The 106879-nt window shown below is 56.4% G+C and carries 95 protein-coding genes, 1 tRNA gene, 3 pseudogenes and 2 riboswitches; of the genes and pseudogenes, 66 read left to right on the forward strand and 33 right to left on the reverse strand.

What is annotated here, in order from left to right:
- The 5 genes from AC2VLR_RS00560 to AC2VLR_RS00580 form a co-directional block, all read left to right on the forward strand.
- The coding region (locus tag AC2VLR_RS00560) for a cytochrome ubiquinol oxidase subunit I (protein ID WP_486880385.1) at window positions 1-1094 on the forward strand (1094 nt) is incomplete at its 5' end.
- 68 nt (window positions 1095-1162) lie between these two features.
- The gene (gene cydB, locus AC2VLR_RS00565) at window positions 1163-2251 is read left to right on the forward strand and encodes a cytochrome d ubiquinol oxidase subunit II (RefSeq protein WP_486880386.1); all 1089 of its coding nucleotides are present in this window, start codon (window positions 1163-1165) and stop codon (window positions 2249-2251) included.
- Window positions 2252-2394: 143 nt separating this feature from the next.
- Window positions 2395-2694, forward strand: coding sequence for a hypothetical protein (locus AC2VLR_RS00570; RefSeq protein ID WP_215842348.1), 300 nt, complete (start codon window positions 2395-2397; stop codon window positions 2692-2694).
- 167 nt (window positions 2695-2861) lie between these two features.
- The gene (locus tag AC2VLR_RS00575; protein WP_486880387.1) at window positions 2862-4574 is read left to right on the forward strand and encodes an ArnT family glycosyltransferase; all 1713 of its coding nucleotides are present in this window, start codon (window positions 2862-2864) and stop codon (window positions 4572-4574) included.
- A 5-nt stretch (window positions 4575-4579) separates the two neighbouring features.
- The gene (locus tag AC2VLR_RS00580; protein WP_486880388.1) at window positions 4580-5800 is read left to right on the forward strand and encodes a mannosyltransferase family protein; all 1221 of its coding nucleotides are present in this window, start codon (window positions 4580-4582) and stop codon (window positions 5798-5800) included.
- Window positions 5801-5827: 27 nt separating this feature from the next.
- Here the strand turns inward: AC2VLR_RS00580 and AC2VLR_RS00585 are convergent, their stop codons facing one another.
- The gene (locus AC2VLR_RS00585; RefSeq protein WP_486880389.1) at window positions 5828-6895 is read right to left on the reverse strand and encodes a linear amide C-N hydrolase; all 1068 of its coding nucleotides are present in this window, start codon (window positions 6893-6895) and stop codon (window positions 5828-5830) included.
- 246 nt (window positions 6896-7141) lie between these two features.
- Here AC2VLR_RS00585 and AC2VLR_RS00590 point away from each other — a divergent pair, with 246 nt between their 5' ends.
- From AC2VLR_RS00590 to AC2VLR_RS00690, 21 genes are all read left to right on the forward strand, one after another.
- Window positions 7142-8287: a serine hydrolase domain-containing protein gene (locus tag AC2VLR_RS00590; RefSeq protein ID WP_486880390.1), complete on the forward strand. Its 1146-nt coding sequence runs from the start codon at window positions 7142-7144 to the stop codon at window positions 8285-8287.
- A 52-nt stretch (window positions 8288-8339) separates the two neighbouring features.
- A riboswitch (Fluoride riboswitch) is annotated at window positions 8340-8403 on the forward strand.
- 54 nt (window positions 8404-8457) lie between these two features.
- Entirely contained in the window at window positions 8458-9399 is a 942-nt protein-coding gene (locus tag AC2VLR_RS00595; RefSeq protein WP_486880391.1) for a respiratory chain complex I subunit 1 family protein, read from the forward strand.
- A 9-nt stretch (window positions 9400-9408) separates the two neighbouring features.
- Window positions 9409-10089 (forward strand): hydrogenase, encoded by a 681-nt coding sequence (locus AC2VLR_RS00600; RefSeq protein WP_486880392.1) that lies wholly within the window; start codon window positions 9409-9411, stop codon window positions 10087-10089.
- A gap of 2 nt (window positions 10090-10091) precedes the next feature.
- Window positions 10092-11555, forward strand: a complete 1464-nt coding sequence (locus tag AC2VLR_RS00605; RefSeq protein WP_486880393.1) for a proton-conducting transporter transmembrane domain-containing protein — start codon at window positions 10092-10094, stop codon at window positions 11553-11555.
- Window positions 11552-13057, forward strand: a complete 1506-nt coding sequence (locus AC2VLR_RS00610; RefSeq protein ID WP_486880394.1) for a hydrogenase large subunit — start codon at window positions 11552-11554, stop codon at window positions 13055-13057. Before AC2VLR_RS00605 ends, AC2VLR_RS00610 begins: the two co-directional genes overlap by 4 nt.
- 9 nt (window positions 13058-13066) lie before the next feature.
- On the forward strand, window positions 13067-13858 hold the full coding sequence (locus AC2VLR_RS00615) for an NADH-quinone oxidoreductase subunit B family protein (protein WP_486880395.1): 792 nt from the start codon (window positions 13067-13069) through the stop codon (window positions 13856-13858).
- Entirely contained in the window at window positions 13848-15806 is a 1959-nt protein-coding gene (locus AC2VLR_RS00620) for a proton-conducting transporter transmembrane domain-containing protein (protein ID WP_486880396.1), read from the forward strand. Before AC2VLR_RS00615 ends, AC2VLR_RS00620 begins: the two co-directional genes overlap by 11 nt.
- Window positions 15807-15824: 18 nt before the next feature.
- Entirely contained in the window at window positions 15825-16202 is a 378-nt protein-coding gene (gene crcB, locus AC2VLR_RS00625) for a fluoride efflux transporter CrcB (RefSeq protein WP_215842338.1), read from the forward strand.
- A gap of 14 nt (window positions 16203-16216) precedes the next feature.
- Window positions 16217-16534 carry a DUF190 domain-containing protein gene (locus tag AC2VLR_RS00630; RefSeq protein WP_486880397.1) on the forward strand — a complete coding sequence of 106 codons (318 nt, stop codon included), beginning with the start codon at window positions 16217-16219 and terminating at the stop codon, window positions 16532-16534.
- Window positions 16531-16917 carry a HEAT repeat domain-containing protein gene (locus AC2VLR_RS00635; protein WP_486880398.1) on the forward strand — a complete coding sequence of 129 codons (387 nt, stop codon included), beginning with the start codon at window positions 16531-16533 and terminating at the stop codon, window positions 16915-16917. Before AC2VLR_RS00630 ends, AC2VLR_RS00635 begins: the two co-directional genes overlap by 4 nt.
- Window positions 16918-16984: 67 nt before the next feature.
- Window positions 16985-17047, forward strand: a riboswitch (Fluoride riboswitch).
- An 87-nt stretch (window positions 17048-17134) separates the two neighbouring features.
- Entirely contained in the window at window positions 17135-17380 is a 246-nt protein-coding gene (locus tag AC2VLR_RS00640) for a hypothetical protein (RefSeq protein WP_486880399.1), read from the forward strand.
- Between the two features lie 15 nt (window positions 17381-17395).
- Entirely contained in the window at window positions 17396-17683 is a 288-nt protein-coding gene (locus AC2VLR_RS00645) for a DUF211 domain-containing protein (protein WP_486880400.1), read from the forward strand.
- Window positions 17680-18204, forward strand: a complete 525-nt coding sequence (locus tag AC2VLR_RS00650) for a hypothetical protein (RefSeq protein ID WP_486880401.1) — start codon at window positions 17680-17682, stop codon at window positions 18202-18204. Before AC2VLR_RS00645 ends, AC2VLR_RS00650 begins: the two co-directional genes overlap by 4 nt.
- On the forward strand, window positions 18201-19163 hold the full coding sequence (locus AC2VLR_RS00655) for a respiratory chain complex I subunit 1 family protein (protein WP_486880402.1): 963 nt from the start codon (window positions 18201-18203) through the stop codon (window positions 19161-19163). Before AC2VLR_RS00650 ends, AC2VLR_RS00655 begins: the two co-directional genes overlap by 4 nt.
- Complete coding sequence (locus AC2VLR_RS00660) at window positions 19163-19840, forward strand: hypothetical protein (protein WP_486880403.1); 678 nt, start codon at window positions 19163-19165, stop codon at window positions 19838-19840. The genes AC2VLR_RS00655 and AC2VLR_RS00660 overlap by 1 nt, the downstream gene beginning before the upstream one ends.
- Window positions 19830-21311 carry a proton-conducting transporter transmembrane domain-containing protein gene (locus AC2VLR_RS00665; protein WP_486880404.1) on the forward strand — a complete coding sequence of 494 codons (1482 nt, stop codon included), beginning with the start codon at window positions 19830-19832 and terminating at the stop codon, window positions 21309-21311. The genes AC2VLR_RS00660 and AC2VLR_RS00665 overlap by 11 nt, the downstream gene beginning before the upstream one ends.
- Window positions 21308-22885 (forward strand): hydrogenase large subunit, encoded by a 1578-nt coding sequence (locus tag AC2VLR_RS00670; protein ID WP_486880405.1) that lies wholly within the window; start codon window positions 21308-21310, stop codon window positions 22883-22885. The genes AC2VLR_RS00665 and AC2VLR_RS00670 overlap by 4 nt, the downstream gene beginning before the upstream one ends.
- Entirely contained in the window at window positions 22885-23628 is a 744-nt protein-coding gene (locus tag AC2VLR_RS00675) for an NADH-quinone oxidoreductase subunit B family protein (RefSeq protein ID WP_486880406.1), read from the forward strand. The genes AC2VLR_RS00670 and AC2VLR_RS00675 overlap by 1 nt, the downstream gene beginning before the upstream one ends.
- On the forward strand, window positions 23628-25742 hold the full coding sequence (locus tag AC2VLR_RS00680) for a proton-conducting transporter transmembrane domain-containing protein (RefSeq protein ID WP_486880407.1): 2115 nt from the start codon (window positions 23628-23630) through the stop codon (window positions 25740-25742). Before AC2VLR_RS00675 ends, AC2VLR_RS00680 begins: the two co-directional genes overlap by 1 nt.
- 99 nt (window positions 25743-25841) lie before the next feature.
- Complete coding sequence (locus AC2VLR_RS00685) at window positions 25842-27095, forward strand: class I SAM-dependent methyltransferase (protein WP_486880408.1); 1254 nt, start codon at window positions 25842-25844, stop codon at window positions 27093-27095.
- 80 nt (window positions 27096-27175) lie between these two features.
- Window positions 27176-27754: a TMEM175 family protein gene (locus tag AC2VLR_RS00690; protein WP_486880409.1), complete on the forward strand. Its 579-nt coding sequence runs from the start codon at window positions 27176-27178 to the stop codon at window positions 27752-27754.
- 445 nt (window positions 27755-28199) lie between these two features.
- Here the strand turns inward: AC2VLR_RS00690 and AC2VLR_RS00695 are convergent, their stop codons facing one another.
- Window positions 28200-28556 carry a hypothetical protein gene (locus AC2VLR_RS00695; RefSeq protein ID WP_486880410.1) on the reverse strand — a complete coding sequence of 119 codons (357 nt, stop codon included), beginning with the start codon at window positions 28554-28556 and terminating at the stop codon, window positions 28200-28202.
- 262 nt (window positions 28557-28818) lie between these two features.
- Between AC2VLR_RS00695 and AC2VLR_RS00700 the strand changes: the two genes are divergently transcribed.
- The 14 genes and pseudogenes from AC2VLR_RS00700 (at window position 28819) to AC2VLR_RS00765 (ending at window position 46414) form a co-directional block, all read left to right on the forward strand.
- Window positions 28819-29196, forward strand: coding sequence for a type II toxin-antitoxin system RelE/ParE family toxin (locus tag AC2VLR_RS00700; RefSeq protein ID WP_486880411.1), 378 nt, complete (start codon window positions 28819-28821; stop codon window positions 29194-29196).
- Window positions 29177-29512, forward strand: coding sequence for a helix-turn-helix domain-containing protein (locus AC2VLR_RS00705; protein ID WP_486880412.1), 336 nt, complete (start codon window positions 29177-29179; stop codon window positions 29510-29512). Before AC2VLR_RS00700 ends, AC2VLR_RS00705 begins: the two co-directional genes overlap by 20 nt.
- 209 nt (window positions 29513-29721) lie before the next feature.
- Complete coding sequence (locus AC2VLR_RS00710; protein WP_486880413.1) at window positions 29722-29973, forward strand: AbrB/MazE/SpoVT family DNA-binding domain-containing protein; 252 nt, start codon at window positions 29722-29724, stop codon at window positions 29971-29973.
- Window positions 29970-30365 carry a type II toxin-antitoxin system VapC family toxin gene (locus tag AC2VLR_RS00715; protein WP_486880414.1) on the forward strand — a complete coding sequence of 132 codons (396 nt, stop codon included), beginning with the start codon at window positions 29970-29972 and terminating at the stop codon, window positions 30363-30365. The genes AC2VLR_RS00710 and AC2VLR_RS00715 overlap by 4 nt, the downstream gene beginning before the upstream one ends.
- Window positions 30366-30437: 72 nt before the next feature.
- Window positions 30438-30806: a hypothetical protein gene (locus tag AC2VLR_RS00720; protein WP_486880415.1), complete on the forward strand. Its 369-nt coding sequence runs from the start codon at window positions 30438-30440 to the stop codon at window positions 30804-30806.
- 144 nt (window positions 30807-30950) lie between these two features.
- Window positions 30951-31496, forward strand: a complete 546-nt coding sequence (locus tag AC2VLR_RS00725) for a Slp family lipoprotein (protein WP_486880416.1) — start codon at window positions 30951-30953, stop codon at window positions 31494-31496.
- Between the two features lie 66 nt (window positions 31497-31562).
- The gene (locus AC2VLR_RS00730) at window positions 31563-31970 is read left to right on the forward strand and encodes a hypothetical protein (protein ID WP_486880417.1); all 408 of its coding nucleotides are present in this window, start codon (window positions 31563-31565) and stop codon (window positions 31968-31970) included.
- Between the two features lie 69 nt (window positions 31971-32039).
- A complete protein-coding gene (locus tag AC2VLR_RS00735) occupies window positions 32040-32405 on the forward strand; it encodes a hypothetical protein (protein ID WP_486880418.1) in 366 nt (121 codons plus the stop codon).
- A gap of 108 nt (window positions 32406-32513) precedes the next feature.
- Window positions 32514-33346 (forward strand): annotated as a pseudogene (locus AC2VLR_RS00740) (MbnB/TglH/ChrH family RiPP precursor modification enzyme).
- Window positions 33336-34127: an HvfC family RiPP maturation protein gene (locus tag AC2VLR_RS00745; RefSeq protein WP_486880419.1), complete on the forward strand. Its 792-nt coding sequence runs from the start codon at window positions 33336-33338 to the stop codon at window positions 34125-34127. The pseudogene AC2VLR_RS00740 and the gene AC2VLR_RS00745 overlap by 11 nt, the downstream one beginning before the upstream one ends.
- On the forward strand, window positions 34120-37659 hold the full coding sequence (recC, locus tag AC2VLR_RS00750) for an exodeoxyribonuclease V subunit gamma (RefSeq protein WP_486880420.1): 3540 nt from the start codon (window positions 34120-34122) through the stop codon (window positions 37657-37659). Before AC2VLR_RS00745 ends, recC begins: the two co-directional genes overlap by 8 nt.
- Window positions 37656-41282 carry an exodeoxyribonuclease V subunit beta gene (gene recB / locus AC2VLR_RS00755; RefSeq protein ID WP_486880421.1) on the forward strand — a complete coding sequence of 1209 codons (3627 nt, stop codon included), beginning with the start codon at window positions 37656-37658 and terminating at the stop codon, window positions 41280-41282. Before recC ends, recB begins: the two co-directional genes overlap by 4 nt.
- Complete coding sequence (gene recD, locus AC2VLR_RS00760) at window positions 41279-43258, forward strand: exodeoxyribonuclease V subunit alpha (RefSeq protein ID WP_486880422.1); 1980 nt, start codon at window positions 41279-41281, stop codon at window positions 43256-43258. Before recB ends, recD begins: the two co-directional genes overlap by 4 nt.
- A 66-nt stretch (window positions 43259-43324) precedes the next feature.
- A complete protein-coding gene (locus tag AC2VLR_RS00765; RefSeq protein WP_486880423.1) occupies window positions 43325-46414 on the forward strand; it encodes an EAL domain-containing protein in 3090 nt (1029 codons plus the stop codon).
- Window positions 46415-46427: 13 nt separating this feature from the next.
- Here AC2VLR_RS00765 and msrB read toward each other — a convergent pair whose 3' ends face one another.
- Window positions 46428-46853 (reverse strand): peptide-methionine (R)-S-oxide reductase MsrB, encoded by a 426-nt coding sequence (gene msrB, locus AC2VLR_RS00770; protein ID WP_486880424.1) that lies wholly within the window; start codon window positions 46851-46853, stop codon window positions 46428-46430.
- Between the two features lie 3 nt (window positions 46854-46856).
- Window positions 46857-47444, reverse strand: coding sequence for a peptide-methionine (S)-S-oxide reductase MsrA (gene msrA, locus AC2VLR_RS00775; RefSeq protein ID WP_486880425.1), 588 nt, complete (start codon window positions 47442-47444; stop codon window positions 46857-46859).
- A 109-nt stretch (window positions 47445-47553) separates the two neighbouring features.
- Here msrA and AC2VLR_RS00780 point away from each other — a divergent pair, with 109 nt between their 5' ends.
- On the forward strand, window positions 47554-48141 hold the full coding sequence (locus tag AC2VLR_RS00780) for a DUF4337 domain-containing protein (protein WP_486880426.1): 588 nt from the start codon (window positions 47554-47556) through the stop codon (window positions 48139-48141).
- Window positions 48142-48223: 82 nt separating this feature from the next.
- On the forward strand, window positions 48224-49069 hold the full coding sequence (locus AC2VLR_RS00785) for a thioredoxin fold domain-containing protein (protein ID WP_486880427.1): 846 nt from the start codon (window positions 48224-48226) through the stop codon (window positions 49067-49069).
- Between the two features lie 37 nt (window positions 49070-49106).
- On the opposite strand, the gene galE is transcribed toward AC2VLR_RS00785, so the two are convergent.
- The gene (galE, locus tag AC2VLR_RS00790) at window positions 49107-50072 is read right to left on the reverse strand and encodes a UDP-glucose 4-epimerase GalE (RefSeq protein ID WP_486880428.1); all 966 of its coding nucleotides are present in this window, start codon (window positions 50070-50072) and stop codon (window positions 49107-49109) included.
- A gap of 162 nt (window positions 50073-50234) precedes the next feature.
- On the opposite strand from galE, the gene AC2VLR_RS00795 reads away from it, so the two are divergent.
- Window positions 50235-51005, forward strand: a complete 771-nt coding sequence (locus AC2VLR_RS00795; protein ID WP_486880429.1) for a bestrophin-like domain — start codon at window positions 50235-50237, stop codon at window positions 51003-51005.
- A 234-nt stretch (window positions 51006-51239) separates the two neighbouring features.
- Here AC2VLR_RS00795 and AC2VLR_RS00800 read toward each other — a convergent pair whose 3' ends face one another.
- From AC2VLR_RS00800 to AC2VLR_RS00845, 10 genes are all read right to left on the reverse strand, one after another.
- Window positions 51240-57296 (reverse strand): AAA family ATPase, encoded by a 6057-nt coding sequence (locus AC2VLR_RS00800; RefSeq protein WP_486880430.1) that lies wholly within the window; start codon window positions 57294-57296, stop codon window positions 51240-51242.
- Between the two features lie 78 nt (window positions 57297-57374).
- Window positions 57375-58322, reverse strand: a complete 948-nt coding sequence (locus AC2VLR_RS00805) for a COG2958 family protein (RefSeq protein WP_486880431.1) — start codon at window positions 58320-58322, stop codon at window positions 57375-57377.
- Between the two features lie 9 nt (window positions 58323-58331).
- On the reverse strand, window positions 58332-58937 hold the full coding sequence (locus AC2VLR_RS00810; protein WP_486880432.1) for an SLATT domain-containing protein: 606 nt from the start codon (window positions 58935-58937) through the stop codon (window positions 58332-58334).
- Window positions 58915-59790, reverse strand: coding sequence for an SMODS domain-containing nucleotidyltransferase (locus AC2VLR_RS00815; RefSeq protein ID WP_486880433.1), 876 nt, complete (start codon window positions 59788-59790; stop codon window positions 58915-58917). The genes AC2VLR_RS00810 and AC2VLR_RS00815 overlap by 23 nt, the downstream gene beginning before the upstream one ends.
- 28 nt (window positions 59791-59818) lie before the next feature.
- A complete protein-coding gene (locus AC2VLR_RS00820) occupies window positions 59819-62923 on the reverse strand; it encodes a type I restriction endonuclease subunit R (RefSeq protein ID WP_486880434.1) in 3105 nt (1034 codons plus the stop codon).
- Entirely contained in the window at window positions 62920-64002 is a 1083-nt protein-coding gene (locus AC2VLR_RS00825; RefSeq protein ID WP_486880435.1) for a PDDEXK nuclease domain-containing protein, read from the reverse strand. The genes AC2VLR_RS00820 and AC2VLR_RS00825 overlap by 4 nt, the downstream gene beginning before the upstream one ends.
- Entirely contained in the window at window positions 63989-65350 is a 1362-nt protein-coding gene (locus AC2VLR_RS00830; protein WP_486880436.1) for a restriction endonuclease subunit S, read from the reverse strand. Before AC2VLR_RS00830 ends, AC2VLR_RS00825 begins: the two co-directional genes overlap by 14 nt.
- On the reverse strand, window positions 65277-67808 hold the full coding sequence (locus tag AC2VLR_RS00835) for a type I restriction-modification system subunit M (RefSeq protein ID WP_486880437.1): 2532 nt from the start codon (window positions 67806-67808) through the stop codon (window positions 65277-65279). The genes AC2VLR_RS00830 and AC2VLR_RS00835 overlap by 74 nt, the downstream gene beginning before the upstream one ends.
- Before the next feature lie 26 nt (window positions 67809-67834).
- Entirely contained in the window at window positions 67835-68317 is a 483-nt protein-coding gene (locus AC2VLR_RS00840; protein ID WP_486880438.1) for a PIN domain-containing protein, read from the reverse strand.
- Entirely contained in the window at window positions 68298-69377 is a 1080-nt protein-coding gene (locus AC2VLR_RS00845; protein ID WP_486880439.1) for an ImmA/IrrE family metallo-endopeptidase, read from the reverse strand. Before AC2VLR_RS00845 ends, AC2VLR_RS00840 begins: the two co-directional genes overlap by 20 nt.
- 132 nt (window positions 69378-69509) lie before the next feature.
- On the opposite strand from AC2VLR_RS00845, the gene AC2VLR_RS00850 reads away from it, so the two are divergent.
- Together AC2VLR_RS00850 and tnpA are read left to right on the forward strand one after the other, a co-directional pair.
- The gene (locus tag AC2VLR_RS00850) at window positions 69510-70418 is read left to right on the forward strand and encodes a hypothetical protein (RefSeq protein WP_486880440.1); all 909 of its coding nucleotides are present in this window, start codon (window positions 69510-69512) and stop codon (window positions 70416-70418) included.
- A gap of 390 nt (window positions 70419-70808) precedes the next feature.
- Window positions 70809-71240, forward strand: a complete 432-nt coding sequence (gene tnpA, locus AC2VLR_RS00855; RefSeq protein ID WP_486880441.1) for an IS200/IS605 family transposase — start codon at window positions 70809-70811, stop codon at window positions 71238-71240.
- Between the two features lie 115 nt (window positions 71241-71355).
- Here the strand turns inward: tnpA and AC2VLR_RS00860 are convergent, their stop codons facing one another.
- Window positions 71356-72741 carry an integrase domain-containing protein gene (locus AC2VLR_RS00860; protein WP_486880442.1) on the reverse strand — a complete coding sequence of 462 codons (1386 nt, stop codon included), beginning with the start codon at window positions 72739-72741 and terminating at the stop codon, window positions 71356-71358.
- Window positions 72742-73650: 909 nt separating this feature from the next.
- On the opposite strand from AC2VLR_RS00860, the gene AC2VLR_RS00865 reads away from it, so the two are divergent.
- Complete coding sequence (locus AC2VLR_RS00865; protein WP_486880443.1) at window positions 73651-73833, forward strand: hypothetical protein; 183 nt, start codon at window positions 73651-73653, stop codon at window positions 73831-73833.
- Window positions 73834-74489: 656 nt separating this feature from the next.
- Here AC2VLR_RS00865 and AC2VLR_RS00870 read toward each other — a convergent pair.
- Window positions 74490-75753 (reverse strand): annotated as a pseudogene (locus tag AC2VLR_RS00870) (IS256 family transposase).
- A gap of 902 nt (window positions 75754-76655) precedes the next feature.
- On the opposite strand from AC2VLR_RS00870, the pseudogene AC2VLR_RS00875 reads away from it, so the two are divergent.
- Both AC2VLR_RS00875 and AC2VLR_RS00880 read left to right on the forward strand, forming a co-directional pair.
- Window positions 76656-76835, forward strand: a pseudogene (locus AC2VLR_RS00875) (IS1595 family transposase); the annotation flags it as partial.
- A 482-nt stretch (window positions 76836-77317) separates the two neighbouring features.
- Complete coding sequence (locus AC2VLR_RS00880) at window positions 77318-78328, forward strand: phosphorylase family protein (protein WP_486880444.1); 1011 nt, start codon at window positions 77318-77320, stop codon at window positions 78326-78328.
- A gap of 83 nt (window positions 78329-78411) precedes the next feature.
- Here AC2VLR_RS00880 and AC2VLR_RS00885 read toward each other — a convergent pair whose 3' ends face one another.
- On the reverse strand, window positions 78412-78711 hold the full coding sequence (locus AC2VLR_RS00885) for a DUF5946 family protein (RefSeq protein WP_486880445.1): 300 nt from the start codon (window positions 78709-78711) through the stop codon (window positions 78412-78414).
- A gap of 651 nt (window positions 78712-79362) precedes the next feature.
- On the opposite strand from AC2VLR_RS00885, the gene AC2VLR_RS00890 reads away from it, so the two are divergent.
- Entirely contained in the window at window positions 79363-80025 is a 663-nt protein-coding gene (locus AC2VLR_RS00890; protein ID WP_486880446.1) for a hypothetical protein, read from the forward strand.
- 751 nt (window positions 80026-80776) lie between these two features.
- Here AC2VLR_RS00890 and AC2VLR_RS00895 read toward each other — a convergent pair.
- Together AC2VLR_RS00895 and AC2VLR_RS00900 are read right to left on the reverse strand one after the other, a co-directional pair.
- Window positions 80777-81439, reverse strand: coding sequence for a DNA N-6-adenine-methyltransferase (locus AC2VLR_RS00895; RefSeq protein ID WP_486880470.1), 663 nt, complete (start codon window positions 81437-81439; stop codon window positions 80777-80779).
- Window positions 81396-81785 (reverse strand): hypothetical protein, encoded by a 390-nt coding sequence (locus AC2VLR_RS00900; RefSeq protein ID WP_486880474.1) that lies wholly within the window; start codon window positions 81783-81785, stop codon window positions 81396-81398. The genes AC2VLR_RS00895 and AC2VLR_RS00900 overlap by 44 nt, the downstream gene beginning before the upstream one ends.
- A gap of 141 nt (window positions 81786-81926) precedes the next feature.
- Here AC2VLR_RS00900 and AC2VLR_RS00905 point away from each other — a divergent pair, with 141 nt between their 5' ends.
- The 3 genes from AC2VLR_RS00905 (at window position 81927) to AC2VLR_RS00915 (ending at window position 83561) form a co-directional block, all read left to right on the forward strand.
- Entirely contained in the window at window positions 81927-82097 is a 171-nt protein-coding gene (locus AC2VLR_RS00905; protein ID WP_486880447.1) for a hypothetical protein, read from the forward strand.
- Between the two features lie 193 nt (window positions 82098-82290).
- Window positions 82291-82656: a helix-turn-helix domain-containing protein gene (locus AC2VLR_RS00910; RefSeq protein WP_486880471.1), complete on the forward strand. Its 366-nt coding sequence runs from the start codon at window positions 82291-82293 to the stop codon at window positions 82654-82656.
- Window positions 82566-83561, forward strand: coding sequence for a tyrosine-type recombinase/integrase (locus AC2VLR_RS00915; protein ID WP_486880472.1), 996 nt, complete (start codon window positions 82566-82568; stop codon window positions 83559-83561). Before AC2VLR_RS00910 ends, AC2VLR_RS00915 begins: the two co-directional genes overlap by 91 nt.
- 6 nt (window positions 83562-83567) lie before the next feature.
- On the opposite strand, the gene AC2VLR_RS00920 is transcribed toward AC2VLR_RS00915, so the two are convergent.
- A tRNA-Phe gene (locus AC2VLR_RS00920) sits at window positions 83568-83643 on the reverse strand.
- A 13-nt stretch (window positions 83644-83656) separates the two neighbouring features.
- Window positions 83657-84532, reverse strand: a complete 876-nt coding sequence (gene rsmI, locus AC2VLR_RS00925) for a 16S rRNA (cytidine(1402)-2'-O)-methyltransferase (RefSeq protein ID WP_486880448.1) — start codon at window positions 84530-84532, stop codon at window positions 83657-83659.
- A 34-nt stretch (window positions 84533-84566) separates the two neighbouring features.
- Between rsmI and AC2VLR_RS00930 the strand changes: the two genes are divergently transcribed.
- The 6 genes from AC2VLR_RS00930 to waaF are packed head-to-tail and all read left to right on the forward strand — an operon-like array spanning window position 84567 to window position 91124.
- Complete coding sequence (locus AC2VLR_RS00930; RefSeq protein WP_486880449.1) at window positions 84567-86408, forward strand: penicillin-binding protein activator; 1842 nt, start codon at window positions 84567-84569, stop codon at window positions 86406-86408.
- A gap of 4 nt (window positions 86409-86412) precedes the next feature.
- Window positions 86413-86778 (forward strand): YraN family protein, encoded by a 366-nt coding sequence (locus tag AC2VLR_RS00935; RefSeq protein WP_215844407.1) that lies wholly within the window; start codon window positions 86413-86415, stop codon window positions 86776-86778.
- On the forward strand, window positions 86775-87866 hold the full coding sequence (rfaE2, locus tag AC2VLR_RS00940; RefSeq protein WP_486880450.1) for a D-glycero-beta-D-manno-heptose 1-phosphate adenylyltransferase: 1092 nt from the start codon (window positions 86775-86777) through the stop codon (window positions 87864-87866). Before AC2VLR_RS00935 ends, rfaE2 begins: the two co-directional genes overlap by 4 nt.
- Window positions 87863-89248: an FAD-binding oxidoreductase gene (locus AC2VLR_RS00945; protein WP_486880451.1), complete on the forward strand. Its 1386-nt coding sequence runs from the start codon at window positions 87863-87865 to the stop codon at window positions 89246-89248. Before rfaE2 ends, AC2VLR_RS00945 begins: the two co-directional genes overlap by 4 nt.
- A 5-nt stretch (window positions 89249-89253) precedes the next feature.
- A complete protein-coding gene (locus AC2VLR_RS00950; protein ID WP_215844410.1) occupies window positions 89254-90018 on the forward strand; it encodes an RMD1 family protein in 765 nt (254 codons plus the stop codon).
- 2 nt (window positions 90019-90020) lie between these two features.
- A complete protein-coding gene (gene waaF / locus AC2VLR_RS00955) occupies window positions 90021-91124 on the forward strand; it encodes a lipopolysaccharide heptosyltransferase II (RefSeq protein WP_486880452.1) in 1104 nt (367 codons plus the stop codon).
- Window positions 91125-91237: 113 nt separating this feature from the next.
- Here the strand turns inward: waaF and AC2VLR_RS00960 are convergent, their stop codons facing one another.
- The 5 genes from AC2VLR_RS00960 to AC2VLR_RS00980 form a co-directional block, all read right to left on the reverse strand.
- On the reverse strand, window positions 91238-91786 hold the full coding sequence (locus AC2VLR_RS00960; protein WP_215844412.1) for an OmpA family protein: 549 nt from the start codon (window positions 91784-91786) through the stop codon (window positions 91238-91240).
- 35 nt (window positions 91787-91821) lie between these two features.
- Entirely contained in the window at window positions 91822-93174 is a 1353-nt protein-coding gene (locus AC2VLR_RS00965) for a hypothetical protein (protein WP_486880453.1), read from the reverse strand.
- 200 nt (window positions 93175-93374) lie between these two features.
- A complete protein-coding gene (locus AC2VLR_RS00970) occupies window positions 93375-94676 on the reverse strand; it encodes an esterase-like activity of phytase family protein (protein ID WP_486880454.1) in 1302 nt (433 codons plus the stop codon).
- Between the two features lie 50 nt (window positions 94677-94726).
- Complete coding sequence (locus AC2VLR_RS00975) at window positions 94727-95677, reverse strand: OprO/OprP family phosphate-selective porin (protein WP_486880455.1); 951 nt, start codon at window positions 95675-95677, stop codon at window positions 94727-94729.
- A gap of 14 nt (window positions 95678-95691) precedes the next feature.
- Window positions 95692-95877, reverse strand: coding sequence for a hypothetical protein (locus tag AC2VLR_RS00980; RefSeq protein WP_486880456.1), 186 nt, complete (start codon window positions 95875-95877; stop codon window positions 95692-95694).
- Window positions 95878-96160: 283 nt separating this feature from the next.
- Between AC2VLR_RS00980 and AC2VLR_RS00985 the strand changes: the two genes are divergently transcribed.
- The 3 genes from AC2VLR_RS00985 to AC2VLR_RS00995 are packed head-to-tail and all read left to right on the forward strand — an operon-like array spanning window position 96161 to window position 98520.
- Window positions 96161-97093, forward strand: coding sequence for a LysR family transcriptional regulator (locus AC2VLR_RS00985; RefSeq protein WP_486880457.1), 933 nt, complete (start codon window positions 96161-96163; stop codon window positions 97091-97093).
- Window positions 97094-97129: 36 nt separating this feature from the next.
- Entirely contained in the window at window positions 97130-98284 is a 1155-nt protein-coding gene (gene hemN, locus AC2VLR_RS00990; protein WP_486880458.1) for an oxygen-independent coproporphyrinogen III oxidase, read from the forward strand.
- Window positions 98285-98331: 47 nt separating this feature from the next.
- Window positions 98332-98520 (forward strand): hypothetical protein, encoded by a 189-nt coding sequence (locus AC2VLR_RS00995; RefSeq protein ID WP_486880459.1) that lies wholly within the window; start codon window positions 98332-98334, stop codon window positions 98518-98520.
- A gap of 79 nt (window positions 98521-98599) precedes the next feature.
- On the opposite strand, the gene AC2VLR_RS01000 is transcribed toward AC2VLR_RS00995, so the two are convergent.
- A complete protein-coding gene (locus AC2VLR_RS01000) occupies window positions 98600-98956 on the reverse strand; it encodes an ArsC family reductase (RefSeq protein WP_486880460.1) in 357 nt (118 codons plus the stop codon).
- Window positions 98953-100086: a class I SAM-dependent methyltransferase gene (locus AC2VLR_RS01005; protein ID WP_486880461.1), complete on the reverse strand. Its 1134-nt coding sequence runs from the start codon at window positions 100084-100086 to the stop codon at window positions 98953-98955. The genes AC2VLR_RS01000 and AC2VLR_RS01005 overlap by 4 nt, the downstream gene beginning before the upstream one ends.
- 9 nt (window positions 100087-100095) lie before the next feature.
- Between AC2VLR_RS01005 and AC2VLR_RS01010 the strand changes: the two genes are divergently transcribed.
- The 3 genes from AC2VLR_RS01010 to rimO are packed head-to-tail and all read left to right on the forward strand — an operon-like array spanning window position 100096 to window position 102550.
- On the forward strand, window positions 100096-100836 hold the full coding sequence (locus AC2VLR_RS01010; RefSeq protein WP_486880462.1) for a pteridine reductase: 741 nt from the start codon (window positions 100096-100098) through the stop codon (window positions 100834-100836).
- 5 nt (window positions 100837-100841) lie between these two features.
- Complete coding sequence (locus AC2VLR_RS01015; RefSeq protein ID WP_486880473.1) at window positions 100842-101219, forward strand: NifU family protein; 378 nt, start codon at window positions 100842-100844, stop codon at window positions 101217-101219.
- Window positions 101216-102550, forward strand: coding sequence for a 30S ribosomal protein S12 methylthiotransferase RimO (gene rimO / locus AC2VLR_RS01020; protein ID WP_486880463.1), 1335 nt, complete (start codon window positions 101216-101218; stop codon window positions 102548-102550). The genes AC2VLR_RS01015 and rimO overlap by 4 nt, the downstream gene beginning before the upstream one ends.
- Window positions 102551-102558: 8 nt before the next feature.
- Here the strand turns inward: rimO and folB are convergent, their stop codons facing one another.
- On the reverse strand, window positions 102559-102915 hold the full coding sequence (gene folB, locus AC2VLR_RS01025) for a dihydroneopterin aldolase (RefSeq protein ID WP_486880464.1): 357 nt from the start codon (window positions 102913-102915) through the stop codon (window positions 102559-102561).
- A gap of 75 nt (window positions 102916-102990) precedes the next feature.
- On the opposite strand from folB, the gene plsY reads away from it, so the two are divergent.
- Window positions 102991-103587, forward strand: a complete 597-nt coding sequence (gene plsY, locus AC2VLR_RS01030) for a glycerol-3-phosphate 1-O-acyltransferase PlsY (RefSeq protein WP_486880465.1) — start codon at window positions 102991-102993, stop codon at window positions 103585-103587.
- Window positions 103588-103606: 19 nt separating this feature from the next.
- Here plsY and AC2VLR_RS01035 read toward each other — a convergent pair whose 3' ends face one another.
- Genes AC2VLR_RS01035 through AC2VLR_RS01045 form a run of 3 tightly spaced genes read right to left on the reverse strand, consistent with a single transcriptional unit; the run spans window position 103607 to window position 106009 of the window.
- Entirely contained in the window at window positions 103607-104137 is a 531-nt protein-coding gene (locus tag AC2VLR_RS01035) for a tetratricopeptide repeat protein (protein WP_486880466.1), read from the reverse strand.
- The gene (tsaD, locus tag AC2VLR_RS01040) at window positions 104134-105153 is read right to left on the reverse strand and encodes a tRNA (adenosine(37)-N6)-threonylcarbamoyltransferase complex transferase subunit TsaD (protein ID WP_486880467.1); all 1020 of its coding nucleotides are present in this window, start codon (window positions 105151-105153) and stop codon (window positions 104134-104136) included. Before tsaD ends, AC2VLR_RS01035 begins: the two co-directional genes overlap by 4 nt.
- Window positions 105146-106009: a ferritin-like domain-containing protein gene (locus tag AC2VLR_RS01045; RefSeq protein WP_486880468.1), complete on the reverse strand. Its 864-nt coding sequence runs from the start codon at window positions 106007-106009 to the stop codon at window positions 105146-105148. The genes tsaD and AC2VLR_RS01045 overlap by 8 nt, the downstream gene beginning before the upstream one ends.
- Before the next feature lie 422 nt (window positions 106010-106431).
- On the opposite strand from AC2VLR_RS01045, the gene AC2VLR_RS01050 reads away from it, so the two are divergent.
- On the forward strand, window positions 106432-106879 hold a 448-nt coding region (locus AC2VLR_RS01050; RefSeq protein WP_486880469.1), incomplete at its 3' end, for a cytochrome ubiquinol oxidase subunit I.

Genomic DNA, 106879 nt, shown 5'->3' on the forward strand with positions numbered 1-106879 from the left:
TCAGTAAAGGCATGCATCTGTTTGCCACCTTCAACGTCGGCCTGTCTTCCAGTCTTTCGGCCATGTGGATTCTGGTCGCTAACTCCTGGATGCAGACCCCCAATGGGGTTGTTCTCAAGGATGGCCTCTTTCAGGTCACCAACTGGTGGCATGCCATTATCAATGACAATTTCGTTTGGGGTTTCCCGCACATGTGGGTAGCCACCGTCGAGCTGGCTCTGTTTTTAATGGCCTCAGTCAGCGCCTGGTTCATTCTGAAAAATCGTAATGCCGAGCTCTTCACGAAGATGTTAAAGCCTACTATCTTGGCTTTAATAGTGGTCACACCTCTACAAATCTATATTGGAGACAGTGCGGGCCAAGACGTAGCGAGAACTCAACCTACCTCACTGGCGGCCATGGAAGGACATTTCCATACGTATTTGCCTGATGGAAAGCCCAATACGGACTGGAACTTGATTGCCATTCCTGATGTAGAAGCTGGCAAGAACCTGTTTTCCATCCAGATACCACACGTACTGAGTTTGTTGGAAACGCATACCTGGAATGGTGTTGTTACCGGAATGGATCAGTATCCGGTCAACGAACGCCCTGATGTCTGGGTCCCCTTTTACGCCTTCCGGGCGATGGTAGGCATTGGTTTCCTTCTGTTTTTCGTGGCAATCTGGGGAAATGTGCTGAGAGTACGTGGTAAGTTCACTGCCACAGAACTACGTAAACATCCTTGGTTCCTGCGTGCTGTGACTTTTTCCGGATTCCTTCCCTTCCTGGCTATTTGGACCGGCTGGTGGGTTCGTGAAGTCGGTCGTCAGCCCTGGGTCGTGTTCGGAATGATGCGCACCTATGAAGGCGTCAGTAACATGAGCGTTGCTCAGGAAGTCGTCTGGTTCGTGGGCTATATCATCTTCGAGCTGGTGGTTTGGGCGGGAGCTTGGTACTTCTTCACCCGCGTTATCCAGAAAGGAGTGGATGGTATTCCTCACTCAGATACCCTGTTCCACGGTCATGATGAAGATCACGAGGTTTCTCAGGCAGGGGGTGGTCATGTTGCACCAACTTTTGCCCACAAACCCATGATGCATTCTGATCGTTAACAGAAAGCCGTCCGAAGGAGGGGAAAACCCCTCCTTCGTTACTGATACAAGTCACCGGAGTTATTACTATGGAACTCAGTACAGATATTGTGCGCATCGTATCTGCTCTCTCCACCTGGTGGTGGATGATCCTCGGATTGATGTTTTTGTTGTATATCGCCTTGGATGGAGCCGACCTCGGCGCCGGCATTTTTGCATTATTTTCTAAAGATGAAGATGAGCGTGGTGCGATCATGGCATCCATGGCCGGCTTCTGGGATGGTAATGAAACCTGGCTGGTGGTCGCTGGAGGCGTACTTTTCGGCGCTTTTCCTTTGGTTTATGGATCTGCCTTCAACTTCTTGATGATTCCCCTGATGCTGGCTCTCTGGGGCATTATTTCACGGGCTATTGCTTTTGAATTCCATATTCATGCCCGTAGCAGTAAACGGATTTGGGGTTGGGCTTTTGCCCTCGGCAGCTTGACCGCACCGTTTTTCGCCGGGGTTTCCCTGGGCGCGGTCTTGCAGGGTTTCCCCATGAAATCCGGTATCGCCATGCAGGGCATTGCCGACCGGGGCTTCACGACCCCTGTCATGCATTATTCAGGTGGCGCCATGGACTTCCTGACCCCCTTTTCCATCTGGACCGGAGTCGGTGCGGTCATTGCCGCCGGATTGGCTGGTGGTTTATTCCTCTGTGCCCGCTTTTTGCCGGGTGATGTGATTCACGAACGCGCCAAGTCCTGGACCAACTGGTTTTCTTTTTTGGCCCTGGGAGCCATTGTCATTACCCTGGTGTGGTCCTATGCCATCTTCCCCTGGGCAGCTGCCAAATGGACCGGCCCCAACTGGTGGATCTGGGCCATCTGGTTTGTCATCGTACTGTTCTTCGCTTTCAAATCCATGACCAACCACTCCATGCAGCACGACTTCACCGCGTTACTCTGGGGTGAAGGGGTAGTAGTTCTGCTCTGGGCTGCCATGTGGGCTACCATGTTCCCCTACATTGTACCGGGTACCTGGACGGTCCACGCCGCCTCCAACCCGGCCAACTCCATGGCCGTGTTCACCCTGTTCATGACCGGCTTTGTCCCCGTGATGATCATGTATAACTGGTATCAGATCTGGGTATTCCGGGGCCGCTTCACCAAAAAGAGCGTTTACGGCGCCCACTGATCACTTTCTCTCAAAGCATACCGGCCACTGCTTCGGCATGGCCGGTTTTTTATCGCCCTTTTTATGACTCTGCGCAACTTTTTCCCGATTGCAGGGGTCAAAAAGTTCACCACTCAGAAACTTAACCTGACAAGGGGATTTTCATGAAATCAAGCCCCATGAACGCTACAGCATTGCTCGGACTCGCCGCCGAACAGCATCTGTCCACGCATTCCGTAAAAAATCCGGATCTGGATGATTTACTGAATGCCCTGGAAGAACGTCACCAGTGCATCAACCATCAATGGCAGGAAATCATGCAGCGTCTGCCCGCAGAAAAACCCGACCAGATGATGGATCAGCTTTTACAAATGGACCAGGAAATCAGTCGTTATCAGCGTTACTTTGTGATGCTCAAGGAAACCCTGCGTCATTGCGCGCCAGATATGCTCAACGCCTCCTGAGCCGTAGCAAACCAGCGAAAAGCAATCCTCCGGAAAATCTTAGACGGGGAGTCTCTGGCGTTGGTTTGAAGGGATAGAGCGCGTATAGTCCGTTATTCGTACTTCCCGGAATTTCGCATCTTGATAGCAAACCCCTTGGCTAGCCGTCCTCCTGGCAGGCAATTCTGATGACAGTCTCCTGCGCTGACCGGCCCCAGGGCTTTCTCCTCAAGGCTATCGCCCTTTTCTTTCTGGCTTTTCTGTTTTTTTCCTGGGACACAGGCAATACCAGTCTCTGGGATATTGATGAACCCATTTATGCGCAAAGTCTGAAGCAACAGATAGCCACCCATAATCTGGTAGTGCCCATCTACAATGAGCGTCTGCTACCCGACAAACCCGCATTGAATTACTGGCTGATGTGGTCCGGAGTCCGTCTGCTGGGCATGAATGCCTGGGGACTCCGCATAGGCTCGGCGCTGGTCGGCGCCCTACTGGTTTTTTACCTGATCATGGCCTTGCGCCGCCTCTACGGTGCACCCGTCGCCCTGCTCAGTGGCATACTCACGGCCACAGCGCTCCACAGCACTGTCATTTTTCGCAGCGCCACACCTGACCCCTTGCTGATTTTGCTGGTCACCGTGGCCTTGTTGAGCTATTTACGCGCTTATATTGATCCGGCAATACGGACCCGCGAACTTCATCTGAGTTATGCGGCCATGGCACTGGCCACCCTCGACAAAGGACCTATCGGGTTTCTGTTACCGGGATTGATTATCGTCGTATTTTTACTGCTGCGGCAGCAATTATCTTTTTTGTGGAAAGCCGGCCGGCTGACTACAGGCATTCCTCTGTTTTTAATGCTCGCCTTACCATGGTATCTGGCAGTGGGCATCGAAACCCACTGGCTCTGGGATCGCCTGTTTATTTTTCAACAAAATATCGGCCGTTTTGATGACAGTATGCAAGGCCACCGGGGGCCGTGGTTTTATTATCTCATCAGCACTTTTCTGGGCATGTTGCCCTGGTCGATTTTTTTGCCCCAGGTAATGGGTGATATCGGGCAGCGGCGCCAAAAGCTTTTGCGGGATGATGGGAAAACCCTGTTTTTGTTGATCTGGGCCTTGCTCTGGATCGCTTTTTTTACCCTATCAGCCACCAAACTGCCCAATTATGTCTGGGAAGCTTACCCACCTTTATTTATCCTGCTGGCAGTCTGGTTCAATAAAATCCGTGCCCGGGAAAGCATTCCCCATCCCTGGGGTGTATTTTTTTCCCTGAGCACTCTTTTTTTGCTGGGTCTTGCTCTCAGCGTTTTTGCGGCCTGGATTTTACCCCTGCAAGAGCTGCATCTGCCCTCCTTGATCGTCATCGGTTTTCCTTACATGCTCGCGGCCTTGATCGCGGGAGCTTTGATGCTGCGACGATATTGGGCTGCAGCCTGGGTAGCTCTAGGAACCGGTAGTGTCATATTGAGCGGACTGCTGGTATTCAGCGTGCTTCCAGCCATCAATCCCCTCAAACCCTCCCAGGCCATGGGCCGTGCAATCGCCGCCGTGCAAGGCAGCAGTCCCTATCAGCTGGCCTCCTGGGACTGGTTTCAGCCAAGTTTTCTGTTTTATGCCGGGCGCGGCGACATGCCCATCCATCATCTGACTGCTTTGGCGCAATTATCTACACTGTTGGGTCCTGAACCACTTTACCTGGTGTGTCCTGCCAAAGACGTTCATGCGGTCCGGGCAGGCACGCCTCCAGGCTACCAAACGACCCGGCTCATGACCGCCTATGAAATATACAGCCACCAAAAAATCAGCTTGCTGGACATCCGCAAGCGCACTTATTCTGCAATCATCGATCATAAACCCCGGGTACCGGATGCTGTTCCCGGAAACATGGAATAACGTGCATGCCCGGGCCCAGTATTTCCATCCGTAAAACAGCGCAGAACTGGCGCGGCTCCGTTCTGGCCATCGCCCTCAGTGCTCTGGCCATCTATGTGGGAACCTGGGTCGGCTATTACCTGTTCAGTCGTGGTCTTGATCCCGTGTCAGGTTCGCTGGCGCAAGCGCTCATCAACTGGGATGCCAAGTGGTATATGAATATTGCCACTCAGGGTTATCAGTACATACCCCATGCTGATTTTGGCCAGAACATCATCTTTTTTCCACTCTACCCGGCCATATGCGCAGGCCTTGGCATGATCTTGCCGATTCCGATACCTGCCATTGGTATCGGGCTGGCCATTTTTTGGGGGTTAGTCTCGGTACTTCTGTTTCAACGTCTTGCCGAAGCCTGGCTGGACGCCCGGAGTGCCACATTTGCCACCCTGACTTACGCCCTCTATCCCGCCGCTGCTTTTTTTATCAGCGCTTATCCCACGTCCTTGATGAACTGCCTGGCTATTGCCACCTTACTCGCCCTGCGCCGGCAACGGCATTTTCAGGCTGCGCTCTGGGCCGGCATAGGCACGGCGGCGGGGCCATTGATGGTCTTTTTCGCCTTCGGCACCTGGCTGGTTGTACTTTGGCGCCTCTGGACGGCCCGGCAAGATCCCGGATGGATCCCGGCGTTGAAAAGCCTGGGCCTCGGCATTATTGCCTGCAGTGGCCTCATATTGTTCATGATTTATCAATGGTACCTGTTCCGAACCCCTTGGGCATTTGTGGTCGCCCACGGTCCGTATATCGGCCATTTGTCACCACTGCAAAAGCTGCAAAACATCCTGGAGCTCTATCCCTTCTGGGGTGGCGACTATACACCGCTGATCCAGTCTTTACTCCTTCAGCCGACGGTACTGAACCCGGCACGCAGTGTCTATTTTTTGATGAACGCTTTGGTCTTGCTGGCCAATCTGACTACTTTGGGAGTGCTATGGCGACGCCGCCAATGGTCCTTGCTGATCATCAGCATCCCGCTGATTGGGGCTTACCTCTGGTTTCAGGCTGCCGCTCAGGGGCCCGTATCCACTTATCGCCTGCTTTATCTCAACCTGCCCCTGTTTCTGGCGGCAGGTTGGTTGTTTCAGAGCGCGACCCAACGCATCTGGCCGCGCCTGTTGCTGATTGCAGAAGCGGCTGCCCTCATTCTTCAGGCAGCCTTTTTCATATCCGGGCATTGGGCGTTTTAGGCAAAATCACCCTTTGCTGCAAGCACCTCAGGGCTGCGTTTTTTCCGGGGATACGGACACAAACTCAAAAGGCTTGCTGACGGGCTTGAAATCTGCCGTCACATCACCGGAATAAACCTGCCCCTGACCCATGGGCAATTGCAACTCCGGTGCTCCTTTTTTGAGATCGGCCTTATTCAGGTTCACCCAGAAAGTATCCATAGTACCCACCGGATTATAGTAGTACTTCAGACCGGTCTGGTCTGCCACCACCCGCCAGCGCGTGGAGGAAATATTGGGTTGCCCCGGCGTGGAAATGCCCATAGGCACAGAGACGTTGTTCATCACGCTCATCACCTCTGCCACCCCTTTAGACTGATTGGCCGTTTTGGGAATGGCATGAATATAGAATTCTGCCCGCGCAAAGCGGTCAGCGGCACGATTGGTCCCTGGCAGGAAAGTGGTCCCGCCAATCTGATCCCAGTATTTTTCAATGGCTAACTGCTGCGAATATTCGGGATCATTGGTCATCACCTGATATTCCCGTCCTTCATGGATCACCAGCTTGCCATCAATATATTCAAAAATGGCGCTGTTGCCATTGGCATCGGAAATGGACAGATGCAGGGTCGTATAACGATCCGTACCCGGAATCCGGTCGGATACGACACACATCGGATGGGCCTTGATAGAGGCAACTGCTTCCTTGACCGAAGCAAAATTATCCAGGAAATACTGTGCCCAGGCGGCAATACTCAAACGCGGTTCCTTGCCGCAATCATCAGGATACTTGCTTCCCGCCAACCATAGCATGTTGGCCACCAGCCCTTTCTGGTTCATGCCATCACTTACCCCGGCCTGGAGGGAAGTCACCACGACACTGCCATATTTGGAAGTCCAGTGAATGGAATTGCGTCCGGCACCGCCTTCGTGGGCCAATCCCCGAGGGAAAATCCATACCCGTGAATGCATGGGATCTTTCCAATCCATAGTGCGGCCCGTGATGACCAGACCATCTTTGCCATGGTAGACCACCCGTGTGCAGGCATTGGCCGCGCCCGCTGACAGCAATGCCGCGACCCCGCCCAATAAAACCCAATTCAGCCTTTTTTTCATAGTCACTTCCTCTTTGTGAATAAAAACCATTTGTTGTATTTACTATTGATGGTTTATAGCTAAAATCCTTACACAATGAAACCCTTAAACATCCTGGTCATATCACTGATCCATGACGCCCTTCAGGGGCTGCATTTGTTTGAATGATGCGCTGGCGGTATTCTAGGGAAGGAACGGTAACCCGGTACATTCGCGGCTGCATCACGTTCACCCGTCAAAGCTCTCTTGCAAAAGGACCTGAATGCCATGATTTTTATCAAACGATTCTTCTTGTCTGCCGTAGTGTTATCGGGCATGACGGCGGCGGTATCGGCGCAGGCTACAGGCTTTTCGGGACTTTCCGGATTCCACAATACCACCACCATATATTCGCAATATATTGCCGAGAGTCTGCACAAGGCCGCCGTGCCGGGAGCCATTGTCGGCATCTGGCAAAATGGCCGCCCCGCCTATTTGCGTGCTTTTGGTGACGCCGATTTAACCAAAAAGACCCCCATGACCACACGCATGCTCATGCCGGTCGGCCAGGTCAGCAGCGCTTTGACCGTGCGCGCAGCCCTGAAACTAGCCCGAGCCGGGAAAATCCAGCTCCAGGACCCGGTGTCACAGTACCTGCAAGGTATTCCTGAGGGTAACATCATTACGGTGGCCGACCTCGCCGTGATGCGGAGCGGACTGCCGGATTACCTGAGTGACCCGGCTTTTATCCAGGAAATTAAAACCCATCCGGAAACCCGCTTGAGTCCTGAGCAACTGTTGCACTACAGTTTTGCACAACCCCTATTATTCAAGCCCGGAAGCCGCTTTGCGTATTCTGCCACCAACAGCATCGTTCTCGGCCTGATTATTGAAAAAGTCACGGGCAAGCCCTTGTCCCGGGTCATTGCCGAGCAGATTTTGCAACCCCACAAGTTACACAACACCCATTTTTCGACCAGCTTCGCCGACCCCTTGCTGGAAGCAATCGGTCACACAGTCAATAAATCCAATAAATTATCTGCGACCGCCTGGAATCCTTCACAGTTCTGGGCTGCAGGCGCCGTGACCGGGTCCGCAGAGGACATGCGGCGCTGGGCGAGGATCAATGCCAACCTGCAACCCTACACGCCGGTTCTGAATTCTTTTAAGCCCCATTCCGCTGATGAAAAAAACACCCCTATACATTATCGCTGGGGATCCCTGGACAATAACGGCTGGATTGGCAATGTCAGCCGTCAGGCGGGTTACGAATCCGTGGTCATCTATGCCCCCAAAAGCAAGGACACCATTGTGATTTTTCTTAACTCCGATGCCACCGACCAGGGCGTATCGGTTGCTGCCCGGCTGGCCCAGCATCTGAGCCGCTTCATTAGTCCTCACGCCATCTTTTTAGCCGATGCTCGCCCTCAGTGAGTGAAGCGTCAGTAGGAGCTTGACCCATCTGCGCGCTCTGCCTATCATTAGCTCAAATTATGGCGATGGATTCCGCCCAATAACCGCCTTTATAGGCTAATGACTCCTACCTATCTCAAGTGCAAGCTTGGGGTATTGGGTGTTATTAAAGCTGATAAGGGAGATGAAGTATGCTGGGTTCCATCCTTCTGCAATGCGGGCAAGTGCTGACAGTCATGTTGCTTGCCCCCCTGCTGCACGGTTTCATCACCACCGTGGAAGAGCGCGTCCAGCGCGGTCAAGGTCCCTCCATTTTCCAGCCCTACCGGGATCTCTGGAAACTTTTCAATAAATCCCTGCTGGTTCCAGAATCTGCCACCTGGGTGTTCTTTTGGGCACCAGTCGTCGCTTTTACAGCGATGCTGATTGTCCCCATGCTCATCCCGGTGCTGACCAACTTTCCCCTGCCCTTATCCGATATGGGGGACATTCTGGGGGGCGGCCTGATCCTGACCCTGGGCAGTTTTTTTATCCTGCTGGCGGGGCTGGATACCGGCCAGCCTTTTGGGGGCTTAGGCTCCAGTCGCGCCGTGATGCTGGGCATTCTGGCCGAACCGACCCTGATCCTGGTTTTTGTGGGCATCACCTTTCTCGATCACTCCATGCTGCCCTTTGTGGCCAATCATCTGCTCGCCCAAAATCCCGTGGCCTATTGGAGTCCGGCACATATTTTTCTGATTCTGGCCTTTTTTATTCTGCTCACCGTGGAAACTGACCGCCTGCCCATTCATTCCACCATCCCCTACGAAATCTACATGATTGATGAGGCGCGCATTCTCGAATATTCGGGCCCACTCCTCGCCTTGCTGAAATGGGCGGGGTGGATGAAGCAATTCATCCTCTATACGATTTTTCTCAATGTCTTCCTGTTTCCCTGGGGATTATCTACCACCGGCAGTTTTCCTTCGGTCCTGCTGGCGTTGCTGATCATTCTCGCAAAATACGGGTTCATCGGACTGTTGATGGTGGGCGTGGATACCATGCAGTCCCGGCTGCGCTTCTATCGCTATCAGGAACCTTTGGCACTGTCCTTTCTTTTCGCGGTATTGGCCATTGTGGCCGATCAACTCTAGGAGCGGCACATGCTGATCTTTCATCTGGGTCCACTGGCTACCTCCCTGTTCAGCCTGCTTGCCATCCTTGCCCTGGTCCTGTCCTTTGTCATGCTGGCTTCCCACTGGCTGAAAAATCATGTGTACGCTTTCGCGGCAGAATCCTGGACCATTGCCGCCATCTCCGCCTCCATTGGCTATTACGGGCATTACCCCGAGCTCTACATTATCGCGGCCTTGACTGCCTTGTTTCGCGGAACGTTCCTGCCTTATCTGGTCATCCGTCTGGTGAATCGTCTGGATATCCAGCGGGAATTCACCCCCCTGCTCAAACCTTCATCCAGCATGATACTGGGTGCGGCGCTGGTCATTTTCTCCTACGAGGTGTCCCGGCAACTCGGCATTGCCCTGCACTTGACCGACAATATTGCCGTTCTCGCCCTGACCTGCATGTTCAGTCTCAAGTTGATCGGTTTTTTGATGATGATTTTACGCTCCGAGGCCATCAGTCACATTCTCGGCTTACTGGTCATTGAAAACGGTATCTTTCTGGGCTCCCAGATTCTGGTTCCGGGCATGCCAGCCCTGCTCGAACTGGTGATCATTTTCGACCTGCTCACCATTGTCATGGCTTTCGGTATGCTGGTGCGTTTCCTGCAGACCCATGCCGGCACCACCAGCAGTCGTGGCCTGCAAAAACTGGTGGGTTGAACATGGTCAATTTTGCTGCTCTGATTGCCGCGCTCTGGATCATCCCCGGTGTCGCCATTATCGTGATGCTGGCCCTGCGCCGCCCGCGTCTGGCGGAATATCTGAATCTGCTCACGTCCATCACCGTGTTTGGGCTGACCCTGGCCATTCTGGTGGCCGCACCCGATAAGCCTCTGGTTACCGGCGCCCGCTACATTTTGCTGACGCCGCTGGGGGCCTGGGTGCTGTTCTGTGTGGGATTGGTGTACCTGCTGGCTTCCATTTATGCCATTGGCTACATGCGCCTGTTGCCTGAAGAAAAGCCGCGACTCCACAAATACTACGCCCTGCAGGCGGGTTTCGCGCTGACCATGCTCATTGCGCCGTTGATGAACAATCCGGGCATTTTCTGGATTGCCATTGACTTTACAACCATTGTCAGTGCCTTTCTGGTGGGTTTCGAGAAAGAGGCGGAGTGCATTGAGGCCGCGTGGAAATACCTGATTGTGGTGTCTGCAGGACTGGCCCTGGCCCTGCTCGGCATCATTCTGTTTTACTGGGGAGGCACCTTCGTGCTCGGACCGACTTATGCGCTGACCTGGGCCAATCTCCGTGAAGTTGCCCCCAAGGTGCCGGAAACCTTGCTCTTTCTGGCCTTCCTCCTGACTCTGGTGGGGTTTGGCACCAAGGTTGGTCTGGCCCCCATGCACACCTGGCTTCCCGATGCCCACAGTGAAGGCCCGGCTCCGGTGTCCGCCATGCTTTCCGGCGCCTTGCTCAATATTGCCCTGCTCGGGATTTATCGCTTTCTGGCCATTGTCGATAGCGGTGGTTACAGCGTCATGGGCCACACTGCCCTGCTGGTATTGGGGGTACTTTCTCTGTTCGTGGCTGGACTGTTCATCGTCCGTCAGGATGGCGCCAAACGCATGCTCGCCTATTCTTCCCTGGAACATATGGGGGTGCTGGCCATAGGTTTCGGTTTTGGCGGGGCCATTGCCTTTGCGGGTGCCATGTACCACATGCTCAATCACTCCCTGAACAAGTCCCTGATGTTTTTCGGGGCAGGCAACATGATGCGTGCTTACGGCACCAAATCCATGAGCAAAATGCGGCATGTACTGCGCTACTATCCGGTGAGCGGCACTGTCTGGCTGCTCGGCGCGGTCGCCATTACCGGCGCTCCGCCATTCGGCTTGTTTTTGTCGGAGCTGACCATCCTCCGTGGTGGCATTCTCAGCCCCAACCCCTGGGCGGTCTGGGTGATGGCGATTCTGCTCATTCTCATTTTTACCGCTTTCATGAATCATTTCCGGCGGATGATCTGGGGACCGGAACCCGAACCCGATACGGCGCCGACCCTGAAACTCTCTCTCTGGAATACTCTGCCCATGTGGCTGGCACTGATCCCGGTACTGGTGTTGGGCTTGTGGTGGCCCACCGGATTGTGGGGATTTTTTCAACATGCCTTTCTGGTGCAGCCATGAGTATGGAGAGTTCATTGAGTTCGTGCAGCACCCGACTGATTACGGTAGATCAACTCGTAGATGTCGCCAGGGAATGTCTGAATCAGCAGATGCGCTTTTTGATGGCTTGGCATGACTGGGAGGACCAGGAATGTGTGGTCCGTTATTTACTCAGCCAAAAAGGCCAGGCGGAATTTGTGCTGCTGGAAGTGCGGGGTACCGATACGCTGCCTTCCCTGGCTGCTGTAGTCCCGCTTTTAGGCTGGTATGAACGGGAAATGCACGATCTGGGTGGCCTTGAGTTCAGCGGACATCCCGAGCCCTTTCCCCTGATCATTCATGAAGGTTTCAGCATCTCCCCGCCGCCTCTGGGCCGAACGACTGCAGACGGCCATTTGCAAGGTCATTTGCATGGAGGTTACGAGCCCCCCAGCATGCCCGAAGTGCAGAGTGATCAGGTACAGGATTTGTACTGGGGGCCGGTACGTGGCGATGTGGTGGAAACCGGTGAATTCCACTACTCCTACATTGGCGAGGCCATTCTTCATTATCATCCCCGGCTGTTTTTCAAACATCGGGGCTTGGAAGCACGCTTTGCGGGGCAGGATGCCGTGCGCAGCGTCTATCTGGCTGAACGGGTATCGGGGGTGGGTAGTGCCTGTCACGCCCTGGCCTACTGTCAGGCGGTGGAAAATGCCTGGGGCATTGAAGTACCGCTGCGGGCGCAGCTGCTGCGCGTCATCATTGTGGAACTGGAGCGACTGTATAATCATTTTCACTATTTTGGCCAACTGGCCAAAACCACCACCCTCAAAGTCGGGGCCGCCACCGGCTTTCTGATGGAAGAGCGAGTCAAACAACTGGCGGGCCAATTGACGGGGTCCCGCTATTTGCGCAGCCTGCTCTGCGTGGGTGGCCTGCGGCGGGATCTAGCCGCCGAACATCTGGCCAGCGCCCTGGAAGGCATCATCGACGAAGGCGAAGCTTACCTGCATCGTCTGCATCAGACTGCGACCCATCTGGACCGCCTGATGGGCACCGGGATACTTTCCCGGGAAGCCGCCTTCGATCAGGGAGCTACCGGCCCGGTCGCCCGCGCCTCGGGGCTGGACCGGGATTTACGCCGGGATCACCCCTATGCGGCTTATCACAAGCTGCGTTTTAACGTACCCGTCCGCGAGAAGGGGGATGCCATGGCGCGCAGCGAGGTTCGCGCCGAATCCCTGCGCGAAGCCCTGGCCTTACTGGTGCAGGCATCCGGACGTCTCAAAGCCGGTCCGGTACAGGCGGAATATGCGCCACCTCCAGGAGAGCAGCAGGGCCTCGGCTGGGCGGAAACCCCCCGGGGCACACTCATGTACGCCGTGCGCATCCGTGACAGGCGACTGCAACGGGTCAAAATCAAATCCCCGTCATTTTCCAACTGGCGCGTATTCCCGCTGACGGTACATGGTACCAACATGATGGATTACGCCATCAACGAAGCCAGCTTCGGCCTCACCATTGCCGGCTGCGACCGTTAGGAGAAAATCATGCCTCTATGGACCTGGACAGGACTCAAAGCCGGCAAAGCCGCCACCCGCTGGCCACACAGCGGTTCCGACGGGCAGGAGGGCGTCCTCGGCATGCCGCGTCTGGATATCGATAAATGCCGCAGCGGTTGCGACCTCTGTGTCAACAGTTGCCCTACCCAGGCCATTCATCAGATAGAGGCTGAACCGGTCATTGATTACGGACGCTGCATTGTCTGCCAGCGTTGCGTGGAAGAATGTCCCGAAGGCGCCATGCAGAGCTCTTATGACTGGGCCTTTGGCGTTCGCCAGCGCAGCGACCTGACCTGGTCAGCGGCTCTGGAAAGTCATGAGGCGGAACACCTGCGCAAACGCATTGCGTCCAGCCAGCGGCGCAGCCTGCATATCCGCCATGTGGACGCCGGCTCCTGTAATGCCTGCGAAGCGGAAATCAGCGCCCTGGATAATCCTTTTTACAACTTGCATCGTCTCGGCATTTTCTTTACCCCTTCCCCACGCTTCGCCGATCTGCTCATGGTGACGGGTCCGGTGACGGCGCCCATGCACGACGTGCTGCTGGCGACCTGGGAAGCCATGCCCGAACCCCGCAGCGTGATCGCCACCGGCACTTGCGCGGTTTCGGGAGCGCCCATGGATGGCGGATATGCCGGGGGATCAGGACTGGAAAAAATTCTTCCTGTGGACATCTGGCTGCCGGGCTGCCCACCCAATCCCGCCGCCCTGATCCATGCACTACTGCTGTTACTGGAGCGCATGCCCCAACGTGTCAGCGGAGGCCAATATGCTGAATAGTTTTCTGCTGGCAGCCGGATTTTTTGTCCTGGCCATCGTCCTGGGCCTGCTGCGACTGGCCCCAGGCGCGCGCATTGCCCTCATTATCGGCACCCTGGCCACCTTGTCGGGCAGCGTTCTCAGCCTTTCGTCCGGAAACAGCTCCGGTCAGCTCTGGTCACTGGGTGACATTACCGTCACCTGGCACCTGCAAGCAGCGGCTGCCTGGTTGATATTCTGGGGGGGGCTCGCCGCACTAGCAGCTTTTCTGTCGCCGAGCCGCGCCAAAAATCCCGGTATCTGGATGTCCGGGGCGGGTCTCGCCTTGCTGGGATGCCTGGGCATTGCCGGCCTGCAGGAAGGCATTGCTTTTTTGATCGCCTGGGAATTTCTAAGCTTCGGCGGTGCGATCATGCTTCTGGCCGACGGCTTGCAGCAAGACGAAAAAGGTGGCCAGGCCAATTTATACATGTTGGCCCTGCTGGAGGTAGGTGCTGTCGCCCTGCTGCTCTGCCTGCTTTTGCTTGGCGCCCACAACACGGAGTTTGCCAGCTGGGCGGGCGCATGGGCAGGCTATGGATCCGCCGCCTTCGGTATTGCCATTCTCTTTATCATCGGTTTTGGCGCCAAGCTCGGCATCCTGCCCTTCTATGAGTGGTATCCCGGCGCTTATGGCAGCGGCAGTGGTGCTTCCGGAGCCTTGCTGTCGGGTATTGTGCTCAATGTCGCCTATTTTGCCCTAGGGAGGGCCATGCTCGACTGGTTACCGCGCAGCAGTGCGACCGGCACCGGTATTTTGCTGGTGGCCCTGGGAACTATCACCGCCATTCTCGCCATTTTATATGCCTTTCAACAGGAAGACTGGCGGCGTCTGCTGGCTTTTTCCACCGCTGAAAATGCCGGACTCGCCGTGGTTGCCCTGGGTGCGGCGTCCCTGTTCCGGGCGGATGGGCTCACCATGCTCTCTACCCTGGCATGGACCGTAGGACTCATCCATCTGGGTGGTCACAGTCTCGCCAAGGGCAGCATGATGCTCAGCGCGGACCGGGTTGCCGGTGTCCGGGGAAGCTATGTCATTGCCCAAAGCCGGCTATTGGCAATGGCTCCCTGGACTCTCGGCATCGGTGCGCTGCTGGGTGCCATGAGCCTGGCCGCCATGCCACCCACGGCCGGTTTTGCCGGTGAATGGTATTTATTCCAGACCGTATTCCAGGATTTTCACCTGAGCAGCTCTGCTGCCCGGGTCACTTTGGCCCTCGGTGGCGCCGGCCTGGCACTGACTGCCGCCATCGCCCTGGCCACCATGATCAAAGTGTTTGGATTGGGCCTTCTGGGCCGTGAGGAAAATCATCAACCCGTTTCCGGACGCTGGCCGATTCTCGGTCTCGGCTTGCTGGTGCTGGCCTATGCCGCAGCCCTGCCCTGGACGCTGGGTTTCCTCGCCCAGGACAACTGGCCAGCCGAACCGGCCGCTCTGCAGGCCATGGTGAAAGGGCCGATTCTGATTCCCCTGCGCTTCCATTTCGCCTTTATTTCCCCGCCGCTGTTGCTGCTGATGGGCCTATTGTTGTCGCTCATTCCCCTGGCGCTGCTGGGCTGGAGTCATCTCCGTCAGGGCCGCAAACGGGTGCCGGTCTGGGGACATGGTCTGCGGCAGATTCCGGCCAATAATGCAGTGACCGCCCTGGCTTTTTCCAATGCCTTGCGGGAATTTTACAGCTTTGTGTATCGACCCAGTACCAACACCCGCAGAAGCCATACGGAACGTAATTATTTTGTGCGGGAACTGCATTTTGATTATAGCCAAGCGCCGGTATTCGGTCCCTGGTTATTCCGGCCGATTGTGCGCTTCATTCAGTTTTTGAGTGATCGCATCGGACTGGCTCTGCAAAATGGTTCCTTGAATGCTTATCTGGCTTATATAGGATTATTGCTGATTATCATTTTTGCGAGTGTTTTTTATATTTAATTCAGTTAAGGAGTAGAAATGTTTGCCACCTTCGGCTTCATTGCCATATTTGCAGTATTGGGTGCCTGGGCTCGATATGGTCAGAGTTTGCTGGTGCAAACCGTATTTGGACGAGATTTCCCCTGGGCCACACTGAGCATCAACATCATGGGCTGCTTCATCATGGGTTTTTTGTTTTTTGAAACCCTGGAGCGCATTTCCCTCAGTCCGGAATTGCGTACCGGCATGCTCACCGGCGGTCTGGGTGCCTACACCACTTTCTCGACATTTTCCCTGGAAACCCTGGTACTGTTTGAAAATGGCGATACCGTCAAGGCTCTGATTTACATGTTTGCTTCACTATTCCTGTGTGTGGCAGCGGCATTTGCCGGTGCCTGGATATCCCGCAGTATCTGAGAGGAGTAACAATCATGACCAGCGTTTCTGTAGTGCGAATTTACATCAAAGAAGGCGACAAACATGGCGGTCATAACCTGATGGAGGAAATATTTCGCATGCTCCATGATCAGTACAAAGTCCATGGCGTGACGGCCTTTCGCGGTATTGCCGGCTTTGGCAGCAAAGGAGTGGTCCATGCTGATGATGTTCTGCGCCTGAATGTCCATCTACCTTTGGTCCTGGAGTTTTTTGATGAGCCGGAAACCGTGGATGCGGTGATGCCACACCTGCTGGAGCTGGTTCCCGGTAATCATATTTTACGCTGGGAAGCCGACTGCGGCTGTGCATGAATCATCACTACTGTCCGCTCTGTTATGCCGAAATTCCCATTGGCAGTGTCATCTGTCCGCTATGTGGCCGTGACATTGAACGCTGGGAGCGGGAAACGCCCTATTTTGATCGACTGATCTGGGCTCTGCGCAACCCCCATTCTGAAGTACGGATGGGCGCCATTCTCAGCCTGGCTAACCAGAAGCGTCCGGAAGCGGCGGGCCCTCTGGCCGATTGTGCGGCCCGGTATCCCGTGGATGTCGTTCAGGGTATGGCAGTGCTGGATGCCATTGAACGTCTTCCGTCCGGATCAGAAAAACGCGAAGCACTGGAGAAACTCAGCCATCACCCCGCGCATGCCGTCAGGGTTTCAGCGGTCGAAAAGCTGTCCGTATTATCGTGAATTTTAATATATACTGTAGTATAATTTGGGGAATTAAATTTGACTGAAATGATTTAATTTTGTACAATTAATTGATGGTGATGAAGTCCACCAAATAACCGCCTTTGTGGCTGATGACTTCTACATTGACCGAATTAAAGTTTGGCATGTGGAGGGTAATTTGTCATCATCGCAATCTTTTACAGTACCAAATTTGCGTCCAAAACAGCCCATAGTTTTGAAGCAATCGGTAGAAGCGCTGGCCACCCGAGTTTCCCGAAAAGCCGAAGAATACTCACGGTCTGGTGTAGATTTGTGGATATGCGCCAGTGGAACAGCCCATGTTCTGCCCATGATTTTACATTCTTCTCTCCAGAAATCCGTCAAAACGGATTGCGAATTTATTGGTCACTATCAACATCCCTGCAGTTATAGAGATATTATTGAGGATATCGAATGGATTCTGCGCAAACCGGTTTGTTAAGCGGGGTGGTATAAGATGCGTATTCGTCGAGTAGTTCTTGATGTAGACAAGGCTTTTGCCCAGCCCAGTTTGCAGGACATTGCCGCTGCCATTGATCGGGTTGCCGGGGTAGAAGCTTTCAATATTTCTGTCGAAGAAGTAGACCAGGAAACCGTCGGCACGCTGATCAATGTGGAAGGCGATAATATTGATCTGAACAACCTGATCCAGGCCATTGAACACGCCGGGGCGGCAGTACATGGCATTGAAGAACTGGTAGTAGGCGAGCGCATGGTCGAATATCGACGACGAGCCAGCAAATGAAAATCTCGACACGGGAAATATTTCCCATTGTTCTGGGGCTCGCTGATGGCACCTGCACTGCATTGGTACTCGCCAGCCAAAAAATGATGAGTGGTGGCGTTGACGTCTGGCAGGCTTTACGAATTGGGATCATCACTTCCGCATCAGGCTTTCTGCCCTTGTGGGTCGCGGAATATGCCGGGCTCAGAAACGATCTGGTCCATATGGCCAAACAACTCAACATGCGTTCCGCGAGAAACCTGCAAAAAAGCCAATTGGGTCTGCAAACCCTGCGCGATTCCTGGTACATGGCCAGCATTGCCACAGCCAGCAGCTTTATGGGCGCTGCGGCTCCGCTCAGCGTGGCCGTTCTCTTTCCCCGATGGATTTTTTTACCTCTCGCGACGGCCAATATTGTCTTGTTGGGCGTAGGACTTACCCTGGGTCAATGGGTGCAGGGAGCGCGCTGGAAATGGGCTTTGGGGTTGATGGGGATTGGTGACCTGCTGGCCGCCCTGGGTTACAAGGTAGGGCTGTCATGAGCGCACTCTGGACCCATCTGGTGCTAAATCTCTGGCAAGTCGGTTTCATTCTGCTATTTTCGCCACTGGTAGAAGGCGTACTGCACCGTCTGGAAGAAATCATCCAGGGAAAAAGTGGCGTCAGCGTCTGGCAGACTTATCGCGATATCTGGAAGCTTTTTGCCAAGGATGAAGTCATTTCTGAACAGTCTACCTGGGTATTCCGCTTTGCCCCCATTGTCGCTTTTGTGATGCCTCTCTTCGTCGTGTTACTGATACCAGCTCTGACGGCTTATCCCCTGTTTTTTGCTTTTATGGGAGATATGGTTGCCGTGGGTTTCCTCATGGCCATTTCCGGTTTTTTTGTGGCCCTGGGCGGCATGGATACGGGCAATCTTTATGCCGCCGTCGGCGCCAGCCGGACCCATATGGTAGGTTTTCTCGCCGAACCCGTTTTCATCATGGTGTTTTTCAGCGTGTCTTACGTTGCCAACAGCACCATTCCTTATTTTGTGACTGCCACCTGGGGGGCATCATGGGCCAGCATGTTACAGCCCGCCCATTTTATGGTGATACTCGCTTTTTTCCTGTTGATACTGGCCGATGAGGGCCGTATTCCGGTAGATAGTCCAGCAGGAAAAGTAGAAATCGCCATGATCGGCCATTCCAAAGGGCTGGAGTATTCCGGGACCAGCGCGGCATTGATGAAATGGGGTGGGGCCAACAAACTCATGGTGCTGGCGCTGGTGTTTGTGAATGTGCTCGTCACCCCTTGGGGACTGGCCCAAAGCACGCATTGGACCACGGTCATGGCGGCAATGGGTCTGGTTCTGCTCAAACTGCTGGCTTTTGTCATCATTCTCGCCCTGGTGGAAACCACCCTCGCGAAGCTAAGGCTGTTCAGAATTTCCGAGTTTCTCGCCGTGGCTTTCATCATTTGCCTCTTTGCAGTCAGCATCCGGCTGACGGGAATTGCCTGATGATCACCGTCAGTCCGATCATGCTCAGTATTGCCGGATCCGTCGCAGCGCTATTTGTGGTATTTGGACTGGGCGTCATGGTCTCCCGCCAGATGCTCGCCTCCCTGCGCTTTTTCATGGGCCAGTCGGTCGCCCTGACACTTTCCGCCCTGGTGCTTGCCGATGCCTTGCATACGGTCAACCTGCTGTGGGTAGCCCTGATCACTTTTGTCACCAAGGTTATCGCCGTTCCCCTGGTACTGCGTTGGGCTGCCGGGGAAGAAGTCTATGGTCGCCGCGAAGTGGACCAGGCCTTGGGAATTCCTGCTTCGGTCCTGGTTGCCGCCGTTTTTGCCCTGGTCGGCTGGTTTGCGGTTGCCCCGGTTTTACCCACATTGCATGACGTTCCCTTTGCCGCTATCAATCTGCCTACGGGTTTGATTATGGTACTGTGGGGAGCCTTTACTGTGGCCTTGCGGCGCGAAAGTGTGGCGCAAATGATGGGTCTGCTGATCATGGAAAATGGTGCTTTTTTTGGTTCCATCGCCATTGTGCATAATCTGACCGTCATTGCCGAAATTGCCGCTGCGGTGGACGTGCCCATTGTCGCCCTGGTGATTGGCCTACTCATTCGCAGCATTCGCCGGGTTACCGGCTCCACGCGCGTGGGCACTCTGGATAAGCTCCATGAACACTGAATGGCTGCCCGCACTGATCCTGCTTGTGCCCCTGTGCGGCGCTTTGCTCGCCCTGGCAAACCAGCGTTCCGCACCTTATTTCAGTGTGCTCGCCGCTTTTATTACCCTGCTATTGGCGGTTTCCGCAGCCTGGCAGGTAGAAGCCCATGGTCCCTTGAGCGGGAGCGATGGCCTGTTTTATCTGGACGCTCTGGGTGCCCTGTATTTGCTGCCGGTGAGCTTTGTTTACTTTACTTCCTCCCTTTATGCCATCGGTTACCTGTGGGCCCGCCAACAGGAACAGGCCAAAGACGCCGCAGAACCGCGTTACCGCCAGTATTTTCCGCTGATGAATGTTTTTGCCCTGGTCATTCTGGCCGTCCCTCTGGTAGCCAATCTGGCCCTCATGTGGATTGCCATTGAGCTCACCACCGTTTTTTCGGCATTTCTGGTGGCTTATGAAGATCGCGCCGAAGCGCTGGAAGCCGCCTGGAAATATGTGGCTCTGACCAGTATGGGGGCCATGATCGCCTTGCTCGGGGTATTGATGCTGTACTATGGAACCCATGCCGCCGGACAGGCTCCCACCTGGGACGGCTTGCTGAAAGCCGCACCCCATATGTCGGCGCCTTTGCTGCTCCTGGCTTTTGTATTATGGCTGATCGGTTTTGGCGCCAAAACCGGTCTGGTCCCCATGCACACCTGGCTCCCTGATGCCCACAGTCAGGCTCCCGCTTCGGTCTGCGCCGTGTTATCCGGGGTTGAAACCAGCGCAGCCCTCTACATGTTGTTACGTATCTATCCGGCACTCGCGGTCAATCCAGGTATCCATGATCCAGCCGCCTGGTACATGACCGCCGGACTCATCACCGTCGGCAGCGCCGCCTTCATGCTGATACAGGTACATGATTTCAAAAGAATGTTCGCCTATTCGACCATTGAACACATGGGCATCATCCTCACTGCCTGCGGCATTGGCGCCGCTATTCATGAGCAGGGCACCCTCTATCAACTGTTTGCCCACGGCTTTACCAAATCTTTCTGCTTTTTTGCGGCAGGCCTGGCCGGCATCATTTTTGGCACCCAGGAAATTGCCAAGGTGCGGGGGCTGATCAGCCGTTCTCCGGCAGTTGGCTGGGCGCTGATTCTGGGCACCCTGGCCATTGCCGGCGCCCCGCCTTTTGCCCTTTTCCTGTCGGAATTTGAAATTCTCGATACCGGCTACAGCAGCGGTCAGTATCTGCCCACCGGCCTGCTGACCATCTTTATAGTGATCGCCTTCATTGCCCTGGCCTACCAGGCTACGCGTATCGCCTTTGGTACACCGGATACGGCCCAGAATGAGCCCTCCCCTGCCATAAAAATTCCCCGCAGCAGCCTGGCGGCCATGGCCATTGCCTTTATCCCGGTTCTGGTTTTTGGCTTTTATCTTCCCCCACCATTGGCTCATCTGGTGCATGAAGCAGCGCAGTTGCTGGAGGTGCAAGGGTGAGTATTTCCATAGAACTGCAAGCCGTGCTGCACAGCAACTCTGCACTGTCCTGGCACGAACATTCCGAACAGTGGTTACAGATAATGTGTCCAGCAGAACAGTTACCCAAGCTGACCCGATATCTGCTGGAAAAAGAAGAGGCCGAATTTGCCACCCTGCTGGTGGAAGAACTTGCCGATCAGGAAAATTTGACGGTGCATTATCTGTTTTATCTACCTGCCACCGGTAAATTGATCGAGCTGAAGGTCGCCGTCAAGGCGGGGGCAGAATTACCGGCCATCAGCGATACCGTTCACGCCGCTGACTGGCACGAACGCGAGGCCTGGGATTTGTATGGGCTGCGGTTCAGCGGTCACCCCTTTCTGGGCGATTTTGTATTGCACGATGATGACTGGCCGGAAGGGATGGACCCCATGCGCCGCCAGTTTGACGGCGGCAAACGTCCGGATGTCCATGGCACTGGCGCAGAATGGGCGCCGCCCCGACTTTTACAGGAAGAAGGGGCTATCGTTTTTCCCATCGGTCCGGTCTGGGGAGATTTCAATGAATCCGGGCTGTGGCTGCTCGAAACGCCGGGTGAGCAGATCCGCTATCTCCATACCCGACTGTTTTACAAATATCGCGGGGTCGAAAAAATTGCCGAAGGCCGCACGGTCGATCAGGGCCTGCTGCTGGCCGAACGCTTTGCCGGTGCTGCCGCCTTTGCCCATGGCTGGGCTTATTGTCAGGCATTGGAACAAATTGGCGCGTGTCAGCCACCTCCCCGCGCCGAACAATTGCGGATGGTGTTCGCCGAGCTGGAGCGCATCCGTCATCATGCCGCCAACATTGCCGAAATTGCCGGATCCACGGCCCTGTCCGTGGCCAAGGCCCTGGCCCAAGGCATCGTCGAAGATTTGCTCAGACTCAGCGCCAGACTGTGTGGACATCGCTATTTTTTTGGCGTCCTGACGCCGGGAGGACTCCGCGAAGATCTGAATACAGACGCTCTCGAAATACTTCACCACAATCTGCCTGCCATCGATCAGCGCATGCGTGCGCTGGAACAGCACCTGGAAGAAAGCTCCAGCTTTCTTGATCGTATCGAAGAAATGGGTACGCTCGACAGCCAGATGGCCAAAACTTACGGGGTAGTCGGCCCCATCGCCAGGGCCTCGGGCAGAAACATCGACTTGCGGCGCAATTTACCTTATGGACAGTATGGATTCCTGGCGCCTGATGTTCCGTTGGAAGAAGAAGGCGATGGCTACGCCCGCTTACGGGTATTTTTTGCCGAAAGCCGGATCAGCGTCAAACTGATCCTCGATTTGCTGCCCTTTTTACCAGACGGCCCCATACACAGTCCCTGCCCGGTGCGCGAAGGACATGCCCTGGCCTGGGTAGAAGCGCCCTCAGGCGCCACTTTTCACTGGCTGCGCTGCACTGCAGACGGCTTGATCACGCGCCTGCGCCTCGGGACACCCGGCTTCAGAAACTGGCACGCCTTCGAACGCGCCATTGAAGGGGCGGCATTCCAGGATTTTCCCATCATTCTGGCCACCTGGGGCCTGTCCGTAGCGGAGAACGATCGCTGATGAGCTTCTGGCCCTATTATGGATTGAAAAGAGGCATAAGCACGACATCCTGGCCCGATGGCGATGAGGAAAGTGCCGGCATCACCCCGGGACGACCGCGAGCGACGCAGAGCCTGCACCCCGAAGAAAGTGCTGCACAATGTCCGACCCAGGCCCTGCAAGTCGTCAAGCAACGGGAGACCGCTGACCATGGTGTGGCGGTGGATTTTTCCCGCTGCATTCATTGCCAACGCTGCCGGACAGGTTCTCATGCCCTTCCCTGGTCCCGGGATTTCGCTTGGGGTGCTTCTACAGCCTCTGCGCAGCCCGTTCTGGGATCGCGCTTTTCGACTTCTCTGCATGTTTTATATATTGATGCAGGAGCCTGCGGGGCCTGTGTCAATGAAGTCCGACTGGTCGATGCCCCCCCTTATAATCTTCACCGTCTCGGTATTTTTGTGACCGCGACCCCGCGTGACGCCGATGTGCTCCTGGTGGCGGGTCCGATCACCGATGCCATGCGTACTGCCATCCTCAAGGCCTACGCCGCCATGCCTGCCCCCAAAAGAGTCATGGGCATGGGCACCTGTGCCATCAATGGCGGCATTTTCGGGGAAAGCTTTGCCTGTGCCGGCGGACTGGAAAAAATCATTCCCGTCGATTTATGGTTGCCCGGTTGTCCACCCCCGCCTCTCGCCATCATTCACGGCTTGTTGAGTCTGGTGGGACGGGTGGCTCCAGCCTCCCTGGAGGAACAGCCCTGATGCTCTACATCATTGCGTTTCTGCTCTTTGCGGCCGGTCCGATCCTGGCGTTCATTCCCGGCCGTCGCATACCGGCCCTGTTCGCTTGGGTGTTGATGAGCACAGCCTGTATTGTGTCAGGCATTCAAGGTGTCATGGCTATTGCCTCAGTACGCAATCAGCAGCTTATTAGCCTTCAGCTACCGGTCATCGGTCCCCTGGATTTTGTACAAACCCCCTTGGGCGGCCTGCTGATTCTCATCACTGCCAGTGTTTTTGCCGTCGCCCTCCCCTTCGTGACCCACGATGCCAATCTTTATCCAAGCGCAAGAAGGGGGCTGTTTCTGACCATTGTCATGCTGACTCTCGCCAGTATGATCGGTTTTTTTTCGGCAGCCAGCATTGCTGCGTTTATCTTCTGCTGGGAGCTGGCAGCGTTGGCCATCTGGGGTCTGATCACCTTTGAAACCCGGCAGAGCAAGCCTGTTGCCGCTGGATTACTGACTCTCGCCTTATCCGAGCTGGGCAGTCTTGCGGGTCTGGTCAGTCTGCTGTTACTGGCCGCCGCTGCGGGTTCTCCACAACTGGAAGCGATAGCCAGTGCCGTTCCGGAAATGTCACCGACCCTGCTGATGGTCGCGGGTTTGTTGGCATTTTTCGGATTCGGCATGAAAGCCGGCATCATCCCCCTCAATGTCTGGTTACCCGCCGCCCACGGCACCGCTCCGCGTTCCACTTCCCCGATCCTCTCAGGGGCTACGCTCAATCTGGGGCTGTATGCATTTTTACGCATTGACGCACCCATAGCCCTGCACCTGCCGCAACTTGGCCTGATCATTCTCAGCAGCGGCGCCCTGACCGCGCTCATCGGCATTATTTACGCCCTCGTCGAAAAAGACATGAAGCGCCTACTGGCCCAGAGCTCTGTGGAAAACATGGGCATTGCCACTGCCGGAATAGGTGCGGGGCTAACCTTTGCCGCCTATGGACATCCGCTTTTGGGGGGTGCCAGCATGGTCGCCGGCCTCTATCACATGATCAATCACTCGACCTTCAAGACCCTGCTTTTTCTTGGAGCCGGGGGAATAGACGCCAGCACCGGCACCCATAATCTGGATGAACTGGGCGGCCTGATGAAGCGGCTACCCGCTCTGGGCACGTTTTTTCTCCTCGGCGCTTTTGCGATTGCCGCCCTGCCTCCTTTCAACGGTTTTGTCAGTGAATGGTTATTGCTGGAGTCGTTGCTGCGCGTGGTGGAAATACCGGACATTCCCGTGCGGATCACTTTCGCTCTGTCCGGGGCCTTGCTGGCCCTCACCTCGGGATTGGCTCTGACCTGCTTTATCATGCTCCCCGGCAGCGCTCTGATGGGATTACCCCGTTCCACCCATGCCAGCGCGGCAAAAAAAGCACCGTTGACTGTGGTCATACCCATGGGCTTGCTGGCCCTGCTCGCCTTATTGCTGGGCCTTGCGGCCACCCTGATCCTGCCCGTTCTGTCCCGTCTGGCAGCCCCCCTTCTGGGGGCCAATCCTACCGCTTCCCTCGTGCCCGATTTTTTCCGGATGCCCAGCCAGGTTCCCCTGGCCGTAAGGCACGCCCTGGATCCCATCGGCGCCAATCTGGGAGCGACTTTCCTGCCGCTACGCAGCCTCGTGGTCATGCATTTGAATCAGGGCAACGCACCGGTGGTCTATGCCATGTCCACGTTACTGACTTTTCTTGTGCTGATATTCATGCTCGGAACGGTATGGGTGCTGGCGCGCGGCCTGCGTCGCCGTAAACATCAGGTCAGCCGCAACACCCTCTGGGATGCCGGACTGACACGCTTGCGCCCGGAAATGACGTACACGGCCACCACTTTTGCCGCGCCGGTCCGGGCTGTCTTTCAGGGATTTTTTCATCCACTGATGGAAGAAAAAGAAGAACGTCAGGGTGCTTTTGTGCTGACCCGCAGCTATCACCAGATCATCACCAACATCTCCGAACGCCTGGTGATTCAACCTGTTATTCAAAGCGCCATGCGGATTGCCGCATTACTGGCCAAAATGCACAAAGGCCGGGTCAATACCTATGCCAGCTACATCCTGATCGCCCTGGTACTGGTGTTGATCATTGTCGCAGGATCCCCGTGAAGTCTGGGAGTAAATGCTTTGTTCTATAATTAAACCATAGTGGCAGTTCTATGCGTACCCGGAACTTGCCGAAATTCATCTGAAAAAAGGAGTTATCTCGTGAAAGACTTACGAACCACCTTCCTCGAACATGTCAAAAAAGGGCTGAATGGCAAGGTCTTACCCTTGAAAGTGCTCTTTTGGGATGGTCACGAGTATCTATTTGATGAAAATTTTCTGGTCACCATGCACCTCAAATCGGCCAAAATCATCACTCAGTTGCTCACCGGCAGCGCCCTCGACGTCCTGGGTGAAGGCTATGTGGAAGGAGACATCGGCATAGATGGACGTTATCAGGATATTCTCGCGGTAGCTGAAGGGCTAAGCGATGCGTTTCCCGCCAAAAAGCCCAAAACCGGCATTCTCCACAAGGCCTTGCACAGCAAAGCCAAGGACAAGGAAGCTATCCACTATCATTACGATGTTTCCAACGACTTCTACAAGCTCTGGCTGGATCGCAACATGGTGTACTCCTGTGGCTACTTCAAAACCGGTAAGGAAGACATCGATACCGCCCAGGAGCAGAAACTCGACCATATCTGCCGAAAACTCCACCTGCAGCCTGGTGAAAAACTCCTGGATATTGGCTGTGGCTGGGGTGGACTGCTGACCTGGGCAGCCAAACACTATGGTATTCAGGGGGTAGGCGTCACCCTCAGCGAAGAACAGTTTGCCTTCGCAAAAGAGCGGATCGAGAGGAAAGGACTGGCCGATCGCGTCGAGATCCGCTTGCAGGATTATCGGGATATTCCCGAACGCGATCATTTTGACAAGGTTTCCTCGGTCGGCATGTTCGAGCATGTGGGGAGAGCCAAGCTCCCCGAGTATTTTGAGGTCATCAATCGCGTGCTGAAAGAAGGCGGCTGGGTCATGAATCACGGTATAACCGCCAGCCAGCAGGATGATGAAGGCGGGCACCACTCCGGCAGTGATTTCATGGATAAATACGTCTTCCCCGACGGCGAAATCCCCCATCTCTGGCGGGTGGTTCGAGATATGGCCGGGCAGAACCTGGAAGTCATCGATGTGGAAAACCTGCGTCCTCACTATGCCCAGACCCTCATTCACTGGGTAGATCGCCTCGAAGCCCACAAGGACGAAGCGGTCGCCATGGTCGGTGAAAAACGTTACCGAATCTGGGCCATTTACATGGCGGGCTGTGCCTATGCCTTCTGGCGGAACTGGTCAGCCCTGCATCAGGTACTGGCTATCAAGCAGACCGGTGAAGAACTGACCCCGCGTCCCTGGGAACGGCGCTATCAATATGAAGAAAACCAATACCGTCTGGCTGAACCTGATTGGGGAGATATTTAACCAAATTATTCCCTGACGCAGGGATACTGCCTAATATGCCCTGACTGATCGCAAAAATTCAGACAGTCAGGGAGAAAAACATGGGCAAAAATCGCTTGGAAGCCTTCAGTGATGGCGTCATCGCCATCATCATTACCATCATGGTCATCGAAATGCGGGTTCCCCATGGAGAAAATCTGGCAGCATTATTACCCGTGCTGCCGGTTTTCCTCAGCTATGTGTTGAGTTTCATCTACGTCGGTATTTATTGGAATAATCACCACAACATGCTGCAAGCCAGCGGCAAAGTCACCGGCGGAGTTCTCTGGGCTAATCTCCACCTGCTCTTCTGGTTATCTCTTTTTCCTTTTGTAACCAGTTGGATGGGCGAAAACCACTACGCAACCGTACCCACCCAATTATACGGCGTTGTGCTTTTCATGGCGGCCATGGCCTATTTCATCCTGCAGCAACGGATCATTGCCGCCGGAGCGAGCACCCTGCGCCGCGCCGTGGGTCGGGACTGGAAAGGGAAAATTTCTCCTGTCCTGTATCTCATAGGTATTGTTTCCTCGCAGTGGTCACCCGCCGTTGGCAAGCTACTTTATCTGGGCGTCGCTTTCTTATGGCTGATTCCCGACCGACGCATAGAAAACCTGCTGATGGCCAGCAAGGAATAAGGGCCTTCAGCCCAATTGCGGGACCTCAGATTTTCCCACATTTTTCTTCCTTGGTGTCAAACAGCACTTGGGATTAGTCGGTTTTCCACAGTGATTAGCTTTCCACGCCATGGCGCGGTAAAACCCAGATGCTGTCAGGTGGTTAACGAATACTGCTGATTAACATCCATGTTCTCTGCTGACGCATATATCCCACTAGTGCAGGCGGCACACTATCATTCTCGTTAACATCCAGATAATCAAAGTTTATTTTTCTGATGGCATGCATGTTTTAGATGCCGTAGACGCTGTAACCGCTGCATACTGTATCTGAGTAAGTGGTCATAGTGTGTGAAATCGCCGGGTGTATGGGGCCACCCCCGCGCAATGCTGTTGCCGCCATGAACTGGCGAGGTTCTGGAATAGTCTGATTTTTCGGTTTGGGCAAAAATACCCAAATCCGGTTTCACGGCGTTCCATCCCATTTTCTGCGTTTCATTTTCTGCTCTCTGATGGCTGACGAGATACTACCGATCACGAACAACCCGGGCACGGCATATTGGAACACTTCTGTCACCATATTTCCGACCACGATGCCGCCACGAGTCATCCCTGCGTTTACGGCGTTAGGTATGGCCGCTGCGGGGTTGGTGGATACGGGTATCGGCTTATTCAGCTGACGCATTTCGTGCAGGAAATGCACATGCCACAGGTGGAACCCGATATAGGCGAAAACAGCAATCATCAAATCTATCCACCATGGCAGCCTGGCAGCCAGGTTGAGCAGATCTTCAAACAAAGATGTTCTGCTGCGTTGTTGCATTTCGCATGCTCCAAATCTTGAGATGGCAAGACAAGTCTATCAAACCATACAAACTTGTTTACAGCTATTTCTGATGAAGTCCTGCCCTCGCGCGCTTTCTGGCAGGCGATTACCAGTTATGCGATTAGGGGTATGATTTTGAGGTCCGCAGGAGGGTGGTACCGACGACTGGTGTAGAGGTGTCGCAAAACATTAGTTTGGCGACACCTACTTTGATGTCTGTCGCGTTTGCCTAATTACCTGAACAGATATAAACTGCCTCATGCTCGATAAAGAAAAACCGCTCGAATGGATCGCGAGCAGCTACAAGGATCTGATGGCGTTACCGCCCGAGGTGCGTCGGCGTTTCGGTTACGCGCTGTCGCTGGCACAGATGGGCGACCAGGACGACGCGGCGAAGGTGCTCAAGGGCTTCGGCGGCGCAGGCGTGCTGGAAGTCGTCGAAGGCGATGCCGGTGGCACGTACCGGGCGGTCTACACGGTGAAGTTCGCGGAAGCGGTGTTCGTCCTGCACTGCTTCCAGAAGAAAAGCAAAAGCGGGATCGCCACGCCCAAGGTGGACATGGACATCATCCGCGCTCGGCTGAAGGTGGCCGAGGCAATGGCACAGGAGTTACGCAATGCAAAAACGAATCATTGAAGGTGTCGAGGTTCAACGCAGCTCGGGCAACGTCTTCGCCGATCTGGGACTGCCCGACGCCGAGAAACTGAAGATCAAGACCGGCCTGGTGATCGAGATCAGGAAGGCGATGCGCGCCCTTGGCCTGACGCAACAAGCCGCCGCCAAGCGCATGGGCATCCCGCAACCGAAGGTGTCGGGCATGATGCATGGAGACTTCACCAACCTGTCAGAGCGCAAGCTGATGGATTGCCTGAATCGCCTCGGCTATGACATCGAAATCAAGGTGCGGCCGGCGTCTGCGCCGGTCGGGCACCTGACGCTCGCCACCGCCTGAACAGAGGCACCCTATGAGGTGTCCTGATCCCTGTTAAATAAAGACCAATCCCAAGTGCTGCCTGACAACAAGCCCATCGCGCAGTGCATCTACCCGCCTATTTGGATGTCCGGCTTGGTCAGCTAATGGTCTTTTGACGGACATGGACAGTAAGGCGTTTTTGCATTACCATGCAACGCATTCACCTTTAATTGTGAGGGCAAAGCACCATGACCACATTGACCGTTACCGCACGGGGACAAGTGACGTTTCGCAAGGACGTACTGCAACACCTCGGCATCAGACCTGGCGACAAGATCGAGTTGGACTTGCTGCCTGATGGTCGGGGCGTGCTCAAGGCGGCACGGCCCGCAGGGACGATAGCCAGCTTTGTCGGCCTGCTCGCGGGCAAGACGCAGAAGGTGGCCACCAGCGAAGAAATCAACGAGGCGGCCGCGCAAGGCTGGGCAGGTAAGCCATGAAGGTCGCGGTCGATACCAACGTCCTGGTACGGGCGGTGGTGCGTGACGATCCCGCGCAAGCGGACGTTGCCGCTGCAGTCTTGACCGACGCCGAGTTGATTGCGGTAGCAACGCCGTGCCTGTGCGAATTCGTTTGGGTGCTGTTGCGTGTCTACGGCTTCCAGCCAGCCGACGTGGCCAGTGCGATCCGGGCACTACTGGCCGCCGCGAATGTGGAACTGAACCGCCCTGCCGTGGAGGCGGGCTTGCTGATGCTCGACGCAGGCGGAGACTTTGCCGATGGCGTCATTGCCTACGAAGGCCATTGGCTTGGCGGGGAAATCTTCGTTTCCTTCGACAAGAAGGCCGTGGCACTGCTTACGGCACAGGGGCAATCAACGCGTCTTTTGTGACAGACAACTTTTAGCGTCCAAAAGAGTCTATATCCGATATACTGGCAACAGATTCACAGGGGAGAGACTGTCATGCCCATGGTCAACATCATGAGTATCATTGGCGTCATCATTGCACTGGGTATTCTTTTATTCCTGGTGCTGGCGTTGGTTTACCTGATCTCGCCGCAAAAACTGGATCGTTTTCTGCGTAACATCGGATTCCGGCGGGGAATTGGCATCTTCACTGCCAAAAATGTGTTTCTGGTTTTATCACGGCTGGCCGGTGTCATGATTCTCCTGGGAGTGCTGACCATCGCCATGGTCCTGCTGCAGTCCTGGCCGAAGGGTTGGCTGATTCCCGCCGTCCAGGAGCTAATTATGGCCATCATCCTCTTTGCCGTCAGTTACTGGGGCAGTAAAAGCAAGGCAAATGATGGTAGACCGGGCACTCCACGCTAGGCTAGAATTTGTGAGTGATCGGGGCTGCCCCCGATGCGTAGTGCTTCAGAAATACTCTACAGATTCAGGAAAATGAGGATTCTCTTCCTGGAACATCTCTGTCAACATCTGTCAATGGCAAGTCGGTTTTGCGGAGCAAACATCATGACGAAGCAACATCTGGCATTCTGTACTTTTCTGATCAGTGCGACCTGCCTTGCGGGTTGTGCCACTGTCACCCCGGTAAGCGGGACTTTCCCGAACATCACCCCCATGGCTGCACAAAGCGGTAATTTCAATGGTCAGCAAGTGCGCTGGGGTGGAAAAATCATTGAAACCCAACCTGAAGCACAACAAACCTGCTTTACGGTATTGGGAGAACCCCTGTACAACAGTGGCCGACCACATTCTGAAGAAGGCGAAGCCCATATCGGCCGCTTCGAGGCCTGTGCCCCCGGCTTTTATGATCCCATGCTCTATCGCCCCGACCGTGAGGTCACTTTCATTGGCATGATCACCGGTACTGAACACCACAATGTCGGACAGTTCAGCTATACCTATCCCCGACTGGAAGCCAGCACCGTGTATTTATGGCCCATAGAACCCCCCCGTCCGCAAGTGGAGCAACAGGTTTTTGTGGGTACCGGCTTTGGATTTTACCCGGGCTGGTACGGACCAGGTTGGGGCTACTGGCCTCGGGGCCGCTGGTAATTCAGCCCTTGTAGTTTATCTGGTTTCTGAAATTTCACTTACCACGGTCGAAAACAGGAAAACATCATGCTGAAACGGGCTCTGATCATATTATTGTGTGGTACTGCGGCACCGCTTTTCCAAAATGCCTGGGCAGGCAGTGCCAACCAGTGCGTGGTGACCGCACCTGGCAATACCCAAAAACAGTTTGATCGTCTGATGACCGCTCTGGTTCATCAGGATTTCAAACTCTGGATAGAAAACGCCGATGCACAGTTCACGACGGCGGCCTCCGCCCAGAGCTTCCAGGAAATGGCCAGCAGCCTGGATCAAAAGCTGGGCCTGCAAAAACACTGGACGGCCAATTACGTCACCACCCTCAATGAGGGGAAATACCAGAGCGGCATCTGGCGTCTGAGCATGGCCAATGGGCAGCAGGTGCTGATTCAGATTACCTTTGCTTACAATAAAGTTGCGGGATTTCATGTGCTGTGAGAAATTAGGAATGACCCTGTAGGCATCCAGCCTCAGTTCGTACCCGCACACCCTTGTGGAGTAACCATCATGAAAAAAAATCAGATTTACGCTTCTTTTGCCCTTGGTTCTGCTTTCGCCCTGTCCCTGACCGCTCTGCCTGCTACGGCCATGGCTGCCACCGCTGGTACTGCCACTTTGCAACCTGTCGCCATGATGGGTAGTAGCGCCAAGAAAGAAGGAAATTGCTCGCAGATGATGGGTTCGCAAATGTCTGGCAAGGGCTATCAGGAAGGCAATTGCTCAAAACGCATGAACAAGATGGCGCCCAAAGCACCGGGCAATGCCAAAGCCCAGGAGGCGCATTGCGTCAGTAGTGCGGCTATCAAGGCTCATGATGGGAAATGCGGCAAGCAATACATGGGCAAAATGCACAAGTCTGCCATGGCTTCCTGAGCATATTCTCCACATCCGTAACTCCATGAAGTCTCTGCACCCGGCTGGCCTCACCTGTTTCAGGAAAATGGAGAAACTCTCTGTGTACGTTTCAACAGGCTGAACCCCATGCCCTCCTTCAGCCTGTCTGATCAAGATATTGGCCTGGGTTTGCGCCGGGAGTTTCTGGACGATTTGCTTGCCCACCCCCGAAGTGGTATCGACTTTTTTGAACTGGCTCCGGAAAACTGGATAGGCTTTGGCGGGCGCCCACTGCGCCAGCTGCGCCGGTTGACTGAAGCCTATCCCTTTATTGCTCACGGCCTGTCGCTGTCCATTGCCGGCCCGGACCCCCTCGACACCGAATTTTTGCAGCCGTACAGGACTTCCTCAGCGAACACGGCATTCACTACTACAGCGAGCATCTGGCTTTTTGTGCCGACCATGGCCAGCTCTACGATCTTCTGCCCCTCCCGCTGACGGAAAACATGCTGGATCATGTCGCAGGTCGCATCCAGCAGGTTCAGGATTTCCTGAAAATGCCCCTGATCATAGAGAACACCGCCTATTACGGGGATTATGCCGAGAGCAGCTTAAGCGAGCAGGACTTTCTGCTCGGACTGCTGCACAAATCCGGCTGCAACCTGTTGCTGGATCTCAACAATTTATATGTAAACAGCAGCAATCATCATTATGATGCCCGGGCCTTTTTGCGCGCCATCCCCGCAGAAAGCATTGTTTATCAACATATTGCCGGGCATCAGCGGCATGGGCAGGGCTGGTTGATCGATACCCACGATACGGCTGTGGACCCCGCCGTGTGGGCACTCTTGCAGTACAGTCGGGAACTGTTCGGCAGCAAACCCACCCTGCTGGAATGGGATAATCAAATCCCACCCTTGCCCCTCCTGCTTCAGGAAGCGCAAAAAATCCGTCCGCCAGAAAATCCCCATGTTTCCTGATGAGTGGCAAGGCCCCAAGGAACAGCTCCGCGCCTTGAGCGCGCATCTGCGCGACCCCGACCATTCTCCCTGCCCGGAAAGTTTTGACAGCCAGGCTGCCAGCCTCTACCGGGAGCTGCTGGTTGCTAATTTTGATGCAGCACTGCGGGCTTGTTTTCCATTGTGGATTCGCTGCCTCGGCGAAAGCTTTTATATGCACTGGCGGGATGCTTTCATTGCCGAACACGCCTGTCGCAGCCCTTTTTTTCGGCAGATTCCCGATGAATTCATGGCCTACCTGAACCCGCATCAAGAACAGCTCCGGCTAACCCTGCCCTATGCCCCGGAACTGGCCCACCTGGAATGGTTGGAACTGGCTCTGGGCGTCGCCGAGGCCGAAGGATGTCGCGAAAACAAGGAGGATATCGAGGCAGCAGATCCCTGGACCGGGGCCCTGCAACTGAACCCGGTACACGCCCTGGTGCAATATGCCTATCCTGTTCAGCAACTGCTGCTGCAGCCGGATTTCAGCGCCGCGCCCGCGCTCGACCCGCAAGCGGTTTCCTTGTACCTTTATCGGGACCGGGACGATATTGTCCAGATGCTGGAACCCGATGCCTTGAGCCTGCACCTACTTGTCACTCTGGAGGCCCAACCCCAGTCCGGAACCACCCTGTTCCAGCACTGGCAGGACAACGGTCGAATTGACGGCGATGCCCGCAGCTTCGCTGCGCAAGTAAACCAGCGACTGGGCCAGATGCTGGACCTGCAGATGATTCAACCTCTCGACCCTGATGACTGAAAGTTTCGCCAGCCCCTCCCTGGAACCCGGTTTTATGGTCCTCCACGGCGATCGTCTGGAGTGGCTGCGCGATGCCATCCTCCAATGGTTACGCGAGCACCCCCTGCACCCCCTCGAAGAAGAAATTTTTCTGGTACAAAGTAATGGTATTGCCGAGTGGTTACAGTGGACCCTGGCGCAACAGGAAGGCATCTGCGCCGCCGTCAAGGTCATGCTGCCGGGTCGTTTTCTCTGGGACTGTTATGCCCGGGTACTGGGCCGTGAGCAGGTCAGCAGCCGCTCTCCACTGGACAAGCCAACGCTGACCTGGCGTGTGCTGCGCCTGTTACCGCAACAATTTTCTGACCCGAACTTTGCGCCACTTGGACCCACCCTGGCCGAGTCTGGCAACGTTGGGGTCGAACGCCGCTGGCAGCTGGCCACACAAATCGCCGACTTATTCGATCAGTATCAGGTATATCGCAGTGACTGGCTGGAGGACTGGAGCAAAGGGCAGACCGTCCTGCGCCCGGCTCAGGGAGACGTGTCCAATATCCCTGAAGAGCAACGCTGGCAGCCTCAACTCTGGCAGGCAATACAGCAGGACCTGCAAGGACAAGATAGCGCCAGGGGACGGGCAGAAATCCACCGGGCTTTTATGGAGTCCATGCGAACAGGCAACACCCCGGTGAAAGCCTTGCCACGCCGGGTCGTGCTTTTTGGTGCCGCCACCCTGCCCGAACAAAGCCTGAGCGCCCTGGCCGCTCTGGGCCAGAACATGCAGGTCCTGCTCGCCGTGCCCAACCCTTGTCGTTATTACTGGGGAGATATTATTTCCGGACGCGAACTGCTGCGCCGGGAAAGTCGTCGTCAGCCCCTGCGCCAGGGCAAGGATCTAAGCCTGGTTCCCCCCGAAAACCTGCACGGCGAATGTAATGCGCTACTCGCCCAATGGGGTCGGCAGGGCCGGGATTTTCTGAACATGCTGGAGCAGTGGGATGACACCCGCACCCGGCAAAGTCAGTGGGGCATCCCGCGCATTGACCTGTTCAGCGAAGATCAGGGTGAAACCCTGCTCCGCCAGTTGCAGGTATTGATTCGCGAGCAGGAAGTCATCAGCCCGGAGCACGTTGCGCCCATTGCCGAAAGCGACCAATCCATGGTCTTTCATCTGGCCCATAGCCCCTTGCGGGAACTGCAGGTCCTCCATGACCAGTTGCTGGCCGCGCTGGCTACAGGATCATTGCAGCCCCGGGACATCATCGTCATGGTCCCGGATATCAGTCGCTTCGCCCCCTTGATTCGCGCCACGTTTGAGCAATACGCACATGGCGACGCCCGCTACATTCCTTACCATATCGTCGATTTGCAGGCCCGCCAGGAATCCCCCCTGCTGGAAGCCCTGGAGTGGCTATTGCAATTGCCGGAACAGCGCTGCCGACAAAGCGAAATCCGCGACCTGCTGCATTGCCCAGCCCTGCGTCAACGCTTTGCGGTGAGCACAGAAGACCTGCCCCTGCTGGAATCCTGGATGGAAAGCGCGGGATGGCGCTGGGGATTATCGGCAGCCCATCGCGAAGCTCTGGGCATGACTCACTGCGGAGCCCAGAACAGCGGTGCTTTTGCGCTCCAGCGTCTGAATCTCGGCTATGCCAACGGGCATGACAGTCATTTTGCCGGTATTGAAGCCTTTGGCGAAGCGGGAGGACTGGATGCCGCGCTGCTGGGCCCCCTCAACCAACTGCTGGAGCATCTGGAATTCTGGCAGGAGCATTTGTCCACTGCCCGGACTCCCCCAGACTGGGCGGCAACAGCCCGACAACTGCTCCAGGATTTTTTCAGTGGCGAAGACGCAGATGATGCGGAAGTCCTGCAACAACTGGATACCGCCCTGCAGCAATGGCTGGATGACTGTGCTCTGGCCGAATTTGCCGAAAGCCTGCCGCTGTCGGTGTTCCGCAGCACCTGGCTAGACCTGCTCGAGCGGCCCGAATTACAGCGCCACTTTCTCGGCGGCGGGGTCACCTTTTGCACCCTCCTGCCCATGCGCGCCGTGCCCTACCCGATGATCTGCCTGCTCGGAATGAATGAGGAAGATTATCCCCGTCGCCATCCGCGTCCCGATTTTGACCTGATGGCCCTGCCGGGCTTGAGTCGCCCCGGCGACCGATCACGTCGGGATGATGATCACTACCTCATGCTGGAAGCGCTTATGGCCGCGCGGCAAACCCTCTACATCAGTTGGACGGGGCGGGATCCGCGCAATAATACCGCCCGGCAACCGGCCTTGATGATCAGCCAGCTCCGCGATGCCATTCGTCAGGCCTGGCCGGAGCCGGTGCCCGCAGAAAATGTGCAAGCATCAGGGGACGCTGCTGATCCGGAAAAAAACCGCTTGTTGCGCCGCATTACCCGGGTACACCCCCTGCAAGCCTTCAGCCCGCGCTATCAGGAAGAGCCCGAAAAATATCCCACCTGGGCCAGGGAGTGGTTTCCCGATCCACCAACTCCGCCATCTCTGCCATCGCTGAAAATCCTCCCTGAACCCGCCAACAGCCAGCATAGCCTGCGGGATTTGCAGGTATTTTTCCGCTGCCCGGCGCGGGCCTTTTACCAACAGCGTCTGGAAACCTTTTTTTGGGAAGAGGACCCGGGTGCTGAGGATGACGAAATTTTTGTCCTGAACGGCCTGGACCACTACGTCCTGCTCAACGCCGTGCTGGAAACCGTCACCAGCCCGGAATCTATTGAAAACCGGGTTGAAAACCGAAGCGAAAAGCCAGCAGAAAGTCCGGCGCTGGTGGATCATAAAATTGCCGCCCAGTTGCGCGCTGGCGACTATTCCTTCGGCATCCTCGGACTACGCCAGGCCGAGGCCCTGCGTAGTACTGCTGAACCCATGCTCGCGGTCTGGCAGCAGTGGATGCAGACCTGGCAGCCCGATCGCCGGCGGCACCGCCTGCAGCACGCCAACGCCCATCTGTCCCTGGAAGACTGGCTCCCGCCTCTCTACTGCAATGCCGCCCATGAGCAGGCGTTTCTGATCTGCCGGGCCAGCCGTCTGCTCGATAATAAACAGCAGATTCAGGCCGACAAGGTCGCGGAGCTCTGGATCCAGCAATTGCTGGCTGCCGCTCAAGGGCTGCCCTGCAAGGCCCTGCTCCTCGGCCGGGATGCTGTAATCCGCAGCGCTGAGCCTATTGAAGCCGCCGCCGATATTCTGGAGGAGCTCATGGGCATCTGGGCGGAAGGGCTGCTCCAGCCCCTGCCGGTCACCTTGAAAACGGCCGTAGCCGCATTGCAGGGCGGAAAACCCGAGGATATTTATGACGGTAACCAGCACAATCCCGGATCCGGGGAAGTCCAGAGTTATCTTGGCCTCGCCCGGGACTATCCGGATTTTGCGAGCCTCAGCAGCCAGCGCTGCGGCCCCCGTCAATGGGGCTTTGCAGACTATGCAGAAGCCCTCTACCGGCCCTTTGTCACCTGGCTGGAAACCCTCGAAATATCCAGCCTGGAAATATCCGGCCCGGAAGAGGAAGCCCGGCCATGAGCATTATTCTGGATCCCTTGCAAATGCCGCTCTGGGGCAGTCGCCTCATTGAAGCCAGTGCCGGCACCGGCAAAACCTGGACCATCGCCGCCCTGTATCTCCGCCTGATTCTCGGACACCGCCAGCCCGATCAACCCAGCTTCGCGCCCCTGCTGCCCGAAAATATCCTGGTCATGACTTTCACCCGCGCCGCCACCCAGGAACTCAAAGAGCGCATCCGCGAACGCCTGCAGGAAGCCGCGCGCTATTTCCGCCATCCTGAACAGATCCAGGCGGATAACTTTCTAGAAGATTTACTGCAGGATTATCCCGACCCCGCCCAGCGTCAGCTTGCCGCCTGGCGACTGTCCCTGGCCGCCGACGCCATGGACCAGAGCGCGATTTTCACCATCGATGCCTGGTGCCAGCGCAGTCTCGGCGAACATGCCCTGCTGACGGGCAGCGACAGCCGGGAAACCCTGCTGCAAAATGAAGATGATCTGCTGAAAGATGCCATTCGTGATTTCTGGCGTCAGGAAATTTATCCCCTTCCGGAAAACCTGCTGGAAGCGGTGCTGGAGGTATTTCAGAATCCCGGAAAGGTGCAGGAAAGCATCGCCCCCCTGCTGAAAAGTGCGGCGCCTTTACCCGTGCCGACCCTGACTCTGAACGATTATCTGTCCCGGACCCTGGAAGAACCCCGGCAGCAACTGCAAGCGTTGAAACGGCGCTGGGCAGCGCATCAGGAAGATTTACGTATCTGGCTCCTGCAGATCCTCGACGGCCCCAAGAGCCCTCTGAATGGCAAAAAGTACAAGACGGCCTCCATAAAGCCGGTTTTTCAGGCATTACAGGAATGGCTGGACAGCGCTGCCGTCACCATCAGCATCAAACCGGAAAAATGCCAACTACTCTGTGCCATTCAGCTGCAGGCCAACGTCAACAAGAACGAGCAGATCACCCCCCCGGAATCTGCCCACGTCCTGGAGACCACACTCGCAGAACTGGACACGCTGCAGAGAGTTTTCGACAAGATCCACAAGCAGTTACAGGGCCATGCCGCTGCCTGGATCCAGCAGCGCCTGCACACCCTCAAGGCTATTCGCCACCAGCTCAGCCATCAGGATTATCTGCGCCGTCTTGCCGGGGTTCTCCGTGATCCGCTGCACGCGGCGCCCCTCATTCGTCGTCTGCAAAGCCGTTACCCCGTGGCCATGATTGATGAGTTTCAGGACACCTCCGCCCTGCAGTACCAGGTGTTTGATGCCATTTACGCCACCGCCGACAACCACCCCGAACGCCTGCTGCTGCTCATCGGCGATCCCAAGCAATCCATATACCGCTTTCGCGGCGCCGACATCGACAGCTACCTGCGCGTCCAGCGCCTGACCACAGGTCGTCACTATATTCTCAATAAAAATTTCCGCTCCAGCGCAGCGCTGGTGGCCACCCTCAATGCCCTGTATCACGGCGCCGAAAGCCGGGAACCCCAAGGGGCTTTTGCCTATGCCCCAGAGCAAAACAATTCGCCATCGAGTACGGCTCTCCAGTCAGACAACCCCCTGCCTTACTGGCCGGTCCAGGCCCAGGGCAAGCACTGGCAGTGGCAGCTCCATGGTCGCCCGGGGCCAGCGCTGAGCATCTGGGCCGCCGAAGAGGGGCTCAACAAGGACCAATACCTGCACTACGCTGCCGAACAAGCCGCCGAAAGCATGGCGCAAATTCTCGCTGATCCCGACAGCGGCTTCAGCGATGACCGCTGCGCTCCGCCGGCATTCCGCCGGGCACGAGGCAAGGATATGGCTGTGCTGGTGCGTGACCGCCACGAAGCCGCCTGCATCCGCGCGGCGTTGCAGCGGCGGCGTCTGCGCAGTGTATATCTTTCGGAAAAAGACTCGGTGTACAGCAGCCCGGAAGCCCACAACCTGCTGCTCTGGCTGGAGGCGGTGGCCGACCCCGAAAATATCCAGCGGCTGCGCGTCGCCCTGGCCCTGCCGTTGCTCGGCTTATCCCATCAGGAACTGGATGCTTTCAATCGGGAGGAGAATATCTGGGAGGAACAACTCGCGAATTTTCAGGATCTGTCCCGGCGCTGGCGCCGCCAGGGGGTGCTGGCCATGCTCCATCACAGCATTCACCACTTCGGTATCGCCCGGCGTTTATTACAGCAGGCTGATGGCGAAAGGCGGCTGACCAACCTGCTGCAACTCGGTGAACTGCTGCAGACGGCCAGTGCCACCCGGGAAGGTCCCGAGGCCCTGATTCACTTTCTGCGCGAAGCCATCAGCGTCGGCCATGACCAGAGCGATGCCCACATCCTGCGTCTGGAAAGTGATGCCGAACTGATTCGCGTGGTGACCATTCATGCGGCCAAAGGGCTGCAATATCCTCTGGTTTTTCTGCCCTTTATCGCCACCTATAAAAAAGCCAAATCCGAGGCTTTTCAGATTCGACAGGAAGCAGGTACGACGACGGCGGAAATCATCTGGGGAACCGACAATGCAGACACGACAGAACAGGCCCGCCTGCAGGAAGATCTGCGCTTGCTCTACGTGGCCCTGACCCGCGCTGAATATGCCCTCTTTCTGGGATTGGCGGAAGCGAGCAGCGGCAAATCCCCGATTTTTACCCAAAGCGCCATCGCCTACCTGCTCGGAAAGCCACATCAAGAGGCGGATTTGCAGACCTTGCTTGCGCAGCTTCAGGACAACCCGGATATTCGTGAAAATATCCAGATCATGCCCTTGCCGGCAGAAGTTCCCGTGACCGAAAGCACCGAAATCGCCAGCGCCCTCACCACGGCCACCCCGGAATATTCGGCCCGCTTTGATAAAAACTGGGGCGTGGCGAGTTTTTCCGCGCTGATTCGCGATCTTCCCGCCACTTCCTCCCCCCCAGTGCAACGCGCCAGCCAGGGTCCGGCCTGGCATCGCTATCCGCCGGGAATGCAGGCGGGCACCTTTCTCCATGAACAATTACAGAAGCTGGCCGGACAGGGCTTCGCCACCATCCTGGAACCCGATGCGGGCGCCCGCATCCAGCGCGACTGTGCCCTGGCCGACTTATCGGACTGGAGCGAAGCCACCCTGGAATGGCTGCGCGCCATAGTGCAAACGCCCCTGCTGGATAGCGGCGCCACCCTCAGGCAACTGCAGCATTATCAGAGTGAAATGGCTTTCTGGTTTCCCAGCGCCGAGTTACGCAGCAAGGAGCTGGACCAGTTGTGCCGCAGCCACCTTTTCCCACAAGAACAGCGCCCCCGTCTGCCAGACCGGGTTTTGCACGGCATGATGCGCGGCTTCATGGACCTGGTTTTTGTCCAGCAGGATCGCTATTACGTTCTGGATTATAAATCCAACCTGCTCGGCACCCGGGACGCGGATTATGAGGCGCCGCATTTACGCGCCCAGACGCTGCGCCATCGTTACGAATTACAGGCCAGCCTCTATCAACTCGCCCTGCACCGTCTGCTCCGGCAGCGGCTGGGCCAGCATTACCAGCCAGAAAAACACCTGGGTGGAACGCTGCTGTTTTTCCTGCGCGGTATCCAGGCACCGCAGCGCGGCATGCTCCACCTGCCTGCAAATATTGCCCTGATTGAAAACATGGACCGCCTGTTCGCGGTTGGAGAACTTGTCTCATGAATGGCTATTCAAGGCAGACCGACACCGCAGCCATGATGCAGCTTTTAGAAAGCTGGACAGCCTCCGGCTGGCTCCGGATGCTGGATCTGAGTTTTGCCCGTTTTCTGCTCAGTCTGGAGATCCAGCCCCCGGCACTATTGCCGCTGGCTGCCGCCCTGCTCGCCCATCTGGAAGGTGAAGGCCATACCTGTCTGGATATTACCCGCTTCCTCCGGGAACCAGCGCGTTACCTCAACGGGCCTCCGGATATGCTGAGCGCCATCCAGGAGCAGTTCCAGCACTGGCCCGACCTGCAGCCATGGATAGACCAGCTCAGCCTCTGCCGGGTCGTGGCACTAATCGACCAGCAGCCTGGTGCTACTCCGGAAGACGGCAGCGAAACGCCCCTGGTGCTGGATCAGGGCCGTCTCTATTTACGGCGCTACTGGCGGGATGCCCGGGACATCGCCCACAGCCTGACTGAACGGGTGGCTTGCCCCATCCACCATCCGGTCCAGGCAGAGAGCCTTCATCCTCTGCTCTCATTATTATTTCCCAACGACGCTGCCACCGCCCGGGAGGCTGTTCCCTGGCAGAAAATCGCCTGCGCCCTGGCCATGCGCGGGCGCTTCAGCATCATCACCGGCGGCCCCGGCACCGGCAAAACCTATACAGCAGCCCGCCTGTTGGCCCTGCTCATGGCCCAGGCCCGGGAACCGCTGCGCATTGTCCTCGCCGCCCCCACCGGTAAGGCCGCCGTGCGCATCAATGAATCCCTGCACAGCGCCATGGCCCAGTTACCCCCCCTGGGTCACCTGAACGCAGCAGAACTGTCTGCCGCCTTTGCCCGTCTGGGACCCGCCCGCACCTTGCACAACCTGCTGGGCGCGAGACCGGGCACCCGCCGCTTGCGCCATGATCGCCAGCACCCTCTGGATCTGGATGTGCTGATTGTGGATGAAGCTTCCATGATCCATCAGGAAATGATGGCCGCCCTGTTGCGCGCCCTGCCGGAACAGGCCCAGCTGATTTTGCTGGGGGACCAGGACCAGTTGGCTTCCGTCGAGGCTGGCGCGGTTCTCGCCGATTTGTGCAGCGATGCCGGAGCCTATGACCCCGACACCTGCGCCTGGCTGCAAGCCACTTGCGACTGCCCGTTGGAGGCCCGCCACAGCCATATCAATCCCCTTTCCACCGGAGTCATCCGTCTGCAACGCAGTCATCGCTTCAATCCCGGCATTGGCGCCCTGGCCGATGCCGTACAACAAGGCGCAACCGCCAGCGCCATGGAAATTCTCCACCGGGAAGACGTACTGGACTGGTACAACGCCCCGGAAATCCCGCAGATACTGCAACTGGTGGACAGTGCGGCGGGTTATCGTCCGCTTTGGGATACGGTCCGTCAGGGCGGCGGCAAAGTACCCGAAGAACATACCCTCTGGGTACACCAAGTGCTCCGCCAATATGCCGCATTCCGCCTGCTCTGCGCCCTGCGCAACGGCCCCTGGGGCGTCACCGGCATCAATCAGGCGGTGGAAGACCATCTCCAGGAAACTGGCATCCTCAACATCCAGGGCTTATGGTATGTCGGACGCCCGGTGCTGATTGCCCGCAATGACCCCCAACTAGGCCTCAGTAACGGCGACATCGGCATTACCCTGCCCGATCCCGAAGGTAAATGGCGGGTCTATTTTCCGGCCGGAGATGCCAGTCCCCGGGTGATTCTTCCCAGCCGTCTCAAATACTGCGAAAGCGCCTGGGCCATGACCGTCCACAAATCCCAGGGATCCGAATTTCAGCATACCGCGCTGATCCTGCCCCCCCAGGACAGCCCCGTCACCAGCCGGGAATTACTATACACCGCCATCACCCGCGCCCGCGAAAAATTCAGCCTTTTCGCCCCGGCCGCCGGCCTCGAACAAGCCATTGCCCGCAGAACCCAAAGAATGAGCGGGCTACTTGCTGCTTTACAAAAAGCCTCTAAATATGGCAATTAGTTCGCCAGTCACCGGCGAGTCATTTAGGTCCGCTTTTATCGTCTTCCAGCACCAACAAAGGAAAACATGCCCCAATCCTTCTCAGAGCATTCCCAGCAAATCTTAAAAACTTTGCTGCAAAAGCATCAGCGCGACATCAAGGCGGCCATTGTCGAGGCGGTAGAAAAATTTTATGCCGGAGCCACCGAGCATCCTGAGCTGAAAATCATACTGGAACGCCTGGGCGAGGAAAGAATCGGCAACCTTAAAAAGGAGCAAGCTGAACATTCCTGGCTCTTGCTGCAACCCGATGATGGCGAGCTACTTGAAAAGCGCTCCAGAGAAATTGGCAGAATTCATGCGCTGATGGGCATTCAAAGTGAATGGTTGATCAGCAGCATGGCTTTATATAGTGATTGCCTGCTGGAACAACTGACGCCGCTTTTTGGCGGCTATCCAGAGTTACGCAGCTACCTGCTGCAAAGGCTGGCGACTGACCTCGCCCGGCAATTACAGGGCATGGAATCCTCAGCCCAGGAAGAGCGTGCCATTCTGGAACGTATTGATCTACTTCTCATCAGTGATGTCAGCCCCGCAGAAACGGTGCGGCGGATGCTGGACAAGCTCATGTCCATCTCGGGATTGGATGGAGCCTGGATCAGTCATTCTGAGGATGGCATACATTTAATCCGGGACCAGGTGAGCGGTCAGGATTTACAGGAATATCTGGATGGTGTCGAAATACGCCTGGATGATACGCCTTATGGTCAGGGACCTGCAGGGATCGCGTGGCGAACTGGCGAAATTATCTATGTAGATGACTGGCAGGCCGACCCGATCTCGTCGCCCTGGCACCAAGCTTCGCAAAAATATGGCTGGCGAGCCAATGTCACATTTCCTATTAAAGTCAATGGCAAAGCGTACGCAATCATCGCTCTTTACAGCAAAATACCGGGCTTTTTCCGTGCCCCCAATCGCCAGAACCTGATACGCCATCTGGCCATCATGCTTGGTATTGCGATTGGTCGTCGCCAGGAGCAGAAACGTATCGATCGTCTCAGCAGCCTCTACCGCGCCTTTCTGGCAGAGGGCGACATACTGATCCGGGCACGATCGGAAACGGAAATGCTCCGCAAAACCTGTCAACACATTGTCGAGAATACACTCTTTACTACCGCGTATATCATGAAACCGGATCAAGACGGCTTATTCAAAACCCGCGCTGGTGCAGGATCCGGGAGTGGCATCCTGAATAATCTGGGTATTCGACTATTTTCCGACTGCCCCAGTCTTCTGCAAGACACCTGGCAGTCTGAACGTCTGCAGTATCGCAATGATTACTGTAAAGACCCTGCCCTTAAGGCCCAGTACGCATTTATGGAAGAACAAAACTGGGCAAGTGTGGCCACCATTCCGATTCGGCGCAATGGTCAGATCTGGGCGATTCTCGGCGTTGTCAGCAGCGAAACCCATGTGTTTGACCAGGAGATCCTGGGTACCCTGGCACGGGTAGCCAAGCTCCTCGGTTACGGTCTGGATGAAATGGACCTCAAAAAACGCATTGAGCAGGAACGCGCCACCCAAAGCTGGATGGCCCGTCATGATACTCTGACCCGTCTACCCAACAGAGCAGCACTTCTGGATAGAATTCCCGAAGCCAGCAAACGCGCCCAGCGGGATGAAAAACTCATGGGCGTCTGTATGCTGGATCTGGATGACTTCAAACCGGTCAATGATCAATATGGTCATGCCGCCGGGGACCAGCTTTTACAAAAAGTAGCCCACCGTCTTGGTCAGGCTATTCGCCAGACCGATTTTGTGGCCCGGATTGGCGGAGATGAATTTGCCCTGGTGCTGGAAAACATCCAGAACATGGACGATATTGAAAAACTCATGCAGCGAATATCTGTAGCGCTGGAAAGACCCTATACCCTTCCAGGCAACATCACGGTCAACATCGGTGGAAGCCTCGGTATTACTATTTATCCCTTTGATGAAGGCGATAGCGAGATACTGCTACGCCACGCCGATCAGGCACTTTATACGGCCAAAAGAAACAAAACCGAGCGAAAGCAATTCTGGACGAGTTTTCAGGGAGAAGAAATCCTTGCAGAAAATAGCAGCACAGCATATTCCCGCCTGATTGAACAAACAGGTGGCTTGATTCCATATTTTCAACCCATTCTCGATCTGCAAACTGGTCATATTATTGGTGTGGAAGCTCTGGCACGCCTGCAGCATGAGGGTGAGATACATTTACCGGACACTTTTATTCCGCATCTAAACAGGAAAACCATGCAGATGCTGACTACCCGGATGCTGGAAAATGCCTGCCAAGTAGCACTCAAGCTCCAGAATGCCGGATATCCCCTGGAAGTTGCTGTCAATATTCCACCAGATTCTCTGCTGGAAAAAGGTTTTCTACAAAAACTGCAGGCTATTTTAAAAAAAGCGGAATTAGCTCCTGAACACTTGACTCTGGAAATCCTGGAAAATGGCGATTTCTTATCCTTACCGCTGGCACGGGAAAAAATTGCCATCATCCGCTCCATGGGCGTGCGCATTGCATTGGATGATGTGGGAAGTGCCTACGCTTCGCTGCTCCGCCTGAAGGAAATTGCCGTAGATCAAGTCAAGCTGGATCAGAGTCTGGTGCGCGGCATTCCCGAACGACCGACCGATCTTGTTTTTGTGGGCAGCGTAGCCGCCTTGGCCATGGCCATGGGCAGCCGCTATATTGTCGAGGGTGCGGAAACCCCGGAAATACTCGACGCTTTGGCCGTTATTGGTGTCGATTGCGCCCAGGGTTATGCCATAGCCCAGCCGATGCCCGCAAACGAACTGCTTCCCTGGCTCCAGAAATGGAAGCCGCAGCCGCAACACAATCAGCCCAAAACCCTGCTGGGAGCCTATGCTTCCCATTTACAATTCGACAGTTTATATCAACTCGCACCCGCTATTTTGAGTCAATTACCCTGCCTGGAAGACTCCCACAGATGCCGTTTAGGAAAATATCTGGACCGGCAGGCTATGGGGAGATCGGCTCTGGCCATCGCCCACCAGGAATATCATGCCTGTATTTCCCGGGCACACAGTCCTGAAGAAATCTCATTACTCCGAAGACAAATGACGGAAGCCTTTACCGCCACTCGTAACGGCTTATTGGAAAACCATTAAGCCGTTCACCTCATCACGCTTCTTTTTCAAAGCGCAGCGCCGCCGAATTAAGGCAGTAACGCAACCCCGTGGGTTTTGGCCCGTCAGGAAACACATGGCCCAGATGACTATCGCAGCGGGCGCAGCGAATTTCCGTGCGAATCCGCCCATAGCTGGTATCCGTCAATTCCCGAATATGATCGGGCGCATAGGGCTCCCAGAAACTCGGCCAGCCAGTACCTGATTCAAATTTACTGGTGGATCGAAACAAGGGCAGACTACAGAGAGCGCATACATAACTACCCGCTTCTTTTTCCAGTAACAAACCACCACAAAAAGGTGGCTCCGTGCCATGTTCGAACAACACATGACGCACTTCAGCGGGTAAATCTTTGGCCATTTCGGCACGAGTCCGGGCATCGATGGGGGTCAGGTCAAAACCTGCGGATGACATGGGCATATTTTATTCCTTACGTAAAAACTGTGGAAATGTCTGTTGCAATTTCTCGACCTTCGGTAAAGCGACAGCACAAATATACGGCTGATCCGGATTCCGTCGGGCGTAGTCCTGATGATAGTCTTCCGCCGGATAAAAAGTCTCCAGCATGGTCAATTCCGTCACGATGGGTTGCCGGAATACTTTCGCTGCGTTCAGTTCATCCACATAGTTTTTGGCCATCTGTAACTGTGCCGGGTTGCAGGCAAAAACGGCGGATCGATATTGGGTACCCACATCATTACCCTGCCGGTTAAGCTGGGTAGGGTCATGCGCCACGCCGAAAAATACCTGCAGCAAGCGTCCATAAGACAAAATTGCCGGATCAAAGGTAATTTCAACGGCTTCGGCATGTCCTGTCGTCCCGCTGCACACCGCCCGATATTGGGCTGTTGCCTGGGCTCCGCCGCTATAACCTGAAACCACCTTCTTGACGCCTTCCAGCGCCAGATAGACGGCCTCGGTACACCAGAAACAGCCCCCTGCCAACACGGCAACACCAGGCGTACTGGCCTCCGGATCATCCCACTGCGGGGGCGGTATCAATACAGCCATGCGTCCTCCTTCTGTGACGAGTCCATACAGACCAGCCAGGCTCTTGACCTGAACTGGCAATCTACTGAGCATAGCGGCAAATCCACCAGCAACCAACCCGGAGACCACCATGAGCGGACATGGACTGCACAGCCATCCTCCCCACGAAGAAATCGTCCATCACTCGGCCGAACATGATGCCCACCATGGCGGCAGACACAGCCTCAGCCAGTGGGTCGCCATTTTTACTGCCATTCTTGCCGCCTTTGGCGCCATTGTCAGTTATCAGGGAACCCATCTGATGAACGAAGTGCTCCTGCACAAAAATGAGGCCGTCCTAGAAAAGGCCAAGGCCGCTGACCAGTGGAATTACTACCAGGCAGTCAGCACCAAACTGCACATGATGGAACTGGCGGTAATCCTGGCTCCCACCAAGGCCGCCGGCTTTCAGGAGAAAATCGCCAAATATCACAAACAGAAAGTCAGCATTCAAAAAGATGCCGATGACATGGAAAAAAAATCCGCAGCAGCCAACCGGGAATCCGCCCATCTCAATCGTCCCCACAATGATCTGGAAATCTCCATGATTTTTTTGCAGATCGCCATTTCCCTGGCCTCCATTACTGCCCTGACCCGCCGCAAATGGTTATTTGTAGTGGCCATCATTAGCGCCGGGGGCGGCATTGGTCTGTGGGTGACGGCCAGTTTTTTGATGTGATCAATGTCAGGATGCAGCAGACGCCTGTATTTGCTAGGATTGGTGGCTGAACGTGTACGATATCCTTACAAGGAGTTTGAATATGATATTGACCAAGATGATCCGCAATTCCGCATTCCTGGCTGGAGGCTTCCTGTTGGCGGGCTGCGCCGCCACCACTTCCAACCTCAAACCGGCGGAACATCTGGTTGCACAAAATTTCCATGGCCAGGTGCATGTCAACAAGGTGTTTCCGGGTCCCGTCCGGAATCTTACCGGCATCGTCGTCGAAACTGACCAGCATCAACAGGGCATCCTCTGGATGCTGGCCGACAAATACCTTCTGTTAGGCCCGGTCGTGAACGATCAACAGCAGAATATTACGGCCCATTATGCGGACCAGTATCTGCCCCATCCACCCAAAGTCGCTGCGGAAAAAATTGCTCCGGCAGCCCTGACCGCCCCCGGTTTTACCATCGGTCATGCCGGGCCGTTGATGGTCGTCTTCATGGACCCCAACTGCATTTTCTGCCATCTCCTCTGGGAGGCTCTGCAGCAGCCTGTGGCTGAAGGCAAGGTGCGTGTCAAAGTGATTCCGGTAGGGTTCCTGAAACCATCCAGCCCGGCCAAGGCAGCCACCATTCTCGCCGCGAAAAACCCTGCCGCAGCCTGGGCCAATAATGAAAAAGGCTTTAACGTCCATACCGAAGAAGGCAGTACCCAGGTGCTGAGTCACATACCGGAAAAAGACCAGGCGGCGATCAAAGCCAATACCCAACTCCTGCACAAAACCGGAGAAACCGCCACGCCCGCCCTGCTGTACTGCATCAAAACCCCGAAGGGATTGGAAATGCAGATGAAGCACGGCATTGACGTCAAGCGTACTCCGGAATTCGTGCAAAAACTGGAAGGTAGCGTCGGCGCCCAGGGCTGCATCCCGAACGCCTGACTAGCTGCTGCGAAAACGTCCCGAGGCTGAGAGCCCCTTAGCGAGTCTCCCAGCGCCAGGCGTCTGCGATGATCTTGTCCAGATCCGCATAGCGCGGCTGCCAACCCAGTTGCTCGCGAATACGGCGTGAGTCGGCCACCAGACGGGCGGGGTCGCCCGCCCGTCTTTGTTCATCGGCGCAGGGAATCGTCCTACCCGTCACCTGGCGCGCCGCATCAATGACTTCCTGCACTGAAAATCCATTACCATTGCCCAGATTAAAGGCGCAGCTATCCCCGCCTGCCAGAAGATGCGCCAGCGCCAGCCAGTGGGCTTCAGCCAGATCGGTCACATGAATATAGTCCCGGATACAGGTGCCATCGGGCGTATCGTAATCGCGCCCGAAAACCCGAATCTGCTCACGGCGCCCGGAGGCCGCCTGTAACACCAGAGGAATCAGGTGGGTTTCCGGGTCATGGCGCTCGCCCATTTCCCCGTCAGGGTCGGCACCCGCCGCATTGAAATAACGCAAACAGGTGGATTTGAGTCCATAAGCCCGGTCATAATCCGCCAGAGCCTGCTCCACCATCCACTTACTGCGCCCATAAGGATTGATCGGATTCTTGGGATGCTGTTCATCAATGGGCGTGTATTGGGGCTCGCCAAAAATCGCCGCTGTGGATGAGAAGATGAATCGCTTTACCGCAAAAGCCACCATCATATCCAGCAGATTCAGCGTATTGCTAACATTGTTCTGGTAATATTTGGCGGGTTCCTGTACGGACTCTCCCACCTGAATATAGGAAGCAAAATGCATAACCGCATCAAAGGCATGGGTTGAAAAAATCCGGCTCAACAGGCTGCTGTCGACAATATCTCCATAAATAAACGTCCCCCCACAAACTGCGTCACGATAGCCCCCGGAAAGATTATCCAGCGTCACCACCTCTGCCCCGCCCTGGAGCAGGCGTTTCACCATATGACTGCCAATATAACCAGCACCACCTACCACCAGTATTTTCATGGGATATCTACCTTCGTGTTCAATGGGTTGACAGACTTTCAGATTCACGGAAAGCTCCCGCCACTGTGTTTTTTTACTTCAGGGATTCTAGCGGGAAAATCTGACTTGAGGCAAACTAACCCGTAATAAATCACCCTTTTCAAAAGGTTTACAAAAAGCCCCATGAATGCACCACTATTTAATCCCTGGCTGTACTCTGCAATCTTGTTTATTGGTTTGATTTTATGTGTGTTCATCGGCTTCAAGCTGGGCAAACGCAGTCGTGCTGAAGGAGGTTCCGGGGCACTGAACGGTGCGGTATTTGGACTATTGGGGTTACTGTTAGCCTTTTCCTTTTCCGGTGCCGCCGAACGCTTCGAGCACCGGCGGGCCTTGATTACCGAAGAAGCCAATGCCATCGGGACCGCCTATCTACGCCTGGATCTACTGCCCCCTGCACACCAGTTGGCACTCCGTCAAAAAATGCAACAGTACCTGCAGGCGCGACTGAATACCTATCAAATGATTGGCACCGATAATCCCGGTGTTTTGGCCAACTATCAACGCAGCGTCCAATTGCAGCAGCAAATCTGGACCGAAGCCACAATGGCCGCTCAACATACGGGCAATACCGCCACCTTGAGCTTGATCAGTCGCTCCCTCAACGCCATGTTCGACATCACCACCACCCGCATCGCTGCCACCCGGAACCATCCACCTTTAGTCATCGACGTTTTACTGTTTGCACTGTCCTGGATTTCCGCATTGCTGGCTGGCTATGGAATGACGGATCACGCCCGTATCCCCTGGCTGCAGGTTTTCATTTTTTCGGCAGCATTGACCATCACCATTTTTGTGATTCGCGATATGGAATATCCTCGCCTGGGATTTGTCCGCGTGGATGCAGCCGATCAACTGCTGGTCGAAACTTTGCAGGGATTGAAGGGAAGTTGAACTACAGCAGAACGCTGCCTAAATCTGAGATCGGTGCAGAAAGGGGCAACTACATGTTATGTATGGTGCCCAGAGACGGAATCGAACCGCCGACACGAGGATTTTCAGTCCGCCCCATGGTTTTTTAGTTCTTTGTTTTTCATATAGTTGCGCCACTTGCCAAAGTCTGCAACCTACGTGAAACAACCTCAATTGCTGCCCCGCCTTAGGGGCCATGGTACAAATTCGTCACAATCAAGATGCTGCATAAATATGATGGGCAGATTTGGCGACCTGTTTACCACCATCTTGTTGCATCGTCACCTCGCGTTCGGCAAAGGCGCCGACCTCAGGGATCCCCTGGACACCTGCTAACTGCTGTAGCCCGTCCTTCGTCAATGCTAGGTAGACCCCTTCTCCCCACACTGAGTCGTCATCAATATTTGTTGGTCCCGCGTCTCGCCAATATTGAATCCTGGCCACGACAACCCCGTCAGTATTGATGTAGACAAAATCCTCAGCATCGTGCTCCCGCCACCGAAGCTTCAGTAGCCAGTGAGGACAGAGGATGATCGGATGTTCTGGCGCGTCTATTCCAAACGAGCTGACTAGACGTCTAACGAGTGTCGGTGCCGGCTCAACATCCAACGGCACGAAGTGACCCAGCCAAACTGCGGCTGGCAACTCCTTGTACCAGTCCCAAAAACTATCGCCATCAGCACGGAGTTGAGGGGCGCGGATACGGTGGCACCGATACTCTGCCCGCCTTGCTTCTACGATCTTGAATCGCGAGACCTCCGCCAATACTTGCTCATCAGGACGGTCAGACCAAGGCGTGACGTCGTCTTCCACCTGGGCGACCCACAGATTTTCGGCTTCCCCACAAGGCGCATTTTTCAGCGCGAGCGGACGGCGAATTTCGCGGGGCCGAACCTGAGCACGAACGAGCGGTCGCGGTGGCAGCGGCGCGTTCAATCGCTCCAGGATCGACGGCATGTCCGTTTGAGACAGCAAACCAGCACGCCATATCTCTCCGGCCACATGACGAAGTGCCAGTACGCCAATCCATGCGTGGGGCTTGAAATAGGTAATCTTCATCTCAAGCGCGCGCAGTTGGTCTTCAAGCCGCCTGAGCGCGGGCAGCCCGAAGGCTTCCGTCCCTCCCCATTCCTGAATGAACATGGCGGCGCGCTGCCGGATGTTCAGTTCGTCGCTGCCTGCTACTTCGGCAAGCACCTGAGCGATCGGTCGAAGCATCTGTGTCCAGCCCATGGCTGTCTCCACGCGCATGGCCCCGCTGGTCTTGTCAAGAATCGCATCGTCATAATCCAGCGAGCCGTCCATCTCCATCTGATAGAACAGCGACAGCGGTTGTGAGTCCACCGAGACCGAGACTCCCCAGCGTCGCGACAACAACGCTGCGGCTTCCGCCACGGCCACGTCTCTGTGGTTAACGAGTTCGGCCACTGCTTCGCCCAACGGCACGGCAAGGTGACCATGATCATGGTCCAGCAACAGTAGCGTCAGCAGCGCCTGCAGCGGCTCATCCAAGCCTCCGGCCAGGAGACGTCGCATGGTCAGTTCAAACACCACATCACCGCCGCCAGATTGATCAGCCAGTTGCAGCGCGCAGTTTCGCGCATGTCGTTGAACCTCGGCGATTGGCAGTCGCAGCGTGAAGTGGAGCAGTTCCGCGAGCAGCCCCTCGTCGTTCAGCGGCTCTCGGCTTACCTCGAACTGCGCGCCCAGTTGGTACTCGCGCGTCGAAGTCATCTGTTCAGCCAGCAGAGACCAGATGGCAGACCAGTCCGGTGCAGCACTGATCACGGGCAAGATGGAATCGATCTCCGCAAGCAAGGCCAACGTGTTCTCTTCCCCTGCGGCCACCGAGTCCACGAAACTCTCGTAGGCGGCACGGTGCATCGTTGCGCCGTCGAGCAACTTGCGCGCTTGGAAGTAACGGAACTTGCCCCCGCCCATCCACTGGCTCCACGATCTCCACTGGTCGCCGCTGATTTCGTATTCATGAAGGAGCTTCCTCGCGTTGGCCGTGTCGCCCGCTTTGGCTAGCCGTTCCACTACCATGAACCGGCAGCGTGTGTCGGATTGCAGGCTGTCCCAGCGCTCATACATCTGTCGCACTTGCTCCAGTGGAGCGGACTGGGCGAGCTCTGAAAAGCGAGACGGCGCGTTGTAGTCCAGCTTCTCGCCATCCGCCTCGAACGCACACTGTAGTTCATCGAGAGTAGACGCATCGTCGTACTTCTGTGGCGTGTCAGAACACCGCAGCGCCGGCGCCTCAGACGACCATCGGCCGACCGCATCCTCCAATCGGCGATCCGAGTAGCCGTGCCTGGATGCTGCCGCATGCAAGCGCTTGAGGAGCGTGAATCGTTCGTGAGCGCGGCTGTCGACCTCGACCGCGCCCAGCAACATCGGCACCAGCTCCGCTATCAGATCTGGCCCGGCGGCATCGGCCGCGACGTCGATGAAATCGCCCACATGCGAGGGATCGCGGTGGGACGGCTCCCTGTAGAACGGCAGACACAATCCGCACCAAGTGGTGACGCACGCAAACAGCAGCCCTGGACGGCGACGCAGCATTCCGATCATCATCGCATCGATCCGATTTGGCCATCCGATCAGGTACCCGTCTGCCAGTGCCTGAGCCACGTCGAAGCCAAAGCGCGCGTTAACCTGCATCGCCTCGTCGATGACCGTCATGGTCAAACGATAAGCCGCATCGGCGCCCTCGGTCTCTTTCATACCGTCGATCTGTCGCATCATCTGGGAGATGCGCAGAGGCCGCTGCGCAGGTTCGGCAGCATTTGCCAGGATCAGGACATCGCGCCACATGGCGTACTGGGGATCCTTGCGTGCAGCAAGGGCGTAACCGTGGCAATGATCAGGCACAGTGGCGAGCAGGCGCCGCGCCCGCTCGAGGTCTCCAATGGCGGCAAAGGCGATTGCCAAGTCCGCCAAGCCGTCGAGTTGCTCGCTGGGGGTGTTCTCTACGAGTTCACCCACCATGTGCTCTAGGCGCGCCGACGCGCTCGCGCGGTCACCGTCCGTTTGATAGATCGCGACTGCGATCTCACGCCGCAGCAGCGTCGTGCCTTTGAGCGTCGACGTAGAGATTGCATTATCGATCTCTTGCAGCACAGCGCGATATTCCGCTTCCCCGCACAGGGCTCCAATTCGCAACAGAGATCGCGCCAGCACCGGCGCGGCCGCCACCGCCTGACGCACCAGATAGAAGTCACCCCCGCCACTCGGTCTGAGTCGAAGCATATAACCGATGGCAGAGCGAGCGACCATCTGGATGCTGCCCGCAGCGATGGAGGATGCATCCTTCACTGCATGGCCGAGGAGCATGCCAATTTTCGTGGCGTGAGCCTGAAGCGGCCGCAAGATCGTATGTTTCGATGGGGCTACCGTCGGCAGCGGCTTTGCAAGCATGGTGCATAGTTGTGCATGTTCGAGCACCGCGCGCACATGATCCGGACCAGCGACGTGCGGTTCGTCATCTCCCATGGAGATCGCAGGTGCGATGAGCTTGTTAAACAAGGCAACCGCAAGGTCTTGACGCCCGACCGTTATGGCGAGCAGCGCGATGGAACGGCGCCATCCGTTGGGAACGCTGTCAAAGCCAGGCAGCCCCATCGCCGCGACAAACAGCGCCAGCGCTCGCGCGTCCTCTCCCCGACTTCGGGCGGCGAACCCTGCGTGTACCATCAAGGCAGGAAGCTCCTCTAGCTCAATGCCAAGCTGGTCGCAAACATCATGAACGTCCGCGCCGGCATGCTGACTCAGGACGGCCTCGGCGACAGTTCGCCTCAGACGCTTGCGCACAGCGTCGGTCGTCTCCTCAATCGTCGCGCCAGGCGTCTTTTCCATCCCTTCGGCGGCAAGGAGATCAATGGCCTGCCGGGTCTGGTCGAAATCACGGAAGTGAAACACCCGTCTAGCCCACTTCTCGAACTCGCGGAGGTTGTGTTCTTGGCCGTGATGCTGGAACCGAGAGGTGTGCAGTTGCGACAGAGGCTCGAGGTGCTCGAAAAGCTCCTTCGCGCGATCAAACTCCCCCCGCTCCAGGAGCGCGTCCACGACTTCGTAGCCCCTGCTGGGAAAGTCCTGAACGAAGGCGCATGCGGCGTCGACATCTCCCACGGCCAACATCGCTAGCGGCAACTGGTCGGCATTTTCCAGCGCAGTCGTACGCCTGGACACCTCGTCGCGGCACAACAATAACCGCGTGACAGTGGTAGCGTCGTGTGTGGAGCGGACTGCGAGCAGGGCTAGGCGGATGTCGGACTCGATCTCGGACACGGCACGCCCTTGGGCGAGTTGCTGCCGAAAACGCGCAGGTGTGGCCAACGCCAGCACATCGTCTCGGTCGTCCGCACGCGCGAGGTACCGCAGTTCTAGCCAGCGCTGCTGCGAGTCCGCGGGTGCGCCGCGCGCCAGTTGCGCGAGATCACGGTACACTCGCTGGGAGTAGGCGTGGTCGACGCTTCCAAGACGCATGCGCGGTTTGGAGAGCACGAACAGGCGGAAGCTATTGTGGAAGACGCTCCAGCCATGCGGCGTTTCCCTCAGAAGATGGCGGGCTGTCATGAGTGCGCGCTCGATCGCGTGCTCCTCGATGCTCGTGGCGAGCAACTCCAGCGACATGGGTGCTTCGGCCCGTGCAATGAACCCGAGCACGTTCATGGCGTCAGAGTCGTTGGAGATTTCTCGCCAAGCCGACGCGTACACCGACTCGATGTCCCCGTTGAACTCCATTCCACCGGCGAGAAGATGAGCGCGCGCTGCCTCGTCGGCGCTCAACAGCGCCTGGATCAGGTACCGGGTCGCCAGTGGGTGCCCGTGGCTGAGCTTATACACGCGCTGGCGTGAGACGGCCGGGTCAAGACCAAGCGAGTCTGCCATTTGCGACACTGCGTCGCGTCCGAGGGGACGCATTTCCACGAGCCGGTCGGATTTCGCGGCCTGCTCCCCAACCGCAGGTTTCAGATCCGCGAGGTCGAGGCGCTGGGTGCCGAGCACGAACGTAACGCCCGTGGGCACTGCAGTTGGCAGCGGCAGCTCGGCCAGCAGCGAGTGCACTGGCCTCTCCTCTCGGGGTATATGGTCGAGTCCATCCACCACGATGATCGTGCGAATGCCATCGTTTTCGTAGCGTTCGCCAGCCTGCTTCAAGAGCGCACCGAATTGCTCGCGCCTTTCATGCAGGGATCTGTCCCGAAGGCGCAGGCCCAACAAACCGCTATTGCGCATCTGCGCGGCGATGTCTTCCAGGAAGTCATCTGCTTCCCCGCGACCCACACCTTGCGCGGTGCCAGGCATGAACGCCAAATAACGCACCAAACGGACATGGGGCTCTGTTGCTAGCGCGACCTGCAGTAGTGTGGATTTGCCCGAGCCGGGAGGACCGACCAGGGCTACGTAGCCTTGATCGATGGCCCGCAGTGCCTGAAGCAGGGAGCGTTCGGTGTCACGGTTGCGCTGGACGTAGACCCCGACGGGGAATCGATGCAGATGGCGCGTCTTGGTGGGATCTCTCCACCCGAGCTCACGCAGCAACTCCTCGCGGAACCACCGATCCTTGTCCCTTGCATCTGTGACGAGCTTCGGGAGAACCTGGGCGATCTCGGCCGCCAAGCGCGCCTGTTCCGCGTTGAGCTTGTGAAACTGCACGAAGTCCGCCGCTGGGCCGTGCAGCACGCACAAGGCAAACATGAACCGCTCGAAGTCATCTTCGTCCAACCCCGACGCCTGATGCAGCAAATTGATCAGGCGGCTCCAGGTGGAGGCCCGCCATGTCTGTAGAGAGCGTTCGGGGAAGCGCTCGAACTCATTTAGGAAGGCCGCACTGTGCGCGGGGGTGGCGTCGCCAGGGCTGTCATTGATTGAGGGGTAATCGTTTACGACCAGGCGGATCTCCACGCGTGAGCCCGGGTTCGCCCTGCGCAAGCTCTGCCAGGCGTTAACCAGCGGCTTCAGCAGTCCATCGGCTCCCGTAAAGAGCGTCTCGATAGTGAACGGGGCCGGGAACTTGGCCGTTTTGAACTGGTGACCTACTACCAGTCCGTCGAACCCGAGCACCAGATCGTCGGCGATGCCAGCGCTACGGTCGGCGACGCCGATCCACAACAGTTGCCCGCGCTCCAACTCCGCATAAATTGCTGCGCCGGCCTTGTTGTATTGGCCCATGTAGCCGCGCAGTGCACGACGCTCACCCTCCGCAGGCGCTACTGCTCGATTTCTTATGCTGCTGTTCTGTATGCCAGAATCACTACTTGATGCCATGCCGTTAGCCCCTAAGTCTGTGGTCGTTTCAGCGCGGCGATGATCGCCTCGGAGTCATTGGCCGCCTGGAATAACCCTTCAGTCCCCCGTCTCGGGAATATCCCAGTCGGCCGGGCGCGCCTCGCCGGTCTGGTAGAACTGCTTCACCAGCTTCACGTATTCCAGGAAATCCCGGTTCTCCGTGGCCAGCCGATTGGCCATATCCCAATCGATCTCGTCGCGCTCACGCGCCGGAATCAGAACTTGGCTGTCAGCAGGGTTTTCCACGTCCAGCTTGATGAAGCCGATGCCGTGGGCGGCGAACAGCATTCGCAGTTCCTTCAGCGTATCGGTACCACCAAGTTCCGCCGCGACCAGATAGCCGAAGTTGGCCCACGACGAGTTCGATACGGCCTGAAAGAAGCACTCGCGCACGTTCGACCGGTTGATCAGCAGCTTGGCCTCGAACGACCACAGCTTGGTGCGCTTGTCGGAATACTGGTTCACGCAGTCCCGCACCTCCTGGTGCCACTCCGCGCCCAAGTCCTCCATGCCGACTACGTCCGGGTACAGCCAGCGGTTGCCGTTCGGCCCGCGCTTATTCGAGGAGCGCTTCTCATCGATACGCTTGGAGAACACGCCGAACTCCTCCCACAGGTATTGCGACAGCAAGGGATACAGCGCGTGCTCGTCAATTTTCAAAGCGCTCGCATCCACTGCACCCGACGTCCCCTCGCTTTCAACCGCCGCAACTTCTGCGATGTCCGAGCGCTCCGAATAGTAGTAACGGCGCGGCCGTCCCTCGGTCGTTTTGAGTTCTGGATGCTTCGTTTGCATACGCGGGCGCTGCGAGCTGATTTCTGCAACGAGCTGCTGCACCAGATCCGCATCGGACTTGATGTAGTCGCCACGGCTGTTGGCCCGCTTTTCCTGACACTCATCCGGGTAGGAAGCGAACACCCACTCGGCGATCTGCCGTGCAGTGAACTTCTGCTCGGGCCGATCCTTCAGGTAGCCGATGACAGCTTTTACGAGATTCAGCGCCATTTCGACTCCTTACTTGGTTGGCTGTTGGGTGGAAGATGCGCGCCGCAGGGTGGCGGGAAGGAATTTGTCGATCTCCTCGTCCGAGAACGTCATTTCCTCCTGTGCCTTCAACCCGTCACTGGCGATGCCGTAAGCCTTGGGATTGGTTCTGGGCGCGGTGGCGTAGATAGTGGCGAGCCGTGATTGCAGTTCGTCTCGTTTCTCCCGACTCGCTGCAATGTCGAGATTGCCGTCGTGCAAGTCGGACAGAATGGAGAGGTAGGATTCCCTAATGTCCCACAGTTCACTCGCTGTCTTTTTGTGTTTTTCCGCCTGCTGACCGGGATCGACATCTTTCATATACGCGGTCAGCACAAGCAAGACGGTTGAGAACAAAGTGGAAACGACCGTTGCCGCGTAGGCAACTTTTGGGTCGCCCAGAATTGCCGTCAGGAGGCCACCGGTCGTGATTGCGGAAAGAACGATTTGCGCGATCTTGATCCACTGGAGACGCCCCATGCATAGGTCAGCACATTTTTCGTGCGTTTTGGTCGAGTAGACGACACGCCCGAAGCATTCACGGATCTGCGCTTCGAGGGCCGTTCTTCCAGGGTCAGCCTGGGTAGTTGGTTCCATAGATTTCTCTCCAGCGTTGCCGGGCCGTCCACCCGTACTTGTCGCCTTGGTAGCTGCACGCATCAATGGCGATGTTCTTGCACCGAAGCGCTTTGTATTCAAAACCGCCAGTTCTCCAAACGTATTGGTTCGCCCCTGGCGAGAGCCAGTAGTTCTGTTTCTTGTCCTGACCGGCAACAAACTCGAAGAAGTCGCGACTCATGAAGTCGTAATAAACGAAAGATTTGTCCCGGTACTGGTGATTGCGAATGAAATAGTAGGCCAACGTATCAATCAGCAGTCCGCTGATCGGAACATTCCATTCCTTTTTCCATGCGCGTGCCATCTTGCAAAGGGTTTTGAGATTCCCATTGCATTCCTTGTCCATCCGATTAATCTCGGCGATTTCAGGACGTGGGTTGGTCGTTTTCCAGCTTCCACCGTTATTCGAGTCCGGATAGGTAAAGCTGTCATCGGTGTTCTCGAAAGCGGGCAGTACCTCGAAGGTGACGCCATCCGTAAAGGACACCACAACCACTTGCCCGTACGCGCCGATCCGGGTGGTCGGATAGGTTTTCTGCAATGCGTTCCGGAACAATTGCAACAACGCGGACTGACCATTGCCAACGTAGCTGTTATACGTGTTGTAGTAGGAAACCGGAAGCCAGAAGATCATGTCCACGTCGCTCGTCGCCCCTGTCGCAGTGTTGCGACCGTAGGAACCCGCGTAAATGCTGTGATACACCTTGGAATCTACACTCCAGAATTCGATGTTGAACCGGCGCGTGATCAGTTCGTAACGATCCGAGATAGAGCTGCGGTTCGTTACGGCCAGATTGTTGCAGAAAGTTCCAAAGTCCTCGCCGACACCCATTTCCTTTCCCTTTGCTAATCGAAAAGAATCATGCAGATGTGCCAGCCTGCGGCGGCGTCTTCGGCGAAACCACGCCCGGCTGATAGGTCGCATCGAACACCGTGTCCGTCAGCCAGCGCTTGAAGCTGGGGTTGTCGCTGAACTGCTTGAACAGTTCGGTGTGGTCGGACAGCAACTCCAGCACCACGCGGTTGAGTGCCTTGTCGTGCTCCAGCTTGGCGTTTTGCTTGTCGGAGTTCGCCTGGGCGTTCTGGTAGGCCTTGTCCTGTGCCACGCGCGCCGGGATCTCCTCGGTGATGACCTTGCGGATTTTGTCCTCGTCCTTCCACTCGATGTTGCCGAACAGGTCGTTGAAGGTCTTGATGATCGCGGAGAGTTTGTCTATGTCCGCCTCGCCCTTGCCGCCACCGCCCCCCGGCGGTACTGGATCGACCGTAGCGTCTGCGTCGGCCATCGCCATCTTCAGCGCAGCTTTGGCCTCCACCCGGTAGCTGTCCATGTCGATGGTCTCCAGCACCCCCTTGGAGAGGTCTTCCTCCTTGGGCGCGGGCAGTTTGGGGACAAGGAAATTCAGGAAGATCGACAGCTTCTCCCACGTCGGGTGGCCGTAGCTCAGGATCGCGGCAAGAAAGCCGTAGCTGCGCACGAAAGCCTTGGCTTTGCCCTTGAACTTGACCTGATCGTCCTCGCCGAGCTTGTCGGTGTACTCGGCCACACATGCATCGAGGATGGGGTCGAGCTTGTCCCGGTCTGCGCCGCTCAAGTACAGCGCCACCAAGTCCTCCACCTGCTGCCAGCTATACACTTGCTGTCCGTCGAGTTCGGCTTTCAGGTCATGCAGCTTGTTGGGGTCGGTTTCGCCGGTCTGGATGGTGGCGCGGTAGTAGTCCTGGAACGCCGCCTTCACTGCCTCGGCGTTGTCGGCGAAGTCGAGCACGAAAGTGTCGTGCTTCTGCGGGTGCGCACGGTTCAGGCGTGACAGGGTCTGCACCGCCAGCACGCCCGCCAGCGGCTTGTCCACGTACATCGTGTGCAGCAAGGGCCCATCGAAGCCGGTGACGAACTTGTTGGCAACGATCAGGAAGCGATACGGGTCTTGCTTGAGGTTGGCCGGAATGTCCTTGCTCGGAAACCCGTTGAGATCGGCCTCAGTCTTCTTCTGGCCACCAATCTCGAAGTCGCCCGAGTACGCCACGATGGCCTTGTACGGGCTCTTGATCTGCGTGAGGTAGTCCGACACCTCGCGCCAGTAGTCGATGGCCCGCGCGATGCCGTTGCACACGATCATGGCCCGCGCCTTGCCGCCGATCTTCTGCTTGCCCACGACCTGTGCGATGAAGTGATCGACCATGATCTCGGCCTTGCGGCGAATGGCCTTGTCGTGCGATTCGACGTAGTGGCGGATTTTCTTCAGCGCCTTCACCTTGTCGAATTCCGGGTCGTCCGCCACCGTCTTGGCCACTTGATAGAAGCTGTCATAGGTGGTGTAGTTCTCCACCACATCGAGGATGAACTTCTCCTGGATGGCCTGCTTGGTGGTGTAGGTCAGTTCTTCGGGCGAGCGGAACTGCACCTTGTCGCCGACGAAGGTCTTCTCGCCGAACAACTCCAGCGTTTTGTTCTTGGGTGTGGCAGTGAACGCAAAGTAGCTGGCGTTGGCCAGCAGCTTGCGCGAGGCGATGCGCTTCTCGATTTCCGCGTTCACCGCATCTTGCGTGCTGTCCTCCTCGAACTCCTCCTCGGCCACCTTACCGCTGGAATCGTGAGCGGCGGCTTTGCCGCCAAGGGCTTCGTGCATCCGCGCCGTGGTCTTACCGCCCTGGCTGGAATGTGCCTCGTCGATCAACAGCGCGAAGCTCTTGCCGGAGAGGTCGCCCAGCTCATCGAGGATGAACGGGAATTTCTGCACCGTGGTGACGATGATCTTCTTGCCACGGCGCAGGTACTCACGCAGCTCCTGCGCGTTGTCGGAGTGGCCGAAGATCGCCGCCACGTGGTCGTAACCCTTGATGGTGCGGGCAATCTGTGTGTCCAGCGCGCGCCGGTCGGTGATGACAATGATGGAATCGAACTGCGCCGTCATAGGGTCGTCCTTGCGGCGCAGTTCCACCAATTGGTGCGCCAGCCAGGCAATCGTGTTGCTCTTGCCGCTGCCTGCCGAATGCTGGATCAGATAGCGCTTGCCCACCCCATCGGTATGGGCGCGGCGCAGCAGGGCACGCACCGTGCGCAACTGATGGAAGCGCGGGAAGATTTGCTTGCGCTTCTTGCGCTTCCTGCCGTTGGCATCCATCTCGTCTTCCTCCACCACCTGCGCAAAGCTCTCGATGATGTTGGCGAGCGACTCCTTCGTCAGCACCTGCTTCCACAGGTAGTCGGTTTTCAGGCCGTTGGGATTGGGCGGATTGCCCGCGCCGCTGTTCCAGCCCTGGTTGAACGGCAGGAACCACGAGGCCTTGTCCTTCAGTTCGGTGCAGAACGCGGCCTCCGCGTCATCCACCGCGATGTGCGCAATGCAGCGCCCCAACTGGAACAGCAGTTCCTGCGGGTTGCGCGTGGTCTGGTACTGGACGATGCCGTCGGCGACGGTCTGCTTGGTCAGAGAGTTCTTCAACTCGAAGGTCAGAACCGGCAGGCCGTTGATGAAGATCACCAAATCCAGTTCGTTACCGGAATCGTTGCTGTAGCGCAGCTGCCGGGTGACGCTGAAGATGTTCTTGCCAAAGGCTTCGGCGGCGCTGGCGTTGCCTGGCGTGGGCAGCAGCTTGTAGAGATCGACCGTCACCGGCCCGTGGCTCACGCCCTTGCGCAGCACGTCCACCACGCCGCGCTTGGTGATCTCGCCTTGCAGCCGGTGCAGGAACTGGGTGCGCTTGATGCCGTCCGTCGCCAGTTCCAGCGTGTCCACCGCCCTGGGCTGGGTGGCATACAGAAAATCCAGCAGCTTCGGCACGTCCAGCGCCACGTCGCGGTTATAGTCGCCCGCCCGGCCCAGTACATACCCAGCCGACCCGTAGAGGGCTTCTGGCTCCTGCACCGTGCTCGCTGTAGCGGACGGGTGCTCGCTGATGCCCGCCAGATGACGCACGATCAGCCTTTCCAGTTCTTTCTCACTGGTGTCGGTCGGTTTCATATGCTCTCCAGCAGGCGGGCAATGGCCTTGGGCGACGGCAACTGGTCTTTCAGTTCCTTCGGCAGCGTCTTGGTGATGGCGTAGGTCGCCACGCCGATGGGCTTACGCGCGTCGCGCAGCGCGTACTCGACGATGGTGCGGGTTTTCTCCTTGCACAGGATGATGCCGATAGACGGGTTCTCGTCCTGCTGCCGCGCCTGCGCGTCCAGCGCCGCAAGGTAGAACTGCATCTTGCCGACGAACTCCGGCTCGAACTCGCCGATCTTCAGCTCGATGGCGACCAGCGCGCGCAGGCGGCGGTGGAACAGCAACAGGTCGATGAAGTATTCCTTGCCTTCCACCTCCAGCCGGTACTGGCTGCCCATGAAGGAGAACATGCCGCCCATTGCGCGCAGGAAGTCCTCGATGCGGGCGATCAACGCGCGTTCCAGCTCGCGCTCGCTGTGCTGCTCACCCAGTTCGAGGAAGTCAAAAGCGTACTCGTCCTGCACTGCCAGCTTGGCCTGCGCGCGCAGCGCCGGGGTCAGCGTGCGGTCGAAATTGGTCTGGCCGAGCAGCGATTTTTCGTAGCTTTGGTTGTCAATCTGGTGCGCGAGCACGTTCTTCGACCAGCCGAATTTGCGCGTCATGCGCAGGTAGAACTCACGCACCTGAGCTTCCTTGCAGCGCGACAGGATGAGCAGGTTATGCGCCCAGCCGATTTCTCCAACCAGTGGTTGGAGTTTTGGCGCGGCACTGTATTCCTGAAAGAACTGGCGCATGTACCACAGATTCTGCGTCGAGAAACCGCCCACGCCGGGGAAGGTCGCGCGCAGGTCGGCGGAAAGCTGCTCCACCACCCCCTTGCCCCAACCATCGGTCTCCTGACGCTCGACGATCATCCGCCCGATGTCCCAATACAAGCCGACCAGTTCCTTGTTGACCGCGCGCAGCGCTGCGTACTGGGCAGACTGGATGCGCGCCTTCACCTCGGCCAGCAAGGCCGGGTAATCCTTTGCCGTGGCGGCCAGCGCCGCGACGGCCTTACGCGTCGCTGGCGTACCCGTCTTGCGGGTGGTCGTTTTCTTACGCGTCGGCATCGGCGTCCTCCTCGCTGGTGCTACCCGCTTCGTCATCGCCCAGCGCGGCCAGCGCCGCATCGTCCACCACGTCATCCGGGCCGGGCTGCCAGCCGTGCACGTCCACTTGACCGGTGACCACATCGGCAATCAGGCGGTCGCGGTATTCGCGGATCAGTTTGATTTCGTCTTCGGTGTGGGCGATGGCGTCGTCCAGCGGCGCACTCTCTGTCTTGATGTGCGCAACGATGGCCTGCTGCTCCTCCACTGTCGGTGGCAACGCCACAGGGAAGCGTCCCAACACAGTTTCTGCGATGGCGGGATACGCGATGCCGATGGAGTTCGCCGCCACCCGGTTCACGAAGGCACTGCTCTGAATGACGTAACCGAGGTATTCGGGCTCCACATTCTTGCCGGGCGTGAGCACAGCAAAACCTGTGGATGCGATCAGGTCATCAGCGTCCTCATTGACATACCAGATGGCCTTCAGGTACGTCCGCACCGTCGAGATGACGGTGTCGCCTCGGCGTAAAACGCGACGCGCTCGGGACGGCGCCGCCTCGAAACGGATGCGCTCAAGTTCCTTCGACAAGCGCCCGGTTTGCACTGAGCCGATGTCCACGTAGCGGAACTCAAAATCTGGACTGGTCTTTTCACCCAGCGTGCGAGCATTCAGCCTCACCCAACGTTTAAGCGGCTTCACTTCCCAATGCTCCGGCACCTCGCCCAGCCATTCGATGCCGGACGGCTTAAACGCCACCGATGCGTCAAGGCCGCGCGTGACGGCGTGGTCGATGATGCGCAGCTTCTGTTCGGTGAGCAGCTTGATGAGTTCGCGCTTGGCCTGGATGAAGCGGGCGATGTGCGCGTCTTGCGCGCGCAGGTAGGCGACGATCTGGTCTTGCTCGGGGCGCGGCGGCTGGATCAGCGCAATGTCGAGGAACTGGTTCGGGTAAAGGCGCAGGCGCGAGGATCGGATGCCGGTCGAGCGCCCAATGTATTCGGCCACGTAGGCGCGGGTGCGCAACAGGTAATCGAGATACGCCGGGTTGAAGCTGTCGGCGTGGTGCGGGCGGTACACGCCATAGGCGGGGCTGACGATGCCCACGTGCTTGCTCGCACCAAGCGCCGCCATCCACGCCCACAGCGTGTTGATGACGATGTCGCCGGGGCGGCACAGCTTGGAGCCGACGTAGCTCGCCGCCTTGAACATCGTGACATTCTTCTGGCTGCGCGGGGTAACGCCGGTGAGGTGCGACACCGACAGCAGCTCTTCCTGTCCGCTCTTCGAGCGCTCATCCACCTCGCGGAAGAAGGTCTTGGCGCGTTGCTCGTTCCAATGCTCCGGTACGGTGGGCAACCAGCGCATCTTCGGCTGCCGATAGCTCGGATACACGCTCGCCATCACCATCACACACCCCCCACGATCTTGTGCAGCAAGCCTTCGCTCTGCTGTTCCAGCGCGAGTATGTCGGCGCGGATTTCTTCCAGCGTGCGCAGCGGCGCGGGCTTATAGAAGTAGCGGGCGAAGGAAATCCGTAGCCGATCTGGGTCTTGTCCGTGGCGATCCAGGCGTCCGGCGCGTGCGGCAGCACTTCGCGGGCAAAGAAGGCGTCGATGCCGCCCTGCTCCTTCAGCGGCACCTGCTCGGTGTCGCGTAGCTCGCTGTCCGGCTCGTATTCGACCATGAAGCGATCCTTGCCCACGGTTTCCAGGTAAGCGCCATCGAAGCTCGGCTCGAAGTGTTCGCCCGCTTTAAGCTTGGTTCGCTTGGCGATGACTGGCGGCGCGGACTCGTCGCGCCAGCTCACCGCCTTGAAGAGGGCTTTCTTGTCCGCCGCGCCGAGCTTGTCGCCCTGCGCCTTCATCACCGCATCGAACGTGTCGCGGAATGCGTTGTGATCGTCGAACACGGCGCTGCCCAATGACTGCTGTGCCCGTTGCGCCACGTCCATCAGCGCCTTGTCGCGCTGCCAGGTCGCGGCATCGAGCAGCTTCTTGCGGCGCTTGGCGGGCACGGCTTTGCGCGCGGCGGGAGCCTCGCTGTCATCGCCGCCGTTGTTATCGTCGGGGCTGTCTTCGCTGGCGTCGTCTTCGTCCTCGCCTTTCAGCCATGCCTCGATGGCCGGTTTGCGCTGGGCGAACTCGGTATAGAGCGCCTCGCCGTGGGTGGCGTAGATCTCGGCGCGCAGCGCCTCATCGCCAGTGGCAAAACGCAGCGTCTCGATGCGTTCGTCGGAGAGCTGGCTTTTCAGGCGCAGCGGGCGCTCGACGGTGATTTTCCAGTAACCAAAATCGGCGTTGTCGAACCACTTGCATTCCGGGGTGTCCTGACCCTCACCCCCGGCCCCTCTCCCGGAGGGCGAGGGGAGATAGAGGTCAAGAATGCGCTGGATGTCGGCCTCGGAGAGTTCGCAGTTCTTCTTGCCGAGGTTGCGGCGCAGCGGCTGGAACCATTTGCTGGCGTCGATCAACTGCACCTTGCCACGGCGCACTTCGGCCTTCTTGTTGGCCAGCACCCAGATGTAGGTGGCGATGCCGGTGTTGTAGAAGATGTTGAGCGGCAGGGCGATGATGGCTTCGAGCCAGTCGTTTTCCAGCACCCAGCGGCGGATGTTGCTCTCACCCTGGCCCGCGTCGCCGGTGAACAGCGCCGAGCCGTTATGCACCAGCGCAATGCGGCTGCCCAACGGCGTGTTGTGCTTCATCTTTTGCAGCTTGTTCACCTGGAACATGAGCTGCCCGTCACTGGAGCGGGTGATAAGCTTGAACTCGTTGTTGCCCGCGTGGCTGACGATGAAGCGCGGGTCGTCGAATTCCTGCTTGCCGCCCATGCGCGTGAGATCGGTCTTCCAACTCTTGCCGTAGGGCGGGTTGGAGATCATGAAGTCGAATTCGCGCGAACGGAACTGGTCGGCGGACAGGGTGGATTTGTCCGCGCCGCCGACGATGTTCTCGGCCTCCGCGCCTTCGCCTTTCAAGAGCAGGTCGGCCTTGCAGATGGCGTAGGTTTCGTCGCTGATTTCCTGCCCGAACAGGTGGATGGACACTTCCTTGCCGTGTTCCTCTGCCAGTTCGTGCAAGGCTTCCTCGGCCACGGTGAGCATGCCGCCGGTGCCGCAGGAGCCGTCATAGAGCGAATAAGTGCTGGACTCGATGCGCTCGGCCACCGGCAGAAACAGCAGCTTGGCCATGAGCTGCACCACATCGCGCGGGGTAAAGTGCTCGCCAGCCTCTTCGTTATTTTCTTCGTTGAAGCGGCGGATCATCTCCTCGAACACCGTACCCATGCCGTGGTTGTCCAGCGCGGGCAGCTTGATGCGGCCATCGGCATCCTTCACGGGCTGCGGCGCGAAATTGACCTCGGGATCGAGGAAGTCTTCGATCAGGTAGCCGAGAACGTGGGAATCCACCAGCTTCTGGATCTGGTTGCGGAAATTGAATTTGGTGAGGATTTCCTGCACGTTGGGCGAGAAGCCGTCCAGATACGCAATGAAGTCATCGCGCAGGCGCTGCCCTTGGCTGCTTGCCTTCAGCTTGGCCAGGGTGAATTCCGAGACGTTGTAGAAGGCCTGACCAGCCGCCATGCGCAACGCGCCGTCCTGCTCGGCCACCTTGTGGGTGTCGAGGAACTTCTTGCGCTCCAGCACCGCGTCCTTGGTGGCTTCGAGCACGGCATCGAGACGCCGCAGCACGGTAAAGGGCAGGATCACGTCGCGGTACTTGCCGCGCACGTAGACGTCTCGCAGGCGGTCGTCGGCGATATTCCAGATGAAGTCGGAAATCCACTTGATTTGGCTTTGGTCTTGGAAATGTTTAGATGCCATTACGCTTCTCGAATGTTGTTTGGTTCTTACTCAAAATCATCGAGCCTCTTTTCTGCTACGTCCCAGGGTAAGCGTCGCCCGTTTACCTTCATCTTGTGAAGTGCCGCTCGGGCCACCGCCACTGTGATTCGTTGTTGCTGCACCATCTCCTCAATGAGCCAGACTGTTCCCTTGACCTCGACCTGTTCCATCTCTGCTGCCTGGCGTAGGGCCGCATCGCCAGTAAGCAAAGGACACTGCTTTTCGTATGCTAGAGCGAGCGCGAACAGGTCGTTACGACCGGGTCTGGTGTATGTCTGACTGAGCGCTTCGACGCGCGCCACACACTGCGCCGACAGTGTCGTGGTCTGCAAGCCCATATCCAACAGGTGGGCGTGCTGCTCCTCGATTTCATCGAAATACAGCACATCCGGCACCGCAAACTGGTACCCGAGGCTGAACATCGGGGCTACTAGGTCGCCTACCTCGACATCCATCAAGATGTTGGCATCACTGATTAACAGCAGCACGAGGCGGCTCCTCCGTGCTCTCCATCGAGCGAACACGCCGGAACTGTATAAGCGACACGTTCATCAGCTCAGCCGCCTTGGATTCGCCGATGTACTCCTCGGCCAATGCGTGGAATACCAATTGCTCGAAGATGTGCGCCTTCTCAGCGGGATAATCCCGACCCGGCTCTTTGATATGCCACCCCTTGAATCGGAACAGTTTGGCCAGGTCATCGCGATAGGCCGGGGAGATGATTCCGAGATCACGAGCGCGATACAGGATTCCAGTCATTGACAACCCGAACTCTTCTTTGAGTAGCCCAAGCTCCTTGATCTCGACGGCGTTCCGATGCCCGCTCATCTCTTGCAGTACCGATGCGCGTGGAAACAGGAATGCTCCCGCAAACCGATTACACGCCATTTCCTCGTTGAGGTGCGCGGCAAGCCGGCCCTCAAGCATCAAGTGCCCAAGCTCATGGGCCAGCGTAAAGCGCTGCCGATCCCCTGGCCAATGACGACCGACGACCACGATAGGCATCCCCCTGACGCGGGCGGCAAGTCCGTCGAACTTGTTGTCAGCGTCGGCATCGATCATGAAAACACGAATGCCATAGGTTTCCAGGACATCTATCAGATCGGGAATTGGGTCAAAGCCAAGCTCCCAGGCATCGCGGACGCGCTCTGCGACTTCCTCGATCCCATCCATTTCCTCGATTGCTTGGGGCAAATCATCAACCGTTGCGAAGGCCTTGACCGGAGGTTGCGGAAACAGGTTCTCCAACTCAATACGCCGTTCGATTTGGTCGATCACCTCATGAGTGATCGCGTCCAGACGTTTCTTGGGCAAGGAGCTGCGCTTGCGGTACTCGATACCTTCCAAGGCGACAGGCTCCGGACGGAAAAAATACTCGGTGCGCACTTTGAGCACGCGCGATAGCCCAATCAGTATATCGCTTGACGGCATGGCAGCGCCGTCTTCGTACTTTTTGATGGCTGCGTGGGATACCCCGACGCGTTCACCTAGATCGCGCAGGGATAGCCCAGCGGCTTTACGAGCTCGACGGAGTCGAATGTTGAACATGGTTGCCCTCTTGTACCCAAGTTGGGTTGATTGCATTGGTTTACAAAAAAGACTAAATTTATAAATATTGTAAACAATGAACGTCACCAACTCAAGTGGTGGCTTGATATGCATGTAAGTCGGAGAGCTGGCATGGAATCAGCGCTAAATAAGCACACTGGCGAGATAGTTGACGCCGAGCAGTTGTGGATCATCAACCCGGTCGACCCCCTCGGCTATGAATGTCGCGGCTGCGGCGCCCAAGCTACCCCTTGCTCCTATCGACCGGAGAATAAGGTTCGCCCCTACTTCAGCGCGAAAGACGGGCACAACTCTGGCTGCGATGTAGAGGGCGAGGTCGAACTGGTGAAGCGCGCCCGGAAACAGCGCGTTTCAACTCGTGAGGGCTTCCCGGGCAGCTTTCCGAATCGGCTCGTGCTCCGAGACACACGACCTGTGGCAGGCTCAAACGGAATCTTGACTGCCGCCACGAGCGACGGACGACGGCGAGCTGGTTCTGATAGTTCGGGTGAGGCACAACGGGATCGCCATTGGGCAGCCCAAACCATTCGACCGATCTGCCGGACCTTCCTCAACTTTCCCTATGACCGCGACCTCCCTTTGGCCGTACCAGGCATCGCGGCCGATACCTACCAGCACGTCTTCCGATCTCTCAAGAGCAATCAGATCGTCCAGTACCCTGAACCGCGCCTTTTCTACGCGCCCATCAGTTGGAAGGCGTCAATAGCAAATAACGTCCAGATGGAAATTCAGTTGAGCTACGGCGAATGGAAAGAGCGGGAGCTCATTCGTTCGTATCGGGTGAGAATGGACTGGAAAGACTGGAGCGCGGCTAGGCGCAACTACGTTTCTCGAGAGATCGAGACTGCAAGGTCGGAGTACATGACGGCGAAGAAGCGCGGCGACAAGGAGAAGGGATGGCTCTTCTTCATTGGGAAACAAGACGAGAGCGACCCCACGCACTTTCACGTCGACGATCATCGACTCGTCTGTTGTGTGGTCGCCGAAATGATCTATCCGCCATGGCCTTCTAAGCACTAGAAGGGGCAAGCTCCCGGTCGAGCCGGTACTCGAACAGGACCAGTAGCCGTGGTCAGAACAACATACAGCGTAGCGACCGTCCACGCTACTGGACGTGTTTAGGACGCCCCAAATGGCTCAAGGAATGCTTACGTCAACACCACTGAAACGCACCGAACCAGCCGTCGCGGGAGTCGGCGCGGGTGCGGCTCACTAGCAGCGTGAACGTATTGTTTCCCAAACAAGAGCAACCGTTCAAATAGGCGCGGGGTTTATTACATAGATTCCTTTTTAACCAAAAATAGGAAATCCCCCGGCTCTGCCGGGGTGACAGTAGATGTTTGACATATAGTGGAGTCCATCGGAGAACCGACGTTGTGAGCCGCCAAGCACACGATGAAGGAGGTACCGATGGACGAAGGAATGAGCCTAAAGCACAGCAGGTGGGAGTGCAAATATCATATTGTATTTATACCGAAGTGCTGGCGTAAGGTGCTGTATGGGCAGTTACGGCGTGATCTGGGAGAGGTATTTCGGGCTTTGGCCCGGCATAAGGAAAGCCGGATAGAAGAAGGGCATTTGATGGTGGACCATGTGCATATGCTGATTGCGATACCGCCGAAGTATGCAGTGTCGAGTGTGGTAGGATACATCAAGGGCAAGAGCGCGATTCATATTGCGCGGACCTACGGGGAACGGAAGCGTAATTTCGTGGGCCAGCATTTTTGGGCGCGGGGATATTTTGTTTCGACCGTAGGTAGGGATGAGGCGATGATTCGGGATTATATTCGCCATCAGGAGAAAGAAGATGCACGGGTGGATCAGTTGAACATATGGAGCTGATCTGGGCCACCCTGTGGTGGCGCCAAAACTGAGGGGCCGCGTTAGCGTCCCCTTTAAGCCGCTTTGAGCGGCTCACAAACTAAAGCTCCCGGCTTTGCCGGGAGATATTTACTCTTTAGCGGTGGTCCCTTCGGCGTACCAACGTGCGCCGATTGATATTCAACCGCCTCCCGGCAACGCTGGATTTGGGCAAACCGCAGAGTGTCCGCAACGCCTGCTCCCACTCGGGATGGCCCAGGGCATACGCCAACCGGAGCATCGAGAAAAAATAATCCTTTTGGGTTTTCGCGCTCAGGGGATGCCCTGCCCGATGCGCCTGCACCATCTCCTCCATGACTTGCAGGGTAATCTGATGTAGATACTGGATATGGGCAGCCTGGCAATAGGGTAGCACTACCGCACACACCCGCTTCACATGCACGACACGCTCTTTCTTGGACCCCCGAAAGTTTCTCGCCAGCAAGAATGCCAGCGACGATGCCGTAATCGGCGCCCGCAGTTCCTGCAGCTCGCGACGCACTTCCTTTTGCTGCTGCAGCTCTTGTTGCCGTTGCCCATCCGTTGGGCGGCGGGCGCCGATGTAGGCATTCAGGACTTCCGTACGATTATGCCCCAGTTCCTGACTGATGGCCTGCCGGGCGGCGGTATCCAGCTCCCGAGATACTCTTCTCCCCCCCGCAAACACCGGGGCAGCGGCCTGGGTGATGGCCTGATACCGCGCACAGGCGTAGGCACTCCGTAGATCATGGTACCCCTTGATGCCATGGTCTTTCAGCACTTTCCGGGCGCGAGCAACCTCGCGACGGATAAAAGTGATGTAATTCTGGTCGGGGGGAATCAGACAATGGGAACCAGATGCTTGGCAAAACTGTTGGGCTTCATGGAGAATCTCCAGCCCGAAGGCATGGATGATGACCTTGCGCGTCACCTTCCGTCCCCCCTTGGTGCCCTCCTGGATATTGATGACACCGTGTCTGATGCCTTCACGGTACAGGCGGGGGATATCTGCCAGGACCGTTTCGCGCAAGCGCATCCCAAACATCCGGGCCATCAAGACGATCAGTGCGCCGCGTGGTAGCCCCTGTTTACGCATCGCCTCGACGCAATCAAGGACCCCTGCGAGGGCCATCCCGGTGGGCGGAGTAGTCCGGGTCCAGGGGCGTTTCCCCGTAGTGGCGGATGGAGACACCCGAAATGCTCGCTGTTTGCGGACAAATCCCAGCAGCCGATTGGCGTCACTGAGGATGTTCTGAGCGTAAGCCGGGGACCAGTCCTTCTCCTGCATCAAGTCCTGGATATATTCGGCAAATTGCTGGAGATGGGAAAATTTCACTTTCTCCAGATCGGTAATGCCTTGTGCTTGCAAAAAGTCCACAAGATACTGCAGCCGCACCCGTTTCGCGCGGATGGTTCCATAACCCCGTGCTTGTGCTTGAATAATCTTTTCCACAGCCCGTTCAACAGAAAAGGCGTAGCCATAATTTTTGAAGACATAATGCATAACTCCCTCCTGACGTTCCGATAGCCGTTCTGGATACCCTCAAAGGAAGATACCCAGAACGGCTGACAGCCTAGCCGACCCGATGCGCGCATAGGGTGGTAATGGGATATGGTAATGGGGCCTCATGGAGAACAGATCGCGAACTGCGATTCGATAGCTACTTGGTTCTGCTCTTTAAAAGGCCAATTTCTGAGTCTGGCAGTGGCGCGTTCCACCCCAGAATCCGCATTGTTCTGCGGAATAATGTGCAATAAGTCCATGATTCAAATTCCTTTCTATGAAAAATTCGATCCCCTCTCTTTCTTCCGGGGATAGCGATGTAGATGATTCGGTCCAAAACCGGAGAAATATAGGTCGGGGAAATACCGACTTGTCTTTGAAATAATGCGCGGTGCGTTCACACTGACTACTGGCTCCATAGAGGGTGCCGACCAGCAGGCCACAACGCGCATGAAGATTTGCCCTATGTCATGGCAACAATTGCAATCATTCATTTTCATCCCAGTGAGGGGACGATGCTTCTTCTGTGCAAAAGCACGCAACCGATGGCCAAACTACAGCCTGTTCAAGATATAGAGGCCTAAGCCGTTTTCTAAGGGGCGAACCCCTGATGTAGTCCACAATGGTGGAACTGGAGTAATTCGGGATTATGCGACCGTCGCAGCCCATCCGGGCAGAAAATCGTTCAGCCAGTACCAATGGTCCATGGCTTTGTCATGGCACCAGAATACAACCGCTTGTCGCGCCCTTGTGCATCATTAACCGGGTATTTTCGTGTTTATTCCAACCATTTTTCCGATGCATGGCAGACCAACGCCGCCCGTACGCCTGAAAATTTGCGGCTACACACTATGATAAAATGGAAGCCGTGGTGAAACATTCTCTCTGGTTATCGCAAAGGAGAAACAAATGAGTTATATGCTGAAATCGCCTCTCGCTCTTTACATGGCTTTACGTGAGACAGAAATCCCTCCTGAGTTGGCTATGCGGGTCGTGGACGCATTGACTTTGGACTTTCAGGCTCTCGCAGCCCAGCAAAATCCAAGAGAAAGCCCTCCCAAGGAAGATGCAGAGAGGCCTCACCCCACCTGATAATGGCACTGCCGGTCTGAAAAAAATTGCTTGCAGTACGGAATTTTGATGACATTTTGGTGACAAGCCCAAACCCTTGAGCTTCTCAAGTTAACAAGGTATCGCAGAGGGTGACGCTTGGCCGTGGGATCAAATTGATCCCACGGCTTCCCTGGTAGGGCAGGTGGAAATCGCTCATCCCTGCTGCCGGGGGCCTGCTTCTGGGAATGACAGGTATGCAGCGTTATGTATACCTCGCGATTATGTATAGCGGAATAGCTGAGAGCCTTGCTGCGAATGGGTTTTAAAGACGTACCTTGCTCGCGAGCTCTACATAATAAGCGCTGTTTTGGAGTCACCGGCAAGATGGCTGCACACCGGCAGTGCCTAATATTGGTGTCAGGATTCCAGATCGGAAGGAGTGCTAGGATTCACAGGAAACCACCTTTACAATCATTAAGTTAATGGTGGCCCAAAGATCTCTGATCAGCATTGTGACCATCGATCAACCTGGTAGCAGGGTGTTGATTTGTGGCGCATACGGAGCGCTGTCGTGGTAACCACACACAATGAATCGACCAATTTTATGTAGATAATCACGATACCGATACTACCAAATGGCCCGCATTGACAGAGCTATAGTCAATTCTGGTGTATCAGCATTTCCTGCCATAGCTTCAGGCGGCGTCCTGTTGGTTCTCCGACAGGGTCTGGTTGGCCGGTAATCCATCGATAAATTTCACTCCAGTAAAAAGGTCTCGGACTTTCTCCGGGGCATAAATCCCAATCCAGCGTTTCTCTGCCTGCTGCAGCATCTTGAAGCCCAGTCCCAGAAAGCTGTTGCGCGATACACAGTTTTTTGTGCGCGATGTCCGGTGACGCACGGTGGCAAAGGTCGATTCAATGGCATTGGTGGTGCGGATATGTCGCCAATGTTCGGCCGGATAATCTATAGAAGGCTAGCAATTCCGCCCGATCCTTTTCCAGCTTGGCCACGGCCTTGGGATACTTCGCCTGGTAGTTGCGCACAAAGACCTCCAGGGCTTTCTCCGCGTCCTTCCGGTTTGCCGCCATCCAGATTTCCTGCAGTACCGCCTTCGCCTTGCCCTGCTTGGATTTGGGCAGTTCGTTGAGGATGTTGGCGGTCTTGTGTACCCAGCAGCGCTGCTGGCGGGTTGCCGGATAGGCTTCATCCAATGCGGCCCAGAAGCCCATGGCGCCATCTCCAATCGCCAGCAAAGGAGCGGTTTCCAGCCCCCGCGCCTGGAGATCACGGAGTATCTCCAGCCAGGAGGCCTTGGACTCGCGCAGGCCGTCGCTGACACTGACCAGTTCCTTCTTCCCGTCCGCCGTCACGCCAATAATCACCAGCAGGCAGATGCGCGGATCCTCCTCCGCACGCAGGTTGGTATAAACACCATCCACCCACCAGTAGGCATACCGTTTACCTTCCAGAGAACGGCGTTGCCAGGCCGCATGCTCTTCCGCCCACTGCGCCTTGAGCCGCCCCAATACCGCCGGGGAAAGTCCCTTGGCCTCTTCGCCCAAAAGAATGGAAAGCGCCTCCTGCATATGACCAGACGATACCCCATGCAGATACAGCCAGGGGACCGTGGCCGCCACCGTCCGCGATTTCCACACATACGGGGGCACCAGTGCCGAATTGAACTTCACCCCCGAACCTGAGCGGTCCCGTACCTTGGGAACCCTCACCGGCACAGGGCCCAGGGCAGTCATGATCTCTCTCTCCGGCAGATAACCATTCCTTACAACCGCCTGACGGCCATTGACCATCCGTACAGCAGAAAACTCTTCCAGCAATACGGCCACCTCTGTCTCTATGGCCTGTTCGATCAGGGAACGTGCCGCACGCCGCAGCACGCCTTCTATCCCCACGCCCAACTCTCCCATACCACCCTCAAATACAGTATTCTTTTCCACGGCGTACTCCTTACGTTGCTTACTTGGTCTGCAAACCCTTTGTAGCAACAGTACGCCACCTTACTCAAGTCAGTTGTACACCAGATTCGATCATAGCTCGCATTGACAGGGCTTACAGCCAGATCCACATGCGCACTATACATAATCGCGAGGTATACATAACGCTGCTTATGTATATATATACATAAGCAGCGTAACCGGCCATTCACGTACCCGATAAAGCCGAGGCATCCACCCCATCCCCAAGCGAAGCCCTGGCCGCAGGGTTTGATGCCGACATACTCTAACAACAGGATCTGCTGCAGGACATGCTGGAACAGCGCGTTGCGGAAATCCTGCAACAGGCCCCCTGTCCGATGGATGCCGAGGGAGAACATCTGTTCCGCGATCCGCAATGACCATGAGTCCGTCCAAACCAGATAGGTCACCAGCTCGGACGTTATAAAAAGCGGTTTTAATCCCAACAGCCCCGTATATGCGCGCTACCTAAAATTGCGCATTTTCGGACAATCCCCTACATTACGAAGACTTTCCTGAAATTTAAAAGGACCCATAATTTCATACTGTCAAATGCAACAAAGGGAGAGGATGGGTATTGGTACTACATCGGCCCCGTGCGTCTGGCCGCAGACCTGGCCGAAATGGACCCCAGACAGGCTAGGCGCTGTATGCAACGCTTCAAGGAAAATGGCCTGCTGGAAGAGCACGTCAAGGTCCGCCGCTGTACACCCAAGCAATACCAGATTCACCTCAGGGTAAGTCAGTCAAAGGATGCCGCCAAGACTAATTTTGGCAGCGGTGTCCTACACCTGTTTTTGCAGCACCTAAATCTCCCGTTCCAGCTTTTCCAGCCGGATGAGCACGGCATCGGGATAGGTCGGTTGCCGCATGGACAGAATGGCCGGGGTCGGGGCGGTCAAACCGCAGACGCCGTCCTGAAAAAGGTCAACAGCGAAGCAGTTGGCAAGGTGCTCAAGCCGATCTTTGCCAAGGACACCCTGCTTTGTGCGGATGGCATCTCCATTTATGGGCGCGTGGTGCAGGAGCTGGATGTGCCCCTCAAGGCGATGAATGTTAAGGCTGTCAAACAGCACTTGGGATTAGTCAGGTTTCAACAGAAATCAGCGTCAATATTGTTCACCCATGGATAAAGTAATATTCCGGCAATTGTTACCATAATTCAGGAAGTTGAGGAGCAGATTTCCACGGCATGGTGCGGTAAAATCCAGATGCTGACAGGTGGCTAACGAATAACGCTGATTAACACGCCATGGGGCATGGCATGCCTGATCATGCGGTTCGCGCGCCTTTGTTCCGTGTTGCGTTTTTTGATGCGTACTCACGATGAAATAGCACTTTAATAGTACGCAATATATAGTGATTATAGTCGATAGATGAATTCTTCGAGATACACCGCCCAGAGGTGTATGGGGTCAAAGGCACGACCGCATCCGATTGGTGCCGGGCATCTTTGAGTGCGGTGAAACGAAAAGGTGGCCAGGTTTTGGTTTTATTTCGAAACTCGATCACGATTTTTTGTAAAACAAATAGGAACTACAAACTCATGAAATTTGCACGACATTTTATTAGTATTTTATCGGCTTTTTGTCTCCTATGGTTTTCCGTGGGCGGCGCGCAGGCCGATCAAAAACGCGCGGGTCTGGGTGGTAGTGGGTATTTAGGGCTGCTCATTCCCGTAGGGCCTGCTCATTATGCCGTCATCCTTAAAAAGTTTAAGAAGATTAAATCAGTTCACATAGGTCAATTTGATTATCAAATCGGAAGTATTTATAAGGTTCCTGTAGTTATCTGCATCCAGCCATTTGGCGGAGAGTATACGCGCGCGCTTACCGCGCAAGTTATGGTCGATCACTTTCATATAAAAGCTCTGTTATATCCTGGGACATCTGGCGCTCATATTCCGCCAGGACAGATGCATGTAGGCGATATTGTTATAGGGACAAAGCAAGTAAACTTTGCAGATTTTTACATGTCGCCAACTGGTCACATCATCCCAGATGAGTTTTCCGGAAAGTCAAGTCTTAAGAATTATCAATATTTTTACCTAAACAAAAAGTTGGAAAAATATACCGCTTGTGCGGCGCAATACGTTGCTGACAGAGAGAAGTTGCCATCGTGGATTAATGGCAAATTCAAAGTACAAAAGCCTGAAATATATTATTATGGAATACAGGGAACGTCTTCAATGTGGCTTGCCGATAAATCGTTTATAAAGAAAACTGATGATGTTTTTCATGAGGTTGATGAAGATGGCGATTGGTTTTCCGCTACGGTTGCAAAGCTGGCCAATATTCCTTTCATAGAGGTGAGCACCATATCCGATAGTATATTTGAATTTAATGGAAACGGCGTTCCTCCTCAGGGTGCACATCGGAAAACGGCATCGCAAATAACGCAGAACATCAGTGATAAAATAATGCTAAGAGTTATAAAAATTTACGGCAATAATCTACTTCACAGAGAATATGGTTATCCGTCTGGCGATCCGTATCCGAACTATTTTTACCAAACCCCAACGGATCCCCGTGGTTTGGTGGACGGTTGTGAGAGATAGCAACGATTGTCCATGCTGGAGACAAATGTATGCGTACATTCTGTGGCTATGCTTGGCGCCGTCAATAGCGAGTTATTATATCATTAATTAGATATGGAGAATGTAAGATGTACACTGAATACAGTACGAAGCACCGCGTACATTGAAATCAGATGCGCTGCGACTGATTGAATTGACTGGGGAGACGGCGTGCCTGGATGTTGAACGGCATACGTGTCAACGGTCAGTCGATGAACGGCCATGTACTCAGAGTTCTCGTACTCCCGCGCGAGCAGTTCACCGTACTTTGCCCAACAGGCTGGCGTTGATTCCATATAGCGGTGTACCGGCCCGTCGATGGTCTGCAGGTCCAAGCCACAACCGGAGCAGCGCGAAGAATTCATGGACAGTTGAGCGCAGTTGGTGCTTCGTGATGCCTAAAACGTAATTTAGACGGCATCCCTGCCGCCCTACCCACTTCGCCTAAATTCCGTTCACCCCTCCGGGCCACCAATTCTCTGGCATCACATCTGTCTCTACCTGTTTATCGCAACCTAAATTTATCTGGATGCCCAACCACATGACTAATCGGAGAATCCCCCCACACCACCCCAATAAGTATGAAACATAATTTAGCCTATTCATATGACCGCTTCCAGTCTTAACCCGCCCTTCGGCCGTCGGCTGTAAAACCTTACAGGAAGCATTTAACCAGCAAGAGTACTCACCTCACAGACTTTCTTTTTCCAACCCAGGGGCGCAGCACATATCGTCCTGGTTTGGCACTAAGGCCGTAGGTTGCCAATCAGGTTTTGCATATAGCCGTATTTCCCGACATAACAAAAATAATCCGTCCTTACCCCTATTTCGACCTTTTCCCCCTCTCCGAAAACCGACCTTGCGCACCCTTCTGGTTCGCCCAGAGCAGCGGAAACTTTCTCCTAAAAAAGCGATGAAATGGGCAAAGATCAGAGCCGCTTCAAAAAAATAAACCCATATTTTCGTGTGGTAATCTGAATTAGTGCAATACCGCACGTTACTCAAGGAACATCACCATGCAGTCTATTAACCGTTACGAAGAACGCCTGACCAACTATATCCACCAGAAAGACCTTGCAACGTTTCGCGAACAAGATTTCCAGCAATGGTCTCTTACAGAAGAAGGATGTGGTTATTGCGTTTCCCACGCAGGGACTTGGCATTTTTTCGGATTCGTCCCGCGTCCCAACCAGGAAATGCTCCTGGTAGCCGTCACTCAGAAGCAGGATTTCCTGTACTACCGACTGGATGCCGCTGCTCTCCAAAAAAAGGTGGAAGGGCAAAAGCGGCTCTGGAATGTTCCCCATCAGCAATCCTGGCAAGCCACCTTGCTGGATTTCAGTGGGGTGCATCCTCTCTTTTTCGCACAACTAGCATGGAAGGTTATGCCCGGCTCGCTTGAAATGTGGGATGAGGATAGGGCCATTATTCTGGTTGCCCAGCTGGCTCGCCCCTTGGGGCCGCTCGGGACCGACCCACAAATGGATTTGACGCATGCGCTGTTCCAATTCCTGGAAAAGCCCATCATCAAGTTTCTGGTCAATGCGTTCCCCACTGCCACGCTCGGCCAGTACCGGTTCTTGTCAGAGGCTGAAGATCCTGTGGACCAGCAGGAACGGATGCAGGCTTTGCAGCGCCGCCCGGGTCTGGTTCCGCGGTTTCTACTAGCCGACTTGTAGCCTCATGTACATGCCGGGTATCCCATAGCAATCGTGGCTTGCCCGGCATGCCCTCTGTTTTGAAGCGTATTTCTTTCCTCTGTCTCGGTTATCTGAAAAGGATTATGGCTATGTCTATCTCACCGCAGCTCACGCAAATTGCGTATGTGGACGCCCTGTAGCATCTGCTGGTTGGGTGCATTTTTCTCGTCATCGCCCTTATTGCACTGGGGGTCGCCTTCTACGCCTGGCGGAAATACCGCAAAGAACCGGATAATGAACGGTGGTCGCTATCTTGCTTTATATCCGGGTTGGTTGCGGTCACAGTTTTTGCGCTCTCCTTATTGTTTCTGTGTAACATCTGGAACTGGGTGGGGATAAGTCACCGGCGCTACTGGCGGCCAAGCAGCAGATTACCAGAGCGCATCGGCCCCGGCCGTTGTTGTGATAGCGTTTTTTGATGACCTTTCGATGACGTCTATACACCTTGGGTGACACCTGGTTTGACTCCCGAAACATGTTCCATTGAAAAACCGCAATGCGACTTGACTAAAAAGTGTCGCCCCCCCTCAGAATGGGGATGTATCTTCATCGCGGTCCACACCCAGATATCTATCCTACCCCCCCAAAAAACCCACCTGGAGCCAGTCTCACCGGCTCTATTTTGTTTGTTGAGAACAGGCACAATTTTGCCTTTTATAGATGGGGCCTCCTCTACCCTCTGGGCCGAAAAACTCACTCGCTAACCCTCTCTGTATGTTTAAGCAATGGCTCAGTAAGGCCATGCACATAACGTGTTCTTGTTACCATCATCCCCGTGCTGCTGTCCCAAAAACACCAATACCGAGGGGAATGGGCTGGCATCCCCAGGCTCCCCATTTTCTCGGAGAAATCTGATTCTTCCCGGCAGAAAGTGGAATTGTGCCCCCGCATCCATCAGCGAGTGCCACCAGCGGGTATCGGTTCTCCCCGGGATAAGGAGACAGACTACCTCCGCTCGGCCTGTCTGGACTTCCGCAATGGCTTTTTGCACCCATAACCCCAGTTGGCGACCATAAGGAGGATTCAGCCAGACCTTGCCCATCCATGGCTGACTTAGCCCATCCTCCCTGATGGTATAACGGATTTTCGCTGGCACCGGTCCATCAACCCTTGGACTTGCTGGGTCGCAATCAAACTCCAGGATTCCCCAAAAACGCAAAACGCTTTCAATGAGGTCCGGCGGGGTATACCATTCCCACGATTTTGAAGAAAAAATCACCGGGCTTTTGTTGGCTTGGTTTTCCAGTCTGAGGCGCTCTCGGTGGGCCTGTTGGCTCGCCCGCCAGCGCGCCCTATCTGTGGGATATTTCCGGGGACGTCCGACTTTTCGTGGGGATTTTGATGACATTTTAGATGACTCCCTGAAAATTGGCGAAGTGCACACAGCACCCATATTGCGGTATTCCTCCCCAAGTGAAGGGAGGCGCGGGATCAAATTGATCCCAAGGCCATGCAGGGTAAAACCGCCGCCCATCATCCTGCCGCACTTCCAACAGACGGAGCTCACTCCTATAACATACTATTAAATAAAAAGATTTTTGATAAATCAGCGCCACTTGCGGGGCAGTCAAAAGATATTTGGCCATGTCCATCTCCGTCGTTAATGATTTCATGGAGAACAGCATATCCAGAGCGAAAACCCTTTTGTGAAGGAATAAGGGCCTATTTTCGCGTTTTTTCTGTTTTCCTCTGTCGTTGGTATAGCGCCCTCCGCCTGGCCTATCTGTGCGCGCAGGCATCCCCTGTCTCCAGAAAAACAGACAAGGCACGTCCCCCGTCGGAGGATGGACATCTAAGGAAGCAAATTTTTGCCCCACGGACCCGTGGTAAAATGAAGATGTACTCTCGCAATCAACATCTGACACCACCGGAGAATGTTTATGTCCCCTAAAAATGACCCAGAAAAAAACGCCCCGCAGCAGCTGGGTGCCCAGATTCTTTCTTTTTCAGAAGCCGTCCGCAAACAGCGTGAAGCCGAAGAACGGCTCGTGGAGATACTGTTTGGTCCAGAAGCGGCTGTCGCCTGGCGGGAGGAAACCCACCCACGATAAAAACGAGCCGCCCGGTCTGGATGCCGGGCGGTCCGATGCACAAACCGGTACAACACTGGTCAATGGTAACTCCTCTCATTTTATCTCCTTTGATAGTGAGAAAAAACGCGAAAATAGCCGTTTATTGTTCCGCAAACCCCCTCTGGAGGGCATTAAGCTAGTCCCATCATCGGAACAGAAAAGAGTCATCAGCATGCAAACCCTAGATCTTCAAGAGGCAGCCGACTTTTTGCACCTCAGCAAAGAGGAACTGCGACGGCGGGCCAAAGCGGGACAAGTTCCTGCCGCCAAGCCCGGAAAACGCTGGGTTTTTCTGGAAGACGCCCTTGCGGACTATCTCCGCAAACACTATCCTGAATCCTGGCAAGTGGCGCCTTCTCTTTCTTCTTTGAATATGGAGGTACCGCAATGCTTTACAAACGTGGCAATACCTATTGGATCGACTTCACGGCGCCGGACGGCCAGCGGATTAGACGTTCTGCTGGAACAACGGAAAAAAGCCAAGCCCAAGAGCTGCACGACCGGCTCAAGGGCGAGGCCTGGCGGCAAATCGAGCTAGGCGCGCTCCCACGGATGACCTGGGACGATGCCGGGCTGCGTTGGTTGGATGAACGACAGGACAAGGCGAGTCTGAACAAGGATATAACGGAATTGGCGTGGTTACAGCCTTACTTTCGGAGCTGTTTTCTGGATGAATTGACCCGCCCCCGGATACAGGAGGTATTGGAAATCAAGCGTAAGGAAACCAGTCCCTCTACGGCCAATCGCCATTTGGCGCTAATCCGTGCCATTCTGAACCGCTGTGTGGAATGGGGATGGCTCTATCATGCACCCAAACTGCGCCAGTATCCCGAACCCAAACGGCGCATTCGCTGGCTGCGCCCGGAAGAGGCGGCGCGGCTATTGCCCTTTTTGCCCGCCCATTTGCGGGATATGGCTGAGTTCTCCCTGGCAACGGGTCTGCGTGAGGCCAATGTCACGGGCCTGTGCTGGGAGCAGTTAGACCTGGCCCGGCACGTCGCCTGGGTTCATCCGGATCAGGCCAAATGCCGCAAAGCTATCGGTATCAACCTGAATGCTACGGCCATGGCCATCGTGCTGCGACAAACTGGTAAACATCCCGAGCGGGTATTTACTTATCGGGGAAAGCCCGTACAGCGAGCCAACACCCATGCCTGGACCAAGGCTCTGGAGAAGGCGAATATTCGGAATTTTCGCTGGCATGACCTTCGGCATACCTGGGCTTCCTGGCATGTGCAGGCGGGCACATCGCTGGAAAGGCTTCAGGAAATGGGTGGATGGGAGTCGGTAGAAATGGTCCGGCGCTATGCGCATCTGGCGCCCGAACACCTGGCGGTAGACTCGATGCGCATTGACCGAGTGCTCAGCGAGTTACACCTTCATGGTACAAACACGACACAAGCGGCAAAAACCATTGTTCCGGAAGTACTGGTAACATCATGATTTATATGGTGCCCAGAGACGGAATCGAACCGCCGACACGAGGATTTTCAGTCCTCTGCTCTACCGACTGAGCTATCTGGGCCAAGAGCGCGTATTTAAGCGGGGTCGCGTCCGGAAGTCAAGGCCAGAGCACGACGATATACAATGCGATGGGCCAAGCCGCTCTGCGCTTCGGCAATACGCACCGCCTGGGTCAGGGGTAATTCTTCCAGGAGCGGGATCAACCAGCGATCGGCTTCCATCTCTCCAGGGTTCCGTTCCGGCGCTCCGCCCAGCACCAGGGTCATTTCACCGCGTATCTTATCGGGATGCCGGGACAAATGCTCCACAATCCCGCCCAGGGTATCCCGCAGACATTCCTCATAGATTTTGGTCAACTCCCGGCAAAGTGCTGCGGGCCGCTCAGCACCGCACAGCGCTGCCATGTCCGTGAGAGTCGCGACAATGCGATGGGGGGCTTCGTAAAAAATCAGGGTGCGGGATTCATGGGTCAGCGCGCTCAGACGCGCTCGCCGCGCACCTCCCTTGGCCGGTAGAAATCCTTCAAAAGCGAAGCGGTCACTGGGCAACCCGGACAAGGACAAGGCCGCCACAGCCGCATTCGGACCGGGAATGACGGTGACCGGCAACTGCTGTTCGCGCAGCAGGGCCAGCAAGGGAAAACCCGGATCGGAAATCAGCGGCATTCCGGCATCCGAGAGCAAGGCCAGGCACTCACCTCCGGCAATACGCTGGGCGATTTGCGGCGCCAAAGCCCGCTCGTTGTGCTCGTGCAAGGCCAGGGTTTTGGGCTGCACGCCGAGATGCTGGAACAAACGCTGGGCGTGGCGGCGGTCTTCCACCAGAATCAGACTGGCCTCGGCAATCGCCTGCCCGGCCCGGGGCGAAAGATCTTCCAGATTGCCGATGGGCGTTGCGATAATCGTCAACCGCCCCGAACGTATTTCAGTCCCCGAACGTATTTCAGTCATTGAACCACCGCCCTATTCTCCATACACTCTGCACATGAAACTGCCTGACCGCCTGTTCCGTTTATCGCGCCTGACTGCGACCCTCGGCCTCGCTGCTGCATTGAGTGCCTGCGCGAGTATGCCACACAAGACAGCGCCCGTGATCAGCACTGCCCCGAACCCGGCAGTCACGACAGCCAATCCTCCGGAAACCCCTAGCGCTCATCAGGCAGACACGCTGCTCGCAGAGGGGCACGACCTGGAAGCCGCCAAAGACTATATCCAGGCGGCAGCGGCCGTTCAGGGTCAAGCCCAGTTGCACTACCTTCTCAAGGCCGCACAAGCTTCCCTGCAGGGAAACAAGCCCCAGGTTGCGGTACTCCTGGCCGATGAAGTCCTGCGCCTGCAGCAGGGGGATAATACCTTGCGCGGTGAAGCTCTGTGGGTGCGTGCCCAGGGATTGATGGACCAGGGACAAACACCCCGGGCCAAAGGTAACCTGGAAGAACTCCTGACCATTGCCAGCACGCCCCAGAATGTTCGGGCAAAGGCCATGGGGACTCTGGCCACCCTCTACACCCAGGAAGGTCATGAACTGACTGCCCTGAACTTTTTAATCGAACGGGACAGCCTGCTCAGTGGCCCTGCCATTTCCAAAAACCACCAGCGCATTCACGCCCTGCTCGACTCCGTATCTTCGGCACGCATTCAAAACTGGCAGGGTCGCAGTGGCAATCCGCTGGTCCAGGAGTGGCTGGCCATTGCCCTGATCAGCCGCCACAACCCGGATCCAGAGCAACGCAAAGCCGCCATCAATGCCTGGATGGCAGCCCATCCCGGGCACCCGCCCATCAACTTCTCCAGCCATGACGAACTGAACGTGGCAGATACCAGCCAGCAACCCGGTGGAGAAATCTGTGCGCTTCTGCCCTCTACCGGACCCTATGCGGAATTGTCCCAGGCCATCAGTGCCGGTATGGAAACAGCCGCACAACTCCAGGCCGGTCCCGCCGTCAAGCTTCTGCAAAGCACCGGCAACCCCAGTTTTACGGCCGTACTCTTTGAGCGCGGGGTGAAAGAAGGCTGCAAGATATTTGTAGGCCCCTGGTTGCCGCAAGACATCAATGCGGTGGCGGGGGTCCGCAAACCTTCAGAACCTCCGGTGATTGCTCTGGGTACGGATGCCGGGGTACAACAGCCGGGACTGTATGTTTTCAGTTTAAGTCGGGATGTGGCCGCCCGGCAGATTGCCGATCAGGGTTACGGGGCAGGGTACCGGCAGGTTTACGTGCTTTACCCCCAGGATTCCAGTGGCGCAGCCATCCAGGCGGATTTCATTCAGACCTGGAAAAAACTGGGAGGGAACGTGGCCGGTGTCGCGACCTATTTACCGGGTCATTCTCTCAACGGACAGGCCCAGCAACTGTTGAGCGGTACCAGCGCCTCCCACGCCTTTGTTTTTCTGGTGGCCAATGCGGACAATGCCGAAGCGGCAGTCACCGCCATCCGTGCCATCAACAGTAGTATCCCGATCTTCAGTCCCGCACTGTTACATGGCGCAGCGCTCCCTGCCGACGCCACCGACCTCTCCGGCATTGCTTCGGTAGACATGCCCTGGATTGTCCAGCCCGCCACTACCCGGCCCCGGGCTGCCGCACTGCTCCACAGCACCCTGCCCAATGCCAGCGCCACGCAGTGGCGGATGGCGGCTTTTGGACTGGATGCCTATGCGCTTGCCGAAAGCATTCTTGCCAAAAAACTCCGCCAGCCTATTGAAGGAGCCACCGGCACCCTGCATTTTGGCAAAGCGGGACGCATCGTTCGGGATATGGATTGGATGAAAATAGAAAATGGTGCCATAGTTCCCTTATCGGGGATTCCTAAAACAGGGTCCTGAGCTTATGCCTTCGCCGCGCCAGCAATTCGGTCAGCAAGGTGAAGATCGCGCCTTGAACCTGTTACTGCATGCTGGATTGAAACTGTTGGGGCGCAATTTTCGTTGTCGCTCCGGAGAAATCGACCTGATCGTCCTGGATCAAGAGGCACTGGTGTTTGTGGAAGTCCGCCAGCGCACTCACAACCGGCAAGGCGGCGCGGCTGACAGCGTCAATCACCGCAAGCAGAAACGTTTGATTCGTGCAGCCGAAGTTTTTTTACTGCGTAATCCCCGGCATGGTCTGCGTCCTTGCCGCTTTGATGTCATTGCCATTGACGGCGACGCAGCGCCAGAATGGATTCGTGATGCTTTCAGAGTACCCAGCCCATGATCAGGAATAACGCCCTGGATGCCGCCTTGCGCGCCAGCATCCACAGCAAGGAACGCTCGGCAGAGATGCTCGCTGCCCCCTTCGCCTCGGCCAGCACCCGTCTGGTGGCGACCCTACGGGCTGGCGGCCAGGTGTTGAGCTGCGGGAACGGAGGTTCCTCGGGGGACGCCCAGCATCTCGCCTCGGAACTGGTCAACCGCTTTGAAAGCAACCGGATGGCACTGCCTGCCATTGCTTTGAGCACCGACAGCAGTGTCCTGACCGCCATTGCCAATGACGCCTCCTATGCCCGGGTATTCGCCCGTCAGGTGGAAGCCTTGGGCAAACCCGGCGACTGTCTGGTAGCCTTCAGCACTTCCGGCAACTCTGAAAATGTCGTGGAGGCCATCCGTTCCGCTCAGGCCCGGGGCATGTGGATTCTGGCCATGACCGGCAGGGATGGCGGGCAGATTTCCGGGCTTCTGGGTTCTGCAGACATTGAACTGCGGGTTCCCGACAACAGTACCGCCCGCATCCAGGAAGTCCATCTGGTGCTCATCCACGCCCTTTGTGCGGAGGTCGATGCAGCCTTTACCGAGACCGACTTTCCGGCGACCGATCAGACCACGCCCTCTTTTTCCAGCAAGATCCTGCGCGATTGGGATACCCTCCAGCAGGCCTGCGGCTATCGTCGCCCTCTGGTTTTCACCAACGGGGTTTTCGATGTTCTGCATCGTGGTCACGTCCAGTATCTCGCCGAAGCCCGCGCCGAGGGAGCCTGCCTGGTGCTTGCGGTCAACAGTGACGCCTCCGTGCGGCGGCTGGGTAAGGGAGCAGACCGCCCCATCAACCCGGAAGATGACCGCATGGCCGTGCTTGCCGCCCTGCAATCCGTCGATTTCGTGACTGTGTTTGACGAAGACACGCCCCTGCCGCTCATTCAAAAACTGCAACCCGATGTACTGATCAAAGGCGGTGACTGGCCGGTAGAACGCATTGTCGGCGCCAGCGCCGTGCAGGCCCGGGGTGGACGGGTGCTCAGCATTCCTTTTCGCCACCAGCGCAGCACCAGCGCTCTTCTCGAAAAAATCCGGGGTTCGCGGCCATGAGCATCGCCGTCATTCTTCCCGCGCTACGAGCCGCCCTCGACAGTGAGCGCGTCCGGGATGACCCGGATACCCTGGCCATTTACAGTCGCGACGACACGCCGGGAAGCTGTATGCCGGCGCTGGTCCTCTTTCCCCGCAGTCATGAGGAAGTACAGGCCATCGTCAACATCGCCCGCCGCCATCATCTCCCCCTGGTTCCCCGGGGTGCAGGATCGGGCAATGTCGGGGGCGCCCAACCCGTACCCGGCAGCGCGGTCATCAGCTTTGAATGCATGCAGAAAATCTGCGACTACAGTCCCGTGGACCGGACCATCACCATAGAAGCAGGCTTCATCACCGCAGAAATCAATGCCTATGTTGCGCAGGACGGGCTTTTTTATCCGCCCGATCCCGGCAGCAGCCCCTACTGCCGGATTGGCGGCAATCTCGCCATGAACGCCGGGGGGCCCCATGCAGTCAAATATGGCGTTACCCGGGATTATGTCCTGGGGCTGCGCGCCGTCACCGGCTGCGGCGCAACCCTCTGTTGCGGCGTCCGCACCAGCAAAGGCGTGGTTGGCTATGACCTGACCCGCTTGCTGGTAGGAAGCGAAGGCACCCTGGCACTGATTACCGAAGTAACCCTGCGCCTGCTGCCCCTACCCAGCGCCAAAGCCACCCTGCGCGCCGCTTATGGGAGCACTGCCAGTGCCTGCGCGGCTGTCCAGCGGATCATGGCCCAGCGCCACACTCCCAGTGCCCTGGAATTGATGGATCCCCACGCCCTGGCAGCCGTCCGCAGCATGGGCGCAGCAACCGACCTGCCAGCGGACAGCCAGGCGCTGTTGATGGTCGAAGTGGATGGCGAAAGCGAAACCATTCCCACCCAACTGCAAGCCATGCAGCAAGCCCTGGCCGGTGATGGCCATCTGGAAACCCGGGAAGCAACGGACCCAGCAGCGACAGCGGCACTCTGGGCCGCCCGCAAATCCCTGTCTCCGGCCACCAAGGCCATGGCCCCCCTGAAAATCAATGAAGACGTGGTGGTTCCCGTCAGTCGCCTGCGCGAACTGCTGGAAGCCATCGAAAACATCGCCGGGGAGCACTCCCTGCACATTGTCAGTTTTGGACATGCGGGCAATGGCAACCTGCATGTCAATTTCCTTGTGCATCCCGACCAGCGTGAAGAAATGCGCCATGCTCAACAGGGGTTGCAAAAACTGTTTCAGACCGTACTCCGGCTGGGAGGTACGCTCTCTGGTGAACACGGCATTGGCACCAGCAAACGGGACTTTCTGCCCCTGGAGCTCAGCCCGGAAAATCTCGCCATACAGCGCGCCATCAAAAAACTCTTCGACCCGGAGAACATCCTCAATCCGGGCAAACTGCTCCCGGAAGGATAAATGGCATGAGTAGCATTCTTCACGCGATTCAACCCGTGCGGCATATTGCCCTGAAAAACTGGTCTGAAACCTTTGATATGGACCTTGTGGATGACAATCCGGCCCATCGTCTGCTCCGCGATGGTGATGCCTGGGTCGCCATATTCCGCTCCGGGGTACTGTGTTTTTTCGGGGCGGGACCCGCATTGCAAGCCCGAATCATCGCCAGCGTGCAAGCCGAATTTACCGCCATCAGCAATCCCAAAGTCGAAGAATTAAATATCAAGACCGGTGACCGGGATGCGGTCGGACGCGACGGAGTAACTCTCAAATATCTGGATGAAGAGCGCATCCTCCTGGTGGCCCTGCGCCTGGCCCAGAGTCTGGCCCTGGAACTTCACGAAGAAGCCGTCGAAACCCTGCTGGAAACCACCCTGAATCTGCTCTCGGAAGTCACCCGTACGGGTCGCCTCCCCGGGCGGCGCGGCGGCCATTTGCGCTTTCTCGCCTCCACTTCGGCCACCCGCACGGAAATCCTGTCGCGCCTTGCGGTGCTGGATAATCCCGATATTGTCTGGGAGACACCAGGGCTGGAAATATTGTCCAAGGAGCTTTCCGCCGATCTGGAACTCACCAGTCGCTTTCGGGCATTGGATGAAAAACTCGATGCCATTCATGAAGGTCTGGAGATCATGATTGTGGCCAGCCGCCATCATCGGGAAACCATTCTCGAATGGATCATCATTATTCTGATTACGGTGGAAGCTCTGATCATGTTGCTGGGCAAATAAGCATGAGCGAGGAGCTGGCCCTGGCCGCCGAGAGCGAGCCGCCTTTTGCCGAAGAGGATGCTTTTGCCGCGCACAACACCCGTCTGGCCCGGACTTATGATCCCGCCCGCCTGCTGCTCATCGCCCCTGCCTGGGTGGGGGATATGGTCATGGCCCAGGTGTTATTGCAGGTCATGCGCCGCCGCTGGCCCAAATTGCAGATTGATGTCCTCGCCCCGCCGGCCAGCCTGCCGGTGGCTTCGCGCATGGCCGAAGTACGGCGTTGCATTCCCCTGGAGGTTCCTCACGGCAAACTAGGCTGGAAAGCCCGTCGTAATATCGCCGAAACACTCCAGAAAGAAGAATACGACTGGTCCATCTGTTTACCCAACAGCCTGAAATCGGCACTGGTGCCCTATTGGGCGCAGATTCCGGTACGCACCGGCTTTGGCGGCCAGGCCCGGAAAATTCTTCTCAATGATCGTCGCCAACTGCATAAAAAACAACTGCCACGGACCGTCGATCGTTTTGTGGCCCTGGGTCTGCCTCGGCGCTTGCCCCAACCCACCCGCTTACCCGCACCACGGCTGCTGGTGGATCAACACGCGCTAGCCGCAACGCTGCAGCGTCTGGGCATGCTCCGCCCCGGTCCCAATCTGGTGGCCCTGGCGCCCGGCGCCGAATATGGCTCGGCCAAACGCTGGCCGGTCCGGCACTGGATTCGTTTGGCACAACAATTGATCCGCGCAGGATGGTCAGTCTGGCTTTTTGGTAGCCCCAAGGATACCGAAATCACCCAGACCATCGCTTCCGCCGTACCTGAAGCGCGCGATCTGGGCGGCAAAACCTCGCTGGTGGAAGCCATCGACTTGCTGTCTCTGGCCAGATTCACCGTGAGTAACGATTCGGGATTGATGCATATTGCCGGTGCCGTCGGCAGCCAGGTCATTGCTCTCTATGGATCAACCCCCCTGGACATGACCCCGCCATTATCCAGCGGAGCTGTGGCCTTGCGCCTCGGGCTGTCCTGCAGCCCCTGCGGCAAAAGAGAATGCCCTCTCAAACATCATCGCTGTATGGAAGATCTTTTGCCAGAACAGGTACTCCAGCAACTCTCTCCTCCATAGCTTGGCCAGAGAATCCGGCAAAAAAAGCCCCGCAGAGCGGGGCGAGGAGAGGAGGAGCAATGCCATGAAGCATTGCAGAGGTAAGTCTTTACATTGCAGATGGTCTTTGACTTTTAGTTGACAGTTTTTTCCACCTGAATGGTCGAATTGATTTCCACCCGCTGGTTGGCAAAACGGCCCTGGGGGGTCGCGTTGCTGGCCACTGGATCATTATAGGAGTGCCCCTTCAGGACCATCCGCGAACGGGACACGCCATGGGCTTCCAGATAACGGGCCACGCTTTCGGCTCGCTGTTCGGACAGGCGCTGGTTATAGGCATAACTGCCCACCTTACTGCAGTAACCATTCACGTCCAGTACGGCACTGTCATGCTTCTGGGCGAAATCCGCCACTTCATCCAGCACCTTGATGTCATGGCTCATCAACTTGGAGGAGTTGAGCTTGAAGTTGATACCGGTGATGGTAATGGGCTTGCTCTGCAGGACGGTCTGCTGTACCGGCGCAATGGGGGCTGGAGTTACAGGCGCGGGTGCAGGAGCTGGCGCGGGCACAGGTGCCGCTACCGGCGCTTTGTGCGCCGGGCAACCCTGAAAGGGGGCCTCGGCACAACCGGCCGCCGCCATCAGCATTACTGCGAGCAATACATGTTTCTTGGCAATCATCGTTGTTCTCCCTAGATTTGGTAGCATGCGCCTGCTTAGAATGCGTAGGTCAACATCACGCGGTTATAGATGAAGTAGCCGGTATTATTTGGTAACCCGCCACCATGCGCCACTTCCACCCGGTCACGAATGGACAGACCCTTGAGGAAGCCCTTGGGGAAGTAAGTCAGGTCGCCATAAATATCATTGGCATAACCCGCTGCCTGCAATTGGTATTGGGCGTAGGCCGTCTGGAACAAGAAGCTGTTATCCAGAAAATGCTGGCTCAGACCGATTTTCCAGCCATGGCCGGGGCCCATTTCCACCAGACCACGAATCATGGACGTGGTGTAGAGGGGATCCGTGGCATAACCGACGGTATAGGGCGAAACAATAGCACCGCCACCGATGGCACCCGGATGATATTGGATTTCGTTATATGCAACGGTCAGAGCGCCCTTGCCCAAAATGGCATTATCCAGATTGTATTCGACACCGCCCTTCACACCCCAGGCTGTACTATTGACGCCATCACCCTTGAAGTGGTCAATCTCACCAACGCCAGGATTACTGCCGTTCAGACGACTATTGGCATCCCACTCACGAACCACCTGTCCACCGAGGAAAGGATTCAGTCCCATACCTGTTTTCAGGGTATAGCTGGCATCACCGTAGAACATATTGGTAAAATTATAGAAATTGTAGTACCAGGCCTGGGCATCAATACCATATCGCTTGTAGCTCGTACCGAATGCCAGAATCCCATTAGAGGCTGGTTCATTAGCTGGCAAATCAGCAGCGCCACCATAAATGGGATCACCGTCAAAACTGGTTGGATAGTACAAGTTGTCACGGTAATAATCCCCGGAGGTACGACTTTTCCAGCGGAACATACGCATACCATAGATATTCCAGCCACAGTAAGGCGTCACTTGCGCAAAAATCCCCTGGTAAGTGGCCGGGATCATGCGGGAGTCAGAACCGTTGACGAAAGGCGTGTTGATCTCCTGATTACCGGCGCGAATCATCACGACATCAGGGATGGCATATTGCAGATAGGCTTGGCCCAGGGCATTGATGGAGTTGGCGGTGCCCATCAGTGTCACATCAGGGTTGGTCCGGTTGGCTCCGAGACTATTGGCCGTGTAAAAACCCACGTCAGCACTGAAACCGGCTGCGGAAGGGGTGTGGACGTTAATGTAGCCACCCAGAGAAAATGCGCTGAGATTGGTGGCATTCTTCCCGAAAAACCGATCAAAATAATAAGAGCGAATCTGTCCATCCACCTTGCTGTGCATGAAAAAATCAGCCAGGGTATTTCCGGTAGAGCTGGTGTCGGCATGAGCGACCGCAGCAAAGCTACTCAGGGCGGCAAACAGTGCAACGGCAACGCGGGTTTTCTTCAACATGTGACCTCCTCGATTTAGGGTTCTTTGCAACACTGTGGGCATGTTAATGAAGCAATATGACAACATGATGACAGTTTTATGAACCTTTTATGACGTCATATCCATTAAAATATATCGAGTGATGCATAAAGAATCCCGCTGAGAAGGTCTATGGAAAGTTTTTGCGCTCTTCCCGAACCGGCGAAGAGCGCAATATTTCTTCAAGCCTGGTTGGCGGACTGCCGCAGCCGCGCCACAGCCTCAGCATCCAGTGGAACACGGACCATCTCGGTCTGTTCACCACGAATCCCGAAATCATTATCGGTAATAAACACCAATGTCCGACCCTCGACTAAAGACATACCTTCGACTTTTTCCGGAAGCTTGGCTTTTCCCACGGCAGCATCGTAAATCAGTGTCGTCCTGGCCGGTCTAATCCCCACCTGCTCGAGATTATTCCGGGCCTCCAGACTGGGGACGGTTTCCGCCTTGGCCCATGCCGTCCCCAACAGGCTGCTGGCATGGGCAAAGTTCAGCAAATACACCTGAAGCCCTTTACCGGCGCGCACCATGGCCAGTACAGCATGATCATTGACTGCGCTGAGGGCAGAAACCTTGACATCTTTCTGTTTGGCACCGGGAGCCAGCTGCTCTGCCCGGGGCACCTGAAATACATAAGCAGCCGCCATTTTTTCAAAGTCCCCCTGGGCATTCAGGGCGATTTTCAGAATACGTACATTGCGGGAATGTTTGAAAGTTTCTGCATCCGGGTTGGAAAATGGACTTTGCAAAGTCACAAACAGCGTGCGTTGATCCGGAGCCAGGGCAATGCCCTCAAAGCCCCGATTCACCGTGCGCTTCACCAACAACGGGGGAAGTACTGCGCGAATGGGTACGGCACTTCCTGCGTAAGCCTGCTCCGAGCCCTTGGGAACCAGACGTTCCAATACCGCCCCTTCGGCATTCACCCGCAACAGACTGGGACCATATTCTTCGCCAATCCAGAATCCGCCTTTGTCCAATGCGGCAATACATTCACTGTCCACGCCGTCCGGGCTGCTTGCCAGTGGCTGCAGATCGGCATTCAGCGCTTTTTCGGCGTTGGTCAAGGCTGGCGGAAGTCCCGTCAGGGCCGTTTGATTGACGGCATGTAAAGGCCAGGACTGGAGCACCTTGACCTGCTCTCCTGCAATCTCCAATTTGTAAATCCTCGGCGTATAGGTCGGCACCGGGAATATGACCGACTTCCCCTGACAAAGCTGCGATCCAAATATTTTCGCTGACTTGTCACAGGCTATATTCGGCCCCCGGTCGGTCACACTATAAAAAACCGGTGCAGGCATTCCCCGGTCTTGAGCCAGCCCGCTACCCATCCCAACGCTCAAATGCAGGGGATGTCCTGCCACCGACACATCGCCGAGGGGAATCTGCAAGGCAGTCACATTCAACGCTGCAGCGCTAGCTGGTAGCCCCGCCATCAGCGCCCATATACTCAACGCGTGAAAAATCCATGTTTTTTTCATGAAATCCTCCCGGGACCGGGCACTCATTCGCCCGGTCCGTATCCATCAGATCAGAACAAAAACTGCCCACGGAACTGGAGAATATTCAAATCCGTGTTGTAGATGGCGTTGTTCACATAGCTCGCGCCCACCGGGGTCGTGGTCGGGATATCGCCAATGTGGGCATGAGAATAATCAAGCATCAGCCGGACATGCTCATTGGCATACCAGTTGATACCGGCGGTGATGTTATCGCCGCGCCCGCCATAAATTCCGGCCTTGGCATCATTCATGTTCAGGCGATCATAACGCAGGGCCAGTTCCCAGGCACCACCGGGGCCGATGTCCTTGAGATAATGAAATTCACCAATCTTGGGTTTGAAGTTACGGGATTGTCCCGTGAGAATATAACTGGCCTGCACGTAATAGCCATTGAAACTTGCCGTGGGTAACCCATTGCGTCGGGAAATATTGGCCCCGACATAGGCACCTTCAATGGAGAAAGGTCCTGCCACCGCCGCCGTTTCCAGCGTATATTGAAACTGGGAACTGGGATTGCTGACGTAGGTTTCCAACAGTTTGGTGCCCGCTACACTGGTTTCCGGACGGGTAGAATACAAGGCCGCCTTATTCTGTTCGCCAAAGCCTGTGTAATTCAGGTTGGCACCAAAATACAGATCACTGCCCTCACTATGCACCGGAACATAGGTGGCGCGACCACTGATAGTATAAATGCCGCTCTGATTGGTATTGTTGGTTTTGGTAGCCAGAGCCGTCGTTTTATTGGTTCCACTGCGGACGATGCCACTGTAGCTGGTCACCTGCTTTTCATCCAGGGCATTCATGAATCCGCCCAGACCAAGCATCCAGTTATCTCCATGAGTGGTGAACTTCAGACCCATACGCCGATCGCCATAAGCATCCAGGGCTTCCAGCAAAGGACGCTCCATCATGACGTTATCATTGGAACTGTTGAGCTGATCCATACTGAAAAAGGTTTTGGATTGACCCAGGGTAATCACCGAATTGGGGAGCCCTAAATAGGTAAAGTAGCCATCCTTGAAACCGGCTGCGCCTGAATGCGCCCGCCCAGACTCAGGTTGAAATCATCACTTTTTTCCTTGGCCAGACTGGAACTCAACAGCGACTTATCATCAGCATGCGCCAATGGACTTAGGGCCAAAGCTGCCAACATAGATAAAAACCACACTTTTTTCTTCATTTCTACACTCCCTCTCAGTTGAACACTGACAAGAGCGCAAAACAAAGATATATACTCCTGAAAACTCAGGGGGATAGGGGGGTTGCCACGCTCTTGGCACTGTCTTTTATTAAATTATGCTCAAGAGCATACGCGCGTTATATGACACTATGATGACACTAAAATGAACCTTTTGTGACAATCTCTAAAAATATATACAAGATTGAGTCGTGGATTATCTTGCAGAAAGCAGGGATCGTGGGACAATGAAGACTGCCAAATTTTTTTCGGATCGAACATCGTCATGCCCATTGAAATCCGCCATATGCGCACCATCGAAGCGGTCGCCCAGTTCGGGAGCCTGGCCGCTGCCGCACAGCGTCTGCACCTGACCCAGTCCGCCTTGTCTCACCAACTGCGCGGTCTGGAGGCAGAATTTGGTGTGCATCTGCTGAATCGCGAAAGGGGCAGTCAGTTACGACTGAGTCCGGCGGGTGAAGAATTGCTGGCGGCCGCGCGGGAAGTGCTGCCCCGGGTGCGCCAACTCCAGGAAGAACTTCAGCGCCGGGCCCTGGGCAACAGTGGCCGCCTGCGCATTGCGGTAGAATGCCACACCTGTTTTGACTGGCTGACCCCGGCCATGGATCGCTTTCGGGAAAACTGGGCGGACGTGGAGATGGATCTGGTGTCGGGATTCCAGCAGGACCCCCTCCCTCTGCTGCAAAGCCATCAGGCGGATCTGACCGTGCTCAGCACGCCTGACGCCATGGCGGCGGATATCATTCTCCATCCCCTCTTCGCCTATGAGGTGCTGGCACTGGTCAATCCTCGTCACCCCCTGGCCGGTCGGGCTTTTCTGGAACCTGAGGACTTCCTCGAAGAAACCCTGATCACCTATCCCGTGGAGGATCGCCGTCTGGACCTGTTCCGGGAGTTTCTGCAACCTGCCGGAATTCAGCCCTGGCGACGGCGCCATGCCGAACTGACCGTCATCATTTTGCAACTGGTGGCCTCGGGACAAGGGATTGCCGCCCTGCCCGCCTGGGCAGTAGGTAATTATGAAGACAAGGGCTATGTCTGTGCCCTGCCCCTCGGCCCGCAGGGACTTTGGCAGACCCTGCAGGCCGCGACCACGGCCGAACAGGCCGAACAGCCACACATGCAGGCCTTTCTGGCCGAAGTGCGGGCCAGCGTGGCGGCCAATCTCCCTGGAGTAAAAGATATTCAGGGAGTATGATCTGCAGATGCTGTTTGCCAGATAGGGGCTTTCGCCATGTCATCTGCTCTTGAACAAAAAATCATTTTCGATGCCGATCTTATCCGCCGCTACGACCAGGCAGGGCCGCGTTACACTTCCTATCCTACGGCACCGCATTTTCACAGCGACTTTGGCGAAAAGCAGCTTATTCAGGCATTGCAGGGCTCCAACGCGCAGGCCCGCCCTCTGTCTCTGTATTTCCATATTCCCTTTTGCGAAAACCTCTGTTTTTATTGCGCCTGCACCAAGATCGTCACCCGCCATCACGAATGGGGTAGCCCCTATGTGGCGCGCCTCGACCAAGAAATGGCCTTGTATTTGAGCCATCTGGATGCCAGCAGACCCGTTGAACAACTGCATTTTGGCGGGGGCACCCCGACTTTTTTGCGCCAGCCGGACTTGCATACCTTGCTGGAAAATATCCACGGTCATTTTCAGCTCCTACCCGATGATCAGGGCGAATATGGCATCGAAATCGACCCTCGTGCCCTGGAACCCGGCACGCTTTCCTTATTGAGAGCTTTTGGATTCAACCGGATCAGTATCGGGGTGCAGGATCTGGATACGGCCGTGCAAAAAGCCGTGCATCGCGAGCAAAGTCTGGAGCTGACCACCACCGTCATTGCCGAAGCCCGTTCCCTGGGTTTTCGTTCGGTGAGTCTGGATCTGATTTATGGCTTGCCCCTGCAAACACCAGAACGTTTTGCCGCCACCCTGGACGCGGTCATCGCCCTGCGCCCCGATCGTCTGTCGGTGTTCAATTACGCCCATCTCCCCGAGCGTTTTCCCGCGCAAAAACGGATTCTCGATGGGGATGTTCCTGCTCCCGAAAACAAGCTGCGCATTCTGGCGGAAAGCATTGCCACACTGCAGGAGGCGGGGTACGTGTACATCGGCATGGATCATTTCGCCCTGCCCGAGGACGAACTGACCCTGGCGCAACGGAGGGGTAGTCTGTATCGCAATTTTCAGGGCTATTCCACCCATGCGGGGAGTGACCTGCTGGCCTTCGGCATGAGCGCCATCGCCATGATCGGCTCGACTTACAGTCAGAATATCAAGGAGCTGGATGCCTGGGGAGCGCGTCTGGACCAGGGGCACTTGCCGGTAGAAAGAGGCGTTCAACTCAGCACTGAAGACCTTTTGCGGCGCCATGTCATCAACGCCTGACCTGCGATTTTCGCCTGGATTTTACCCGCTTACAGCAGCAGTATGGTATGGATTTCCACACCCATTTCCGCGACTGCCTGCCCGCACTGGAAAGGCTGAAAAAAGACGGGCTGATTCAGATGGATTCGGATAATCTGCAGGTAACACCCCGGGGTCGCCTGCTGATTCGTCACGTCTGCATGGTTTTTGATGCCTACCTCCCGCACAAGGCGGTTCGCTACTCCCGCGTTATATAACCGCTCGCAAATAGCGCATCATTCGCAAATTAGTATGATCTCATGGCTACAGGGATGCGTTGGCGCCTGTATCAAAAGATCAGGAGCGGTCCTGAAAAAACGCCTGCCAGCGCTCGGCGTCAAAGCCCAGCAGACCCTGCTCCGCGCGGATGAGAATGGGGCGGCGAATCATGCTGGGGTAAGCCATCATCAAGGCAAAAGCACTTTCCGCGTCCGGGCAGTCCCGGTCAGTCTCCGGCAAGCGTCGCCAGGTCGTCCCCTTGCGGTTGATCAGCGCCTCCCAGCCCCACAAAGTCGCCCAGCGCTGCAAATCGGCCAAGTCCACGCCGGCTTTTTTGTAATCATGAAATTCGTAAGGCAAACCCTGAGCATCCAGCCAGGCAAAAGCCTTTTTCATGGTGTCACAGTTGCGAATGCCGTAAATGTGTATGGTCATGCAGTTTCTCCCTTGCGCAGAATGAGTACCTTGAAGCTTTCCCCCATCTCCTGGGGCAGAGTCAGGCGCTTGATTTCGTTATTGAGGGCCAAAAGGCCCTGGGCATCCAGCCCGGCGGCCAGCCCGGCATATGCTTCAGCAAGGCCGTGCTCCACCAGAAAGCGCGCCAGATTGCCGTAAAATTGCACTTCCAGCCCCAGGTCTGGCGCAGCTTCCAGCAAGGCACTGAAATTGACATGGGCGGTCAGATCACAGAGGCCGGGCCAATAAAATGGATCCTCCAGCCAGTGCTGTCGATAGTAGGCTCGCAAACTGCCCGATTGGCGTTGGGGATGATAATACTCTCCCGCTTCCTGACCATAATCAATCAAGATCAACGCGCCCGCCCGCAGACTGGTGGCTACTTCCCGCAGCCAGGCGCTGGCCAGGGGATGCAGTTCGGTCCGGTAGTTTGCGGGGCATTGTTCCAGCAGCGGCTTGAGGCGATCATCCAGCGCATAGGTACCCGGCATCCAGTCCCAGTCCAGTTTTTCTCCGTTCCAGCATACGCCGCGCTCGCGCCACAGCCCCCCGGCATCGCGTTCCACGACCTGCACGGGCATGGCGTCCAGCACTTCATTGGCCAGCATCACCCCGCGCCACTGTTCGGGAAGCTGCTGCAGATGGCGCAGTCCGGGCAGGGCTGTCCGTTGCTGTTCCTGCAGATCCGGACTCAGCTCCAGAATCGTATAGGGCTGTTCCGGCAGACATTGATGGATCTGCTGCGCCAAAGCGCCCCGACCTGCGCCGAATTCGAGAATCCCATCACTGTTGGTCACAGTCGGCCGGACTTGGGCCAGGACACGCGCCAACACTCTGGCCAACACAGCACCCATCTCCGGAGCAGTGATAAAATCCCCGTCCGCGCCCAGACGATTTTGTCCCGCCATGTAATAGCCCAGGCCGGGGGTATACAAAGCCATGTCCATGTAGTGGCGGAAAGAAATGACCCCACCAGCCTCCGCAATGGCCGCACGCATCCGTTCCAGCAATATGGCAGAATGGGCTTGGGCTGCAGCGTCCGGAAGCGGCAGTTCGACCTTGCGCCCCCCTCGGGAATAGGTTAAAAAATCGGGACGCTCTGTGCGCATGGAACCCTCTTGAAAGCATCTGAAAAAGTGGTTTTGATCACTGGCGCCGCCCGGAGGGTTGGTGCCGCTATTGCCCGACATCTGGCGGCCAGGGGCTGCCATCTGATCCTGCATTATAGGCGATCCCGGACGGAGGCCGAAGCCCTGGCCGCCGCACTCAGGGAGCAATATGGCCGTGAATGTCTGCTGGTTGAGGGCGATCTGACCGATGCCAGCTTCCCCGCCGAACTGATTGCCGCAGGTCTTGCCCATTTCGGACGGCTGGATGGCCTGGTCAACAATGCTTCGATTTATCAGGCGGCGCCCTTTGCGCAAATCACCCTGGAAGACTGGCAGCGCATGGAAGCCATTCACCTGCGTGCCCCCCTGTTCCTGACCCAGGCAGCAGCCCCCCACTTACGCCAGAGTCAGGGTGCGGTGGTCAACATTGGTGACATTCATGGAGAGATTCCCCTGCGCTCCTATCTGCCTTACAGCGTCAGCAAGGCGGGATTGCTGGCCCTGACCCGCTCTCTGGCCAAAGAACTGGGTCCGGAGATTCGCGTCAACAGCGTTTCTCCGGGCGTGGTGCTCTGGGCAGAAAACCAGGATCCTCCCGATGGCGACAAGCAGGCCCTGCTGGAGCGCAATGCCCTCAAACGGGTGGGCGATCCACAGGACATTGCCGCAGCCGTCGCCTACCTGCTCTTTGACGCGCACTACACCACCGGCCACAACCTCGTCGTCGATGGCGGGCGCATGTTATATTAATGTCCATGAGCACGAAAACCCCTATCCGCTTTTACAGCGAAGAAGAACTGGATGCCCTGGAAGAGCAGGATCCGCTGGCGGCGGCCAAAATTGCCCATGCCCAGGCCATGGCCGCTCGGGGACTGGACCGCCAGAAACGCTATGGACCGGACGACCCACTGCCCGATCCCGAAGCCGTCAGCGAAGCCGTGCAAACCGTGCGCCGCATTCTCATGCGCGACGGTGGAGACATTGAACTGGTGGAAATCATTGAACGAGATGTCCGGGTGCGCATGAAGGGCGCCTGCGCAGGCTGCCCCAATGCGGTCATTGACCTCAAACAGGTGGTGGAGCGCATAGTCGGTGCGGTCCCCGGGGTAGTCAGCGTGAGTAATACCTTTTGAATAGCCGTCCTCCCAAAGTCGGCTTTGTCAGCCTCGGCTGCCCTAAGGCCACCGTCGATAGTGAACTTATTCTCACCCAGCTCCGGGCCGAGGGCTATGTGCTGGTGGGGGATTACGCCGGGGCCGATGTAGTCGTGGTCAACACCTGTGGCTTTATCGACGCGGCCGTCACCGAATCCCTGGAAGCCATTGGTGAGGCCCTGAATGAAAACGGCCAGGTGGTAGTTACCGGCTGCCTGGGCGCCAAGGATCATGGGGATTTCATCCGCCAGGCCCATCCCAAGGTGCTGGCCGTCACCGGTCCTCAGCAGTCCGGGGCGGTCATGGCGGCAATTCACGAAGCATTACCCCCCCTCCATGATCCCTACACCGATCTGGTACCGGCGCAAGGCTTGCGCCTGACCCCTGCCCATTACGCCTACCTGAAAATCTCCGAAGGCTGCAATCAGTCCTGCAGTTTCTGCATCATTCCCAGTATGCGTGGCAAACTGGTCAGCCGCGAACCCGGTGATATTTTGCGGGAGGCGGAAGCGCTGGTGGCCAGCGGAGTGCAGGAGCTGTTGGTGATTTCCCAGGATACCGGGGCCTACGGCGTGGACCGTCAATATCGGACAGCCTTTCACGGTGGCCGCCCCCTCAAGACCCGAATCACCGAACTTTGCGCAGCGCTGGGGGAACTGGGCGTCTGGGTACGCTTACATTATGTTTATCCCTATCCGCACATTGACGCCCTCTTGCCCCTCATGGCGGAAGGAAAAATCCTACCTTATCTGGATGTGCCCCTGCAGCATGGCAGTCCCCGAATTCTCAAGGCCATGCGCCGCCCGGCTGCCGCCGAAAAAACTCTGGAGCGGATTTTGCGCTGGCGGCAGGAAGTGCCAGACCTCACCATTCGCAGCACGTTCATTGTCGGGTTTCCGGGAGAAAGTGAAGCGGAATTTGCCGAGCTGCTGGATTTTTTGCGCGCCGCCGAGCTGGACCGGGTCGGCTGTTTTGCCTACTCGCCGGTGGAGGGGGCACCCGCCAACTCCCTGCCGGGAGCAATACCCGAAGCGGTCCGGGAAGAACGTCGCGCCGAATTCATGCGGGTCCAGGAGAGTATCAGCCTTGCCCGCCTGCAGCGCCATGTGGGACAACGCCGCGAGGTGCTCATTGACGCCCTGGAACCCGGTGGCCGGGCTCTGGCCCGCTCCTACAGCGATGCGCCGGAAATAGACGGCGTGGTGCATCTGAAAAATGCCAGCGGCCTCAAGGTGGGTGACCGCCTGGTAGTACCCATCACCCGGGCCGATGATCATGACTTGTACGGAGACTGCTTCGGCCTGAATTAATGCCAGGTTTAGCTGGCCGAACCTCTTTCAATGCGCACACCCACGTCCCGGGTTCCTCTTACTGCTGCGGGTTTGTGGACCGTCACCTGTACCCAGCGGGCAGCAAATTCACTGCGAATAATGTCGGCAATCTGCTCAGCGAGGGTTTCCACCAGCTCCACCTCGGAGGCACTGATGTGACTGACCAGGCGCTGGCAAACGGTCTGGTAATTGATGGTGTGTTCCACCTTGTCACTTTGCGCAGCGCTCTGAGCATCGGCCGCAATGTCCAGGTCAATCAACACGGTTTGCTTGACCTGCCTTTCCCAGTCATAAATCCCGATGCGGGTATCGACTTTCAGTTCCCGCACAAAAAGAATATCCATAATTATCCCGAAAAGTGCGACAAGGCGTCGCGTCTCGGCCTATAATAACGCTTTTCACGGCCAACGCACTGCTGCATGTCTGTCATTCTCGATATTGTTTGCATACTGGGTGCCTACCTGATCGGCTCCATAGCCACCGCCATCCTGGTGGGGCGGGCCATGGGTCTGGGCGACCCGCGCCAATCCGGTTCAGGAAATCCGGGCGCCACCAACATTTTGCGAATGGGCGGGAAAAAGGCCGCAGCCTTGACGCTTTTTGGTGATCTGATCAAGGGCGTCATCCCCATAGTCATCGCCCGCAGCCTCGGAGTAGATGGCTGGATGCTCGCCGCTGTCGCCCTGGCCACTTTTCTGGGCCATCTCTACCCCGTTTATTTTGGCTTTCGCGGCGGCAAGGGGGTGGCTACCGCACTGGGAATCCTGTTGGCGCTATTGCCACTTATGGGGCTCGCGGTGCTGGGCGTGTGGATCCTGATTTTTGCCGTGACCCGGGTATCCTCTCTGGCCGCACTCCTCGCCGCCAGCAGCGCCGTACCCATAGTCTTTGCCCTGTCGGACCAGAGCAGCTTGCGCACCCTCGTGGTCTTGCTGGTACTGCTGATTCTCTGGCGCCATCGCAGTAATATCCAGCGCCTGCTGGATGGTCGCGAAACCCCCTTCAAAAAACACTGAGCCACTGATCACTGCAACCTCAATCGCGGATATTCCACTCGCGCATGCGTTCGTCTATCCAGCGGGCCAGCTTTTCGGCAGGGCGAAAACCGGGGGCGAGCTGCTCGGCCTGCCGGGCAGCGGCCAAAGCCCGGCGCATGCTGCCCTGATGCAGGTAATAGCGAGCCAGGTTCATCTGCGCCAGATGCGGGGCATCAAAATGTCGGGATTTGAGTGCCCGGCGAATCACAAACAGGGCTTCATTCTCGCGCCCGGTATCCATGAGATATTCACCGAGGTCATTCCAGGCCTGCCCCCATTCGGCATCACAGGCGATGGCACGGCGACAGGCGGCAATAGCGCCGTGACTATCTCCCGAGGCAGCCAGCGCCCAGGCGTAAAAGGTCCAGATCAGTGCAGAGTCAGGGTCGGCATCCAGAGCGCGCTTGAAGGCCTCGGCCGCTTCTTCGGGATGGCCGGTCTGCTGCCAATCCAGACCCGTCTGGAAATCCGCATCCACTACCGCCCGCTCTTCGATGGCGGTGTCCAAAGAGAAAGGTTCGTTGTTCACGTTTCCTCCTTTACCAGAGACCAACGCGCCCGCACCGGAAATTCGGCACTGGCCGGCTGGGCCATTTCCGGATGCAGGGCTCCGGCCAGGGCAATCATGGCCGCATTATCCGTACAGTGGGCCAGGTCCGCGATACATAACTCGACACCATCGGCGGCCAGGCTTTGCAAGGCATTGCGCAAAGCCCGGTTAGCGCCCACCCCACCGGCTACAATCAAGCGCTTGAGACCGGTTGCCTGCAAGGCACGCTGGCATTTCCGGAACAGGGTATCGACCACCGCCTGCTGAAAACTGGCGGCCAGATGGCTTCTCTGCACTGAATCCTCTTCCGGCACTTTCAGGGAGGCCAGGCGAAAAGCAGTTTTCAGGCCGCTGAAACTGAAGTCCATGCCGGGTCGGTCCAGGAGGGGGCGAGGCAGGCGAAACGCTTCGGGATCGCCGCCTTCGGCCAAAGCTGCCAGGGCTGGTCCGCCGGGATAACCGAGCCCCAGCATTTTTGCGGCCTTGTCGAAGGCTTCTCCGGCCGCATCATCCAGGGTTTCCCCCAGCAATACATAATCCCCCAGACCCCGCACTTCAATGAGCATGGTGTGTCCGCCGGAGACCAGTAAAGCCACGGCCGGGAAGGGTGCCACGCCATTGAGCAGCGGCGCCAGCAGATGCCCCTCCAGATGATGCACGGGAATCACCGGTATGTCCCAGGCATAAGCCAGCGCCCGGGCAAAATTAACGCCCACCAGCAAAGCGCCGATCAAACCGGGTCCGGCGGTGACCGCCACGGCATCGGGACGCTGCCCGCCGCTTTGTGCCATCAGCTCTTCGAGCAGCAGGGGCAAGCGCCGCACATGATCCCGGGAAGCCAGTTCGGGTACCACTCCACCGTAGGGGGTGTGCAGGGCAATCTGACTGAACAGCACTTCACCCAGCAGGCCTTTTTGGGTGTCATAGAGCGCCAGTCCGGTTTCATCACAGGAACTTTCAATGCCGAGTACGCGCGTGATTTGTGCTTCAGGCATGCCGGGCTTTCTCCACCATTTCATGATTTCCCGGCGCTGCTGGATTTTGGTCAATACATGCCTGTAACCATCGCAACTCCGCCTCGGAAAAGCCTCCGGCACGGCGGGCATCCAGAGCCAAGGGTCCCTGAATACGACCGCGATAGCGCCGCTCAAGCAGTTGCCGGAAGGTGTGATCAGGATCCAGCCCGCGCTGGGCGCACAAATAGTGAAACCAGCGCGTACCGATGGCCACATGCCCACGTTCATCCTTTTCTATACGCTCCAGCACCGCTGCTGCGGCTAGATCTCCAGCCTCCCTGAGCCGTTCGCGGATCGCGGGGGTCACATCCAGACCCCGCGCTTCGAGCACACGCGGGACCAGGGCCATGCGCTCCAATGGATCCATCGCTGTCTCCATGGCCATTTCCCAAAGCCCGTCATGGGCGGGCAGATCGCCATAATCACCGCCCAGAGCCTGGAGCAACTCGCGCAACAGGACAAAATGTTCGGCCTCTTCCTGGGCCACCTGCAACCAGTCGCGGTAATAATCCACGGGTAAATCGACAAAACGACAAATGGCGTCCAGCGCCAGATTGATGGCATTGAATTCAATATGCGCCAGAGCATGGAGCAGAGCGAATCGCCCCGCAGGGGTACTCAAGGCCCGGCGTCGGGGTAACTTTTTGGGGGGCACCAGCTCGGGACGGTCCGGACGCCCGGGGATTCCGGGATAGGGTAGGAGCGCCATCCTGACAGCATCAGTACAGCTTAACATCCGCACCTGCATCACTTTTTCTGTGGGCTGCCGGGTCAACAGGGCATTCAGCACTGCTGCCGCAAAATCCGCATGCTGCGTTTCTTCACCGATATTCATCTGGCCCATACACCCGCTTTCCGGATCATTCAAAAGTCAGAATATAGCACATGCACTACGCTGATCATCGCCAACGCAGCATATCTGGCAATTGCGGCAGAAGATGGGTGCCGGCTTTTCCAGAGTTGTCCCCATGAATAGCGAAAAAATGGAATGACACGGCGTTTTATCAGCACATCATGATAGACTGAATATATTGCATAAAAAAATAACAACACCATTTTGTACTATTTTATTTTTGGCTACCGGTTTATTTGAACCACTTTCAAATGGGGCATATCCACCAAATGCCATGCCTATGCCGCAGACCAGCCACTCTGAATCATATAGTTACATAATATTGTAATGTTGGCACATACCTTGCAGGTTCATAGTGCAGCAAAACTTATCTCATTCACAAAATTTATAGAGGGGTGGAAGTTATGGTTATTGAAAACTCTCTGCCGATTCTCTTGAGCCGACTGGATTTTGCCTGGATTACTTCCATGCATATTCTCTGGACGCCTATGACGATCGGCATGTCCTGGTTACTGTTCATCATGGAGGTGGCGTGGTTACGCACCGGTGATGAACGCTGGTACAAAATCAATCGCTTCGTTGAAAAAATCTTTATCATCAATTTCGGGGCAGGTGTGGCTACCGGCGTCACCATGGAAATGGCCTTCGGTATACTTTATGGCCCTTTCTCCCAGGCCGTCGGTCCCTTCTTCGGCAACATCCTCGGCTTTGAAACCATTACCGCCTTCATGTATGAAGCAGGCTTCATCGGCTTGATGGTCTTCGGCTGGGGCAAAATCAGTAAAGGCATGCATCTGTTTGCCACCTTCAACGTCGGCCTGTCTTCCAGTCTTTCGGCCATGTGGATTCTGG

The organism is Acidithiobacillus sp. TH-A117 (genome assembly GCF_057473465.1).

Bases quoted from the DNA above. Each gene is read 5' to 3' on its own strand.
- recC (WP_486880420.1), top strand. From the start codon at position 34,120: ATGACTGAAAGTTTCGCCAGCCCCTCCCTGGAACCCGGTTTTATGGTC.
- AC2VLR_RS00765 (WP_486880423.1), top strand. From the start codon at position 43,325: ATGCCCCAATCCTTCTCAGAGCATTCCCAGCAAATCTTAAAAACTTTG.
- AC2VLR_RS00830 (WP_486880436.1), bottom strand. From the start codon at position 65,350: ATGCGCTGGTTGCCCACCGTACCGGAGCATTGGAACGAGCAACGCGCC.
- folB (WP_486880464.1), bottom strand. From the start codon at position 102,915: ATGGATATTCTTTTTGTGCGGGAACTGAAAGTCGATACCCGCATCGGG.
- rfaE2 (WP_486880450.1), top strand. From the start codon at position 86,775: ATGATCAGGAATAACGCCCTGGATGCCGCCTTGCGCGCCAGCATCCAC.
- recB (WP_486880421.1), top strand. From the start codon at position 37,656: ATGAGCATTATTCTGGATCCCTTGCAAATGCCGCTCTGGGGCAGTCGC.
- AC2VLR_RS00580 (WP_486880388.1), top strand. From the start codon at position 4,580: ATGCCCGGGCCCAGTATTTCCATCCGTAAAACAGCGCAGAACTGGCGC.
- galE (WP_486880428.1), bottom strand. From the start codon at position 50,072: ATGAAAATACTGGTGGTAGGTGGTGCTGGTTATATTGGCAGTCATATG.
- AC2VLR_RS00945 (WP_486880451.1), top strand. From the start codon at position 87,863: ATGAGCATCGCCGTCATTCTTCCCGCGCTACGAGCCGCCCTCGACAGT.
- AC2VLR_RS01015 (WP_486880473.1), top strand. From the start codon at position 100,842: ATGAGCACGAAAACCCCTATCCGCTTTTACAGCGAAGAAGAACTGGAT.
- AC2VLR_RS00845 (WP_486880439.1), bottom strand. From the start codon at position 69,377: ATGTTCAACATTCGACTCCGTCGAGCTCGTAAAGCCGCTGGGCTATCC.
- AC2VLR_RS00680 (WP_486880407.1), top strand. From the start codon at position 23,628: ATGCTCTACATCATTGCGTTTCTGCTCTTTGCGGCCGGTCCGATCCTG.
- AC2VLR_RS00730 (WP_486880417.1), top strand. From the start codon at position 31,563: ATGCTGAAACGGGCTCTGATCATATTATTGTGTGGTACTGCGGCACCG.
- AC2VLR_RS00590 (WP_486880390.1), top strand. From the start codon at position 7,142: ATGATTTTTATCAAACGATTCTTCTTGTCTGCCGTAGTGTTATCGGGC.
- AC2VLR_RS00905 (WP_486880447.1), top strand. From the start codon at position 81,927: ATGTCCCCTAAAAATGACCCAGAAAAAAACGCCCCGCAGCAGCTGGGT.
- msrB (WP_486880424.1), bottom strand. From the start codon at position 46,853: ATGCCCATGTCATCCGCAGGTTTTGACCTGACCCCCATCGATGCCCGG.
- AC2VLR_RS00735 (WP_486880418.1), top strand. From the start codon at position 32,040: ATGAAAAAAAATCAGATTTACGCTTCTTTTGCCCTTGGTTCTGCTTTC.
- hemN (WP_486880458.1), top strand. From the start codon at position 97,130: ATGTCATCTGCTCTTGAACAAAAAATCATTTTCGATGCCGATCTTATC.
- AC2VLR_RS00600 (WP_486880392.1), top strand. From the start codon at position 9,409: ATGCTGATCTTTCATCTGGGTCCACTGGCTACCTCCCTGTTCAGCCTG.
- AC2VLR_RS00695 (WP_486880410.1), bottom strand. From the start codon at position 28,556: ATGCAACAACGCAGCAGAACATCTTTGTTTGAAGATCTGCTCAACCTG.
- AC2VLR_RS00935 (WP_215844407.1), top strand. From the start codon at position 86,413: ATGCCTTCGCCGCGCCAGCAATTCGGTCAGCAAGGTGAAGATCGCGCC.
- AC2VLR_RS00815 (WP_486880433.1), bottom strand. From the start codon at position 59,790: ATGGGTGTCGGCGAGGACTTTGGAACTTTCTGCAACAATCTGGCCGTA.
- AC2VLR_RS00745 (WP_486880419.1), top strand. From the start codon at position 33,336: ATGTTTCCTGATGAGTGGCAAGGCCCCAAGGAACAGCTCCGCGCCTTG.
- AC2VLR_RS01045 (WP_486880468.1), bottom strand. From the start codon at position 106,009: ATGAATATCGGTGAAGAAACGCAGCATGCGGATTTTGCGGCAGCAGTG.
- cydB (WP_486880386.1), top strand. From the start codon at position 1,163: ATGGAACTCAGTACAGATATTGTGCGCATCGTATCTGCTCTCTCCACC.
- AC2VLR_RS00950 (WP_215844410.1), top strand. From the start codon at position 89,254: ATGAGTAGCATTCTTCACGCGATTCAACCCGTGCGGCATATTGCCCTG.
- AC2VLR_RS00630 (WP_486880397.1), top strand. From the start codon at position 16,217: ATGACCAGCGTTTCTGTAGTGCGAATTTACATCAAAGAAGGCGACAAA.
- AC2VLR_RS00900 (WP_486880474.1), bottom strand. From the start codon at position 81,785: ATGCCTGCGCGCACAGATAGGCCAGGCGGAGGGCGCTATACCAACGAC.
- waaF (WP_486880452.1), top strand. From the start codon at position 90,021: ATGAGCGAGGAGCTGGCCCTGGCCGCCGAGAGCGAGCCGCCTTTTGCC.
- AC2VLR_RS00860 (WP_486880442.1), bottom strand. From the start codon at position 72,741: ATGCATTATGTCTTCAAAAATTATGGCTACGCCTTTTCTGTTGAACGG.
- AC2VLR_RS00850 (WP_486880440.1), top strand. From the start codon at position 69,510: ATGGAATCAGCGCTAAATAAGCACACTGGCGAGATAGTTGACGCCGAG.
- AC2VLR_RS00710 (WP_486880413.1), top strand. From the start codon at position 29,722: ATGACCACATTGACCGTTACCGCACGGGGACAAGTGACGTTTCGCAAG.
- plsY (WP_486880465.1), top strand. From the start codon at position 102,991: ATGTCTGTCATTCTCGATATTGTTTGCATACTGGGTGCCTACCTGATC.
- AC2VLR_RS00690 (WP_486880409.1), top strand. From the start codon at position 27,176: ATGGGCAAAAATCGCTTGGAAGCCTTCAGTGATGGCGTCATCGCCATC.
- AC2VLR_RS00930 (WP_486880449.1), top strand. From the start codon at position 84,567: ATGAAACTGCCTGACCGCCTGTTCCGTTTATCGCGCCTGACTGCGACC.
- AC2VLR_RS00635 (WP_486880398.1), top strand. From the start codon at position 16,531: ATGAATCATCACTACTGTCCGCTCTGTTATGCCGAAATTCCCATTGGC.
- AC2VLR_RS00960 (WP_215844412.1), bottom strand. From the start codon at position 91,786: ATGATTGCCAAGAAACATGTATTGCTCGCAGTAATGCTGATGGCGGCG.
- AC2VLR_RS00820 (WP_486880434.1), bottom strand. From the start codon at position 62,923: ATGAAACCGACCGACACCAGTGAGAAAGAACTGGAAAGGCTGATCGTG.
- AC2VLR_RS00725 (WP_486880416.1), top strand. From the start codon at position 30,951: ATGACGAAGCAACATCTGGCATTCTGTACTTTTCTGATCAGTGCGACC.
- AC2VLR_RS00655 (WP_486880402.1), top strand. From the start codon at position 18,201: ATGAGCGCACTCTGGACCCATCTGGTGCTAAATCTCTGGCAAGTCGGT.
- AC2VLR_RS00825 (WP_486880435.1), bottom strand. From the start codon at position 64,002: ATGCCGACGCGTAAGAAAACGACCACCCGCAAGACGGGTACGCCAGCG.
- AC2VLR_RS00605 (WP_486880393.1), top strand. From the start codon at position 10,092: ATGGTCAATTTTGCTGCTCTGATTGCCGCGCTCTGGATCATCCCCGGT.
- AC2VLR_RS00570 (WP_215842348.1), top strand. From the start codon at position 2,395: ATGAAATCAAGCCCCATGAACGCTACAGCATTGCTCGGACTCGCCGCC.
- AC2VLR_RS00665 (WP_486880404.1), top strand. From the start codon at position 19,830: ATGAACACTGAATGGCTGCCCGCACTGATCCTGCTTGTGCCCCTGTGC.
- AC2VLR_RS00970 (WP_486880454.1), bottom strand. From the start codon at position 94,676: ATGAAAAAAACATGGATTTTTCACGCGTTGAGTATATGGGCGCTGATG.
- AC2VLR_RS00585 (WP_486880389.1), bottom strand. From the start codon at position 6,895: ATGAAAAAAAGGCTGAATTGGGTTTTATTGGGCGGGGTCGCGGCATTG.
- tsaD (WP_486880467.1), bottom strand. From the start codon at position 105,153: ATGCCTGAAGCACAAATCACGCGCGTACTCGGCATTGAAAGTTCCTGT.
- AC2VLR_RS00880 (WP_486880444.1), top strand. From the start codon at position 77,318: ATGAAATTTGCACGACATTTTATTAGTATTTTATCGGCTTTTTGTCTC.
- AC2VLR_RS00660 (WP_486880403.1), top strand. From the start codon at position 19,163: ATGATCACCGTCAGTCCGATCATGCTCAGTATTGCCGGATCCGTCGCA.
- AC2VLR_RS00780 (WP_486880426.1), top strand. From the start codon at position 47,554: ATGAGCGGACATGGACTGCACAGCCATCCTCCCCACGAAGAAATCGTC.
- AC2VLR_RS00810 (WP_486880432.1), bottom strand. From the start codon at position 58,937: ATGGAACCAACTACCCAGGCTGACCCTGGAAGAACGGCCCTCGAAGCG.
- AC2VLR_RS00645 (WP_486880400.1), top strand. From the start codon at position 17,396: ATGCGTATTCGTCGAGTAGTTCTTGATGTAGACAAGGCTTTTGCCCAG.
- AC2VLR_RS00620 (WP_486880396.1), top strand. From the start codon at position 13,848: ATGCTGAATAGTTTTCTGCTGGCAGCCGGATTTTTTGTCCTGGCCATC.
- recD (WP_486880422.1), top strand. From the start codon at position 41,279: ATGAATGGCTATTCAAGGCAGACCGACACCGCAGCCATGATGCAGCTT.
- msrA (WP_486880425.1), bottom strand. From the start codon at position 47,444: ATGGCTGTATTGATACCGCCCCCGCAGTGGGATGATCCGGAGGCCAGT.
- AC2VLR_RS00575 (WP_486880387.1), top strand. From the start codon at position 2,862: ATGACAGTCTCCTGCGCTGACCGGCCCCAGGGCTTTCTCCTCAAGGCT.
- AC2VLR_RS00715 (WP_486880414.1), top strand. From the start codon at position 29,970: ATGAAGGTCGCGGTCGATACCAACGTCCTGGTACGGGCGGTGGTGCGT.
- AC2VLR_RS00965 (WP_486880453.1), bottom strand. From the start codon at position 93,174: ATGTTGAAGAAAACCCGCGTTGCCGTTGCACTGTTTGCCGCCCTGAGT.
- AC2VLR_RS00615 (WP_486880395.1), top strand. From the start codon at position 13,067: ATGCCTCTATGGACCTGGACAGGACTCAAAGCCGGCAAAGCCGCCACC.
- AC2VLR_RS01005 (WP_486880461.1), bottom strand. From the start codon at position 100,086: ATGCGCACAGAGCGTCCCGATTTTTTAACCTATTCCCGAGGGGGGCGC.
- crcB (WP_215842338.1), top strand. From the start codon at position 15,825: ATGTTTGCCACCTTCGGCTTCATTGCCATATTTGCAGTATTGGGTGCC.
- AC2VLR_RS00910 (WP_486880471.1), top strand. From the start codon at position 82,291: ATGCAAACCCTAGATCTTCAAGAGGCAGCCGACTTTTTGCACCTCAGC.
- AC2VLR_RS00700 (WP_486880411.1), top strand. From the start codon at position 28,819: ATGCTCGATAAAGAAAAACCGCTCGAATGGATCGCGAGCAGCTACAAG.
- AC2VLR_RS00995 (WP_486880459.1), top strand. From the start codon at position 98,332: ATGGATTTCCACACCCATTTCCGCGACTGCCTGCCCGCACTGGAAAGG.
- AC2VLR_RS00595 (WP_486880391.1), top strand. From the start codon at position 8,458: ATGCTGGGTTCCATCCTTCTGCAATGCGGGCAAGTGCTGACAGTCATG.
- AC2VLR_RS00785 (WP_486880427.1), top strand. From the start codon at position 48,224: ATGATATTGACCAAGATGATCCGCAATTCCGCATTCCTGGCTGGAGGC.
- AC2VLR_RS00705 (WP_486880412.1), top strand. From the start codon at position 29,177: ATGCAAAAACGAATCATTGAAGGTGTCGAGGTTCAACGCAGCTCGGGC.
- AC2VLR_RS01000 (WP_486880460.1), bottom strand. From the start codon at position 98,956: ATGACCATACACATTTACGGCATTCGCAACTGTGACACCATGAAAAAG.
- AC2VLR_RS00985 (WP_486880457.1), top strand. From the start codon at position 96,161: ATGCCCATTGAAATCCGCCATATGCGCACCATCGAAGCGGTCGCCCAG.
- tnpA (WP_486880441.1), top strand. From the start codon at position 70,809: ATGGACGAAGGAATGAGCCTAAAGCACAGCAGGTGGGAGTGCAAATAT.
- AC2VLR_RS00980 (WP_486880456.1), bottom strand. From the start codon at position 95,877: ATGAAGAAAAAAGTGTGGTTTTTATCTATGTTGGCAGCTTTGGCCCTA.
- AC2VLR_RS00795 (WP_486880429.1), top strand. From the start codon at position 50,235: ATGAATGCACCACTATTTAATCCCTGGCTGTACTCTGCAATCTTGTTT.
- AC2VLR_RS00895 (WP_486880470.1), bottom strand. From the start codon at position 81,439: ATGGGTGCTGTGTGCACTTCGCCAATTTTCAGGGAGTCATCTAAAATG.
- AC2VLR_RS00805 (WP_486880431.1), bottom strand. From the start codon at position 58,322: ATGGCGCTGAATCTCGTAAAAGCTGTCATCGGCTACCTGAAGGATCGG.
- AC2VLR_RS00890 (WP_486880446.1), top strand. From the start codon at position 79,363: ATGCAGTCTATTAACCGTTACGAAGAACGCCTGACCAACTATATCCAC.
- AC2VLR_RS00720 (WP_486880415.1), top strand. From the start codon at position 30,438: ATGCCCATGGTCAACATCATGAGTATCATTGGCGTCATCATTGCACTG.
- AC2VLR_RS00885 (WP_486880445.1), bottom strand. From the start codon at position 78,711: ATGAATTCTTCGCGCTGCTCCGGTTGTGGCTTGGACCTGCAGACCATC.
- AC2VLR_RS00835 (WP_486880437.1), bottom strand. From the start codon at position 67,808: ATGGCATCTAAACATTTCCAAGACCAAAGCCAAATCAAGTGGATTTCC.
- rsmI (WP_486880448.1), bottom strand. From the start codon at position 84,532: ATGACTGAAATACGTTCGGGGACTGAAATACGTTCGGGGCGGTTGACG.
- AC2VLR_RS00865 (WP_486880443.1), top strand. From the start codon at position 73,651: ATGAGTTATATGCTGAAATCGCCTCTCGCTCTTTACATGGCTTTACGT.
- AC2VLR_RS00800 (WP_486880430.1), bottom strand. From the start codon at position 57,296: ATGGCATCAAGTAGTGATTCTGGCATACAGAACAGCAGCATAAGAAAT.
- AC2VLR_RS00610 (WP_486880394.1), top strand. From the start codon at position 11,552: ATGAGTATGGAGAGTTCATTGAGTTCGTGCAGCACCCGACTGATTACG.
- AC2VLR_RS00650 (WP_486880401.1), top strand. From the start codon at position 17,680: ATGAAAATCTCGACACGGGAAATATTTCCCATTGTTCTGGGGCTCGCT.
- AC2VLR_RS00675 (WP_486880406.1), top strand. From the start codon at position 22,885: ATGAGCTTCTGGCCCTATTATGGATTGAAAAGAGGCATAAGCACGACA.